This is a genomic window from Kitasatospora sp. NPDC090091 (assembly GCF_044747365.1).
Lineage (GTDB): Bacteria > Actinomycetota > Actinomycetes > Streptomycetales > Streptomycetaceae > Kitasatospora.
Window position 1 is genome coordinate 1 of record NZ_JBIVDY010000012.1, and the last position, 107899, is coordinate 107899.

114 protein-coding genes and 1 pseudogene (1 of these 115 cut by a window edge) are annotated in these 107899 nt (G+C 74.0%); 50 read left to right on the top strand and 65 right to left on the bottom strand.

The window, feature by feature from the left end; all coding sequences use genetic code 11:
• Positions 1-212 precede the first annotated feature (212 nt).
• Positions 213-3047 carry an NACHT domain-containing protein gene (locus tag ACIPSC_RS21270; RefSeq protein ID WP_400827509.1) on the bottom strand — a complete coding sequence of 945 codons (2835 nt, stop codon included), beginning with the start codon at positions 3045-3047 and terminating at the stop codon, positions 213-215.
• Positions 3044-3415 (bottom strand): hypothetical protein, encoded by a 372-nt coding sequence (locus ACIPSC_RS21275; protein WP_400827510.1) that lies wholly within the window; start codon positions 3413-3415, stop codon positions 3044-3046. The genes ACIPSC_RS21270 and ACIPSC_RS21275 overlap by 4 nt, the downstream gene beginning before the upstream one ends.
• Before the next feature lie 396 nt (positions 3416-3811).
• Between ACIPSC_RS21275 and ACIPSC_RS21280 the strand changes: the two genes are divergently transcribed.
• From ACIPSC_RS21280 to ACIPSC_RS21295, 4 genes are read left to right on the top strand one after another with little or no spacing between them, the layout of a single operon-like run.
• The gene (locus ACIPSC_RS21280) at positions 3812-4192 is read left to right on the top strand and encodes a PadR family transcriptional regulator (RefSeq protein ID WP_400827511.1); all 381 of its coding nucleotides are present in this window, start codon (positions 3812-3814) and stop codon (positions 4190-4192) included.
• Complete coding sequence (locus ACIPSC_RS21285; protein WP_400827512.1) at positions 4189-4818, top strand: HAAS signaling domain-containing protein; 630 nt, start codon at positions 4189-4191, stop codon at positions 4816-4818. Before ACIPSC_RS21280 ends, ACIPSC_RS21285 begins: the two co-directional genes overlap by 4 nt.
• Before the next feature lie 55 nt (positions 4819-4873).
• Positions 4874-5131, top strand: coding sequence for a type II toxin-antitoxin system Phd/YefM family antitoxin (locus ACIPSC_RS21290; protein ID WP_400827513.1), 258 nt, complete (start codon positions 4874-4876; stop codon positions 5129-5131).
• Positions 5128-5379: a type II toxin-antitoxin system RelE/ParE family toxin gene (locus tag ACIPSC_RS21295; protein ID WP_400827515.1), complete on the top strand. Its 252-nt coding sequence runs from the start codon at positions 5128-5130 to the stop codon at positions 5377-5379. The genes ACIPSC_RS21290 and ACIPSC_RS21295 overlap by 4 nt, the downstream gene beginning before the upstream one ends.
• Positions 5380-5516: 137 nt before the next feature.
• Here the strand turns inward: ACIPSC_RS21295 and ACIPSC_RS21300 are convergent, their stop codons facing one another.
• Positions 5517-6749 carry an MFS transporter gene (locus ACIPSC_RS21300; RefSeq protein ID WP_400827517.1) on the bottom strand — a complete coding sequence of 411 codons (1233 nt, stop codon included), beginning with the start codon at positions 6747-6749 and terminating at the stop codon, positions 5517-5519.
• 185 nt (positions 6750-6934) lie between these two features.
• Between ACIPSC_RS21300 and ACIPSC_RS21305 the strand changes: the two genes are divergently transcribed.
• Positions 6935-7408, top strand: coding sequence for a MarR family winged helix-turn-helix transcriptional regulator (locus tag ACIPSC_RS21305; protein ID WP_400827518.1), 474 nt, complete (start codon positions 6935-6937; stop codon positions 7406-7408).
• Between the two features lie 731 nt (positions 7409-8139).
• On the opposite strand, the gene ACIPSC_RS21310 is transcribed toward ACIPSC_RS21305, so the two are convergent.
• The 5 genes from ACIPSC_RS21310 to ACIPSC_RS21330 form a co-directional block, all read right to left on the bottom strand.
• Positions 8140-8742 carry a hypothetical protein gene (locus tag ACIPSC_RS21310; protein ID WP_400827520.1) on the bottom strand — a complete coding sequence of 201 codons (603 nt, stop codon included), beginning with the start codon at positions 8740-8742 and terminating at the stop codon, positions 8140-8142.
• 696 nt (positions 8743-9438) lie between these two features.
• Entirely contained in the window at positions 9439-10677 is a 1239-nt protein-coding gene (locus ACIPSC_RS21315) for a cytochrome P450 (RefSeq protein ID WP_400827521.1), read from the bottom strand.
• Positions 10678-10757: 80 nt separating this feature from the next.
• Positions 10758-12152: an NAD(P)/FAD-dependent oxidoreductase gene (locus tag ACIPSC_RS21320; protein WP_400827523.1), complete on the bottom strand. Its 1395-nt coding sequence runs from the start codon at positions 12150-12152 to the stop codon at positions 10758-10760.
• Positions 12149-12412 (bottom strand): ferredoxin, encoded by a 264-nt coding sequence (locus ACIPSC_RS21325; RefSeq protein ID WP_400827524.1) that lies wholly within the window; start codon positions 12410-12412, stop codon positions 12149-12151. Before ACIPSC_RS21325 ends, ACIPSC_RS21320 begins: the two co-directional genes overlap by 4 nt.
• 137 nt (positions 12413-12549) lie before the next feature.
• On the bottom strand, positions 12550-13440 hold the full coding sequence (locus ACIPSC_RS21330; RefSeq protein WP_400827525.1) for a helix-turn-helix transcriptional regulator: 891 nt from the start codon (positions 13438-13440) through the stop codon (positions 12550-12552).
• Positions 13441-13615: 175 nt separating this feature from the next.
• Here ACIPSC_RS21330 and ACIPSC_RS21335 point away from each other — a divergent pair, with 175 nt between their 5' ends.
• Positions 13616-14479, top strand: a complete 864-nt coding sequence (locus ACIPSC_RS21335) for an NAD(P)-dependent oxidoreductase (RefSeq protein ID WP_400827526.1) — start codon at positions 13616-13618, stop codon at positions 14477-14479.
• 34 nt (positions 14480-14513) lie between these two features.
• Here the strand turns inward: ACIPSC_RS21335 and ACIPSC_RS21340 are convergent, their stop codons facing one another.
• The 7 genes from ACIPSC_RS21340 to ACIPSC_RS21370 form a co-directional block, all read right to left on the bottom strand.
• On the bottom strand, positions 14514-15107 hold the full coding sequence (locus ACIPSC_RS21340) for a DUF4291 domain-containing protein (protein WP_400827527.1): 594 nt from the start codon (positions 15105-15107) through the stop codon (positions 14514-14516).
• A 79-nt stretch (positions 15108-15186) separates the two neighbouring features.
• Positions 15187-15453, bottom strand: a complete 267-nt coding sequence (locus ACIPSC_RS21345; protein ID WP_400827528.1) for a hypothetical protein — start codon at positions 15451-15453, stop codon at positions 15187-15189.
• A 116-nt stretch (positions 15454-15569) separates the two neighbouring features.
• The gene (locus ACIPSC_RS21350) at positions 15570-16412 is read right to left on the bottom strand and encodes a helix-turn-helix domain-containing protein (protein WP_400827529.1); all 843 of its coding nucleotides are present in this window, start codon (positions 16410-16412) and stop codon (positions 15570-15572) included.
• The gene (locus ACIPSC_RS21355) at positions 16409-17161 is read right to left on the bottom strand and encodes a DUF6879 family protein (RefSeq protein ID WP_400827531.1); all 753 of its coding nucleotides are present in this window, start codon (positions 17159-17161) and stop codon (positions 16409-16411) included. The genes ACIPSC_RS21350 and ACIPSC_RS21355 overlap by 4 nt, the downstream gene beginning before the upstream one ends.
• Before the next feature lie 126 nt (positions 17162-17287).
• Entirely contained in the window at positions 17288-19417 is a 2130-nt protein-coding gene (locus ACIPSC_RS21360; RefSeq protein WP_400827532.1) for a hypothetical protein, read from the bottom strand.
• 36 nt (positions 19418-19453) lie between these two features.
• On the bottom strand, positions 19454-20107 hold the full coding sequence (locus ACIPSC_RS21365; RefSeq protein ID WP_400827533.1) for a hypothetical protein: 654 nt from the start codon (positions 20105-20107) through the stop codon (positions 19454-19456).
• Positions 20108-20188: 81 nt separating this feature from the next.
• Positions 20189-20773, bottom strand: coding sequence for a hypothetical protein (locus tag ACIPSC_RS21370; protein ID WP_400827535.1), 585 nt, complete (start codon positions 20771-20773; stop codon positions 20189-20191).
• A gap of 700 nt (positions 20774-21473) precedes the next feature.
• Here ACIPSC_RS21370 and ACIPSC_RS21375 point away from each other — a divergent pair.
• Positions 21474-21935: an SMI1/KNR4 family protein gene (locus ACIPSC_RS21375; RefSeq protein WP_400827887.1), complete on the top strand. Its 462-nt coding sequence runs from the start codon at positions 21474-21476 to the stop codon at positions 21933-21935.
• Between the two features lie 71 nt (positions 21936-22006).
• On the top strand, positions 22007-22516 hold the full coding sequence (locus tag ACIPSC_RS21380) for a hypothetical protein (protein WP_400827536.1): 510 nt from the start codon (positions 22007-22009) through the stop codon (positions 22514-22516).
• Here the strand turns inward: ACIPSC_RS21380 and ACIPSC_RS21385 are convergent.
• Entirely contained in the window at positions 22414-23505 is a 1092-nt protein-coding gene (locus tag ACIPSC_RS21385; protein ID WP_400827889.1) for a GlxA family transcriptional regulator, read from the bottom strand. The genes ACIPSC_RS21380 and ACIPSC_RS21385 overlap by 103 nt on opposite strands.
• A 240-nt stretch (positions 23506-23745) precedes the next feature.
• Here ACIPSC_RS21385 and ACIPSC_RS21390 point away from each other — a divergent pair, with 240 nt between their 5' ends.
• The 5 genes from ACIPSC_RS21390 to ACIPSC_RS21410 all read left to right on the top strand — a co-directional run bounded on the left by ACIPSC_RS21390 (position 23746) and on the right by ACIPSC_RS21410 (position 29760).
• Positions 23746-24669 carry an NADP-dependent oxidoreductase gene (locus ACIPSC_RS21390; RefSeq protein ID WP_400827538.1) on the top strand — a complete coding sequence of 308 codons (924 nt, stop codon included), beginning with the start codon at positions 23746-23748 and terminating at the stop codon, positions 24667-24669.
• A gap of 310 nt (positions 24670-24979) precedes the next feature.
• A complete protein-coding gene (locus ACIPSC_RS21395; RefSeq protein ID WP_400827540.1) occupies positions 24980-27880 on the top strand; it encodes a hypothetical protein in 2901 nt (966 codons plus the stop codon).
• A gap of 248 nt (positions 27881-28128) precedes the next feature.
• Positions 28129-28584, top strand: a complete 456-nt coding sequence (locus tag ACIPSC_RS21400; RefSeq protein WP_400827541.1) for an SRPBCC family protein — start codon at positions 28129-28131, stop codon at positions 28582-28584.
• Positions 28585-29035: 451 nt separating this feature from the next.
• Entirely contained in the window at positions 29036-29389 is a 354-nt protein-coding gene (locus ACIPSC_RS21405; protein ID WP_400827543.1) for a hypothetical protein, read from the top strand.
• Positions 29386-29760, top strand: a complete 375-nt coding sequence (locus tag ACIPSC_RS21410; RefSeq protein WP_400827544.1) for a hypothetical protein — start codon at positions 29386-29388, stop codon at positions 29758-29760. Before ACIPSC_RS21405 ends, ACIPSC_RS21410 begins: the two co-directional genes overlap by 4 nt.
• Positions 29761-30136: 376 nt before the next feature.
• Here ACIPSC_RS21410 and ACIPSC_RS21415 read toward each other — a convergent pair whose 3' ends face one another.
• A complete protein-coding gene (locus ACIPSC_RS21415) occupies positions 30137-31525 on the bottom strand; it encodes a helix-turn-helix domain-containing protein (RefSeq protein WP_400827545.1) in 1389 nt (462 codons plus the stop codon).
• Positions 31526-31607: 82 nt separating this feature from the next.
• Here ACIPSC_RS21415 and ACIPSC_RS21420 point away from each other — a divergent pair, with 82 nt between their 5' ends.
• The 6 genes from ACIPSC_RS21420 (at position 31608) to ACIPSC_RS21445 (ending at position 36439) form a co-directional block, all read left to right on the top strand.
• Positions 31608-31796, top strand: coding sequence for a hypothetical protein (locus ACIPSC_RS21420; RefSeq protein ID WP_400827546.1), 189 nt, complete (start codon positions 31608-31610; stop codon positions 31794-31796).
• 18 nt (positions 31797-31814) lie between these two features.
• A complete protein-coding gene (locus tag ACIPSC_RS21425) occupies positions 31815-32018 on the top strand; it encodes a hypothetical protein (protein WP_400827547.1) in 204 nt (67 codons plus the stop codon).
• 313 nt (positions 32019-32331) lie between these two features.
• Positions 32332-33279 (top strand): hypothetical protein, encoded by a 948-nt coding sequence (locus tag ACIPSC_RS21430; RefSeq protein ID WP_400827549.1) that lies wholly within the window; start codon positions 32332-32334, stop codon positions 33277-33279.
• Between the two features lie 86 nt (positions 33280-33365).
• Complete coding sequence (locus ACIPSC_RS21435) at positions 33366-34520, top strand: hypothetical protein (protein ID WP_400827550.1); 1155 nt, start codon at positions 33366-33368, stop codon at positions 34518-34520.
• Positions 34521-34657: 137 nt separating this feature from the next.
• Positions 34658-35161 carry a hypothetical protein gene (locus tag ACIPSC_RS21440; RefSeq protein WP_400827552.1) on the top strand — a complete coding sequence of 168 codons (504 nt, stop codon included), beginning with the start codon at positions 34658-34660 and terminating at the stop codon, positions 35159-35161.
• Positions 35162-35335: 174 nt separating this feature from the next.
• On the top strand, positions 35336-36439 hold the full coding sequence (locus ACIPSC_RS21445; protein ID WP_400827553.1) for an NADH:flavin oxidoreductase/NADH oxidase: 1104 nt from the start codon (positions 35336-35338) through the stop codon (positions 36437-36439).
• A gap of 108 nt (positions 36440-36547) precedes the next feature.
• Here the strand turns inward: ACIPSC_RS21445 and ACIPSC_RS21450 are convergent, their stop codons facing one another.
• The 4 genes from ACIPSC_RS21450 to ACIPSC_RS21465 all read right to left on the bottom strand — a co-directional run bounded on the left by ACIPSC_RS21450 (position 36548) and on the right by ACIPSC_RS21465 (position 43117).
• Positions 36548-40618: a hypothetical protein gene (locus ACIPSC_RS21450; protein WP_400827555.1), complete on the bottom strand. Its 4071-nt coding sequence runs from the start codon at positions 40616-40618 to the stop codon at positions 36548-36550.
• Positions 40619-40721: 103 nt separating this feature from the next.
• Positions 40722-41594: a hypothetical protein gene (locus ACIPSC_RS21455; RefSeq protein WP_400827557.1), complete on the bottom strand. Its 873-nt coding sequence runs from the start codon at positions 41592-41594 to the stop codon at positions 40722-40724.
• Between the two features lie 195 nt (positions 41595-41789).
• Positions 41790-42440, bottom strand: coding sequence for a hypothetical protein (locus ACIPSC_RS21460; protein WP_400827558.1), 651 nt, complete (start codon positions 42438-42440; stop codon positions 41790-41792).
• Between the two features lie 173 nt (positions 42441-42613).
• On the bottom strand, positions 42614-43117 hold the full coding sequence (locus ACIPSC_RS21465) for a metallophosphoesterase family protein (RefSeq protein ID WP_400827560.1): 504 nt from the start codon (positions 43115-43117) through the stop codon (positions 42614-42616).
• A gap of 623 nt (positions 43118-43740) precedes the next feature.
• Between ACIPSC_RS21465 and ACIPSC_RS21470 the strand changes: the two genes are divergently transcribed.
• The gene (locus tag ACIPSC_RS21470) at positions 43741-43995 is read left to right on the top strand and encodes a LapA family protein (RefSeq protein ID WP_400827561.1); all 255 of its coding nucleotides are present in this window, start codon (positions 43741-43743) and stop codon (positions 43993-43995) included.
• A 460-nt stretch (positions 43996-44455) separates the two neighbouring features.
• Here the strand turns inward: ACIPSC_RS21470 and ACIPSC_RS21475 are convergent, their stop codons facing one another.
• Together ACIPSC_RS21475 and ACIPSC_RS21480 are read right to left on the bottom strand one after the other, a co-directional pair.
• A complete protein-coding gene (locus tag ACIPSC_RS21475; RefSeq protein ID WP_400827563.1) occupies positions 44456-45109 on the bottom strand; it encodes a GPP34 family phosphoprotein in 654 nt (217 codons plus the stop codon).
• Between the two features lie 238 nt (positions 45110-45347).
• Positions 45348-45818 carry a hypothetical protein gene (locus ACIPSC_RS21480; RefSeq protein ID WP_400827564.1) on the bottom strand — a complete coding sequence of 157 codons (471 nt, stop codon included), beginning with the start codon at positions 45816-45818 and terminating at the stop codon, positions 45348-45350.
• Positions 45819-46174: 356 nt separating this feature from the next.
• On the opposite strand from ACIPSC_RS21480, the gene ACIPSC_RS21485 reads away from it, so the two are divergent.
• Together ACIPSC_RS21485 and ACIPSC_RS21490 are read left to right on the top strand one after the other, a co-directional pair.
• Positions 46175-47362, top strand: coding sequence for a DUF4190 domain-containing protein (locus ACIPSC_RS21485; protein WP_400827566.1), 1188 nt, complete (start codon positions 46175-46177; stop codon positions 47360-47362).
• Positions 47363-47574: 212 nt separating this feature from the next.
• Complete coding sequence (locus tag ACIPSC_RS21490; protein WP_400827568.1) at positions 47575-48219, top strand: GAP family protein; 645 nt, start codon at positions 47575-47577, stop codon at positions 48217-48219.
• Between the two features lie 48 nt (positions 48220-48267).
• On the opposite strand, the gene ACIPSC_RS21495 is transcribed toward ACIPSC_RS21490, so the two are convergent.
• Complete coding sequence (locus tag ACIPSC_RS21495; protein ID WP_400827569.1) at positions 48268-49242, bottom strand: LysR family transcriptional regulator; 975 nt, start codon at positions 49240-49242, stop codon at positions 48268-48270.
• A gap of 119 nt (positions 49243-49361) precedes the next feature.
• Between ACIPSC_RS21495 and ACIPSC_RS21500 the strand changes: the two genes are divergently transcribed.
• The 5 genes from ACIPSC_RS21500 to ACIPSC_RS21520 all read left to right on the top strand — a co-directional run bounded on the left by ACIPSC_RS21500 (position 49362) and on the right by ACIPSC_RS21520 (position 53700).
• Complete coding sequence (locus tag ACIPSC_RS21500; RefSeq protein WP_400827571.1) at positions 49362-50279, top strand: NAD(P)H-binding protein; 918 nt, start codon at positions 49362-49364, stop codon at positions 50277-50279.
• On the top strand, positions 50269-50634 hold the full coding sequence (locus tag ACIPSC_RS21505; protein WP_400827572.1) for a darcynin family protein: 366 nt from the start codon (positions 50269-50271) through the stop codon (positions 50632-50634). Before ACIPSC_RS21500 ends, ACIPSC_RS21505 begins: the two co-directional genes overlap by 11 nt.
• Before the next feature lie 163 nt (positions 50635-50797).
• Complete coding sequence (locus ACIPSC_RS21510) at positions 50798-51898, top strand: alanine racemase (RefSeq protein ID WP_400827574.1); 1101 nt, start codon at positions 50798-50800, stop codon at positions 51896-51898.
• Positions 51899-52015: 117 nt separating this feature from the next.
• A complete protein-coding gene (locus tag ACIPSC_RS21515; protein WP_400827575.1) occupies positions 52016-52849 on the top strand; it encodes a maleylpyruvate isomerase family mycothiol-dependent enzyme in 834 nt (277 codons plus the stop codon).
• A 173-nt stretch (positions 52850-53022) separates the two neighbouring features.
• Complete coding sequence (locus tag ACIPSC_RS21520; RefSeq protein WP_400827576.1) at positions 53023-53700, top strand: lysophospholipid acyltransferase family protein; 678 nt, start codon at positions 53023-53025, stop codon at positions 53698-53700.
• 25 nt (positions 53701-53725) lie between these two features.
• Here ACIPSC_RS21520 and ACIPSC_RS21525 read toward each other — a convergent pair whose 3' ends face one another.
• From ACIPSC_RS21525 to ACIPSC_RS21540, 4 genes are all read right to left on the bottom strand, one after another.
• Complete coding sequence (locus ACIPSC_RS21525) at positions 53726-55144, bottom strand: MFS transporter (protein ID WP_400827577.1); 1419 nt, start codon at positions 55142-55144, stop codon at positions 53726-53728.
• A gap of 200 nt (positions 55145-55344) precedes the next feature.
• Positions 55345-55569: a translation initiation factor IF-1 gene (gene infA / locus ACIPSC_RS21530; protein ID WP_400827579.1), complete on the bottom strand. Its 225-nt coding sequence runs from the start codon at positions 55567-55569 to the stop codon at positions 55345-55347.
• 118 nt (positions 55570-55687) lie between these two features.
• The gene (locus tag ACIPSC_RS21535; RefSeq protein ID WP_400827581.1) at positions 55688-56485 is read right to left on the bottom strand and encodes a GNAT family N-acetyltransferase; all 798 of its coding nucleotides are present in this window, start codon (positions 56483-56485) and stop codon (positions 55688-55690) included.
• 258 nt (positions 56486-56743) lie between these two features.
• Positions 56744-57199: a MarR family winged helix-turn-helix transcriptional regulator gene (locus tag ACIPSC_RS21540; RefSeq protein WP_400827582.1), complete on the bottom strand. Its 456-nt coding sequence runs from the start codon at positions 57197-57199 to the stop codon at positions 56744-56746.
• Positions 57200-57290: 91 nt separating this feature from the next.
• Between ACIPSC_RS21540 and ACIPSC_RS21545 the strand changes: the two genes are divergently transcribed.
• Complete coding sequence (locus ACIPSC_RS21545; RefSeq protein ID WP_400827583.1) at positions 57291-58241, top strand: zinc-binding alcohol dehydrogenase family protein; 951 nt, start codon at positions 57291-57293, stop codon at positions 58239-58241.
• A gap of 60 nt (positions 58242-58301) precedes the next feature.
• Here ACIPSC_RS21545 and ACIPSC_RS21550 read toward each other — a convergent pair whose 3' ends face one another.
• Complete coding sequence (locus ACIPSC_RS21550; protein ID WP_400827584.1) at positions 58302-58751, bottom strand: MarR family winged helix-turn-helix transcriptional regulator; 450 nt, start codon at positions 58749-58751, stop codon at positions 58302-58304.
• 109 nt (positions 58752-58860) lie between these two features.
• On the opposite strand from ACIPSC_RS21550, the gene ACIPSC_RS21555 reads away from it, so the two are divergent.
• Positions 58861-59784 (top strand): zinc-binding alcohol dehydrogenase family protein, encoded by a 924-nt coding sequence (locus ACIPSC_RS21555; RefSeq protein WP_400827585.1) that lies wholly within the window; start codon positions 58861-58863, stop codon positions 59782-59784.
• A 26-nt stretch (positions 59785-59810) separates the two neighbouring features.
• Here ACIPSC_RS21555 and ACIPSC_RS21560 read toward each other — a convergent pair whose 3' ends face one another.
• The 3 genes from ACIPSC_RS21560 to ACIPSC_RS21570 form a co-directional block, all read right to left on the bottom strand.
• On the bottom strand, positions 59811-60497 hold the full coding sequence (locus tag ACIPSC_RS21560; protein ID WP_400827587.1) for a hypothetical protein: 687 nt from the start codon (positions 60495-60497) through the stop codon (positions 59811-59813).
• A gap of 117 nt (positions 60498-60614) precedes the next feature.
• On the bottom strand, positions 60615-61628 hold the full coding sequence (gene cydB, locus ACIPSC_RS21565; protein ID WP_400827588.1) for a cytochrome d ubiquinol oxidase subunit II: 1014 nt from the start codon (positions 61626-61628) through the stop codon (positions 60615-60617).
• A 9-nt stretch (positions 61629-61637) separates the two neighbouring features.
• Complete coding sequence (locus ACIPSC_RS21570) at positions 61638-63020, bottom strand: cytochrome ubiquinol oxidase subunit I (protein WP_400827589.1); 1383 nt, start codon at positions 63018-63020, stop codon at positions 61638-61640.
• Between the two features lie 225 nt (positions 63021-63245).
• Between ACIPSC_RS21570 and ACIPSC_RS21575 the strand changes: the two genes are divergently transcribed.
• Complete coding sequence (locus tag ACIPSC_RS21575) at positions 63246-63803, top strand: gluconokinase (RefSeq protein ID WP_400827591.1); 558 nt, start codon at positions 63246-63248, stop codon at positions 63801-63803.
• Positions 63804-63991: 188 nt separating this feature from the next.
• Positions 63992-65368, top strand: a complete 1377-nt coding sequence (gene zwf, locus ACIPSC_RS21580; protein WP_400827592.1) for a glucose-6-phosphate dehydrogenase — start codon at positions 63992-63994, stop codon at positions 65366-65368.
• A 79-nt stretch (positions 65369-65447) separates the two neighbouring features.
• Here the strand turns inward: zwf and ACIPSC_RS21585 are convergent, their stop codons facing one another.
• Positions 65448-65699, bottom strand: coding sequence for a hypothetical protein (locus ACIPSC_RS21585; RefSeq protein ID WP_400827594.1), 252 nt, complete (start codon positions 65697-65699; stop codon positions 65448-65450).
• Between the two features lie 178 nt (positions 65700-65877).
• Here ACIPSC_RS21585 and ACIPSC_RS21590 point away from each other — a divergent pair, with 178 nt between their 5' ends.
• Positions 65878-66852 carry a DUF389 domain-containing protein gene (locus tag ACIPSC_RS21590; RefSeq protein WP_400827595.1) on the top strand — a complete coding sequence of 325 codons (975 nt, stop codon included), beginning with the start codon at positions 65878-65880 and terminating at the stop codon, positions 66850-66852.
• Positions 66853-66899: 47 nt separating this feature from the next.
• Here ACIPSC_RS21590 and ACIPSC_RS21595 read toward each other — a convergent pair whose 3' ends face one another.
• From ACIPSC_RS21595 to ACIPSC_RS21605, 3 genes are all read right to left on the bottom strand, one after another.
• The gene (locus tag ACIPSC_RS21595) at positions 66900-67121 is read right to left on the bottom strand and encodes a helix-turn-helix domain-containing protein (protein ID WP_400827596.1); all 222 of its coding nucleotides are present in this window, start codon (positions 67119-67121) and stop codon (positions 66900-66902) included.
• On the bottom strand, positions 67121-67729 hold the full coding sequence (locus tag ACIPSC_RS21600; RefSeq protein ID WP_400827597.1) for a DUF2975 domain-containing protein: 609 nt from the start codon (positions 67727-67729) through the stop codon (positions 67121-67123). Before ACIPSC_RS21600 ends, ACIPSC_RS21595 begins: the two co-directional genes overlap by 1 nt.
• Before the next feature lie 107 nt (positions 67730-67836).
• Positions 67837-68436 (bottom strand): choice-of-anchor C family protein, encoded by a 600-nt coding sequence (locus tag ACIPSC_RS21605; RefSeq protein WP_400827598.1) that lies wholly within the window; start codon positions 68434-68436, stop codon positions 67837-67839.
• A 376-nt stretch (positions 68437-68812) separates the two neighbouring features.
• Between ACIPSC_RS21605 and ACIPSC_RS21610 the strand changes: the two genes are divergently transcribed.
• On the top strand, positions 68813-69292 hold the full coding sequence (locus ACIPSC_RS21610) for a hypothetical protein (protein WP_400827599.1): 480 nt from the start codon (positions 68813-68815) through the stop codon (positions 69290-69292).
• Between the two features lie 36 nt (positions 69293-69328).
• Here the strand turns inward: ACIPSC_RS21610 and ACIPSC_RS21615 are convergent, their stop codons facing one another.
• The 4 genes from ACIPSC_RS21615 to ACIPSC_RS21630 all read right to left on the bottom strand — a co-directional run bounded on the left by ACIPSC_RS21615 (position 69329) and on the right by ACIPSC_RS21630 (position 72264).
• Positions 69329-69871 (bottom strand): LURP-one-related/scramblase family protein, encoded by a 543-nt coding sequence (locus ACIPSC_RS21615; RefSeq protein WP_400827601.1) that lies wholly within the window; start codon positions 69869-69871, stop codon positions 69329-69331.
• A gap of 183 nt (positions 69872-70054) precedes the next feature.
• Positions 70055-70717: a hypothetical protein gene (locus ACIPSC_RS21620; RefSeq protein ID WP_400827603.1), complete on the bottom strand. Its 663-nt coding sequence runs from the start codon at positions 70715-70717 to the stop codon at positions 70055-70057.
• Positions 70714-70998, bottom strand: a complete 285-nt coding sequence (locus ACIPSC_RS21625; protein WP_400827604.1) for a hypothetical protein — start codon at positions 70996-70998, stop codon at positions 70714-70716. Before ACIPSC_RS21625 ends, ACIPSC_RS21620 begins: the two co-directional genes overlap by 4 nt.
• Before the next feature lie 3 nt (positions 70999-71001).
• Positions 71002-72264, bottom strand: coding sequence for a CHAT domain-containing protein (locus ACIPSC_RS21630; RefSeq protein WP_400827605.1), 1263 nt, complete (start codon positions 72262-72264; stop codon positions 71002-71004).
• A 76-nt stretch (positions 72265-72340) separates the two neighbouring features.
• Here ACIPSC_RS21630 and ACIPSC_RS21635 point away from each other — a divergent pair, with 76 nt between their 5' ends.
• From ACIPSC_RS21635 to ACIPSC_RS21645, 3 genes are all read left to right on the top strand, one after another.
• Entirely contained in the window at positions 72341-76066 is a 3726-nt protein-coding gene (locus ACIPSC_RS21635) for a hypothetical protein (protein WP_400827606.1), read from the top strand.
• Between the two features lie 108 nt (positions 76067-76174).
• Positions 76175-76732 carry a hypothetical protein gene (locus tag ACIPSC_RS21640; RefSeq protein ID WP_400827608.1) on the top strand — a complete coding sequence of 186 codons (558 nt, stop codon included), beginning with the start codon at positions 76175-76177 and terminating at the stop codon, positions 76730-76732.
• Positions 76733-76803: 71 nt separating this feature from the next.
• On the top strand, positions 76804-77682 hold the full coding sequence (locus ACIPSC_RS21645; RefSeq protein WP_400827610.1) for an alpha/beta fold hydrolase: 879 nt from the start codon (positions 76804-76806) through the stop codon (positions 77680-77682).
• 163 nt (positions 77683-77845) lie between these two features.
• Here the strand turns inward: ACIPSC_RS21645 and ACIPSC_RS21650 are convergent, their stop codons facing one another.
• The 3 genes from ACIPSC_RS21650 to sigJ all read right to left on the bottom strand — a co-directional run bounded on the left by ACIPSC_RS21650 (position 77846) and on the right by sigJ (position 81313).
• Positions 77846-79168 carry a M48 family metallopeptidase gene (locus ACIPSC_RS21650; RefSeq protein ID WP_400827611.1) on the bottom strand — a complete coding sequence of 441 codons (1323 nt, stop codon included), beginning with the start codon at positions 79166-79168 and terminating at the stop codon, positions 77846-77848.
• Positions 79169-79296: 128 nt separating this feature from the next.
• On the bottom strand, positions 79297-80184 hold the full coding sequence (locus ACIPSC_RS21655; protein ID WP_400827612.1) for a LysR family transcriptional regulator: 888 nt from the start codon (positions 80182-80184) through the stop codon (positions 79297-79299).
• 199 nt (positions 80185-80383) lie between these two features.
• Entirely contained in the window at positions 80384-81313 is a 930-nt protein-coding gene (sigJ, locus tag ACIPSC_RS21660; protein ID WP_400827613.1) for an RNA polymerase sigma factor SigJ, read from the bottom strand.
• Positions 81314-81424: 111 nt separating this feature from the next.
• Here sigJ and ACIPSC_RS21665 point away from each other — a divergent pair, with 111 nt between their 5' ends.
• Positions 81425-81787: a hypothetical protein gene (locus ACIPSC_RS21665; protein ID WP_400827615.1), complete on the top strand. Its 363-nt coding sequence runs from the start codon at positions 81425-81427 to the stop codon at positions 81785-81787.
• Positions 81788-81837: 50 nt separating this feature from the next.
• Here the strand turns inward: ACIPSC_RS21665 and ACIPSC_RS21670 are convergent, their stop codons facing one another.
• The 4 genes from ACIPSC_RS21670 to ACIPSC_RS21685 form a co-directional block, all read right to left on the bottom strand.
• Positions 81838-82251: a VOC family protein gene (locus tag ACIPSC_RS21670; protein ID WP_400827891.1), complete on the bottom strand. Its 414-nt coding sequence runs from the start codon at positions 82249-82251 to the stop codon at positions 81838-81840.
• Positions 82252-82446: 195 nt separating this feature from the next.
• On the bottom strand, positions 82447-82941 hold the full coding sequence (locus ACIPSC_RS21675; RefSeq protein WP_400827892.1) for a TetR/AcrR family transcriptional regulator: 495 nt from the start codon (positions 82939-82941) through the stop codon (positions 82447-82449).
• Between the two features lie 55 nt (positions 82942-82996).
• A complete protein-coding gene (locus ACIPSC_RS21680) occupies positions 82997-83464 on the bottom strand; it encodes a cupin domain-containing protein (protein ID WP_400827616.1) in 468 nt (155 codons plus the stop codon).
• 45 nt (positions 83465-83509) lie between these two features.
• Positions 83510-83959 (bottom strand): DUF6069 family protein, encoded by a 450-nt coding sequence (locus tag ACIPSC_RS21685; RefSeq protein ID WP_400827617.1) that lies wholly within the window; start codon positions 83957-83959, stop codon positions 83510-83512.
• A gap of 222 nt (positions 83960-84181) precedes the next feature.
• Here ACIPSC_RS21685 and ACIPSC_RS21690 point away from each other — a divergent pair, with 222 nt between their 5' ends.
• A complete protein-coding gene (locus ACIPSC_RS21690) occupies positions 84182-84799 on the top strand; it encodes a TetR family transcriptional regulator (protein ID WP_400827618.1) in 618 nt (205 codons plus the stop codon).
• A 49-nt stretch (positions 84800-84848) separates the two neighbouring features.
• Here the strand turns inward: ACIPSC_RS21690 and ACIPSC_RS21695 are convergent, their stop codons facing one another.
• The 3 genes from ACIPSC_RS21695 to ACIPSC_RS21705 all read right to left on the bottom strand — a co-directional run bounded on the left by ACIPSC_RS21695 (position 84849) and on the right by ACIPSC_RS21705 (position 86664).
• The gene (locus ACIPSC_RS21695) at positions 84849-85232 is read right to left on the bottom strand and encodes a hypothetical protein (RefSeq protein ID WP_400827619.1); all 384 of its coding nucleotides are present in this window, start codon (positions 85230-85232) and stop codon (positions 84849-84851) included.
• 90 nt (positions 85233-85322) lie between these two features.
• Complete coding sequence (locus tag ACIPSC_RS21700; protein ID WP_400827620.1) at positions 85323-85694, bottom strand: hypothetical protein; 372 nt, start codon at positions 85692-85694, stop codon at positions 85323-85325.
• Positions 85695-86046: 352 nt separating this feature from the next.
• Positions 86047-86664, bottom strand: coding sequence for a hypothetical protein (locus ACIPSC_RS21705; protein ID WP_400827621.1), 618 nt, complete (start codon positions 86662-86664; stop codon positions 86047-86049).
• Between the two features lie 303 nt (positions 86665-86967).
• Here ACIPSC_RS21705 and ACIPSC_RS21710 point away from each other — a divergent pair, with 303 nt between their 5' ends.
• Together ACIPSC_RS21710 and ACIPSC_RS21715 are read left to right on the top strand one after the other, a co-directional pair.
• Positions 86968-87426: an SRPBCC family protein gene (locus ACIPSC_RS21710; RefSeq protein ID WP_400827622.1), complete on the top strand. Its 459-nt coding sequence runs from the start codon at positions 86968-86970 to the stop codon at positions 87424-87426.
• Positions 87423-88229: an SDR family NAD(P)-dependent oxidoreductase gene (locus tag ACIPSC_RS21715; protein ID WP_400827623.1), complete on the top strand. Its 807-nt coding sequence runs from the start codon at positions 87423-87425 to the stop codon at positions 88227-88229. The genes ACIPSC_RS21710 and ACIPSC_RS21715 overlap by 4 nt, the downstream gene beginning before the upstream one ends.
• A gap of 118 nt (positions 88230-88347) precedes the next feature.
• Here ACIPSC_RS21715 and ACIPSC_RS21720 read toward each other — a convergent pair whose 3' ends face one another.
• Positions 88348-88962, bottom strand: a complete 615-nt coding sequence (locus tag ACIPSC_RS21720) for an RICIN domain-containing protein (protein ID WP_400827624.1) — start codon at positions 88960-88962, stop codon at positions 88348-88350.
• Positions 88963-89227: 265 nt separating this feature from the next.
• Here ACIPSC_RS21720 and ACIPSC_RS21725 point away from each other — a divergent pair, with 265 nt between their 5' ends.
• A complete protein-coding gene (locus ACIPSC_RS21725; protein WP_400827625.1) occupies positions 89228-90325 on the top strand; it encodes a winged helix-turn-helix domain-containing protein in 1098 nt (365 codons plus the stop codon).
• Here ACIPSC_RS21725 and ACIPSC_RS21730 read toward each other — a convergent pair.
• The 6 genes and pseudogenes from ACIPSC_RS21730 to ACIPSC_RS21755 all read right to left on the bottom strand — a co-directional run.
• Positions 90322-90555 (bottom strand): annotated as a pseudogene (locus ACIPSC_RS21730) (hypothetical protein); the annotation flags it as partial. The gene ACIPSC_RS21725 and the pseudogene ACIPSC_RS21730 sit on opposite strands and share 4 nt — an antisense overlap.
• A gap of 13 nt (positions 90556-90568) precedes the next feature.
• Positions 90569-90820, bottom strand: a complete 252-nt coding sequence (locus tag ACIPSC_RS21735; protein WP_400827626.1) for a gas vesicle protein GvpG — start codon at positions 90818-90820, stop codon at positions 90569-90571.
• A gap of 18 nt (positions 90821-90838) precedes the next feature.
• Entirely contained in the window at positions 90839-91549 is a 711-nt protein-coding gene (locus tag ACIPSC_RS21740; RefSeq protein WP_400827627.1) for a GvpL/GvpF family gas vesicle protein, read from the bottom strand.
• Between the two features lie 3 nt (positions 91550-91552).
• The gene (locus ACIPSC_RS21745) at positions 91553-92008 is read right to left on the bottom strand and encodes a gas vesicle structural protein GvpA (RefSeq protein WP_400827628.1); all 456 of its coding nucleotides are present in this window, start codon (positions 92006-92008) and stop codon (positions 91553-91555) included.
• A 52-nt stretch (positions 92009-92060) separates the two neighbouring features.
• The gene (locus ACIPSC_RS21750; protein ID WP_400827629.1) at positions 92061-92378 is read right to left on the bottom strand and encodes a gas vesicle protein; all 318 of its coding nucleotides are present in this window, start codon (positions 92376-92378) and stop codon (positions 92061-92063) included.
• Positions 92379-92542: 164 nt separating this feature from the next.
• A complete protein-coding gene (locus ACIPSC_RS21755) occupies positions 92543-93475 on the bottom strand; it encodes a LysR family transcriptional regulator (protein WP_400827630.1) in 933 nt (310 codons plus the stop codon).
• A gap of 83 nt (positions 93476-93558) precedes the next feature.
• Between ACIPSC_RS21755 and ACIPSC_RS21760 the strand changes: the two genes are divergently transcribed.
• Positions 93559-94521: an EamA family transporter gene (locus tag ACIPSC_RS21760; protein ID WP_400827632.1), complete on the top strand. Its 963-nt coding sequence runs from the start codon at positions 93559-93561 to the stop codon at positions 94519-94521.
• 47 nt (positions 94522-94568) lie between these two features.
• On the opposite strand, the gene ACIPSC_RS21765 is transcribed toward ACIPSC_RS21760, so the two are convergent.
• Together ACIPSC_RS21765 and ACIPSC_RS21770 are read right to left on the bottom strand one after the other, a co-directional pair.
• On the bottom strand, positions 94569-95219 hold the full coding sequence (locus ACIPSC_RS21765; protein WP_400827633.1) for a hypothetical protein: 651 nt from the start codon (positions 95217-95219) through the stop codon (positions 94569-94571).
• An 81-nt stretch (positions 95220-95300) separates the two neighbouring features.
• Positions 95301-96017, bottom strand: coding sequence for an aspartate/glutamate racemase family protein (locus tag ACIPSC_RS21770; RefSeq protein ID WP_400827634.1), 717 nt, complete (start codon positions 96015-96017; stop codon positions 95301-95303).
• 169 nt (positions 96018-96186) lie between these two features.
• On the opposite strand from ACIPSC_RS21770, the gene ACIPSC_RS21775 reads away from it, so the two are divergent.
• Positions 96187-97095, top strand: a complete 909-nt coding sequence (locus tag ACIPSC_RS21775) for a LysR family transcriptional regulator (protein WP_400827635.1) — start codon at positions 96187-96189, stop codon at positions 97093-97095.
• Positions 97096-97177: 82 nt separating this feature from the next.
• On the opposite strand, the gene ACIPSC_RS21780 is transcribed toward ACIPSC_RS21775, so the two are convergent.
• Positions 97178-98062, bottom strand: coding sequence for a helix-turn-helix transcriptional regulator (locus tag ACIPSC_RS21780; protein ID WP_400827637.1), 885 nt, complete (start codon positions 98060-98062; stop codon positions 97178-97180).
• A 173-nt stretch (positions 98063-98235) separates the two neighbouring features.
• Between ACIPSC_RS21780 and ACIPSC_RS21785 the strand changes: the two genes are divergently transcribed.
• Both ACIPSC_RS21785 and ACIPSC_RS21790 read left to right on the top strand, forming a co-directional pair.
• Complete coding sequence (locus ACIPSC_RS21785) at positions 98236-99291, top strand: aldo/keto reductase (RefSeq protein WP_400827639.1); 1056 nt, start codon at positions 98236-98238, stop codon at positions 99289-99291.
• A gap of 24 nt (positions 99292-99315) precedes the next feature.
• A complete protein-coding gene (locus tag ACIPSC_RS21790) occupies positions 99316-99612 on the top strand; it encodes a putative quinol monooxygenase (protein ID WP_400827640.1) in 297 nt (98 codons plus the stop codon).
• 122 nt (positions 99613-99734) lie between these two features.
• Here the strand turns inward: ACIPSC_RS21790 and ACIPSC_RS21795 are convergent, their stop codons facing one another.
• Complete coding sequence (locus ACIPSC_RS21795; RefSeq protein ID WP_400827641.1) at positions 99735-100487, bottom strand: hypothetical protein; 753 nt, start codon at positions 100485-100487, stop codon at positions 99735-99737.
• Positions 100488-100669: 182 nt separating this feature from the next.
• On the bottom strand, positions 100670-100951 hold the full coding sequence (locus ACIPSC_RS21800) for a pyrimidine/purine nucleoside phosphorylase (protein WP_400827642.1): 282 nt from the start codon (positions 100949-100951) through the stop codon (positions 100670-100672).
• A 354-nt stretch (positions 100952-101305) separates the two neighbouring features.
• On the opposite strand from ACIPSC_RS21800, the gene ACIPSC_RS21805 reads away from it, so the two are divergent.
• From ACIPSC_RS21805 to ACIPSC_RS21815, 3 genes are all read left to right on the top strand, one after another.
• On the top strand, positions 101306-101977 hold the full coding sequence (locus tag ACIPSC_RS21805; RefSeq protein ID WP_400827643.1) for a DUF4097 family beta strand repeat-containing protein: 672 nt from the start codon (positions 101306-101308) through the stop codon (positions 101975-101977).
• Positions 101978-102058: 81 nt separating this feature from the next.
• The gene (locus tag ACIPSC_RS21810) at positions 102059-103195 is read left to right on the top strand and encodes a serine hydrolase domain-containing protein (RefSeq protein ID WP_400827644.1); all 1137 of its coding nucleotides are present in this window, start codon (positions 102059-102061) and stop codon (positions 103193-103195) included.
• A gap of 146 nt (positions 103196-103341) precedes the next feature.
• Positions 103342-103902: a dihydrofolate reductase family protein gene (locus ACIPSC_RS21815; protein WP_400827646.1), complete on the top strand. Its 561-nt coding sequence runs from the start codon at positions 103342-103344 to the stop codon at positions 103900-103902.
• Between the two features lie 38 nt (positions 103903-103940).
• On the opposite strand, the gene ACIPSC_RS21820 is transcribed toward ACIPSC_RS21815, so the two are convergent.
• Positions 103941-104711, bottom strand: a complete 771-nt coding sequence (locus ACIPSC_RS21820; protein ID WP_400827647.1) for a polysaccharide deacetylase family protein — start codon at positions 104709-104711, stop codon at positions 103941-103943.
• Between the two features lie 101 nt (positions 104712-104812).
• Positions 104813-105205: a hypothetical protein gene (locus ACIPSC_RS21825; RefSeq protein ID WP_400827648.1), complete on the bottom strand. Its 393-nt coding sequence runs from the start codon at positions 105203-105205 to the stop codon at positions 104813-104815.
• Positions 105206-105501: 296 nt separating this feature from the next.
• Between ACIPSC_RS21825 and ACIPSC_RS21830 the strand changes: the two genes are divergently transcribed.
• Positions 105502-105801 (top strand): DUF4193 domain-containing protein, encoded by a 300-nt coding sequence (locus tag ACIPSC_RS21830; RefSeq protein WP_400827649.1) that lies wholly within the window; start codon positions 105502-105504, stop codon positions 105799-105801.
• Positions 105802-105939: 138 nt separating this feature from the next.
• Here ACIPSC_RS21830 and ACIPSC_RS21835 read toward each other — a convergent pair whose 3' ends face one another.
• Positions 105940-106668, bottom strand: coding sequence for an SDR family oxidoreductase (locus ACIPSC_RS21835; RefSeq protein WP_400827650.1), 729 nt, complete (start codon positions 106666-106668; stop codon positions 105940-105942).
• Between the two features lie 567 nt (positions 106669-107235).
• Between ACIPSC_RS21835 and ACIPSC_RS21840 the strand changes: the two genes are divergently transcribed.
• Positions 107236-107899: the 5' portion of a DUF4097 family beta strand repeat-containing protein gene (locus tag ACIPSC_RS21840; protein WP_400827651.1), read on the top strand. 8 nt of this gene lie beyond the right edge of the window; 664 of the gene's 672 nt are visible here — the first part of the coding sequence; its start codon is at positions 107236-107238; its stop codon lies off the right edge, out of view.

A 107899-nucleotide genomic window follows, 5' to 3' on the forward strand; every position in this document is an offset into this window, starting at 1 on the left:
AACGCCCGCCCCGGGCGCCCCCCGCGCCCCCCCGTGCACCTCCCACCCTCACACCCCCCCCCCCCCCCCCCCCCCCCCCCCCCCCCGGCCGGGGCCCCCCCCCCCGGGGCCGGCGGCCGTGCACCACACGTACAGGCACCACAGGAAGCGGGGTGGCCCCGCGGCGTCGTCGTGGACGGGGGCACCCGGCCGACCGGGAGCCCGTCCCGCACTCAACCCGCCGGCGGGACGTCGGGTGGGCCGAGCCGGGTGAGGGCGGCGTACAGGAGCCTCTCGGCGAGATCGGCAGTGTGCAGGGTGTCGGCCTCCGTTCTGAACGATCCTTCGGTGGAGGCCGGGGCAAGGGTGAGGTCGAAGATCAGGTTGTCGGCCCGCGCCTTGACGATCACCACGCCCGTGTCCCCCACCTTCGTGATGGCCTCGTCGCCCAGCCCGACCACATGGTGGAGCAGCCGCGAGCTCCAGGGGAACGGCTTGGGCTCCAGCAGGTACTGGACGGTTCCCTCGAAGTCCGACTTCGCGCGCTGCGTGCCGTTCTCGCCCAGGAGGGGTTCGTGGGCTTCCACCTCCAGGGACACGCTCGGCCAGTCGCGGGCCGGGTCGCGCTCGTGCGACCACTCGCACTGCGCATGCGTCGTGAACTGCCCCTGGACGAGGTCTCCGCCCAGGACCTGCTGGAAGTCGGCGGCGGTCAGCAGCGTGCACGCGGAGGGCAGGGTGCGCGGTCCCGGTGGGGCCGGAAGACGCTCCACGACGGTGCTGATGCCGCTCGCACCGACGAAGAGGAGGGCGCCCACCGTTGTCGGGCCGGCCACCCGCAGGGCCCGGTGTGCCCGTCGGGGTGCGACGGCAGGGACGGCCCGGCGGATGGGCACGTATTCGCCCCGAGCGGCGAGGCGCTGCTGGAGGCTGAGGTGGCCGAACCGGTAGGACGCACCGTTCTGGCGCAGGATGCCGCGGCGGTGGGCCACGTCCACGAGTCCGGCCACGTCCCAGGGGAGGCGCGAGGTGAGCCAGGGCCAGATCCTGCCCGCGGTGTAGGCGCTCGACGCCGACAGCGTCACTCCGAGGAGCACGAGGGCGACGACCGTGGCGCCGGTGGCGACGGCCCAGTCACCCGCCTCCACGGCGTAGCCCCTGCGCTGCCGTGCCGCCAGCAGGATGACCGGCAGCCCGCAGAATCCGGCTGCCTGCCACGCCCAGGGGCCGCCGCAGGCGATGTTCACGAGTCCCAGCGAGGCCGCCGTCGCCCGGCGGTCGGCGCGCAGCGCCTCGCGGGCGCCGGCTGTCGTGGTCGCTTCCTGTCTCGGAATCCCGGGACCGAGGGCGATGACGAACAAGGCCGCCGGGATCGCCAGGAAGCTGCCCAGGACCAAGCCCGCGGCCAGACCCCCGCACAGGAGCGAGCCCACCACGACCAGCAGGAACTCCGCAGGTGACGTCGGGCGCCGCAGGCGCCGCGGGGCGGCGGGCACCGCGAACACGAGCCCGAGAACGGACAGCAGAGCCACCGACGCACCCGCCGCCCAGAGGGGGAGCTCCGCATCGGACACCTCGGCCCACAGGGCCACCCGGTCCGCTCCGAGCGGCAGGTACCGGACGGCGCCGACCGCCACACCGAGTGCGAGCGCCGCGCCCACCGCCCGGCCGACGGCCTGTGACACCCGCCCGAGCCGCCACCAGGCCAACTCCTGCTCACCCCGGGACTCCATCCGCGCGGCGAAGTAGGACAGGTATCGCTGGGTCTTCTCCGGCCGGTCCGCGTAGAGGGCGGGCACCAACTGGTCCAGCAGGTGCTGCTCGATCGCGGCGGTGTCCGGGAACCGCCGGGGGTCCAGCAGTTCGGCGGGACTGCGTCCGGTGTCGCTGTAGGCGGCCCGTGCGAGGGCCACCCCAAGGGGAGTGGACAGCGCCCCGCGCACCGTCCGGGCCTGCGGATCGGGCCGGGGCCCGGCGAGTCGGGCGAGCACCGGGTCCCAGACCGAGGCCGCCGCGGTACCGGCACTGTGGCGCAGGTAGCGGGCCGCCTCCTCGAACGGCAGGACCTGCAGCTGCAGCGCCGCCGTCCCCGGCAGCGCCGAGCCGGTGTCCCGGCTCGCCGCGTCGTACTCGTCGATCCGGCTGGTCATGACGAAGCGGTCCGACGGGCGCAGCTCCCTGCGCAAGGCCTTCAGCGCCACGGAGCGAGCGCCGGGCCGGATCTCGTCGAAGCCGTCGAGGACCAGCAGCAGCCGCCCGGCGGCGAGCAGTTCCCCGGCGAGACGGCCACCGACGACACTGGGCGCGGCCAGGGCCGGGTGGTCGGTGGCCAGGCGCCGAACCGCCCACGTGGCGAAGCTCTGCGCGGTCGGGTTCCACGAGGCGAGCGGGAGGATCACGGGGACGGGGGCGCCGGACTGCCGCTGGGCGAGGTGGTCCAGGACCAGGCGGTGGGCGAGGACGGACTTGCCGCTCCCGGCCGGTCCGAGGACGAGCAGGCGCCCGGAGGGCACGCGGGCGTACAGGGCGGCGACGGTGCGGGGGTCCCCCGAAAGGTCGAGTGGTTCGTCGGACCGGCCCGCGCGGATGTTGGCCCAGTGGTCCGAGTGCGATGCCGAGGCGAGCCAGTGCACGGCGAGCGGCTGCGGGTGGTTGAGCCGGCGGGCGGCCTCCTCCCGCTCGCACTGGGCGCGCACCTCGTGGGCCAGGCGCTCCGCGGCCTCGTCCAGCTGCCCGGCGAGGCGCCGGCGCAGCTCCGGGCTGCTCCGCAACCGGGCCCGGCGCCGCCGGTGACGTCCGATCCGCAGTGCGAGCGCCGCCACCACCGCGAGAGCACTCGCCGCTGCGATGTGCCGCACGAGTGCGCTCCGGTCGCCGGCCGGCTGTTCGCCGGGCAGGAGGACCAGCAGCACGCCGAGCACGACCAGCGTGACAACCAGGGTGCTCAGGTCGGCCCTGACGCTGATGTTGATGTCCCGGGCCGCCTGGAAGACCCGTGCGCGACCGCGCGCGGACGCCTCCAACCGGGTGACGTGCGGCGGGGGAGCCTCGTCGCCCGGAAGGCTCATGCACCCGTGATGTGCTGGTCCCGGGCGGCCATGAAGACCCGCGCGTGGTCATGGGCCTCCGCGCGCATCACGACCTCCGAGGACCCCTCCTGTCCCTGCGCGGGCAGCGCCGGCAGCAGGTGCTCGTCGAGGAGGCTGCGCAGCTCCTCGGCGAATCCCGGAACGGTGCGCAGGAGGTGCTGGAGCTGCAGACGCCACGGCGCGGCCAGAGCCTCCTCGGTGCCCGCGTCCTCGGCCGCCCGGGCGGCCAGCACCTGGCGGCGCAGGACGTCCAGGTCGCTCCCCACCTCGTCGGCGTGCTCCGGCCGGACCCTGTGCCACAGTGCCACCGTCGCCGAACGCGCCTGCTGCCAGGCATCGGTCGCCATGGCGCCGACCAACGCGGAACCTGCCGCCAACACGAGCGGATCCACCCCGACCACTCCTGACCAAGCCGCATGACCAACCACGCCGTCGTGGCCCCCACCTGAGCCCACGACCCCGGGCCCGGGGCACCACTCTAGGCGCGTACCCGTTCGTGCGCCCGGGAATTCCCCGAGACCGCTGAATGCTGCCGATCTCGCCAACTGCAGCTCCGGAAAAGGCGGTTCGGATCTGCGGCTGCCCCGGGCTCCTGCCGTCCCCGGATGCCGGCGGGACCACTGCGCACGGCGCGGTGAGCGGCGCATTCGCGTCGGCCCCGGCCTCCGGCAACACCGCTCCTCGCGATGCGCCCCGGGCGTCGACCCTCCACCTACCATGCTTCGCCTGCTACATTGCCATGCATGGTACCTGGCATCGCACACCACGAGGGCGGCGCGGACGCAGCGGACGGGCCGGTCGCGACCCAGCTGCGCAAAGGCGTGCTGGAGTACTGCGTCCTGGCACTGCTGCGCGACGGCCCGCGCTACGGGGTCGAACTGCTGCAGGAACTCGGCCGCTTCCCGATGCTGGCAACCAGCCAGGGCACGATCTACCCCCTGCTGTCCCGCCTGCGCCGCGCCGGACTCGCCGACACCTTCCTGCGCGACTCCGCCAGCGGACCGTCCCGCCGCTACTACACCCTGACCGAGGCCGGCCGCACCGCACTGGAGGAGTTCACCGCCCTGTGGCCCGCCTTCCGCGAAGCCGTCGACCACGTCCTCACCCCGGGAGAGACCCCGTGAACGACCCCGTGAACCCCGTGAACAACCCCGCCGAGCATCCTCTGGTCCGCGCCCACCTCGACGCCGTCGACCGCTGCACCGCACCCCTGCCCGCCGAACGCCGCCACGAACTCCTCGCCGACCTGCGCGAACACATCGAGACCGCCCTCGCCGAGCACGACCCCGCCGACGAGGACGCCGTCCGCCACGTCCTGGCGCAGCTCGGCGACCCCCGCCGGATCGCCGACGCCGCCCTCGCCGAGGACGGCCGCCCCCGCCCCGAGCCCGAGACCGCCCGCCGCACCACCCTCACCCTCCTCCTCGCCGTCCTGCCGCTGCCGCTGCTCCTCGTCCCCGCGATCGGGCCCGTCCTCGCCCTGGTCACCGCCGTCGCCGCCGCCGTCAGGGTCGCGAAGTCCGCCCAGTGGACCCGCCGGGAGAAGACGCAGGCCACCCTGCTCCTGCTCAGCCCGCTCCTGCTCACCCCGCTGGCCGCCGGCGTCGTCGCCGTGTCCTCCTCCCACGGCCTGAGCCCCGCCGGCGTCCTCGTCGCCTGCGCGGTGGGCTTCTGCCCCACCCCCGTCGCGGCACTGCGCCTGTCCCGCTCCGCCACCCGCCTGCGCACCGCCGCCACCCTGACCGCATGACACCCGGCCCGGCGATCTCCAGTACAGAAGAAGCGGGAAGTGTACAGTTCTGTACATGAGTGACACCCTGCCGATCACGGAGGCCCGGGCATGCCTGGGGTCGCTGGTGCGGCGTGCTTCCCACGCCCGCGAGCGCATCACCATCACCGACCACGGCCAGCCCGCCGCGGTCCTCATCAACCCCCAGGAGCTCGCCGAGCTGGAGGACGCCCTCGCCCTGGCCCAGTACCGGGTGCGGCAGGCGGCGGGCGAGACGACGGGCGTGCCGCACGAGCAGGTCCGCGCCCGGCTCGGCCTGGGGCCCTCCGCTTGAGCTGCACGATCATCTGGGACGAGCCGGCCGTCAACGCCGCCGCCCGGTTCCTCAACGACGACCCCGAGGGCCTGCGGCAGGTCATGGACGCCGTCGACCTGCTCGCCGACTCCCCACGCCCGGCAGGCACTGCGGAGTGCGGCTCGCCCGACCTGCGCAGGATGCACATCGGACGCCACCGCGTGCTGTACGAGATCACCGGGACCACCGTCACCATCGTTGTGATCCACCTCGGCCGCATCGGCTGACCGTCCGGCGTCGGACAAAGTGGGCCGGGGATGGTCTGGGCGGTGTGGCCGTCGGGCCCGCCCGGTCCCTTCACGGCCCCGTTCACCCCTTTCCCCCCGGCCCGGGGCGCAGCGCCCCGGGCCGGCGTGAAGGGGGCTCAGTGGTGGGCGGGGACCGGAGCGGGGCGGCCGGCGGCCTCGCGCCCGGCGGCCTCCTGCGTGGCCCTGCCGGTGGCCCCGCGGGCTGGGGTGCGGCGTTCCAGGGCGGCGGACCAGAGGGCGAGGGCGAGGGCGGAGGCGGCGAGCAGGGCGCCGACCCAGTTCGGGGCGGTGTAGCCGAGGCCGGCGGAGATGACGGTCCCGCCGAGCCAGGCCGCCAGCGCGTTGCCGAGGTTGAACGCGCCGATGTTCACGGCCGAGGCCAGGGTGGGGGCGCCGTGCGCCTGGTCGAGGACGCGCTTCTGCAGCGGCGGGACGGTGGCGAAGCCGAGCCCGCCGACCAGCAGGACGGTGACCGCGGCCATGGCCTTGTGGTGGGCGGTGAGGGTGAACAGCGCCAGCACGAGGGCGAGTCCGCCGAGCGTGACGTACAGCAGCGGCATCAGATTGCGGTCGGCGAACCGGCCGCCGATCAGGTTGCCCAGGAACATGCCGACGCCGAACAGCACCAGCAGCCAGGTGACCGCGCCGTCGGAGTAGCCGGCGACGTGGGTCATCATCGGGGCGATGTAGGTGATCGCGGCGAAGACGCCGCCGAAGCCGAGGACGGTCATCGCCATCGCGAGCAGCACCTGCGGGTTGCGGAACGCGGTCAGCTCCCGGCGCAGGTGGGCGCCCTGCGGGCGCGGGACGGCGGGTACCAGCCTGGCGACGCCGAGCAGGCCGACCACCCCGAGCGCGGCGACGCCGGCGAAGGTGGTGCGCCAGCCGAAGGTCTGGCCGACGAAGGTGCCCAGTGGCACGCCGACGATGTTGGCGACGGTGAGCCCGGTGAACATGGTGGCGATGGCGCCGGCCTTCTTCTGCGGGGCGACCAGGTCGGCGGCGACGACCGCGCCGATGCCGAAGAACGCGCCGTGGGCGAGTGAGGCGACGATGCGCCCGGCGAGCATCACTCCCAGGCTCGGGGCGAGTGCGGAGAGCAGGTTGCCGACGGTGAACAGGCCCATCAGCAGCATCAGCATCGTCTTGCGGCCGGTTCTGGTGCCGAGCACCGTCATCAGCGGAGCGCCGAGGACGACGCCGACGGCGTAGCCGGTGACCAGGAGTCCGGCGCTGGGGATGGACACGCCGTAGTCGCCGGCGATCTCGGGCAGCAGGCCCATGATGACGAACTCGGTGGTGCCGATCCCGAAGGCTCCGATGGCCAGGGCGAGGAGCGCGAGGGGCATGACGCGACCTTCCATGCGATTGCTACTGCGTCTTACGTGCTTCGACAATAGTTGCACGCGCGCCATATTGTCCATCGCGGTTATTTCCGGGTGGGGCGTACCCTGGACTCCTGTCGTCCCCGGGCGTCCCCGGATGTCCACCGACGTCGCCCCCCGGCGCCGTCCCCGGAAGGAGGCCCGCGCCCATGACTGCCACGGACCCCGCGCTGACCGCCCTCGCCAGCGGCTGGGCCGCCCTCTCCCTCCTGCACGGCCGGATCGAGGCGCACATCGAGCGGGCCCTGCAGTCCCGGCACGACCTGAGCGTGCGCGAGTATGCGCTGCTCGACGTGCTCAGCCGCCAGCACGACGGCGTGGGCGGGCACCTGCAGATGAACCAGGTCGCCGACGCGGTCGTTCTCAGCAAGAGCGCCACCACCCGCCTGGTCACCCGGCTGGAGGACCGCGGCCTGCTCGCCCGCTACCTGTGCCCCACCGACCGCCGCGGCATCTATACCGACGTGAGCCCGGCGGGCCTGGAACTGCTGGAACAGGCCCGGCCGACCAACGACGCCGCCCTGCGCGAGGCGCTCGACGACGCCGCTCGCAACCCCGAACTGGCACCCATGGTCAAGGCCGTCGAAGCGGCGGACCCCTCGCCCGCACCCCCGCGGTCCTGAACGCAACCACCCGGCCGGGCGCCACCCGCAAGCCTGCACGGCGTGTCGAGAGGCATGCACGCAATGGAGGGTGCCCGGACGCTTCCAGGTCTGGATTCAACGCCGTGTAGATAGAGCCTGCGGATGCGCCGGTTGGGCATGAGGCCGGCCAGGACTCGTCGGCCGATGGTGCCGACGAGGTCGATGACGGTGTCCGCGATGACACCCGCGGCCTGGATGACCAGGTCGCGGGCGGTGTTCAGGGCAATGGTGAAGCTGGCCCGGTCGGGATCGATACAGGGTGCCGGTCTGCGCGAGCGCCTCGTCGACCATCTCGAACGGGACGATCCGGGTCAACTCGCCGAGATGGCCGGGCGCGAAGAGCCCTGCGGAAACCACAACCTCGCGAGAGATGACAGACTGAGCACGCACGGAGGTCCTGGCCGAACAGTGATCTTGGTCGACACGGTTCTGGCAGGAACTCCGTCCCATTTCGGGCGACTTGACGTAGCCACCCGAGGCTCTGTCTGCACGGCGTCGCTACTGGATCCGCCACACGGGCGGGAGAGGGACGAGGACCCGGGGGGAAGATCGGCGCAGACCGGTCGAAGCCGTCCATCGGATCCTGGCGGTCCTCGTCCTCGGCCTGCGGTGGCGTTCGGTCGCCTCGTCCGGGGCGCGGCCGTCTGCCAGGGCGGTGCGCCGGGGGTGCCGCGCGTCGTGCGCCGCCCCCGGCGCACCGGTCGGTGGGATCAGTAGTGGCCGAGGTAGTAGCCGCCGAAGCCGCTGCAGCCGAAGCCCCAGCGGGCGCCCGCGAAGTAGCCCGCCGGGATCGGCGAGTTGGAGCAGACGAGCAGGCCCACCTTCGCGACCTGGTGGTACCAGGAGCCGACCCCGTGGCAGCCGGGGACCACGTAGCCGGTCACGACGTAGCCCGGGACGATCGGGGAGCCGCCGCAGGTCCAGATCCCGTCCTTGGCGAGGCTGTGCTGCCAGGCGCCCATCCCGTTGCAGCCGTAGCTCAGGTAGTCGGTGAGGACGTACCCCGAGTAGATCGGGGAGCCGCCGCAGCTGTAGAGCCCGTCCGCGTCCGGCTGCTGCCACCACGAGCCCCAGCCGCTGCAGCCGTCCTTGTTGTAGGCGGTGTTGACGTATCCGTCCGGGATGGCGGCGCCGGAGCAGGCCCACTGGCCGCCGCTGCTGAGGTTGGCCGGCTGGGCGGCCGCGCTCGACGTGCCGGTGGCGGTGCCCGCGAGGACGAACGAGGCGATGAGCGCGAGGGCGCCGATGGTGGCGCCGATGCCGCGGCGGACGACCGCGCCGGCGAGGCGCTTCCACAGGTGACGAGGATGCATGATCGGTTCACTCCAGTCCTGGCGGCGGGCATGCTTGATGCCCGCGGGGAGGGGAAAGGGCCGAGCGGCGGGGCGGGCCTCACCCTAGTGTGGAGATCATGCGCATATCCGATGTTCTGACTGTGAAGGACTCAACTTGGCCGGAACATGTACGCTCCCGCCCTGTCGAGAGTGCTCCGGTCGGCGGGCATCACGCGAGACGGCGAGGAGGTGCTCGCCGGCCGGCTACGGGCCGGCAGGAGCGCGGGCCGCGACGCCGCCGGGCCGGCCGGCACCGACCGCAGCAACGGCACCACCGTGGAAGGCAGTTCACCGAGGAACGCCAGGGTGGTCTGCCGGTCCTCGATCTCCGTCCCATTTCCAACCAGGGCTACAGCACCTGGCTCTGATGGCGGGGCCGCCGTAGGGGGCGGCGCCGACGTGCGGGGAGTCGGCCCGGCCGATGCGTCCGGGTCGCCCTCCCGGCCGTGATGCGGGCGGGAGTGGGAAGTTGAGGGACTTCCCGCTCCCGCTGCTTCGCCCCGCCGCTCCGGCGGGGCGTTCGGGGCCACCCCGCCCACGAGCCGCCCGCCCACGCCCCCACCGGCCTGACGAACAGTCACCCACGGCCACAGTGACGGAAAGCAGCGCCGGGGAGGGCCCGAACCCGGCGCCAAGCCCGACGGTGCCAACCGGTTCACCGGCGCCCGACGACCCCTACGGCCGGACGCCGTCGATCGCGATCCGCAGCTGCCGGGGACCGCGCAGCACCGCGTTGGTGCGGTACGGCGGCGGGTCCTCCACCAGCCGCGGCCGCTCCAGCCGGCGGGCGAGCTCGGACAGCGCCAGCTGCGCCTCCAGCCGGGCCAGCGGCGCCCCGAAGCAGCTGTGGATGCCGCTGCCCAGGCCCAGGTGCTGGATGTCCACCCGGTCGGGGTCGAAGCGGTCCGGGTCCGCGAACCGCTTCGGGTCGCGGTTGCCGGCGGCCAGCATCAGCCAGAGCGCGGACCCCTTGGGGATGGTCGTGCCGGCGACCTCGATGTCGGTGATCGGCGTGCGGCTGGGCAGCATCTGCACCGGCGGCTCGTACCGCAGCAACTCCTCCACCAGCGGCACCGCCAGCCGCGCGTCGGCGCGCAGCCGCTCCAGCACCTCCGGGTGGCGCAGCAGGGTGAGCATGCCGTTGGTGATCAGGTTGACGGTCGTCTCGTGGCCGGCGATGAGCAGGAGCGCGGCGGTGCTGAGCACGTCCATGTTGCTCAGCCTGCCCTCGGGGCTGTCAGCGGTGGCGAGTTGGGAGAGCATGTCGTCGCCGGGCTTCTTGCGGCGCTCCTCGATCAGGCCGTTCAGGTAGAGGCCGAGCTCGATGCGGGCCTGCTGGGCGACGCGGTCGCGTTCGGCGTCGTCCTGGTCGGGCTGCGGGTCGAGGGTGGCGACGAGGGTGTCGGCCCAGCTGTGGAAGCGGCTCTCGTCCTCTCGGGGGACGCCCAGCAGACGGCAGATCACGGTCACCGGGAACGGGTAGGAGAAGCGCTCGACCAGGTCGATCTCGTCGCCGCCCAGGGCGTCGATCAGGTCGGTGACGATGGTCCGCAGCTCGCCGCGCATCCCGTCGATGCGGCGGGGGCTGTGCGGCGGGCCGAACGGGCGGTTGGTGATGGCCCGCAGCCGGTCGTGCTCGGGCGGGTCGAGCCGCAGGAAGTTCGGCGGCAGCGTCCCGCCGTCGTCGTCGTCCCCCTGCCCGGACAGCACGGTGGCGGACGCCGTCCGGTAGCGGCGCTCGGAGCTGACCCGCGGATCGTGGAGCAGCGCGAGCACCTCGTGGTAGCCGCCGACCGCGTAGGCGCCGGTCTCGTCGTGGTGGACCGGCTTCTCGCGCAGCCGCTCGTACAGCGGGTACGGGTTGTGGCGGTTGGAGTAGTCGGTGATCTGCTGCAGCAGCGAGAGGTCGGTCATCGGGGGGTCCTCGGGTTCGTGGGGCACCGCGCGCGTCGCGTGGGCGGGGCCTGGTCCACAAGACAGGCCCCGAGTGCCGGTCAGGCCCGGCCGGGGGTGAAGCCGACGGTCCGGTCGGCCGGGGAGTAACCGCTGACAGTGACCGTGGGGCCGTGCGTGGGCACGGACGGGTCGGGGAAGCCGGCCGGGCGCGGCTCGCCGCCCTCCCGGGGCCGGTCCATGGTCGGGAACGCGGGCGGGAACGGCGCGGTGCGCTCGATCAGGTCCTCGTAGAACGGGAGCCAGCGGCCGTGGTCGAAGGTGACCGCGCCGATCACCCGCCCCTGGTGCCCGTAGACGGCGGTGAAGCGCCGCTCGGCGAGCGACCCCTGGGTGACCATGATCTCCTCACCCATCGACGGCACCCCGACCGACTTGATGTTCACCCCGAACTGGGAGGACCAGAACGCCGGCACCCACAGGTGCGGCAACCGCTGCGGAGCGGCGCTGATCATGTTGTGCGCGGCGATCTCCGCCTGTGCGACGGCGTTGCCCCAGTGCTCCAGGGAGAGGAACTGGTAGCCGAACAGCGGGTGCGGCGACCGCGCCACGTCGCCGGCCACGAACACGTCGTCGGTGACGATGCCGCGCACGTCGAACGCCCGGCAGCCGGCGTCGCAGGCGATCCCGCGCGGGCCGGCGCCCAGCCCCGAACCGGCGAGCCAGTCGGTGTTGCGGATCGCCCCGAGGGAGACGACCACGACGTCCGCCTCGACGCTCGTGCCGTCCGACAGGGCCGCCGAGCGGACCCGGCCCGACGCGTCACCCTCCAGGGCGGTGACGGTGACCGAGCACCGCAGGTCGACCCCGGCGTCGAGGTGCATCCGGGAGGCCACGTCGCCGATCACCCCGCCCAGCGCACCCACCAGCGGCGCCGACCCGCGCTCGGCGACGGTGACGGGCAGGCCGCGCTCCCGGCACGCGGAGGCGATCTCCGAACCGGTGAACCCGGCGCCGATCACCAGCACCCGGCGCGGCCCCGCCTCCAGCCGGCGCCCCAGCGCGGCCGCGTCGTCGCGACCGCGCAGCACGAACACGCCGTCCAGGGCGGCCTGCGCCTCGAACGGCCAGGGGCGGGCCCGCACCCCGGTCGCGATCAGCAGCCGGTCGTACTCCACCTCGTCGCCGTCGGCCAGCCGCACCCGCCGCGCGGCCATGTCCAGCCCGGTCGCCGCGTTGCCCAGCCGCCACTGCGCGTCCACCTCCCGCCGGCGCGGCAGCGCGGTCTGCTCGGCGGACGCCAGGCCCAGCAGCACCTGCTTGGACAGCGGCGGCCGGTCGTACGGGCCGTACGGCTCGTCGCCGACCACCGTCAGCGGCCCCGCGAAGCCCTTGTCCCGCAGCGTCTCCGCCGCCCGCAGCCCGGCCAGGGAAGCGCCCACGATCACGATGCGGCCCTCGCGCCGCAGCTCCTCCAGCCAGCCGTCCCGGTTCACCGCCCACCACCCCCGTGGCCGCCGGCGCCGTCGGCGAGCGCACCGGAGGGCAGCGTGCGCGGCTCGTCCTGCCCGTCGTCGAGGAGGATCGCCTGCACCGGACAGGCCGCGACCGCCTGCACGAGCCGCTCCCGCTGCTCGGCCCCGGCCTGCGGGACGTAGAGCAGCGCCTCGTCCCCGTGCATCCGGAAGACGTCGGGCGCCAGGAACGCGCACTGCGCGTACCCCTGGCAACGATTGAGATCAACGACCACCCTCACCGGGGCACCACCCTCACCAACGCGGTCACCGTCCACGTCAGCCTCCGCCACCCCGCCCGCCCCCGCCCGCCGAAGACCCCCATCGAGTGACCCAGGCCGTGGCGGCCCGCGGCGGGGGCCGGCTGCGGGGGCCGGCGTCACACGTGCGCGTCGCCCACGCGTGTGGTGCCCAGGCGCGCGTCGCCCACGTGCCCCAGCAGGAGCATCGCGTCGTGGTCCGGACTGCCCGGCTCGGCCTGGTAGACGATCAGCCGGTGGCCGTCGGTGCGGGCGACCTCGTACGCCTCGTAGCCCAGCGTCATCGTCCCGGTGCCCGGATGGGTGAAGTGCTTGCGCCCGCTGGTGCGGCTGCGCACCTCGTAGCGCTGCCACAGGGCCGCGAACTCCTCGCTCTTGACGACGAGTTCACCCACCAACCCGGTGACGTCGGGTGCATCCGGGTACCGCCCGGCCGCCGCGCGCAGATGGGCCACCGTGGCCGCGGCGACGTCCTCCCAGTTCCCGTACAGGCTGCGCGCGGCAGGGTGCAGGAAGGTGTACCGGGCGGTGTTGCGGCGCGCCTCGGGCCACTCCTCGATGCCGGGCAGCAGGAGCAGGCCGCGCGCGTTGGCCGCCAGCAGGTCGTTGGCCCGGCTGAGCACGTACGCGGGGCAGGGGTCGACGATGTCCAGCATGCGCAGCACGTCCGGGCGCAGCGCGCGCGAGGGCGCCGCCGCCCGGGAGCCCGCGGCCGCGCCCGGCCGGGGCGCCCTGGCCAGCTCGGCGAGGTGGCGCTGCTCGTCCTCGTCCAGCCGCAGCACCCGGCCGACCGCCGCGAGGACCGCCGCACCCGGCCGGTGCTGCTTGCCCTGCTCCAGCCGCCGGTAGTACTCGATGCTCACGCCCGCGAGCAGCGCCACCTCCTCGCGGCGCAGGCCCGTCGTGCGCCGGCGCCCGGTGGTCGCCGGCAGTCCGGCCTGCTCGGGCGTGACCCTGGCCCGCCGCGTCCGCAGGAACTCTCCCAGCCCGGGTGCCTTGTCGATGTCCACCTGATGATTATGACGATCACTCAGCCGGCCGGGAGGCGCCCCGGGGGCCCTGCGAGGGCCCCCCTTCGGAGGGTGTCCCCGAGTGGCGGCCCGGCTGCGCAGACTGGTCCCCGACGGCGCCGAACCGCTCAACCGGGCGGTCGCCGGACGGAACCGGGTGAAAGGGAGCACGGAGATGGCGAACGTTGCAGTGGTGGGGCTCGGGATCATGGGCCGGGGCATGGCCGAGAACCTCCTGAAGCACGGGCACACGGTGACCGTTTGGAACCGCACCCCGGCCAGGGCCGCCGAACTCGCCGACGCGGGAGCCACCGTGGCGGCCACCCCGGCCGAGGCCGCGGCCCGCGCCGACGTCGTCTTCGAGGTGACCGCCGACGACGCCTCCTCCCGCGCCGTGTGGCAGGGCCCTGACGGTATCCTGGCCGGCGCCCGCAGCACGACCGTGCTCATCGCCTCCGCGACCCTGTCGGTCGACCGGATCGAGGACCTCGCCGCCCGGTGCATGCAGCAGGGCCTGCCCTTCTACGACATGCCGCTCACCGGCGGAGCCGTCGCCGCCCGCACCGGGACCCTGGTCCTGCTCGCCGGCGGCGACGCGGACGGCCTGCCCGCCCTGCAGCCGGTGTTCGACGCGATCGCCCGTGACGTGCGGCACTTCGGCCCGGCCGGCGCGGGCACCCGCTTCAAGCTGGTCCTCAACGCCCTGCAGGCCGTCCACCTGGCGGGGTTCGGCGAGGCCCTGCGGCTGGCCGAGGCGGCCGGTCTGGACCCGCACCAGGTCGGCGAGGCCCTGCTCGACCGCCCCGGAGGCGTGGTCACCCGACTCGCCTGGGACAGCTACCTCACCCCGCCCGAGCCGCTCAACTTCTCCGCCGCCTGGGCCCACAAGGACCTCTCCTACGCGGCCCGCATGGCCGACGGAGCCGGCCAGGACCGCCACCCCCTCCTCGATGGCGTCCTCTCCCTCTTCACCACCGCCCTCGCCGAGGGCCGCGCCCACGAGGACTGGAGCACCGTCAACCCCACGGCCGCACGCTGACGATTCGGGGCCTCCACGAGCCTTCTGCAGCTGTTCAGGGCCGCAGATGGGCCACCGCCGCCCCGTCGACCGGGTACGGGCGCTCCACCGGCAGCAGCGCCCGGGCGGCGTCCACCTCCCCGGCCCGGACGCGGGCGTGGACGGCGTGGGCCAGTCCGGTGACGTCGGTGATGGAGACCGTCCACTCGTCCGCGTAGCGGCGTGCGGCCTCACCGGCGAGGCCGAGCTGCAGCGAGCGGTGGGCGAGCGGCTGCAGGTGCAGATCACGCTCGGGATCCCACTGCACCCGGGCCGGGGCCCGCTTCAGCTCGCGCTTCCACGCGGCGCGGTCGCTGTGGAGCCCGTGCTCGTAGTGGGACAGGCAGGCCTGCTCCAGCGCCCACTCGAAGCCCTCCCGGGTGATCTCGACGGCGAGGACGGTCTCCTGCCCCTCGCCGGTGGCCCACCCGGAGCGGTACATCATCCACAGGAACGACGGCTTCACCCAGGTCATCCGGTCCCGCTGCCACGCCGGAGGGAAGCGGCCGTCCCGGGCCGCGGGCAGCCCGATCTCCGGCCGGTAGGCCTGGTAGAGGGTCACCGTGGAGGCGGTGTGCAGGGCGCGGATCTGGTACTTGAGCTCGGTCACGCCGCCCAGCGTCGCCACCCGCCCAGGGCATGCGCCAACGAATTACCGCCCCGGCCCGGCCACCCGGGCGGCGGGACCGTCATCCACCGCCCGCGCCACCCGGGCTCAGGCATTCGCCCGCCCCCGCGTGGCGCAGACGCAGGACCCGCGCATCCGTCAGCCTGGAGTGGTCCACGCCCTCCGGGTCCCGGTAGGCCTCCCGCTCGATCGCGTCGAACCACTGACAGGACGGACACTCCACGGCGTCCACGGCGGGCCTGGCAGGTGTGCGGCGGGCAGCGATGGCGGCGCCGATCGCGTCGGGGTGCGGGCCGGCGGCCGTCGACCGCTGTGAACTGGTGGTCATCGCTCAACTCCTGTGCCGATCAGCGTCATCGGCAGGAGGCTAGGCGGACGGGATTCGCCGACGCGGGCGTGATTCTCGAATATTCCGGTACCGGCCGGCACGGTTCGCGGGGATTCTCAGCAGTTCCCCAGCGGCCTGCGGCACCGGGCGACGATGCGGTGCGCGTCCGCGCCGTAGACGGCCGCGCCGGCCAGTGCCTCCCACACGCGCAGGTACAGCGCCACGTTGTCCGCCTGGTCCAGCCACAGCTCCGCGTGCCAGTCCTCGGCGACCACGAGCCGCTCGTCGTAGATCCAGAAACCATTGGCGGGCGGCAACGTGAGGCAGGCTTCCAGCGGCACGATGCCCAGGGAGACGGTGTCCAGCCCGATCACGCCGCTGAGCCGGTCCAGCTGCGCGGCCAGCACCGCCGGTGGGCAGACGAGAGCGCGCAGTGCGGCCTCCCACATGACGATGCGGTACTGCTTGCCCGGCCGGTACAGGCTCTCCTGCCGCTGGACGCGCGCCCGTACGGCGTCCTCGACATCGCGCGGCGACCGGTGGAGGTCGACGTATGCACTGAACACGTGCCGGGCGTAGTCGGCGGTCTGGAGCATGCCGACGATCATGGAGCCCTCCCAGGCGCGCATGACGCTCGAACGCTCGTACTCGACGGTCAGCGCGTCCTGCACCGGCCGGTGTCCTGCAGCCAACTGACGCCGCCAGGAACGGGATTGCGACTCGAACGCCCGTAGCCTGGCCAGCAGCTCAGGTGCCACGCGGGGCTGACCGACACCCTCCGCCCACGCCTTCAGGTCGTCGCGCGTGGCCGTCTGTCGACCGGTCTCCAGCTTGCTGACCTTGGACTGCGTCCAGCCCAGCCGGTCGGCCAGTTGCCGGCCCGTGAGACCGCCCTCGGCGCGCAGCTCACGAAGCCGCAGGCCGAGGGCGATTCGGGCGTGTCGGAAGTCGGTGCTCACATGCCGGACGGTACCCGAGCGCCGAACTCCCGGTGCGGGGTGGCGAAGTGCCAGGCAGCGTCCCGCGCCTGGCAGGCACGGGCCACCCGGACCGGGTCGGTGACCAGCTCCACGCCGGTCATGTCGTCGTCCTCGTCGAAGTGCAGCAGCGCGATCACGCGCGAGTCGAACAGCCAGGCATCCTCGGCCGGCAGGCCGAGGCGGTCGGCGTCCGCGCGCCAGAGGTACCGGATGTCCTCCCCGGCGGCACAGTTCCGCTCGGCGTTGTCGAGCAGGTACCGCTGCCCCGGCGTGGGCGGGTCGTCCATGATCCTGACCCGCTCGAACCGCTTGCCCAGAGCCGCTTGTTCGCGGCGCGAAAGGCACCAGGGGTCCTCCAGGTCCCATCCGGCATCCTGCCCGGCGGCGAACCGGCGATAGGTTTCCTCCCGCTCGTCCGAGCGGTACCGGCGACGGGTCTCCAGCCGAAACGCCGTGTGCCGGAAGCTCTCGAACATGCCGTCGAACTCTCCGAAGCCGATCAGCGTGGGCTCTCGGTCCACGTCGCGCGGAGCGAAGTCGGCGAGCAGCACGCGCGGCACGACCACGAATCCTTCGCCCGGCTTGACGTTGCGGAGTTGGGCCACTTCGTCGGGGTCGGTCACGGCAGCGCCCTGCACCAGGACATCCCCCGTCTCGACGTCCTCGTAGAGCGTCGGGCATCCGTTGTTCCCCGAGTTGCTTCCGATGTATCGCAGTCGTCGGCTCACGGCCGCTCCCCTCGCCGCCGGTCGGGCCGAACCAGGATGCCCTGGGACGGCCCCGAAGCGAGCGCCCGATTCTCGAATATTCTCCCGCGTCGGCCGAAAGCTCCGCCTGCCTGCCGGCGCTGCGGCTCAGCGACCGCGCCGGGCGCGTGCGGCTGTGGCGAGGGCGGCCAGGGCGGTTGTGGTGGTGAAGATGCGGTGGTGGTCGAGGTGGACGGGGCCGGCGTCGGCGACGGTCCACGGCCGGTGGACGGCCGGTGCGGTCAGCCGCAGGTGGGCCGACGACGGCCAGGAACCGTCGCGGTCCTGACGGTCGATCAGTTCGCCGAGCACGTCGTGCGGAGCGGCGATGCCCAGGGCGAGCCGGCAGCGCAGCAGCAGCGCGGATTCGAAGGCGCCGTCCGGCACGTAGCGGCGCACCGCCTCGCGCGTCGGCGCGAGTGTGCGTGCGAGGGGCCCGGCCGCGAGGTGCGAACGGGCCGGGCCGGTCAGGAAGTCGAGGCAGAGGGCCGTCGGGTAGAGGGGGGTGAGCCACCAGTACGGACGCCACAGCCCGTCGTCGCCGCGCTGCCCCAGGAGCCAGGCCGCGGCCTCGCCCCCGCCCGCGCCGAGGGCCTCGACCGCCGCACCGGTGACGTCGGCGGTCGGCGCGTTCCACGCCAGGCCGGGCAGCGATCCCGGGGGATAGGTCGCGACACCGCCGCCCGGGTGCCGGCAGCGCCGCAGCAGGGCCAGGGCCCCGGACGGGACGGGCAGGCCGCGCGAACGCAGCGCCCGCACCGCCAGCGCGGTGGAGTCCGCGTCGTCGTCGCAGGCCCCGTTGTACCCCCACCCTCCCCCCGGGGTGCGCGCCGATCGCAGCCACCCGAACGCGGCGCGCTCGGCGCCGGCCACGGGGCCGCCGCGAAGCCGGGCGGGCAGGCCGCCCAGCCGGTCGAGGACGTAGGCCGTCACCCACGTGTCCGCCACCCCCACGGGCAGCCGGTAGTCACTCCAACGGCCTTGGCACTGCGCCCCGTTCAGCCACTGCAGGCCGCGCCGGACGGCGGCCGCCACGTCCGTGGCCACCGGTTCCAAGGGCCTCGGCGAGCCGGGGCCCGAATGAGCCCGGGGTGGCAACGCCGAAGCGGGCGGCGGCGGTTCGAGGTACACGTTGACGTGCCGCGACCCGTCGGGCTCGTGGCCGAACCCGACGTAGCGGACCACGTCGCCGCGCCCCTGCGCCGGCGCCGCAGCGCCCAGGGCGGCCCAGGTGGCGTCGAGCCCGGCGGGATCGAGGCCCAGCCGCCCCAGCAGCCGGGCCGTCCCCCGCACGACCGGCGCGTCGCCCGAGGTCCACCGGGTGACGGCGAGATCGGTCTTGAGGGTGAACACACCGTCGGCGGGGTGCGCTTCGAGGGTCAGCACGAACGCCCCGTCCGGGTAGGCGGCCCGGTCCGGCTGCGGAAAGGCGTCGAGCAGCTCGCGCACGGCCGGCAGGTGGGCCTGCGCCCCCAGCGCCGTGTACCAGCGCTGCAGCCAGGCCGCCGTCACGCCCTCCGACCGGAAGTACGCCTTGACCCGGCCCGGCTCGCCCCCCGGGGTGATGTCGACGGCGAGGGCCACCGGCCACGACCGGTCCGACACCTGCGACGACAGCTCGCACAACCGCTCCAGGGAGCGCTCGCGCCCCAGGGACCTGAGCACCCACCCGATCCGCCGCCACCGGTCGAGCGGCCGGTCCCGGCGCAGGTTGAGGTAGGGCTTGAGCGCGACGGCCCCGCCCGACGCGCCGACCCCCGTCCACAGGGCGCTGCGCCAGTGCGCCGGCCAGTTCCGCCCGTCCGGCAGGACGGCGGGCAGGACCTGCGCCGTGAACCAGTGCGGGACGCCGGGCAGGCCCAGGACGCGGCAGGCCTGCCCGAGCCGGTCCAGCGACACGTCCAGCCGCTCACGGGCCGACGTCCCCGGCGTGCCGGACTCGCACAGGAACCGCACGGCCGGTGCCCGCGCGGTACCGAAGCAGGCCGACCACTGGAACGGCAGGCCGTTGGCGTTGATCCGGGACAGGCCCGGGTAGGAGTCGGCGGTCGCGCGGTCGAGCGACTCCCGGGTCAGGACGTCGAACACGGCGCCGAGCCGCTCGGCCGTCGTGCGGGGCAGGCGGGCAGCCGCGGTCAGCGACCGCAGCTGCCCGCCGACCAGCCGGTCCAGCCGGTCCAGCCGGTCCGACCGGTCCGGCCGGTCCGGCCGGGGCGTCGTGGAGATCGGGACCGGCATGTTGTCAGGGGATCCACTCGTCACAGAAGCCACGCGTCAGGGGACCCGCTCGATGATCTCGATGGAGCCGTCGACGCCCCGCAGCCCGGAGGAACCGGTCTGCCCGGTGGCCCCGGGAGCGCCCTGGGCACCCTCGTTGTTCCCTCCGCCCGGGTCACCGCCGATCCCGCCCGCACCGGCACCGCCGCCGAGCCCGCCCGGGCCCCCGGCCGCGGTGCCGTTCACCGTACCGGTCGTGATGGTGTCGGCCACGATGGTGATGTTGCCGCCGCTGCCCCCGTCACCCCCGTCACCACCCCGGCCGCCCGCTGCTCCCCGGCCGCCGTTGCCGCCGTCGCCGAGCGCGTCGCCCTCGTCCGCGGGCTCCCCGCCGTCCCCGCCCCGGCCGCCGTCCCCGCCCCGCCCACCGTCGCCGCCGCGGCCGCCGCGGCCCCCGCTGGTGTTGACGTGGACGCCGACGACGAAGTCCTCGACCTCCAGGACGATGTTGCTGCCGTTGCGGCCGTCACCGCCGGTGTTGCCGTCGGCCCCGGACTCCCCGTTGCCACCGGTGCCACCGTCCCCCGGATCGTCGTCGCCGTTCCAGTGGTTGACCCCGGCCCGGCCGACCTGACCGGTCGCGCCGCCCGCCCCGGCGGTACCGGCGAGCCCGTCGACGCCGTCGTCACCGGGTGCATTGATGTCGGGCATGGTCGCCCCTTTCCTCGTACGTTCAAGTCGTGTGTGTGCTGGGGGACGCCGGCCACGCCCGCCGCGCGGCCGGCCACGCGGCTACGAACCGTCGACCGAGACGGCGCTGATCTTCACGCTGCCCCGGCAGACGATGCGCCCGCTGCCGTGCATCCGGATGCGCTGCGCCATGAGCGCGTGGGTGTTGGCCGACAGCGTGAGCGTCGCGCCGTCGGCGATGTCGATGTCCCCGGCGGTGAAGACGGAGATGACCGGCTTCACCTCCAGCAGCCACTGGTCGATGATCGGGCGCCACTGCTTCAACGACGCCGTGTTGGCCGTGTGGACGTACTCACGGGCGGCCAGATAGGCGAGGCGACGCGCCTCGGCACGGGCGTTCGGATCCTTGACCTTCAGGTCCTCCGGACGCAGCAGACGCTTGGTCAGCTCCGGCACGCGGGCGGCCAGCAGGTTCTCGGCACGGCTGCGGCCGTCGGGCACGTTGACGGGCCCGAGGAGCTTGCGCACCTCGTCGATCGACTGCGGCCGCACCTGGCGGTAGCCGGAGGCGAACCGCGGGGAGTCCGGCGAGAGCACGAGCTTCTCGTTCGCCTCCAGCCGCAGGGCCTGCGGAGGGCCGGCGGCGCCGTCGGGGCCGCCGGACGATGCGCTGGTGGATGACGTCATGAGGGTCCTCCCTCGTGGGGTTTCAGACGTGGCCGCAGCCCTGGCCGGTGGGAGCGGAGCCTGCGCCGCCCGCCGCCGGCGGTCGGAATGCCGACGCGACGTACCGACGCGACGTACCGACGCGACGCGCCGGCTCGCCCGAGGCGATGCCCGCCCGGGCGCTCCGCCCGGGGCGACGCCGCCCACGCCCGCAGCGACCGCTGCGGCCGCCGGGCCGTGGCCACAGTCAGCATGGACCCGTTCGTCTCCGAACGCAGCGCCGGACGCCACCGCGACCGCACCCTGACCACCCCCGGCGGACCCCGCCCGCACAGGCACCACCCGCGCCGCACCCGGCTCGGGCACCGGCCCCCACAGGCACTCCCACAGCCCGCCCCCGGACCGCACCACCACCCCCCGCAGGAGCCCCGCCACGCTGCTCCTCGCGAGTGACGGAGAGCCCGACCGGCCGTCCCCGGGCGTCCCGCCGCCCACACCGGGGACCGGACACCACGAGGCGTCAGGCGTCAGACGCCGGCCGGAGCAGCCCGCCGACGGGCGCTGTCGTACCCGCCTGCGTCGATCACCGGCATGACCGACCACGACGACCTGCTGCGCCGGGTCGCGGCGCACGCCCGCCGCGAGTGCGGGCCGCTGCCGCCGGTGCTGCGCCACGGACATCGCCGAGGCGCAGCACCGGCTCGGATTCGCCCTTCCCGCCCTGCTCGGGCGGCTCTGCACCGAGGTCGCGAACGGCGGCTTCGGCCCGGACCACCGCCTCTTCCCGCTGACCGGCGAGGGCCGGACGGCCGTCCGCACCTACCGCTCCGAGTACGGCGGCCCAGACCGGTCCGAGGCCGGCCCCGACCGGGGCCGGCCCGGGGACGACCGGCCGGCGGCTCACTGGCCGCGCGGGGTGCTCCCGATCCTGGACCGGGGCTGCGGCATGTACGCCGCGGTCGACTGCCTCCGGCCCGACGCCCCCGTGCTGCTCTTCGAGCCGAACGCCGGCCCCCGGGACTGGGCCCGGGCGTGGTTCCTCGATGCGCCCTCGCCGGCCCACTGGCTGGAGGCCTGGCTGTCCGGCACCGGCTGGTGGGAGGAGGACGTGATGCCCGCCCAGGACGCCGCCGAGCCGCAGCCGTGGCCGGACGCGGCACGGCGGCTCCGCCCGCACTCCTGACGCCGCCGCAGGCCGGCCGCCGGAGCGGATCCGGCTTGCTCCGGCGGGGGTGGGCGGGCCAGCATCGAGAGGTGTTCGAGCTGCTGCCCGGGACGGGTCTCGTGTTGCCGCGCCGGGCGGGCGTGCTGCGCTTCGGCATGCCCGAGCGGCAGGCCCAGTGGGCCGTGGCGACCCTGGCGGATGTGCACGAGACGTGGGTCTGCCAGACCGGCTGGGCCTTCACCGCCCGCTTCGAGGGCCTGGAGCTGCTGGCCTCCGGCGACCACACGGACCGGCTGGGACGCGCCGACCACGACCGGCACGGCTTCGCGGCCGTCGAGCTGCGCCGCTTCGAGGCGGTGCCGGGCGGGCCGTCGGCCGTGCCGGTCGTCCTGCGGGACGTCGACCTGTTCGGGTACCCGGCGGGGGAGGTGCTGGCCGCCCTGGCGCAGGACCCGCACCCCGCGGTGAGGTTGTCCCCGGCCCCGTCCCCGGCCGGCTACCTGCCGGCGGTCCTGCTCTCGGCCGACCGGCCACCGCCACCGCCACCGCCACCGCCGGCGTCGAGGGCGGGCTCGTGGGGGCGGAACGTGCGGCGGTAGGCGGCGGGGGAGACCCCGAAGGCCGTCCTCATGTGCGCGCGCAGGGAGTTGGCGGTGCCGAAGCCGGAGCGGTGGGCGACCAGGTCGATCGACAGGTCGGTGGTCTCCAGCAACTGTTTGGCCATTTCCAGGCGCTGGGCGGTGAGCCACTGCACCGGGGTCATCCCGGCCTCGTCGCGGAAGCGCCGGGTGAAGGAGCGCAAGCTCATCCGGGCGTGTTCGGCGAGCCGGGTGAGGGGCAGCGGCTCGCCGAGGTGCTCCAGCGCCCAGGCGCGGGTGGCGGTGGTGCTGGCGACGGTGGGCTCGGGCACCGGGCGGTCGATGTACTGGGCCTGCCCGCCGTCGCGCCAGGGCGGCACGACGCACATCCGGGCGGCCCGGTTGGCGACGGCGGCGCCGTGGTCGCGGCGGATCACGTGCAGGCACAGGTCCACGCCGGCGGCCACGCCGGCGGAGGTGAGCACGTCCCCGTCGTCGACGAAGAGGACCTCCTCGTCGACCTTGACCATCGGGTAGGCGCGGCGGAACTCCGGGGCGAGGTTCCAGTGGGTGGTGGCCGGCCGGCCGTCGAGCAGCCCGGCGGCGGCGAGCACGTAGGAGCCGGTGCAGATGGACACCAGCCGGGTGCCGGGCCGGATGCCGGCGATGGCCGCGTCGACCTCGGGGGGCAGCGGGCCGCCGAGGCCCAGCTCGGGCATGGCGTGGGTGGGCGGCACGATCACGGTGTCCGCGGCGGCCAGGGCCTCGGGACCGGCGGCCGGCTGGACGGTGAAGCCGGCGTCGCTGAGGACGGGTGCGCCGTCGGAGGTGCAGACGACGACGTCGTAGAGCGGGCGCCCCTCGGCGTCCTGTGCGCTGCCGAAGACCCGCGAGGGGATGCCGAGCTCGAAGGGCGGGACCCCGGGCAGGGCGAGCACGGCGATCCGGTGCCGGCGCGGCGGCGCCTGAACCACCCGCTCCCGCTCGTCCGACACCGCTGCCACCTGCATGCTGCCCATGGCCAGATCCTGTCACATAGTGGCCAAACGGCCAACACTGTGGCGGCCGGGGATACCGGATCGTGGACTGCGTCGCCGGGGGAACCCGGCGCCGTACGGATCCGAACGGGACGTGCGGAAGACGGAACGTGCGGAACGGGACATGCGAGAACGAGTCGCACACGGACGATCCGCACGGGAACGAGCCGAACGGCTCGGAACGACATCGGAACGAAAGACGAGGCGGACAGCATGCGAGCGATGGTCGTGGAGCAGTGGGGCGGGCCGGAGAACCTGGTCGAGCGCGAGGTGGAGCGCCCCGAGCCGGGCCTGAACGAGGTCCTCGTGCGCGTGCACGCGGCCGGCGTGAACCCGGTGGACTGGAAGACCCGGGCCAGCGGCGGCCTCATCGAGTGGGGCGCCGTGCCGGTGGTCGGCTGGGACGTCTCCGGCACGGTCGAGGCCGTCGGACCGGGCGTGGGGGTGTTCCGCCCCGGCGACGAGGTCTTCGGGATGCCGCTGTTCCCGCGCCAGGCCGGCGGCTACGCCGAGTACGTGGTGGCGCCGGCCCGGCACCTCGCCCCCAAGCCCACGGGCCTGACCCACGTGGAGGCGGCGGCACTGCCGCTGGCCGCGCTGACCGCCTGGCAGGCCCTGGTGGACGCGGCCGACGTGCGCCCGGGGGAGCGGGTCCTGGTGCACGCGGCGGCCGGCGGCGTCGGCCACTTCGCAGTGCAGATCGCCAAGGCCCGCGGCGCGTACGTCATCGGCACGGCCAGCGCCGGCAAGCACGACCTGGTGCGGGAGCTCGGCGCCGACGAGGTGGTCGACTACCGCGCCACGCGGTTCGAGGACGCCGTCTCCGACATCGACGTGGTTCTGGACGGGCTCGGCGGCGAGACGGCCGAGCGCTCCCTGAAGGTGCTCCGCCCCGGCGGCCGCCTGATCACCCTGCCCGGACCGGACGACGTCCCCGCCGCCCAGGACGGCGTGCGGGCCGCCTGGGTCCTGGTCGAGCCGGACCACCTGGGCCTGCGGGAGATCGCCGCCCTGGTCGAGCGGGGCGCACTGAAGCCCGTGGTCGAGACGGTCCTGCCGCTCGCGGACGCCGCCAAGGCCCACGAACTCGGCGAGCAGGGCCGCACCACCGGCAAGATCGTCCTCACGGTCGCCTGACCCGGAGCCGGGGCAGCCCCCGGCCCCAGCCTGGGGCCCGGGGACGGCGCCCGAGGACGGCGCCCGGGGACGGAGCCCGAGGACGGCGCCCGGGGACGGGGGTCGGGGACGGGGGTCGGGGGAGGGCATCGCCCGGCCGTTCACGACGGCGCGTCAACATGTCGGAACGCCAGCCGCATCGCGGACACCGGACAGTACCGGGACCGCCCGACACGGCACGTGAGGACGCTGCCCCCGGTCTGCCCGATCGGGAAACAGCTGTGCGCCGATGCCTCTGGCTCCGGGTGCGGGAGAACCGAATACTGCGCGGGTGAAGGATCGACGAACACCGAACGGCCCACGGCCGACGACACCCGGCGCCGGCCACCGCCCACCCCACACGCTGCGCCACCTCCTGCACCGCCTGCTGGCCGCCGGGGTGGCGGCAGCGCTGGCGGCCGGCCTCCTCGGCGCACTGGCCGGTACCGCGTACGCGGTACCGCCCGGATCGCAACTGCCCGCCACCTGGAACATGCTGCACACCCCGGCAGCCTGGGACGCGGCCTACAACCTCGCCCGCACACGCGACATCGTGGCCCTGCAGGAGGTTCCGGAAGCCCTGCCCAGCAACGGCAACCTCATCCACGTCGCGGCCCACACCTCGCCGGGCCACCCCTACGTCATCGACCACTACTACTACGTTCCCCAGCAGCCCGACCTGCCGGTGCGCAACCTCTACATCCTGCGGGACAGCGTGGTCCCCACGATGCTGCGCCTCGGCTTCTTCACGGCGCGCGAGGCCCGGCACGTGGAGGTCGTGGAGTCCACGATCGTGGGCAGCCGGCCGGCCCTGGCCATCGTCGACGGCGAGGGTGCCGAAGCGGTGATGTTCGCGTCCGTCCACGCCTTCTCGGGGGGCGGCGGGGACGCGCCGGACCTGGTCACCCAGGTGAGCGTCGCGGCGGGGGCGGAGAGCGCGGGCCGCTGGGCCGTGCTGGGCGACTACAACCGGGCACCGGACACCATGCAGGGCAACGTACCGGCCGGCTCCCGCGTCTACCGCTCCGGGCAGGGCACGCAGCTCAGCGGCAATGAACTCGACTACCTGGTCAGCAGCATGGACGTCGAGGCCTGGAACACCGTCCACGTGGGCCAGAACCACGCGAGCGACCACTTCCAGGTGTACTTCGGCGCCCAGCAGGGCGGTGCCGAGACCCAGGTCGTGGCCTACCGGGACACCGGCACCGCGGAGCTCGCGGCCCTCGGGGAGCCGGTGGTGCCCGCGGCCGACGGCTCCCTGGTCGACGCGTTCTGGGCGCAGAGCCACCGGCAGCTGTGGCGCAGCGCCCGGTCGTTCGCGTTCGGCGACGAATGGTTCGTCCAGCTGCAGAACGTGCAGTCGAAGAAGTGCCTGACGACCGGGGCCCCCTTCCTGGCCACCGCACCGGTGGTGACGGCGACCTGTTCGCTCAACCCCACCGCCGGCGAGCTCTGGTCCTACAACCCGGCGCTGCACACCCTCAGCACCTCCAAGGGCCAGATCGTCCAGGCGAGGACGGACGACACCACCCCGGTGATCGCCCTCCGGCCCTTCAGCTCGGTGATGTTCCCCAACCAGCCGGCCGTTCTCGAACAGCGCCCCGTCGACCTGGCCACCTTCTTCAACGGAGGGACGACGCCCCGGACCGGGGTGGCACTGGTCGACAGCAGCACCCACCAGCGGCTCCAGGACTACCACCCGTGGATCGGTTCGCACCGGCTCGCCGAGGGCAGCAACGTCAGCAGCGGAGCCGCCGGGACGGACGAGCGCTGGGCCCTCGAAGTCGGGCCGTGGGTGGGCTTCAAGATCAAGAGCACCCAGCGGAACGAGTACGTCGCCGTAGTGGGGGACGGGACGACGGCCGGCCTGGTCGCCGACGCCACCGGACCGGAGTCCTCGTGGTACTTCGACGGGCCGCTCCTGAAGAACATGACGACGCACGGAGCGCTGGGCGACTTCGGCGGCGGCACGCTCCACGTCGGCCGGACCGTCAGGACGGAGATCTCCGTCGAGTCGTACGAGTCCCAGCCCGTGGTGCGGGAGATCCCGACCGAGGCCATCGGCAAGGCGACCTCGTTCCTGGCCACGACCATGGACCACTACGGCTCGCCCGCCGATCTGCGCGTGCCGCGCAGCTACACCGGCGGCCACTTCGCCCCCGGGGAGGAGTTCGGCCCCGAGGGCTACCAGGCGTCCTTCACCTACGACAACGCGCTGGTCATCACCGCCCTGCTGATGCAAGGGTCGAGCAGCGGCGTCAGCCACGCGATGGAACTCGGCGACAGCCTGCTCTACGCCCAGGCCCACGACATCGTCCCCGACGGGCGGATCCGGGCGTCCTACGAGCCGCAGCCGTTCGTCACCGCCACCGGAACGCCCTACGTGGGCGGATTCTCCGTCTACACCGGGAACATGGCCTGGGCGGGGATGGCCCTGACCCGCCTCCACCGCGTCACCGGTGAGCAGCGCTACCTCGACGGTGCGCTGAGGATCGCGAACTGGATCCAGACCAACGCGGCCGACACGCGCGGCGCGGGCGGCTACACCGGAGGCCTGCGCAACAGCGACGGCACCGGCGCCGAGATGACCCCCATCCAGTGGAAGGCCACCGAGCACAACATCGACACGGGCGCGTTCTTCGCCATGCTCGCCGCCGCCACCGGCGACCAGGTGTGGAAGACCCGTTCGGACAACGCCTTCGCCTTCGTCGCCGGCATGCAGGCGGACGACGGCCGGCTCTGGACGGGCACGGGCCTGGACGGCGTGACCCAGAACCGCGACACCGTCCCGGAGGACGTGCAGACCTGGAGCTACCTGGCCACGCTCAACCCCGCCTACGCCCGCTCGGTCGACTGGGCCGCCGGCAACCTGGCCGCGACCGACGGCCCGTTCACCGGGGTCAGCTTCGGCCGCACCGACACCTCCAAGGTCTGGTTCGAGGGCACCGCGCACCTCCTGGCCGCGTACTACGCCCGGGGCGCTGCCGGTGACGACGCCAAGGCGGCCGCGCTCCTGGCCACGCTCAAGCTCGCCCAGACCCAGGCACCCAACGGCGACGGCCGCGGCATCGTGGCCGCCTCCGGTGACGGCCTCACCACCGGCGAGGGCGACACGTACTACGCGTCACTGCACACCGGTGCGACGGCCTGGTTCGTCATCGCCGCACTCGGGCGCAACCCCTTCCGGTTCTGAGGCCGGGGCCGGCCGGCGGCCCGCCCGCCGGCCCGCCACCGACGGACGGCACCCGGGGCTCCGGCACGTGCGGGGCAGCACGTGCCGGAGCCCTGCCTCTTCCCGTCCGCCCGTGGGCGCGCCGGTTGCCGCGGCCCTGCGAAGGGCCAAGATGGGAAGTGGTGCCGCCTGCGGACCCGCCCGCCCGGCGCTCGCGACCGGGACGCCGGGCCGGCCGGCGGGTGGGACGGCGTGGAGGAGGTGCGGCGATGAGCACGGTGGAGGAGTCGATCGACGTGGAGGTGCCGGTCCGCGTCGTCTACGACCAGTGGGCCACGTTCGAGGACTTCCCGCAGTTCATGGAGGGCGTGGAGGAGGTCAGGCAGCTGGACGACCGCCACGCCCACTGGCGGACGAAGATCGCCGGACTGGCCCGGGAGTTCGACACCGAGATCGTCGAGCGGGTGCCCGAGGCGCGGGTCGCCTGGCGCACCACCGGTGAGAGCGTGAAGCACACCGGCACGGTCGACTTCGAATCGCTCGGCACGGCCCGGACGCGGGTGACGATGACCATGGCCTTCCAGCCCACCGGCTTCGCCGAGAAGGCCGCCGACAAGCTGGGCGTGCTCGACCGCCAGGTGCGGGGCGACCTGCGCCGCTTCAAGAAGTTCGTCGAGGGCCGCGACGCCGGGACCGACCCGCAGTCCGCGTCCGAGAGCGGCTGACGCCCCGGCCCGGCAGGCCGCCGAGGCTCTGCCGCCGCCCCGCCGAGGCCCGGCACCCCCGGCACCGGAATCCGCTTTCGTCCCGCCCCGCCCCCTTGCCAGACTGGGGCCACCGAGTCCCACGGAGCCACCGAGCCGGACCCCGGGGCTGCGGCTCGCCCGCGCGCCCGAACGGCGGTCGCCTGCAACCGAAGCGTGGGCACGGCATCGCCAACCATCACGGTGCAGAACTGTCTGACGAAGCATCGGCCAAGTTGCTGGCAAGCGTGCACGACGATCGCTCGTTGTCCAAAACGGACTACCCTGCGCAATTCATTCTGCAGGCCAAACGGATTCACCTGACTGCGACATGATGACTCCATTCGGTGACTCTGTCTGTGGCTCTATGAAATGGTGCGCCATCGGCGGATAATTACAGGTGGCGGGTGTGGTGCTTGCTAGGGAGGCAGCCATGTCTGGCCCTAATTTGCCTAGTGATAACCCAAGGCCCAGTATCTTACTTGCCGCTTTTGGGGCGCTTCTGGTCCTTGCGGCATTAGCGGGATTCTTCCTGGAGATCAATGGCGCCATGGCGGGCACCATGTTGACGCTTGGCGTGATCCTCCTCTTGTTTGCCGTGCTGGCTCCGAGAATGGTGGGCGATCAAATAGTCTTTGGCGTTTTTCGCTTCAGGCTGTCCCCCAGGGGTGGGGAGGGAGTTAGAAATGGTGAGCGTGAGATTGCCGAGGGGGCCGTTGTGCGGATGGATGAAATTCGAGACGCCGTGGAAGAGCGGGAGCTCTCGGAATCTGAGGATCCAAAATGAGTGCCCTGGAAATAGTGGTTGCGCTATCCGTGGCAGATAAGCTTAAGGGATTGTCGGCGTCGACCTTCCGGCGCTTCATCGATGGCCTGTCGCGCAGTGTCGAAATGATCGAGTCGGGTGATGTGGCACCTGCGAATGAGGTGGCCCCTCCCGGATCGCTCACCGTTGGCGGGAATAGCTATTCTGCCATTGATACCGATGCGGGTATTGCTTTGGTTCGCCCTATGGATGAATCGGAGCGTGAGAGGTTCAATATCTCCGGGCCGCGCGGTTTCGTGCTGGCAGACGTGCTCCCGGTGGAAGAGGTGAAGGCGTCCAGCGAGGCATCGCTAGAGCATGCTTTGCCTAAGGCAACTGGCGCTGCGCGTTGAAATTCCGCCCGGGTATTTGCTTGATGGCAGGAGCGGCAGGGGAGTCGGACGTTTCCCGGCCGCGTTCTCACCGTCGTGCGCAATGGGGGTGATGTGGTCGACGTCGAGGGCAGTGGCGATGTGCGATGTCCTGCAATTTGCCTACAGGCCAACGCCGTTGGCGTTCACGGCGCGGTCACGCGTGGAGGTGTTCCTTCGTTGCCTCGTCGAGCGTCATGTCGGACGTCCGCTGGGCCCGGACAGCGAGCCCGACCAGCAGTGGGCACGGGTCCGCTGCGAGCCCGAGACGTTGAGGCCGCTCACCATGGCGGACATCCAGCAACCGGCCGGCCGCCAACGCCCACACCGACCCGAGCGGTCCGCGGCATCGTGCTCCCTACGAGACGCCCGTGCGCGCCGCGAGCTCCCGCACACCGGGCACCGTCACCGGGGCGTACAGCAGGTCCGCGGTCAGTGCCCGCAGTGCCGGCCGGCGGACTTCCTCCGGCGCCACCTGCTCCGTGAACCGCAACGCGGCAAGCGTCCTGCGGTGGTCTCCCAAGTGGTGCCACATGCGGGCACAGTCCGTCCCGAACCGGGCCCGCCGCTCCGCCGTCGGCAACTTCCCCGGCGCGATCCGCGCCGCGTACGGAACGCCTTCATCCGGTGTGCCCAGCGCCGTGTGCACGCCGATCCAGTACAGATCCACCTGCGCGCTGGTCGCGTCGACCGTGAACAGCGGGCCGGCCGGCCGGCCGGTCGTGCTGCCGAGGCGGCCGACCACGTCCTCGGCGCCCGTCATCAAGTCGAGGGCATCGGCGCGGCGCCGGCCGCACGCGGCCGTATAGGCGGCCGTCATCAGCAGCGTCGCCGCTACTGCGCGGGACATGTCGGCCCCTTGCGACAGCTCGCCTGCGGTGCGGCGTAGGAGGCCGACCGCCGCGGCCGGACGCCCGGCACGCCGCATCGTGATCGCCAGGACCCGGGCCGCCTCCCCCTGCACCACCGGTTCGCCACTGGCCTGGGCCGCGGCCAGCGCCCGGTCCGCCGCCGGCCATGCCACATCGGCGTGCGCTTTCACCGCGAGCTCCGTCGCCAGCACCCAGGCACGGGCCACGCACGCGTGCGCCTCTTCCCGGGCCCGGCCGGACAGAGCCTCGCGGGTCGCCTGAGCCGTGCCCAACAGGGTGGGCAGAGCCTCCCCGAGGTCCGCGTACCGTGCCGCGGTGAACTGCGCGCGCGCCGACGCCAGCTGTCGACCAAGCTGCGGCAGAGACGTGGGCGCCGACGCAGCGGGTTCGTACAGCGCCCCGACGATCCCGGCCGACGCATCCGGCCGTGAGGCGGACGCTACCCTTGCCGGGAGCACCGACGCCCCCGCCGCCGCCATACCCGCCACGAGCAGCTGCCTGCGGAGCATGGCGTCCTCCTGATCCGGGGTCACATCCCCCGCCAGGGTAGCCGCTCGGCCCACGCCGATGGCGTCACGCGGCAGGTCCAACGCCTCCGCAATCAGCAGCAGCGGCTGCTCGGCCGGCCGCAACAGGCCGGCCTCAACCCGGCTGATCGCAGACGCCGAGTAGCCACACGCCCGACCCAGTTGGGCCTGAGTCATCCGCTGCGCACACCGGGCGGCCCTGATGACCGTCCCAAGCTGACGCTGAGTTGCCACGGAGGCCGCCCTTCGACTGCACGGGCTGGCCACGCTACTGGCTCCACCGCGCCGCCAGGCAGGGCGCGCATGAGGTGTGCGGAGCACGCACACGGCGTGCGAGAGCACCCCCACGGCATCCCCGCCCCGGCCGCCGCCCGGTTACCTGGTGGTGCCCGGCCGGCGGACCTCTGCCACTCCCACCCAGGAGAGAGCCATGAGTGCGACTCTGCTCGACCGACCCATCGCCGAGAACCCGCCCGCCACCATCCCGGCGCCCAGTACGCTGCCGGAGCGGGACGACCAGCCGGCCGCCCGCACCTGCCCGGTCTGCGGATCGGGTGCGACGTTCCAGACCATGGACGGGCGGTGGGGCTGCACCCAGTGCGGCGCCACCTGGGCCTGACACACCGGGGAGGACCCGATGGCGAACTGCGCGCAGTGCCGCACCACTGAAGTGGTGATCGAGGATCTCGACGTGCAGCCGCCGCGGCCCTGGTGCCTCGGATGCGCCACCGCCCTCGTGCGAGCCGGCGATCCGGTGGTCAACTACCGTACCCTCGACGGCGGGGACGAGTACGGCCGCGTCCTCGCCGGCGGCAGCACCGCCGTCCTGCCCTTCCGCTGACACGTACGACGAAGCGCGCCCCGCCCTCCGAGGAGAGCGGGGCGTCGCGCCAGGGCTGGCCGAACCCTCGCACGCCCTGCCGACAACCCCGCCGGCCGTGACGGTTCGGGCCCTCGGGCGAGGCCTCGGGCATGCCTCTGTGTGCCGTCCGTCCCACGCGCCCGGCCGGGGGCGCCGGGGCGCGGGTCGGTGTCGGAGCCGGGCGGGGCGGCGGTGACGGGCTAGGCTCGCGTGGTCGTCACGGCTCGTGGTCGTCACGGGGAGCGCGGAGGTCAGGACGGTTCGGTTCAAGCGCGAGGTTGTCATCGGGGCGATGACCTTCTGGCTCCGTCCGGCGTTCACGCTGCGCGTGGTCAAGCGGTTCCAGCGGATCGTGGGTTTCGACCGGGCCATGGCACTCGCGTCCGGCGCGCTGGCGGCCCTGATCCCGCTGGCGATCCTGTGCGGCACGTTCCTCGTCCTCCTCGGCAGGAGCGATGTGGCCGACCACATCGTGCAGCGCTACGGACTGACCGGCGGCGGGGCCGAGGCCGTCGAGGAGGTCCTGTCGCCGCCCGCGGGGACGGACGCGAGCGTGGACGTCCTCGGCGCGGTGTTCCTGGTCATCTCGCTGCTGAGCTTCAGCCGGGCGATGCAGCGGATGTTCGAGCAGACCTGGGAACTCAGACCACTCAGCGTGCGCAACACCCCGAACGGGCTGCGGTGGATCCTCGGCCTGATCGTCTACCTGGCGGTCGTCGGCATGCTGCACGCCGTCCTCGACCGGGGACGCCACGACCTGGCGGCGGTCCTGCTGGCGGCGCCGCTGACCGGGGCCTTCCTGGTCTGGGGAGGCTGGGTCCTGTCCGCCCGGCGGATCACCCCGGCCGACCTGGTCCCGTTCGGCGTCATCGCCGCCACGCTGACGGCGCTCTACTCGGCCGCCGCGGCCGTCTACCTCCCGCGCCTGCTCACGTCCTACGCCAACAGGTACGGCTCGGCGGGCGCGGTCTTCGCCACGCTCTCGACCCTGTTCGGCGCGATGGTCGTCATCGTCGCCTCCATCGCGGTGGGACGGGAGGTGTGCGACGAACTGCGCCGGGTGCGCCGGGGGGAGCGCCCACCCGAGGACGAGGTCCGTCGGCAGTGGCAGGAGCTGGTCGACGAACTGCGCTCGCGCTGGCGCACCACCGCACCGCGCCGCCGCCGGCCGGGAGGCCCGGGCCGACCGGGCGACCCGCCCCGCGAACAGGACCCTCCGCCACGCGAACCGGACCCGTGACCCGCACCCGCTGCGCCCGGGAGACCGCCTCCGCGGTGCTCCCCCGCGCACGCCCGGGGCGCAGGAGCGGACTGTAGGGTGAGGCCATGGCAGCCGCCCCGAAAGGGATCTCCCGGGTCGATGCGCTGCAGAACCTCCTGACCGACCTCTTCGCCACACCGGTCGCCGTCGACCGCTGGGAGCGAGTGGAGCCGTGGACCATCGCCAAGGTCCGCCTTCGGAGTACTTCCGCGCTTCCGCGCTCCGTCGTCGTCAAGTGGGTACCGGACGGGCAACGCGATGCGCGCCCCGCCCCGTGGCGGCTGCGCACCGAACTGGCTGCGCTTCAGTTCCTCCGTGAGGAACTCGGGACCGCCCTCGCCCCCCGCGTCATCGCCGCCGACACTGCCGCGGGGTTCCTCGTCCTGGAAGACCTCGCTCCCCGTGTCGCCCTGGACCAGCTGCTCCGGCAGGACGGAGTGGCAGGCCACGGCGACCGACTGGCCGCGTTCGCCCGCGCCCGCGGTGCGTTGAGCGCGGCCACCGCAGGTGGGGCCGAGGCCTACTACGCCCGCCGGGCCGGGCTGGGACCGGTCGATGCCGCGGCAGACGCCGCGGGACGGTTCGCCCCGCTCCGGGAAGAGGCGATCCGGCGCACCGCAGCGCTCGGGGCACCCCTCACCGACCGGGCGGGTCGCGAACTCGCCGCATCCATGGAGGAATTGGAGAACCCGGGACCCTTCCTCGCCCTGAGCAACGGGGACGCGGAGGCCAACAACGTCCTGCTCCATGCCACCGGGCCGGCCGACGCCCGTCTCATCGACTTCGAATTCGCCGGCTACACCCACGCGCTGACCGATGCCGTCTGCCTGTACGTACCGGGCCCCGCCTGGCTGACCGTGGGCGATCCCGCCACCACGGGCGCCGCCGACCACTACCGCCACGCTCTGGCCCTCGGCATCCCCGAAGCCGAGGACGACCGTCGCTACGGAGACGGCCTCGCCGCGGCCTGCATGTCATGGGCGCTGGTCCGACTGCAGCGGGTCGCCCTGCTCGACACCCGCTCCCCGGGCGACCACAGCCGACTTCAGCTCATCGCCACGCTGGAAGCCGCCGCACACACCGCCGACACCCACCGGTCCCTGCCCCACCTCACCGCCTGGATCCGCCGCACCGCCGCAATGCTGCGCCGCCGCTGGCCCGACGCGGACCAGGACTTCGCCGACCCGACGAGGTTTCCGCCCTACCGCGCCCGGCGCTGAGCTCCGGCGGGCGTCCGTCCGTCCCCGCCCGCCGTGTTCGGCGTAGTGGATTCGGTCCCGCCGAAGCCGCACCGGACACCGCCCCGGCGCTGTACTCTGTCTCACCCCGCTTGACACGGACGGCAGTTGGGGGACCGGTGGGGACAGGCAAGGTCGCGGTGGACGAGCGCTACGTGCTGACGCTGGGGTGTCGGGTGAGCGTGGAGGCCGGGGTCGGATCGACCAAGGTCACCTGGAGCATCCAGGGGATCGGGGGCGAGGACAGGAAGCGTCCGCGCGAGGGCGACCAGGTCGTCTCGTTCACCTGCGGCCGGTGCCGGCGGAACTTCTGCGCCACCGTCGAGAGCCGCAGCAAGACCCGCTCGAAGCGGCTCGTCTACCAGGTGCTGGGGTGGCTGCTGCTGCTCTCGCTGCTCGTCACGGTGCCGGTCGTCGTCCACCTGGGCGGGCAGACCGTCGACGAGAACGATTCCGGGGCCACGGACCAGCTGGGGATCTTCCTGCTGATGGCGGTCGTGGGCTTCATCGCAGGGCTGACCTTCGTCCAGCTCGGCCGGGCCCACGCGGGCGTCAGGAAGTTCCGCCTGGTCCGCCCCGACGGCCGGCGCACCGTCTGGGTCCGCGGACACCGCCTGTTCTGATCGGCGGATCCGGCCGCTTCCGGCGTCGCGCCCCTGAGGAAGACGGCCGTGCTTGCAAATGGCGCGCGTGTGCAACTATTGTCGAGTCAAGAAAAGAGCATCTGCAATCACTTGGGAGGGGGCGCCAGGCCGCCCGCAACCCTCCCAGCGCCGCCGGAGCCCCGGGAGTCCCCCATGACCACCACCCTCTTCACCCCCTACACCCTGCGGGCGCTGACCGTCGCGAACCGGATCTGGATGCCGGCGATGTGCCAGTACAGCGCCGCGCCGGACGGGGCCGAGGCCGGCGTCCCGACCGACTGGCACTTCACCCACCTGGCGGCGCGCGCCACCGGCGGCACCGGGCTGATCATCACCGAGGCCACCGCCGTCAGCCCCGAGGGGCGCATCAGCCCGTACGACCTCGGCATCTGGAACGACACGCAGGCCGCGGCCTTCCGGCGGATCACCTCCTTCCTCAAGGCCCAGGGCACCGTCGCGGCCATCCAGCTCGCCCACGCCGGACGCAAGGCCTCCACCGAGCGGACCTGGGTCGAACGCGGCCGCGCCCTCGCCCCGGACGAGGCCCACGGCTGGACGCCGGTGGGCCCCAGCGCCGTCCCCTTCACCCCCGCCCACACCACGCCCGACGAGCTGACCGAGGAGCAGATCGGCGCGATCGTCCGCCAGTTCGCCGACGCCGCCCGGCGCGCGCTCGACGCCGGCTTCCAGGTCGCCGAGATCCACGGCGCCCACGGCTACCTGATCCACGAGTTCCTCTCCCCGGCCACCAACCACCGCACCGACGCCTACGGCGGCTCCTTCGAGGGCCGCATCCGCTTCGCCCTGGAGGTCGTGGACGCCGTCCGCGCCGTGTGGCCGCAGGACCTGCCGGTGTTCTTCCGCATCTCCGCCACCGACTGGCTCACGGAGAACCTTCAGGACGGCCGCGAGGGGTGGACCTCGCAGGACACCGTCCGGCTGGCCAAGGAGCTCCAGGCCCACGGCGTGGACCTGATGGACGTCTCCACCGGCGGCATCGTCCCCGACGCCCGGGTCGAGGCCGGACCCGACTACCAGGTCCCCTTCGCCGAGGCGGTGCGCCGCGAGGCCGGCATGCCCGTGGCGGCCGTCGGCCTGATCACCGACCCCGCCCGCGCCCAGGCCATCCTCACCGCCGACCGGGCCGACGCCGTCCTGATCGGCCGCGAACTGCTGCGCAACCCCTCCTGGGCACGCCACGCCGCCGCCGAACTCGGCGCCCCGACCCCCGGCCCCGTCCAGTACCACCGCGCCTAGGGTCACGTCTCTCCGGCGCGCTCTTCCGGATCTCGCCAGGTGCAAGATCCGGTCGCCGCCCGGCCTCGCCCGGGAGCATGGGCGAGGCCGCGGGGCCGGCGGACGCGCCTATCGGGGCTGCGTCTGCTGCCAGGCCTGGGTGAACAGGGTGGGCAGCGGGCGGGTGGGGACCAGGGCTGTGTGGGCGGCGCCGGGCCGGGCGGCGGTGGCGGGCAGCAGGGCGAGCTTGCCGGCCTCGACCGGCAGCCGGGGCACCTTCAGGTCCAGCCACGGGCCCGGGGTGAACAGGCTCCGGCCGGCCCGGGCCCGGCGGGCCTCCACCACGAGGCCGGTGGCGCGCACCTGCTGCTGGGCGGCCTTCAGCGCGGCGCCGGACCAGCCCGTCCACTGCCGCACGCGGCGGTCGGTGGGATCGGGCAGGGCGAGCAGCATCAGGTACAGCGCGGCGGCGTCCGCCGACACCCCCAGGGCGGCCGCGCACTCGGCGACGACGCCGGGTGCGCTGCGGCGCGGGTCCTGCTCCCAGCCGGGGGCGCGGTCGGCGTCGGCGCTCAGGTGGTGGCCGAGGGCGGCGAGGTCGCCGGAGAGCAGGATGCGCAGGTCGGTCAGGGCGGGCAGGCCGGAGCCCGAGGGCAGGGCCTGCGAGGGGAGCAGGCGCTCGAAGTAGTCGTCGAGCGCATCGAGGGCCGGGGCATCGGGGCCTTCGAGCCGGTCCGGGCGGACCAGGACGTGCCACTGGCCCGTGGCCGCGTCGTCCACCACCTCGACGCCGGGCAGGTCGGCCAGCGGCTGCGGGGACGGCGGCCGGCCGGTGGAGGCCCGCCGGTCGGCGGAGAAGACCCGCCACCGCGCCACGCCGCTGCCGCCCGCCGCACCGTCGCCGTCGGCGGCGCGCAGGGCGGCGGCGCCGAGCGCGGGCCGCAGCGGGTGGCCGGCCGGTGTGCGGTAGGCCAGCCATGCCATCGCGTACGGCGAGGCGTACGGCGCGGGCGCGTCGTCCGGGCTCGACGCGGGTGCGACGGCGGCGGACAGCAGGGAGGTGAGCCGGCGGCGGGGCCGGCGCGGTCCGGGCGGGCCCGGGTCCACGGCGGGGCCGGGGGCGGCCGGGGCCCAGGGGCCCTTGGGGAACCGGATCTCCTTTGCGGCCTCCGCCATCAGGTCGGCGGCGACGGGGAGTGCGCCGAACCGGTCCTGCCACCACGTCACGGCCCGGTCCAGGTCCGGCCCGTGCGTCCACAGCCGCTCCGGCTGCTCGGGGAGCAGCCGGGTGCGGAACTCCCGGAGGGCGTCGCGGCCGATCCGGCTGCCGAGCTCCTTCTCGGCGGGAGTCGGGTAGTCCCGGTGGTTGGGCCGGAGGGCGAGCAGGGCGCCGGCCTCGTCGGCCGTCAGCGCGAGCCGCCGGGCCAGGTCCTCGACGGCCTGGGGCCGGGCGGGCAGCGGGCCGCGTTCGGCGAGCAGCCCGAGATAGGTGTGCAGCCAGGCGGCGTCGGCCGCGGGGGTCAGCTCGTGCCGGGTCTCCACGGCGCAGCCGCCGGCGGCGGCCAGCGGGCCGTGTGCGGGGAAGGTGCCCGACGGTGCGTACTCCAGCAGGACAGCCCGGTTGAAGGTGCTGTGGAGGACGACGGCGGTCGAGTCGGCGGTGCGGTACACGTGGCCGACCGGGGGCGTCGGGTGGTTCGCCGGGGAGGAGACCGTGACGGTGCACCAGCGCCCCGGTCCCTGCTCGGCGACGAACGGCAGCTCGGCGTACTCGCGCAGCCGTGCGGCGCTCACGGTGTCGCCGTGCAGCAGCTCGGTCTGCGGGTCGACGACCAGGTACGGGAGGGCGGCGGGCGCGCCCGGGACGATCGCGCTCGGGCGGTCGAGGTCGCCGTCCCACGGCGGGCCGTCGGCGGCGGCCGCACGCAGCCGGCGCCCGAGCCGGACCCGGGCCGGTGCCGGCGCGTCGGCCGCCACGGCGGCCGGCCCGTCGGACGCCCCGCCGGTCGCTTCCCCGACCGCCTCCGCGGCCGGTTCGTCGGCCGGTTCGTCGTCGGCCGCCTCGTCGGCCGGGGTCAGCAGCGGGACGAGGTGGGCGAGGCCGTTGCGGCAGTTCGCGGCGACCTGCACCAGGCGCCCGAACTCCACGGCGACCTGCTCCTCGTCCTCCAGCCCCAGGAGCCGGCCGATCCGCTGGCGGACCTGGCCCGCCACACCGTCCCGGAAGACGGACCGGGCCTCCACCCCGCCCAGCAGCAGCTCGGCGCCGGCCCGGTCCAGCGGGCGCTCCGGCGCTCCCGCGGCCACGGCGGCCACCAGCAGCGCGGCGGCGTCCACGGCGGCCAGCCGCTCGGCCCGGCCCCGGTCGGCGAGGAGCCCGACGGCGGCGCCGACGTGCATGAAGCGGGCGAGCATCAGCGCCACCTCGTCCAGCTCCAGGACGGGCAGTTCGGCGAGTTCCTCGTCGCACCACTGCGCCAGCGCCCGGCGGCCCGGGTCGGTGCCGACCAGGACGGGCACCTGGGCCCAGCCCTTCGGGTCGTGCGGCTGGTACCAGAGGTTGTGCGCGTCGCCGCCGTTGGTCAGCTCGAACTCGGCCTGCAGCAGGGCCCGGATCTCCCGGGCGAAGCGCGGATCGGAGGTGAGGGCGCGCAGTTCGGGGCGCGGGGCGACGTCGAGGCGGTGCAGGTAGGGGTCGGCGAGCCGCGGCGGCGGGTCGGCGACGGGCGCGCCCGCGGCCAGCAGGACGTCGAGGACGCCCAGTCGCAGGGTGGTCACCCGGCTGTTCCTGGTCCACCGGCTGGGGTAGGGCAGGTCCACGGGCACGCCGTCGGCGGCGATCCTGGGCGCGAGCAGTTCGGCCAGGCGGTACAGCCCGGGGACCGGGCGGTACACCCGGTCGGCCAGCGCGACGAGGAGGTGCAGCCAGTGGGCGGCGGTGCCGGGCGGCGGGCCGTCGGGGCCGGGCGCCGCGGTGAGCAGGGCCAGCGCGCCGGTGTGTTCCAGGTAGGCCAGGGCCACGGGCGACTCCAGCACGCCGGACGGCGGCCCGGCGGCGACCACCTCGTGGGCCAGGCGGGGGAGTTCGGCACGGACCTTCTCCCAGGCGGGGGAGGCGAGCAGGGCCGTCCAGAACTCGACGGCGGCCTCGGTCCACAGGTTGCGGGCGGGCAGCAGGCGCACGGCGAGGCGGGCCAGTTCGCGGTCGGGGTCGAGGCCGGCCGCGCGGGCGGTGCGCGTGAGGTCGGCGGCGAGCTTGGGGTGCACGCCGTCGCGGGCCGCGCGGTCGGCGAGCAGGGTCAGGGTGCGGCGGGCCGCGTCCCGGTCGGCGCCCCGCGCGGTGACCTGCCGGACGCGTTCACGCAGGGCGGTGTCGGTGAGCGCGCCGGCGGCGTCCACGGCCGCGTAGCGGGCGTCCAGCCACTCCTGGTCGACGCGTTCGGCGGCGGTGCGTTCGGCGGCCCTGGCCCGGCCGAACCACGCGGCGGCGTCGGCCCGTTCGCCGCCGTGGCGCAGGCACTGGTCGGCCACGCCGTCCAGGAAGCAGCGCAGCAGCACCGGTTCGGCGGCGGCGATCTCCTTCAGCACGCCGTCCACCTCGCGCTTGATGTACACCCGCCAGCTCGCGGTCGTCTGCTCCAGGCGCTCGACGTAGTGCAGCACCTCCTCCGCCCGGGTGGGGTGCTCGGCCAGCGCGGACTCGGGGAAGGGCACCGTCGCGGGGCCGGGCAGAGCGGTCGGCCGGGTGCCGACCGGCTCCCAGCCCAGGCGCGCCATCAGGTGGTCGCGGTGGCGGGCGGCGGCCGCGCCGGTGAGCAGGATCCGCAGGTCGCCCGGGAGGGCGGGGTGGCGGTAGGAGCGGGCGAGCAGGGTGTCCTCACCGTCCGGCTCCGGGCCCGGGCCCACGGCGGTGAGGCCGGCCTGCGTCAGCGCGTCCTGCCAGGCGCCGTCCGCCGAGAGTGCCTCCAGCAGGTCGTCCGGCACCGCGACGGCCTCCCGGACCAGGCGCTCGGCCTCCCGCAGGCACGCCTGGCGGTGGGCGACCACGCCGTCGGCGAGGGCGAGCAGCCGCGGCAGCCCCGGGTGGACGGCCAGCGGGGCCGGCGCCTTCTTCAACGCCCGCCCCCGCTCGTTGCGGTGGACGACCCGCCCGTCCTCCAGCCGGGCGGTGTAGCCGCCGGCACTGATCTCCCAACTCATGGCGCCCCCTGAGGATCGTCTGCGCGATCCGGGCAGCCTAACGATCACCTCCGACGTCACCACCGCGGACCTCGGGCTCCGGCTCCCGGGCCGGCCACAGGCCCTATGGAGCCCGGACCACCCCCCGGGCGCGGGTCTCCTCGGTGCGTTCGGGGAGCAGCAGGACGGCGCCGACGAGGAAGCAGACCGCGCCGATCAGGGTCGTGGCGTTCGCCCCGGTGGTGTTGAGGACCTGGCCGGTGACCGGGTCGATGTACCCGGCGACGGCGGAGACGCCGAAGGCGACGGACCCGACGAGGTTGGCCAGCGCGATCCACCAGGCCCAGGACGCCGGCCGCCAGGCGGTCCAGGCGTGGCAGGTCTCGTACCAGGCGAGGAGGCTGGAGACGAGGAAGCAGACCGAGCCGATCGCGTCGGGCCGCCAGATGTGCCGGTGGGCGGTGGCCGCGGACAGGTTGTCCGCCATGGCGACACCGGTGCTGACGTTGAAGTACACGGTGCCCACCAGCTGGACCCCGGTGGCCCACCAGTCGATCCGCCGTGGCTGGAGGACGAAGAACCGCCGGTGCGCGGGGTTCTGCGCCGGTGGGCCGGCGTCGACCGCCTCGCGGTAGCACAGGAACGACGCCGCGGTGAAGAACAGCGACCCGACGAAGTAGGTGACGGTGTCCCACCGTTCCCCGACCGCGTCGGTGTAGCCGGGCACCGATCCGAGGGCGAACAGCAGCGACCCGACGGCGAACAGCACCGCGATCCACCAGCCGCGGGCGGTGGGCGCCCACCACGTCGACCCGGTGGCGGGTTGCTGGTGCTTGCGGTGGCGCCGCGACTCCCACCGCACCACGACGCCGTCCGGGCGCACGTGGTCGACGAACGTCAGCGGGCTGCCGGTGTGCCGGCCGCCCCGGTGCCGCCCCGGCACCGGCGGCTCCTGCCCGCTGGGCCCGTTCGGCCGGCCCGGCCCGCTCGTCGTCATCGCCCGCCTCCGTCCCGGATGCCGCGTGGGCCGGCTCGGGCCGGCCCTGCGCTGCCCTCACACCGTCGCACGGCCGCCCGGGCCGTCGCAGTCCAGAGGCCCTGCCCACGGGGCCGGCCGGGGCGGCCGGGCGTCACACCCGGTGACCGCCCCGGGCCCGGACGCCGCCCGCCCGGCGACCCGCTGCTCCCGCGGTCAGAATCCGATCCTGAGCCGGAGTCGGAGCCGGCACCCGCCGGGGCGGTCGTCGGTGTCGATGCCGACCGTCACCGGCCCGCGGTCGGTCTCCGCCCAGTGGTACCCGGTGTTCCGGCACTGGGCGGGGTTGCCGTCCGGGTCGTACTGGACGTCGAGCGCGACGTACGTCTGCCCGATCCTCGGCACGGCGAGGGTGAGGTCGCAGCCGCCCGGCCGGTTGTCGGTGTCGATCCGCACGGCGGGGCCGAAGGTCCGGGCGTCGCTGCGGATCGGCATGGTGTAGGTGCCCTGGTTGCCGCACTGCGCCGGGTCCCCGCCGCCGGTGGCCTGGAGGGCGTAGGTGAGGGAGACGCCGTCCAGGTCGAGATCGGGGTCGTGGATGCCGAACGCCAGCCGGCAGCCGCCCGGACGCCCGTCGGTGTCGAAGCGGATGACGTCGCTCCACGTCCCCTCCGCGATCCACTGGTCGCCCGTCCGCCCGCCGCACTGGCCGGGATCGCCGTCGGGGTCGAACCGGATGCCGAGCTCCGCCGGCTGGAACTGCCGGATCCCCGTCTGCGCCTGCGCCTGCGGCGCGGGGAGCGCGGGCACCGCGACGGCCGCCGCCACCGCCCCGAACGCCGCCAGCCTGTGCGCGAATCTCCTCATGACGCTGCTTCCCTCCGCTTACGAACATCCGGGACCGGAACCACAGGATGTCGAGGGCGTGGACACGCCAAGCAAAGGCCGCGGCCGACATGCCCGCGCGCCACCCGAAAGACCCAGCCGCGCCGGCCGTCGCCCGCCGGCCGTCGCCCGCGTGCCGCCGGAGGGCGGGTGGGTCAGCGGCGGGGCGGCAGGCGGTGGAGCTGCACATCGGTGAGGTGCCCGTCGTCCAGGCGGGCGGTCAGGTAGGTGGCGAAGGGCTGGCGGCGCCGGTCGGTCGGCGAGCCCGGATTGAGCAGCCGCAGGCCGCCCGGGGTGCGGCTGTCCCACGGGATGTGGCTGTGCCCGAAGACCAGGACGTCCGTGTCGGGGAACCGTGCCTCGCACCGCTGCTCGCGGTCCCGGGCGGGCCCGGTCTCGTGGACGACCGCGAAGCGGACGCCCTGGAGGTCCACGCGGGCGATCTCGGGCAGCCGCTCCCGCAGCGCGGCCCCGTCGTTGTTGCCGTGGACGGCGACCAGGCGCCGGGACCGGGCCTGGAGCAGGTCGAGCGTGGCGGTGTCGACCCAGTCGCCGGCGTGGAACACGACGTCGGCGTCGTCGACGGCGTCGAGCAGCAGTGCGGGCAGCGAGCGTGCCCGGGTGGGGACGTGGGTGTCCGAGGTCAGCAGAAGTCGCATCGCGGTGGGAACGACCGGGCCGGCCCGGGGGTAACGACCCCGCCCCGCAGCGGCCCCCGGCGAGGTCCCCGGAGCATCGGGCTGTCCCGAGCCCGCTGCGGCGCCGCATACTGCTGGCGGGTGATCGGTGATTGTGGGTGTTCGACCGTCAGGAGGGGGCCCGTGAGGTGGTCCGGCGCCGGTGGCGCGACGAAATCGGCTTCCTGGCCTGTGCGTTCGGCCTGGGGAGGGCTCGGTCTCGTCCTGCTCGCCTGGACGGTGTTCGAGGCGGCGAAGCACACCGGTCTCACCGTCCCGGCCGCAGTGGTCGGGCTCCTCGTCCCCTTCCTCGCCGGCCTCGCGCCGGGCTCCGCAGCGGCCCGGCACGCCCTGCTGCGGGTGTGGGTCCCGCTCGCCGTCATGGTGGTCTGCTCCGCCATTCCGGGTCCCTCCGACAACACGGCGGCGCCGTTCACCTTCGGGACGGCCTGGCTGACCCACATCGCGCTCAGGCGTGCGCTGGGGCATGCGCCCTTTGGCCTGCCCGGACGAGGGCCGGTCGCCTCTTCCTCCCGCGTTCCCCCCGGGGCGTCGTCCGGGCGACGGCGAAGGCGGGGTGCGCCCGACAAGCGGAGACTGGAGGCATGACAGACAAGACCACGTCCGCGGATCGCCATTCCAAGCTCACGATCCGTGGCCGGGACGTCCGGATCCGCACCATCGGGATCGCGGTCCTCGGCATCCTGGCCGTCTGGTTCATCGGGGTCAACACCGACTCCGTGGAGATCCAGCTCTGGGTCGCGAGCGTCACGCTGCCGCTGTGGGTGGTGCTGGCCGTCACGCTCGTCGTCGGCGCGGCCATCGGCTGGCTGCTGGCGCGGCGGCGGTCGGCGAGGTGACACCCGTCGGCGGATGAGGGGGCCACCGCGCCGGCCCCACCGCTCCGGCCCCGCCGGGCAGCCCCGCCGGGCAGGCCCGCCCGGCGTCCTGCTCGGCGGCCCCGTCCGGTTGCTCCGTTCGGGTGAGGGAGGGTTGGCCGCCGGAGCCGGGCGGGCAGGGACCGCAGCGTGACGACGTCTCCCCCCGCCGGGCGCCGACCGCGCCGCCGGCCCCGCCCCGCCCCGCCCGCCGGCACCGCGACCACCGCGACCACCGCGCCGGGTCACCGGCCACCGGCGCCGGTGCGCCCGGGCAGCGGCTGCTGCCGGACCTGGTCCAGCGAGCACATCTCCCCGGGCGGAAAGGTCGTCCGCACCACCTGGCACGAACCCGCCTGCCGGACCGGGGGCCGGCCGTGACCGCTCCCACCGACGTCGGCCCCGAGGACGCTCCAGGGCCCGGCCGGGTCGCCCGGGCCGGTCAGCCGCCGCCCATCCCGCCCTGGGCGGCGACCATGGTCAGGTTCAGCCCGTTCACCGCCCGGGCCAGGCCCGGGGCGTCGCGGGCGAGGCGGTCGGTGAGCGCGGTGATCCGCCCGGCATGGGCCCTGCGGTCCTGCCGGGAGAGCACCAGCCGCAGGTGCCCGTGGGCGGCCAGTGCCGCGAGCACCGCGTCGGCGTACGGCACCTCGGCCACCGGGACGCTGCCGCGGACCAGCTCGGCCACCCGCACCTGGAGGTCCAGGGCCTCGCGCGGATCGTCCATCGCCACCGTCCGCTGCGGCACGACCGGGCCGTAGGGGTCGCGGTCCGCCATGGTCACCACGCCGAGCACCGCGAGCTCCTCCTCGACGGCCTCCAGGGTGTCGTCACGGTTGCGCCTGATCCACGACTTCCAGGTGCGCGGCCGGCTGCCCACCTCGCCGAGCACCGCGTCCAGGACGACGTCACCGGTGCGGGCGGCGGAGACGATCTGCACCCGGCCCGCCCCGTCCTCGGCGACGGCGCCGCGGTGGGCGAGCTCGGCCAGGGCGGCGGCGCGCAGCAGGAAGCCGGCGCGGGTGCGGTCCTGCAGGGACTGGGCCCGGGTGTCGAAGGCCAGCAGGTAGGCGGCCAGATGCAGTCCTCGGCTCATGGGACCGACGATACGGCGCCCCTCCCCACCCGCCATCAGCCCGGAGAACGGGACCGCCCTCCACCTCCGGATGCACCCCGGCCGGCCGCCCGGAACGCGCCGTGACCACCCCGGCCGGCCCGGCCGGCGGGCACCCCGTGCACGACCCGGGACACCGGGACGCCGGGGGCCGCCACCCGCGGTGACGGCCTTCCCGTGCCTGACCAGGGCGGCAGCGGCGTAGCGCGAACGCCTCGTGTCAGACGGACGGCGGCTCCGGGAGGGTTCCGGCGCCGACCATGGCCAGCAGCCGGAACGGCAGCGCGGGGTCGGACTGGCCCACGGTCAGGCCAAGCCACCGGTCGGCGGAGGGCTGCCAGACCCGCAGCTCGGAGGCGACGCCGGCCAGGAACCCGAGTGGGCCCGGCGCGGCGGGGTCCGGCAGGTCGCACTCGCGGTAGGGCCAGAGCTCGACGGTGGTCGGGGTGCCGCCCCACGCGGTGGTGAGCGCGGCCGCGAGGGCGTCGAGGGCAGCCTCGATCCTCCGCTCGGCGGCGTCGACCACGTCCGGGTCGTGGACCTCCCAGAAGTCCTGGGACTCCGTCAACGCGGCCAGCCGGAAGCCCGGGCCGCTCCACTCCTCGCCCTCCCGGTCCTCCCGCTCGGCGAACGGGGCGGCCAACAGGCGATCGACAGCGGCACGGTGGGACGCGACCTCGGTATCCGACATGCCGCAGAGCGTAGTTCCGCCCACCGACAGCCCGCGGCTTCGCGGCGGCCGGGTGAACCACCGGCTGCCGACACCCCGTTGGTTTCGTGTGAGGGGCGATCGGCCGGATGCTTCCCGCCCCCGGGTGGGACGGCCGCGGGGTCGGCACGGGGGTAGGGGGCGTTCCCGGGTACCTGTATGTTGATCACCCGCCGACCCCTGTCGGTGTCCCGTCCCCAGGGGGTGACGTGCGGGTTCGGCCCGGCCGCGGACCGCCTCGCGGACATCGGGTCGCCGCCGCCGGGGGACCAGAACATACGTCGGCGTCGCGGCTGAACGGCCACTCATCGCTTTCCACGTGCTCGAAGGATTTCCGTATGACCACTTCCGCCCCGCCCGACAGCCCGCAGCCTGCGAAGGGGCCGGCCGACGCCGACCCGTGGGCACCGCCGGGCCGGGTCCGGGACGAGGACCAGGGCCGGGCCGGGGGCCAGGGTGCCGAGGGCCAGGGTGCCGGGGGCCAGGGTGCCGGGGGCCAGGGTGCCGAGGGCCAGGGTGTGGAGGATCAGGGCGTCGAGGGCCGGGGCGAGGCCCCCGCGCCCGTCCCTGCCCCGGCCCCGGCCGGGGGCCCGGGCGAGACCCCTGCCCCGGCCCCTGTCCCGGCCGGCGCCCCGGCCCCTGTCCCGGCCGGGGCCCCGGGGGTGCCGTACTGGCCGCCGTATGCGATGCCGGCGCCGCCGCCCCGCAACGGCCTGGGCATCGCAGCCATGGTGCTCGGGATCGTCGGTGCCGTCCTGAGCCTGGCCGTCATCTTGTTCTGGCTGTCCTGGCTGCCGGCCCTGCTCGCCGTGATCTTCGGCGCCATCGGGCTGGGCCACGTGCGCAAGGGCGTGGCGACCAACCGGGCGATGGCGCTCACGGGGGTGATCCTGGGCGTCACCGGTCTGCTGCTCTCCGTTGGTGCCGGGGTGTTCGTCGTGGCGCAGGTGAAGGCGGTCAACGACGAGCGGCGGGCCGCCAACGAGGAGCGGCAGGCGCAGCTGGACGCCGAGCGCGTCCGCGCCGAGGCCGCGCTGCAGGCCGCCAAGGAGCGGGCGGCGAAGGAGCGGGAGCGGATCGAGGCCGAGCGGGAGAAGGCGGCCGCGGACGAGCGGGCCCGGCGCCTGTCGTTCGGTCAGTCCTACACGTACGGGGACGGGCTGAAGGTCACGATGGCCGAGCCGGAGCCGTACGTTCCGGGCCGGACCGTGTTCGAGGTCCCCAAGGACGCCACGATCATTCAGGTGAAGATCACCGTCGTCAACACCGGCTCGACGGAGCTCTCGCTCTACGGGTCGGGGTCGCCCTTCGTCAAGGACGCCAAGGGCAACCTCCTCTTCTCACTGATCGACGGAAGCGGACGGACGAAGTTCCTCCCCGGCTCCCTGCCTCCCGGCGAGCAGGCCACCATGCTGTCCGCGTACGCCATACCGAACAGCGCGGGCGACCGGTTCTCCGTCGAGTTCACCTACGGGACCAGGCAGGAGCGCAAGGTCGTCACCTGGTCCGGCCCGGCTCGCAGCTGACCCGGGGCCGCCCCGCCGCCCAGCCCGCGCCCGGGGCCCCCCCGGCGGCGGCTCCCCGTCGGCGTGGCCTGCTTGACCTGCCGGGGCGGGGGCCGCAGAGTCGGACTGCGGCGCGCGGGCGCCAGCACCTCGTGTGCCTGCCGGGCATGCCCGCCCGGAACGCCTGTCCCGGGGGCGCCGGGCGGCCCCGACCCCCGGGAGCGGCTGAGCCGATGGTCCTCGACCTGGTCGTCATCGGGACGGCCATCACCCTCGGGCCGCTGCACAACAGCGCCTTCATCCTGCTGCTGTCCTCGCGGCGCGGTGTCCGCAAGGGCCTGGCGTTCCTGCTGTCGTGGCTGGCGAACCTGGTCACGGTGGTCGCCTGTGTGGTGCTGCTGACCGGCGGGACGCCGCCCGCCCACCACAGTGCGCCCTCGACCGCCGCGGTCGCCGCCAAGCTGGCGATCGGCGTCGGCCTGGTGCTGTACGGGGAGTACCGGCGCCGGCGGCCGCCGCGCCCGCCCCGGCCGCCGAGCTGGGCGGGCCGCGTCGACAATGCCTCGCTCGTCACCGCGGCCGGCCTCGCCTGGCTGCTCCAGCCGTGGGCCCTGGTCGGCGCCGGCGCCGCCGCGGTCGTCGACGCCGACCTCTCCACCCTCTCCGACTGGCTGGCCCTGACCGGCTACTGCCTGCTGGCCACCCTCAGCCTCCTGGTCATGGAGCTCTACACCGTCTGGGCGCCCGCAGCGGCGCAGGCCCGGCTGAACGCCCTGCGGACCTGGCTCTCGGACCACCAGGACCAGCTGGTCATCACCCTCTCCCTGCTGGCCGGACTCTGCCTGACCGCCACGAGCATCTACCAGCTCGTCGCCTGACGCCCCGTGGCGCAGGCCGCCCGGACGACCCCCCGCCCGCTCCGCGGGCTACCCCTCCCGGGCCGGGCGGAGCACCCGGCGCACGGCACCGCGCAGCCACCGGTGGGCCCCGTCGGCGGTGTGGCGCGGGTGCCAGGCCATGCTGATCGTCAGCGGCGGCAGCGGCAGCGGGATCTCCAGCAGGTGCAGCCCCAGCGTGCGCGCCGCGTCGCTCAGCGGCGACGGGGGCTCGCCCGGCAGTGCGGTCGGTACCAGGCAGACCGCGTCGCCGACCGCGGCCAGCGCCATCGCCGCCAGGTGCCCGGGCAGGACGGCGCCGACCCGCCGGCTGAGCCCCTGCTCGGCCAGGGCCGCGTCCAGCGGGCCGGTGAAGCGTCCCCGGCGGCTGACCGCCACGTGCTCGGCCGCGGCCAGCCGGGCGGGCGTCAGGGTTCCTTCGGCGAGCGGGTGCCCGGCCCGGACGGCGGCCGCCATCCGCAGCGTGACCAGCTCCTCGACCCGGGTCTCCGGGTCGACGTGGTCGATGGACCCGATCTCCAGGTCGACCCGGCCCTCGCGCAGTGCCGGGCCCGCCTCCCACTCCTCGGCCAGCACCCGCAGCGAGACGCCCGGCGCCCGGCGCCGGGCCAGGGCGAGCAGGCCCGGCGCCAGCGCCGCGCCGACCACGTCCGAGGCCTGGACGGTGAAGGTGCGCCGCAGCGCGGCGGGGTCGACCCCGCCGCTCGGGGTGAGCAGCGCCTCCAGCCGGCGCACCACCGCGGCGGCCTCGTCCCGCAGCGCCTCGGCGCGGGGCGTGGGCACCATCGCCTGCCCCGCCCGCACCAGCAGCGGGTCCTGGAGCACCCGGCGCAGCCGGGCCAGGGTGCGGCTCATCGCCGCGGGGGAGGTGCGCAGCCGCGCGGCGGCCCGGGTGACGCTCTGTTCGGTCAGCAGAGCGTCGAGGGCGACGGCGAGATTGGCGTCGAGATTGGCACCGAGATTGGCACCGAGATCGGCGCCGGGCTTCGGATCGTGGCTGCTCACCGGCATGATTCCGTTTCAGGCAATGATTGGATGCTGAAGTTCCCATTGTGGCAATGCGATGCGGATCCGCACGATGAGGGGGCCGTACCGATCCGACACAGACAGACCACGAGGTTTTCATGATCGTCATTACCGCCCCCACCGGGAACATCGGCCGACAGCTGCTGTCGCTGCTGGTCGAGGCCGCCCCCGCACACGGAGAGGAGCTGCGCGTCGTGGTCCGCGATCCCGCCCGGCTCCCCGAGGCGGTGCGCGGACGGGTCGAGGTGGTCACCGGCTCGCACGGTGACGCCGCGACCGTCGAACGCGCCTTCGCCGGGGCCGACGCCGTCTTCTGGCTGGTCCCGCCGGACGCCTCGGCCGCGCCCGAGGAGGTGTGGAGCGGCTTCACCCGCCCGGCCGCGCGGGCGCTCGCCGCCCACGGCGTCGGCCATGTCGTCGGCGTCTCGGCGCTCGGCCGCGGCACCCCGCAGGCCGCCCGCGCCGGCCTGGTCACCGCCTCCCTGGCCATGGACGACCTGATCGCCGGCTCCGGCGTCGCCTACCGCGCCCTGGCCTGCCCGTCCTTCTACGAGAACCTGCTGGAGGAGGCCGGCTCGATCCGCGAGAACGGCGTCTTCACCGACACCGTCGCCGCCGACCGCCCGGCCCCGCTGGTGGCCGTCGCCGACATCGCCGCGACGGCGGCCGCCCTGCTGCTGGACCGCTCCTGGACCGGCGCCGGCGACGTTCCGGTGCTCGGCCCGCAGGACCTGTCGCCCGACGACCTGGCCCGCATCATGACCGAGGAGCTGGGCCGCCCGGTCCACTACCGGCGCCGGCCGCTCGACGAACTGCGCTCCGCCCTGCTCGGCCACGGCCTCCACGAGGCGTTCGTCGAGGGCGTCATCGACATGAAGCGCGCCAAGGACCAGGGCCTGGACGCGGGCGTCGCACGCTCGCCGCAGGCGGGCCCGGCCACCGGATTCGCGCAGTGGTGCGCCCGGACCCTCAAGCCCGCCGTCCTCGCCGCACCGGAGGCAGCCGATGTCCACTGACCCCACCGGGGCGCCGGTCACCGCGTTCATGCTGGTCAAGACCACGCCCGAGTGGCTGGCGATGACCGTGGCCGAACGCGTCGAGGCCTTCACCACCCACGTCGTCCCGGTGATCGAGGCCCGCACCCGCGGCGTCCGCTCCCGCTTCTACGACACGGAGTTCTACTCGGCGCGGGTCACCGACGTCTGGGTCTGGGAGGCCGACGACCACGACGCCTACCGGCTGCTGATCGACGCGCTGCGCGAAACCCCCTTCTGGGACCGCTACTTCGACGTCGTGGACCTGCTCGTGGGCACCGAGAACGGCTACGCCCGCACCTACGGCCTGGAACCGCTGGCCACCATCGCCACCTGAAACCCCCTCCCCGGCCGGCCGGTGCCGCCCCCGCCCCCGCGGAAGCACCGGCCGGCCGGCTGCCCGGAGCCCGAACCCGACACCGTCGCCCCGCACGAGTCGCCCGAACCTATCCTCGTGGAACGAGAACACGTCCGGTACGACGACGCGAGCAAGGGAAACAATGAACGCAATCCCGGTGGAGATCGACACCCCCGACATCATGGTCGAACTGGACGTGCTCGAACGGAACATCGAGCGCATGGCCACAACCCTCCGGGACAAGGGCCTGCGGCTGCGCCCCCACGCCAAGACCCACAAGATGCCGGAGATCGCCGCCCGCCAGCTCGCCGCGGGGGCCGTCGGGCTGACGGTCGCGACCATCGGGGAGGCCGAGGTCTTCGCCGACCACGGCACCACCGACCTCTTCATCGCCTACCCGCTGTGGATCGGACCCCGGCAGGCGGAGCGGCTGCAGCAGCTCACCACCCGGGCAAGGATCACCATCGGAACGGACTCCGCCGAAGCCGCCGAGACGGCGGGCCGCCACCTCGGGAAGACGGCCGGCGACATCGAGGTCATGGTGGAGATCGACAGCGGCCACCACCGCAGCGGCGTCCGCCCGGACCAGGCCGTCGCGGTGGCCCGGGCGGCGGCCCGCGCCGGCCTGCACGTCGCAGGAGTGTTCACCTTCCCCGGCCACGGCTACGCCCCCGGCATGCCCGCCACAGCGGCCGAACAGGAACAGCAGGCCCTCGCACAGGCCGCCGAACTGCTCACCGCCGCAGGCTTCGAAGCCACCCGGGTGAGCGGCGGATCCACCCCCACCGCAGAACTGACCGGCACCTCGGCGACCACCGAAGTACGGCCGGGCGTCTACGTGTTCGGCGACGCCCAGCAGCTCGAACTCGGACGCTGCACCACGGCGGACATCGCACTGACGGTCGCCGCGACCGTCGTCAGCCGGCACGAGGGCGACGACACCGTACCCCGCCGGATCGTCCTGGACGCGGGCAGCAAGATCCTCGGCAGCGACCGTCCCGCCTGGGCGACCGGCTTCGGCCGGCTCATGGACCACCCCGAAGCCCGCATCACGGCACTGTCCGAACACCACTCCACCGTCACCTGGCCCGACGACAGCGACCTGCCCGCCCTCGGCGAGCGCCTGCGCGTCATCCCCAACCACGTCTGCATCGCCGTCAACCTCGTCGACGACGTCGCCGTCGTCAACGGCGGCGAACTGGTGACCCGCTGGCCCGTCGCCGCCCGCGGCCGCAACTCCTGACAGCAGGCCCCCGGAAGCACCGCGCGAGGACGCAGTCGCCCTGCCCGCCGGCAGGCGACTGCGTCACTCCGGACAGCGTGACTGCGTCACTATGGACAGCGGTGCAGGAGTCGGCCAGTGTTCTCCACCATGACCCTCCCGCTCCCTCAGCACGGCCGCCCCGGTGCCGCGCGCACCGCGCTCTTCGAGGCGGTCACCGCGGTCGGTGACGAGGCCGTCGCCCTGCTCGCCGGCTGCCGCGGCGACACCCCGATACCCGGCGCCGAGTGGACGGTCGCCGAGGCCGCCGCCCACCTGGCGATGGCCAACGAGCTGATGGCCGACCTGGCCGCCGGCGAGGAACGCCCCTACGGGGACGGCACCCCCGCCTCGCTGGCCGCGGCGAACGCCGCCGCACTGGCCGAACGGCCGCAGCGGGACCCGGCCGTCCTCGCCGAGGAGATCGCCCGGCAGGCCGGGCGGTTCACGGCCGCAGCCGCCCCGCGCGCCGGCACCGAACCGGTGCACACCCCGCTCGGCCCGATGGACCTGGACACCCTCGGCGCCTACCTGCTGACCCACATGCTCGGCCACCTCTACGACATCGCCGTCGCCCTGCGCCGGCCGCACCCGATCGACCGCCACCGCGTCGAACTGACCATGCCGTTCCTGCGCACCGCCATGCCCCGGGTGACCGACCCCCGCGCCACGGCCGGCCACAACGCCTGCTACCGGCTGCGGGTACGCGGCCTGGACGGATTCGCGGTGACCTTCACGGACGGCACCGCCGTGGTGAGCCCCGAGCCGCCGCGCCGCCCGGACTGCACGATCCTCACCGAACCGGTGGCGTTCCTCCTCATCGCCCTGGGCCGCTACACCGCCGTCGACGCCCTCACCCGCGGCAAGGTCCTCGCCTGGGGCCGCCGCCCCTGGCTGGCCCCGGCCTTCCCCGGCCTGTTCACCGCCCCCTGAACACCCGGCCCGGGCCGTAGCCGTACCCCGGCCCGGCCCGGCCCGGCCCGGCCCGAACCGCCGCCCGCCCGTACCCGGCCCGGAATGAGTACCACTACTCAGGCGCCCGGCACCGGCCCTCCGCGAGGATGACACCACCACCCCGCCGAAGGCCCACGAAGGAACGAACACTCATGCTCAGCCGGATCGCCAGCGCACTGGTGCCCGCCCTCGGCCGCCTGACCGTCACCTCCGAGACCGCGGGACCGATCGCCCCGGGCAGCATCGTCGCGGCCAACCACAGCTCGCTCGCCGACCCGGCCGTCGTCCTGGCCGCACTCCACCGCCTGGGCACCGAGCCGGTGGTGATGGCGACCGCCGGACTCTGGCGGACACCCGTCCTCGGCAACGTCCTGCGGGCCGGCGGCCACATCCCCGTCCACCGCGGCACGGCCCGGGCCGCCACCGCCCTCGACGCGGCCGCGACGGCACTCGCGGCCGGCCGCGTCGTCCTCATCTACGGCGAGGGCGGCCTGCCCAAGCGCCGCGACTCCCGCGACACCCAGCCCGCCGCCTTCCGCACCGGCCTGGCCCGCCTCGCCGCGGCCGGCGCCGCCCCCGTGGTGCCGCTCGGCCAGTGCGGCGCCCGCCGCCTGACCTCGGGCAACGCCGCCAAACAGCTCGCCGGACTCGCCACCGCCCCGCTGCGCCGCCCCGCCCTGCACGTCCACCTCGGCGCCCCGCTCCACCTGGAGGGCGACATCACCGAGGCGACGGCCGCCGCCCACCGCGCCGTCACCGCGGCCTGGCGCACCGCCGAACAGCGCCTGCACGGCGCCCCCCACCCCGCCGGGGCCGCGCGTCCGGCCTGACGAACGGCCGCGCGGCGTCGTCCCCTCAGCTCCCGGTGCGCGCCGGCGCGGGGCGGGCCGGGACGCAGCCGGCCGCCAGTGCCGCGGCCAGCAGATAGGCGCCGGCCCCGATCGCCATGCTGGTGCGCAGGCCCGTGCCGTAGTTCGCGGCCGTGGCGAGCAGGGTGCCGCCCAGGGCGACCGCGGCGGCGCTGCCGACCTGGCGGGTGGTGTTGAACAGGGCGGACGCCGTCCCGGCGTAGCCGCCCGGAACGGCGGTCATCACGGTGGTGGTGGAGCCGGTCAGGGCGAACGAGGTGCCGAACCCGGCGGCCATCATCGGGCCGATCAGCAGCGGGTAGGCGGGGTCGGGCCCGGCGGCGGCCCAGCCGGCCAGGCCGAGGGCCGCCAGGAGCATGCCGCCGATCACGAGCGGACGGTCGCCGGTGCGCCGGGCCAGCCGCCCGGACAGCGCCGAGGCGAACATGGTCATCGCCACCGCCGGGAACAGGGCCGCCCCGGTGGCCAGGGCGCTGTAGCCGCGCTGGTGCTGGAAGTACAGGCTGGCGGTGAACACCATGCCGTAGAAGGCGAAGTTGAACAGCAGCCCGATGACGGCGCCGCCGCTCAGCGCGCGCGAGCGCAGCAGGCGCAGGGGCAGGACGGGGCTGCGGGCCAGGTGCTCGCGCAGCGCGAAGGCCGCCGCGGCCGCCACCGCCAGGCCCGCGCCGGCGAGGACGGCCGGGTCCGTCCAGCCGCGCCGGCCGGCCTCGTTGAGCGTGGCGGTCAGCAGGGCCACGGCGGCCACCACGGCGCACTGCGCCGGCCAGTCCAGCGCCCGGTCCCGGTGCCGGGGGGAGGCCGCCACCCAGCGCAGCGTGAGCACCAGACAGACCGCGCCCACGGGCAGGTTGACGAGGAACACCCAGCGCCAGCCCACGGTCGAGACCAGCAGCCCGCCGAGCAGCGGACCGGCGGAGGCCGCGATCCCGGCCATGGCGCCCCACAGGCCGAACGCCCGCGACCGGGCGTCCGGCGCGGGGTAGGCCTGCTGGAGCAGGGCCAGCGAGCCGGGCACGATCAGTGCCGCGCCGACCCCCTCCACCAGGCGGGCGGCGACCAGGAACGCGGTGCTCTGCGCGGCCGCGCACGCGGCCGACGCCGCCGTGAACACGGCCACGCCCCAGCAGAAGACCCGCCGGTTGCCCAACCGGTCGCCCAGGGCGCCGCCCGTCAGCAGCAGGCCGGCGAAGGCCAGGGTGTAGCCGTCGGTGATCCACTGGATGCCCGTCAGCGACGCCCCCAGGTCACGGCCCACCGCCGGCACGGCCACGTTGATGATCGTGACATCGAGGATCACCATGAAGTACCCGGCGCACACCGCCAGCAGCGGCGCCCGGGAGCGCCACCCGCTCCACGGCGCCCCCGCCGCCGCACCCCTGCGGGCCCGTCCCGTGTCCGCCATGGTCCGACTCCTCGTGCCCGTACGGCCCGGACGTTCCGGAGCTCCGGTGTTCCGGTGTCCGGTGCTCCGGTGTTCCGGTCCAACGAAACACCTTGATCCGGACATCCGGCGCCCGTGGCGTCCGTGTCAGGCCCGCCGGGCACCGGACGGGCCATCGGACACCACGGGCACCGGGGGTCGCCGGGCGCCCGGGTGTCGCGTCATGACCGGTAGCGGTAGCGGATCCGGCCGCGGGTGAGGTCGTAGGGGCTGACCTCGACGAGGACCCGGTCGTACGGAAGGATCTTGATGTAGTTCTTGCGGATCTTCCCGCTGATGTGGGCCAGGACGGTGTGCCCGTTCTGGAGCTCCACCCGGAAGGTGGCATTGCGCAGGCACTCGACGACGGTGCCCTCGACTTCGATGCCCCCTGCTGTTTTCGTCATGTCGTCTCACTTCTCCGTCGGGTGACGGTGCGGTAGGTGGGGTGGGTGGGGATGTCGGTGGGAAACGGGGAGCCGGGCCGGCACGGGGCCGGCCCGCTCCTCGGCGCGCGGCGCGGCGTCAGCGGCGGACGAGCTCCAGGGTGGCGCCCGCGCGCCGGGCGCCGATGCCCTCGAACAGGGCGATGGCCGCCGGGTTGGCCTCGTCGATCTCGGTCCAGGCCGATGCCGTCCCGCTGTGGTGCAGTGAGCCCAGCGCGTGGGCCAGCAGGGCGCGGGCGATGCCCCGGCGCTGCCGGTCGGCCCGGACGGCGATCAGCCCGATCCGCGGCTGCCGGGTCAGCGGCGCCACCCGGACCAGACCCACGTACCGGTCGGCCTCCCGCGCCACCGCGTACTTCGACGGGTCGGCCATGGTGGACCACGCCGGCCTGGGCAGCACCTCGGCCGGCATCGTCCGCCAGCCCGCACCGGCCTCGACCTCCGCGCGGACGACGCGGTCCAGGGCCCGCAGCGGAGCCTCCTCCGCCTCGCCGGCGGGGACGATGGTCACACCCGCGGGGGGACGCACCGGTCCGAGCCCGGTGACCTCGGGATCGGTGGGCACCAGGCAGCCCCACTCGCGGCGTCCGATCGTGAAGCCGGCCCGCTGCCAGGCCGTGGTCGACTCCTCGTCCGCCTCGTCGACCACCGTGTACAGGGGGGCCGGCAGGTCCGCGACCAGCGCGGCGGCGATGCGGTCGAAGACCGGGCCGTGCCACGCGTCGACGCTCACGAACAGCCGCCCGTCGGGCCGGTGCGAGGCATCGCCGCGGCCGACCACCCGGTCGTCCTCCACGGCGTGCCACTGCGTGTCCGCGACCCGCACCACTGCGACCGACCGGTCGCCGGTTCGCTCATCGGATTGCACAGAATTCATCGGTGTCACCTTTCAGGAGAGCCTCATGTCAAGGCGCTCCCGGCGACACCTGTGTCAGTCGCCCGCCGTGACGACAAGGGGGAGCACCCACCCGCATACAGCCTTCATGGGTCTCACCTCCTCGCGTTCCTTCACGGCTTCGAGGACGCTACCAGCCTTGTCCCGAGTGCCCAACCCAATTTCCGTGCCGGCTTTCCGCCGCGGCCGAGGACGCGCCCGACCGCACGGCCGTCCGGTCGTGGAGCGTGCCCGGGCGCGTCAGCGTGCCGGGGTGGTGGGTGTCTGCTGGACCAGGGTGGCGGTGGCACGGTCCAGGAACTCGCAGAACCGGCGGTGTTCGTCCGCGTCGAAGCGGTCGGTGAGGGCGCGTTCCAGCACGATGACCTCCTGGTAGGCCCGGTCGAGCAGGTCGTGGCCGGTGTCGGTGAGGGTGGCGATCATGACCTTGGCGTGGGCCGCGGAGGCCGTGCGGTCGATGAGCCCCTTGGTCTGCATGCCGTTCAGGACGGTCGCCATGCTCTGCTGCGAGACGCCGCAGGCGCGGGCGAGTTGGGCGCCGGAGCGGCCGTCCTCGCGGGAGAGGGCGAGGAGCACCGTGTACTGGGTCATGGTCAGCCCGAAGCCGCGCAGCACCGCCTCGTGATGGGCCATCAGCGCCTGTTCGGCGCGACGGATGCGGGTGCACAGGTACTCCTCGACGGGCACCTCGGCCATGTCTCAGCTCCCTTACTTGACTCAATTACGTGAGACTGGATAGCGTCCAGCAGTATCAGGTTACTGAGTCAGCACAGAAGGTTGAAACTCGATGAAGGCCGTTGTCCTGGGTACCGACGACCGTTTCCGCCTCACCGCCACCGCCGACGAGCCGCTCCCGGGCCCCGGCGAGGTGGCCGTCCGGGTCGCCTACGCGGGTGTCCAGTGGGGCGACGTGCTGGTGCGCGACGGGCACTTCCCCGTCCCGCGGCCGTTCGTGCCCGGCTTCGAGGCCGCGGGCCGGATCGTCGCGGTCGGCGACGGCGTGGACGGGGGCCGCATCGGCGAGCAGGTCCTCGCGCTCGTCACCGGCGGAGCCTACGCCGAGGTCGTGCTCGCGCCGGCCGCCCTGGCCGTCCCCGCCCCGGACGTCGACGCGCGCACCGCGGCCGGCTTCGGGTGGACCGCCCCGACCGCCCACGACCTGATCCACACCGTCACCCGTCTCGGGCCGGGGGAGAGCGTGCTGATCCACGCGGCGTCCGGCGCGGTCGGCACCCTGGCGGCGCAGTTCGCCGCCGCGGCCGGGGCCCGTCGCATCGTGGGCGTCGCCGGCAGCGCGGGCCGCGCCGACTACGCCCGCCGATTCGGCTTCCACGAGGTCCTGACCCGCGACCGCTTCCCCGAGGCCCTCGGCGACGAGACGTTCGACGTGATCCTCGACCCCGTCGGCGGCGCCACCCGCAGCGCCAACCTGGCGCTGCTGGCCCCGCACGGCCGGCTCGCCGTCTACGGCAACATCGCCTCCTTCGCGCCGGTCGCCGTCTCGGCCAACGACCTGCTGATGAACGGGCAGTCGCTGCTGACGTACAACAGCAGCCTGCTGAGCCGCACCGACCCGGCCCGGCTGGCCGCCGGCGCCGCCCGCGCCCTGGCCCTGGTGGCCGACGGCTCGGTGCTCATCGACATCACCGCCGAACACGGGCTCGCCGACGTGGAGTCCGCGATCGCGGACCTGGCGAGCGGCGCCACGGCGGGGAAGAGCATCGTCCGCGTCCAGTAGCGCCGAGCAGCGGCGCCCCCCGTGCCGCGCCCGGCCGGCCGCGCCCGCCGCCGCTGCGCGCTATGCCTGGTGCAGCCGCGTCAGCAGGGCGATCAGCTGCCTGCGTTCGGTGTCGTCGAGGGGGGAGAGCAGGTCCTCGTTGGCCCGTTCGGCCAGCTCCGCGCACCGGCGCAGGGTGCGGGTGCCCTGCGGGGTCACCGTCACGGCGTTCTTGCGGCGGTCGCGCGGGTCGGGTGCGCGGAGGGCCAGGCCGGCGCTCTCCAGGTGGTTGAGGAGGCCGACCAGGTCCTTGGCGTCGATCGACAGCCGGCGCACCAGGTCCGCCTGGGCGACCGGTCCGTACTCGGAGACCGCGGCGAGCACGGCGAGGTGCAGGAGCTTCAGCCCTTCCTCGGCGATCGCCGCGGCGACCAGGCTCCGGCCGTGCGCGGCCACCCGGCCGACCAGCCAGCTCGGCAGGGACTGGATGTGCTCCAGGGCCCGGAAGGGCTCGGGGGGTGGAGGCGTCATGGGGCAAGACTACCCGTAATCGTTGGACATCCCAATGAATCCTCCGTAGGCTGCCACCGAGTCGTTGGGAATTCCAACGGTTTTGTCGCTGTGCTTCGGAGGTGTGCCCATGCGTCGTGTCCGCTACGAGGTCAACGGCGGTCCCGAGGTCCTCTTCGTCGAGGAGGCTCCTGCCCCTACCCCGGGTCCCGGGGAACTGCTCGTCCGCACCGAGGCGATCGGCATCTCGCTGCCCACCGTCCGGAAGGTGCGCGAGGGCAGCCAGGCCGGCGCGCTCGGCGGCGAGGTCGCGGGCACGGTCGCCGCCGTCGGCGAGGGCGTCACCGGATTCGCGCCGGGCGACCGCGTCACCGGCATCTGCTTCGCCCACTCGTACGCCGAACTGGCGCTGGTCCACCAGGCGTTCGCCTCACGGGTGCCGGAGCGGGCGGGCGCCGTCGACGCCGTCGCCCTGGTCCGCAGCGGCCTGGTGGCGCGCGGCGCCTACGAGGCGGGCCGCCCCGCTCCGGGGGAGTCCGTGCTGGTGACCGCGGCGGCCAGCGCGGTCGGCACCCTGGCCCTGCAGTACGCGAAGGCCGGCGGCGCCTCCCGCGTGGTCGCGGCCGTCGGCAGCCCGGACAAGGCGGACTTCGTCCGCTCGCTGGGCGCCGACGAGGTCGTGCTCTACGGGGACGAGGGCTGGGGCGAGCCGGTCGACGTCGTCCTCGACGGCGTCGGCGGCGACCTCCTGGGGCCCGCCGTGCGGGCCCTGGCCCCCGGCGGCCGGCTGGTCGCCTTCAGCTCCGGCGGCGGCACGATCGACGCCTTCGAACTGCTGGTCCGCGGCGCCTCGGTGATCGGCTTCCAGATGGCCGCCGTCGCCAGGAACGAGCCCGAGCGGTACGCCCGCTGGCTGGGCGAGCTGTGGGAGCTGAACCGCACCGGGGTGCTGCGCACCCACGTCCACGCCCGGATCCCGCTCGCGGAGGCCGCCCGCGCGCACGCCCTCGTCGAGGCCCGCCGCAACCTCGGCAAGGTCGTCCTCGTCCCGTGACGCCGCCGGCGGCCGGCGACGGTCCGTCAGAGGCCCGGGACGGCGTCCTTCGGGACGGTGTGCCAGTTGGTGACGATCGGCTTGTCGACCGGCGTCTTGCCGACCGGGACGCCGGCCGGGTTCGGGTCGGCGTTGCCGATGGCCACGATGACGTCGGTGAACTCGACGGCCTGGTTGCCCTTGGTGGTCTTCGCCATGACGCCTGCGTAGGCGACCTTGGCGCCGCTCAGGGGGATCGGGGTGCCGGTGGCCTGCTCGGCGTTGGCGGCCTCGATGCCGCCCGAACCGAACGCGATGGTGGGGTGGGTCGCGGGGAGCGTGCAGGAGACGCCCGGCTTGGCCATGGCGGTGATCAGGATGTAGCCGCCGGCCTGGGACTCGGTCTTCGCGCTGAGGACCAGGTCGCCGGCGCCGCAGGTCCCGTTGCCGCTCTTGCCGGACGCGGCACCGGACGCGGCGGGGGAGGAGGGCGCGGGGGACTTGGGCGCGGTGGCGGCCTTCGTCGGCGTGGCCCCGGTGGTGGCGGTTGCGGCCGGAGCGCCCGTGGCGGCCGGGGCGGATCCGCCGGGCGCCGCGGCGGTGGCACCGGCCGTGGTGGCCGCGGGGGCGGCGGCCGTGGAGCCCGTGCCGCTGTTGTCCGGCCCGCACGCCGTCGCGGTGGCGGCGAGCGCCGCGACGGCGGCGGCGGTGAGGGCGAGGCGGCGGGTGCGCATGCGGGTCTCCTGCTGTCGTTCGGCCGGTGCGGTTCACCGGTGCCATCACGGTAGGCGGGAGTCGTTCACAGGGTGGTGCGGGAAATATCCCGATCTTGTTCCAGAGCTGCCCGCCCCTCACTCCCGGGCGCCGGACGGGCCGAACTGCTCGGCGGAGACGCGCAGTCGGAAGACGTGGTAGGTCCAGCCCTGGTAGGCGAGCACCAGGGGGAGGAAGACGATCGCGACGACGCTCATCACCTTCAGCGCGTAGTTGCCGGAGGCGCTGTTCTGCACGGTCAGGTTGTAGGCGGGGTCGGTACTGGACACCATCAGCCTCGGGTAGAGGTCGACGAACACCGACAGGACGGTCGTCGCGATCGTGACCGTGGTGGCCACGAACGCCCACCCCTCGTGCCGTCCGAGGAGCAGCCAGCCGGCGGCGATCACCGCGAGCATGGCGATGAGTTCGATGATGTCCGGCAGGACGCCACGGCCGGCGGTGGAGTGGGTCCAGGGCAGGAAGGCCAGCACGGCGAGGACGGTCGGCGGGGCGATCCGACGGGCGAGCAGCGAGGCCCGGCCCCGTACCGGGCCGGTGGTCTTGAGGGCGATGAAGGCCGCGCCGTGCAGCAGGCAGAGCAGCACCAGGGTGATCCCGGCGAACACCGAGTAGCCGGAGAACAGGTCGCCGAAGTCACCGGTGAACTCGTGGTCCTGGTCGATCGGCACCCCGTGCAGCAGGTCGCCCAGCGCGATCCCGATCAGCAGCGGCACCAGCAGGCTGCCGCAGGTGAGCAGGGTGTCCCAGGTGCGGCGCCACCGGGCGCCGTCGGCCTTGCCGCGGAACTCGAACGAGACCCCGCGCACGATCAGGCCCACCAGCAGCAGGATCATCACCGGGTAGAAGCCGGAGAACATGGTGGCGTACCAGTCGGGGAAGGCGGCGAACATCGCCGCGGCGGCGACGATCAGCCACACCTCGTTGCCGTCCCAGAGCGGGCCGATGGTGTTGATCGCCGCCCGCCGGCCGGCCTCGTCGCGGGCGACCGCGGTGTGCAGCATGCCCACCCCGAGGTCGAAGCCCTCCAGGACGAAGAAGCCGGTCCACAGGGCGGCGGTGACGATGAACCAGAAGGTGGCGAGCGCCATCGGGCGGCCTCAGTAGCTCAGGGCCGGGACCGGGGCGTCCTCGGCCGGGGGCGGGGACAGCTCCTTGCGCGCGTACCGGGTGATCAGCACGACCTCCACCACCGCGAGCACCGCGTAGAGCAGGACGAACACCAGGAGGCTGGTGGCGACGGTCGCCGTGCTCACCGACGGGGAGACGCCGTCACGGGTGAACTGGAGCCCCTGGACGATCCACGGCTGGCGGCCGTTCTCGGTGAGCAGCCAGCCGGCGGAGTTCATCACGAACGGCAGCACCGCGGTCCAGACCGCGACCCGGAGGAACCGGCGCGAGCCGCCGAGCCGCCTGCGCCACAGCAGCCACAGGCCCCAGAGCCCGACCAGCAGCACCACGACGGCGAGGTAGGCCATCACCCGCATCGCCCAGTACTGGATGAAGACGTTCGGGACGTAGTTGCCGGGCCCGTACTGCTGCTCGTACTGGGCCTGGACGGCGTTGAGCCCCAGCACCTGCCCGTTCCAGTGGTTGGTGGCCAGCAGGGAGAGCAGGTGCGGAACGGCGATGATCTCGGTCGGCGTCGTGTCGTTGTTGCCGCCGCTGATCTGGAACAGCGAGAACGAGCAGGGCTGGCAGGTGTCCCACTGGGCCTCGGCGCCGGCGATCTTCATCGGCTGGTACTTGGCCTCGGTGACGCCGAGTTCGCTGCCGACCAGCATCGCGACCAGGAGCGCCGGGACCAGCACCACCAGCGCCAGCCGGGCGGTGGCCTGGAAGGCGGCCGGGGAGGTGCCCCGGCGCAGCTGCCAGGCCGACACCGCCAGCATCACGGCCGCCCCGGTGACCAGCGAGGCGAGGACCACGTGCAGATACCCGCGCAGGAACACCGGGTTGGTGAACAGCTTCCAGACGTCGTTCAGCTGCGGGCGCCCGGTCGAGGGATCGATCGCGTAGCCGACCGGGTGCTGCATCCAGGAATTGGCCGCCATGATGAACGCCGCGGACAGCACACCGCCCAGGGCCACGGCCCAGATCGTCGCCAGGTGCACGCGCGGCGGCAGGCGGTCCCACCCGAAGAGCCACAGCCCGAGGAACGTCGACTCCAGGAAGAACGCGGCCAGCCCCTCCATCGCCAGCGGTGCGCCGAACACGTCGCCCACCGTGCGCGAGTACTGCGACCAGTCCATCCCGAACTGGAACTCCTGCACCAGCCCGGTCACCACGCCCACCGCGATGTTGATCACCAGCAGGGTGCCGAAGAACCGCGTGAGCTGCAGCAGCTCGGCCCGGCCGCTGCGGTGCCAGCCGGTCTGCAGCAGTGCGGTCAGGAAACCCAGGCCGATCGTGACCGGCACGAACAGGAAGTGGTAGACCGACGTCATGGCGAACTGCAGCCTGGCCAGGTCGAGTTGACTCAATGTGGTTCCTCACGCAGGACGCTCGGCCCCAGTCAACCACGGTGCCGGCGGCCCGGACCGGACGGCGCAGCCGCGGGCGACCCCATCGGGTGTCGGCCCATCGGCGTAACCGGCGGACCGTCGGCGTGACCGGCGTGACCGGCGTGACCGGCGGGCCTGTCGGCGTGACCGGCGGACCGGCGGGCCTGTCGGCGTGACCGGCGGACCGCCGGGCCCGGTGGCATCATGACCGGCGTGTGCAGCAGACCGGTGGCGGTCGTGACGGGCGTCTCGGCCTCCGGGAAGACCACGGTCGGCGCACGGCTCGCCGCGGCGCTCGGCGTGCCGTTCCAGGAGGGCGACGACCTCCACCCGGCCGCGAACCGGGCGAAGATGGCCGCCGGACACCCCCTCGACGACACCGACCGCGTGCCGTGGCTCGCCGCACTCACCGCATGGATCCGCTCGGCTGCGGAGCGCGACAGCGGTGGCGTGCTGTCCTGTTCGGCGCTGCGCCGTGCCTACCGGGACCAGTTCCGTGCCACCGGGGCGAACGTGTACTTCCTCCAGCTCTCGCTCGACCGCGCACTGGCTGCACAGCGGATCTCCCACCGGGCCGGCCACTTCATGCCCCCCGCCCTGCTCGACTCCCAGTACGCCCTGCTCGAACCGCTCCGGCCCGACGAACCGGGCTCCGTCGTGGACGCCTCCGGCAGCCCGGCCGCGACCACCGCCGCGGCGCTGCGGGCCCTCGAACAGGCCCTGCCCGGCGGCGGAGGTGCCGTCCCGCCCGGCCCGTTGTAGCTTGCAGGTGACAGGACTTGTCCTGCACACCGGTGACCGCCCCCGCCCCCGCCTCCCCCCGGAGGCCCGCGGGGCGAGCGGGACGACAGCGAGCGGGACGACAGCGAGCGGGACGACCGGGACTCCACCGCAGCCTGCGTCGAGGACGCCAAGACAAGCACCGCGCCCCGGAACACTGAGAGCCCGAGATGACGACACGACAGATGGACGCGCTGGTGATCTTCGGAGCCACCGGCGACCTGGCCAAACTGGAGACCTTCCCGGCGCTGGTCGGACTGGTCGAACGCGGCGTCCTGGACGTCCCGGTGGTGGGCGTGGCGAAGGCCGGCTGGAGCCTGGAGCAGTTCCGCGCCTACGCCGGGGCCTCGCTCACCCTCAACGGCATGGACCCCGCGTCCCCCGCGGCGGTCAAGCTGCTCGGCCTGCTGCGCTACGTGGACGGCGACCTCGGCGAGGACGCCACCTACACCGCGATGTCCGACGCCATGGGCAGCGGCGGCCGGGCACTGTACTACCTCGAAGTGCCGCCGATGCTCTTCGGCCGGATCGCCGACGGGATCGCCGCCGCCGGCCGCGCCCGCGGCGCCCGCATCATGGTCGAGAAGCCCTTCGGCAACGACCTCGCCAGCGCCCGCGCACTCAACGCGACCATGCACCAGCACTTCCCCGAGGACGCGATCTACCGCGTCGACCACTGGCTCGGGCTCGACCCGGTGGAGAACGTCCTGTTCGCGCGGTTCGCCAACTCCGTGGTCGAGCCGCTGCTCAACCGCACGCACGTCGCGTCCGTGCAGATCACCATGGCCGAGGCCTTCGACGTCTCCGACCGCGGCCGCTTCTACGACCGCACCGGCGCCGTCCGCGACGTGATCCAGAACCACATGCTCCAGGTGCTGGCCACCGTCCTGGCCGACCCGCCCTCCGGCCGGGGGCTGTCCGCCTGGCTGGACTCCAAGGCCGAGGTGGTCTCCTCCCTGCGGCCGCTCACCGCCGATCACATCGTGCGCGGCCAGTACGAGGGCTACCGCGAGGTGGACGGCGTGGACGCGCAGTCCACCGTCGAGACCTTCGCCGCCATCCGGCTGGCCGCCGACTCCTGGCGCTGGGCCGACGTGCCGATCCTCATCCGGGCCGGCAAGTGCCTCCCGGTGACCGCCACCGAGATCGGCATCCAGTTCCGCCGCGCCCCGCACGACGTCTTCGATCTGCGCCCGGCGCCCGCGGAGAACCGGCTGCGGTTCCGCATCTGGCCCGAGACCCAGGTCGGGCTGACCCTCGCCGGCAAGATGCCCGGCGGCGGCTGGCAGGCCAAGCACGAGGAGCTCGCCTTCAGCGAGATCCCGGGTTCGGACATGCGCCCCTACGACCGCCTGATCGGCGCCGCCCTCGACGGCGACCGCTGGCTGTTCGCCCGGCAGGACACCGTGGAGTCCGCCTGGCGCATCGTGGACCCGGTGCTGGGCGACGCCGTCCCGGTCCACCCCTACGCCAGGGGCACCTGGGGGCCCAAGGAGGCCGACGCGCTGCTGCCCGACCGCGACACCTGGTACGACCCGGCCGGCTGAGCGCACCGCCGACCGCCCGGGCGGCCGGCCACGGGCGGCACCCGCTCACCGGCCGTACCGGTGCCCGGGCGGCACCCGCTCACTTGCCGGCCAGCAGCCGGGTGATCTCCAGCGGATCCTCGCCGAGCGCCATCAGCCGCTCACCGAGCCGCCTGATCTGCGCGTCCTTCTCGTTCTCGACGGCGGCCACATTGGCCAGCGCCGTGTGCGAGCCGTGGATGGCACCGCTCTCGTAGACGCGCCGCACGAAGTCGTCGGCGGCCGGCCTGGCGAGGTCCCCGGTGAGGGCCAGCAGCTCGTCCGTGTAGGCCTGTGCGGGATCGGATTCCATACGGCCATCAAACCGCCGCCGCTGTCCCCCCGCATCCGAGCCGGGCCCGACCTGATCCACCGGGCCGGCCCGGGCTGATCCGCAGGGCCGTCCCCGGCCCGGCGGCAACCGGATGAACGGCGCCACGACGGGCGAGCTGCTCCGGCCCCCCACGCCCCGGGAGTGCTCAGCTTGGCGGATGGATCTGGTCCATCTGAGACTGGTGGCGCCGCCCGCGCTCACCGGGCCGGCGCTCGCGCTGCTGACCGCCGACCGCCACGTCCTCAACCTCGCGGTGCTGGAATCCGCCGCCCGCGAGCCGGACGGCGACGTCCTGGAGTGCGACGTCGTGCGGGGCGCGGCGAACGCCCTGCTGCACCGCCTGCGCGGCCTCGGCATCGACCGGCAGGGGTCGATCGCGATCGAGGACGTCGAGCTGCTGCTTTCGCACCGCGCCGACCGGCTCGAAGCCACCGAGCCCCGCGTCCTCGCCCACGCGCCGCTGTGGGCCGCCGTCGAGGCCGGCATCCGCGCCGGCGGCACCTACCTGCCGTCCTTCTACCTGCTCCTGGTGATCGCCGGCCTGATCGGTGCGGTCGGCATCATGACCAACTCCCAGATCCTCATCGTGGCCGCGATGGTCGTCGGCCCCGAGTACGGCGCGATCACCAGCGTCGCCCTGGGCCTGGACCGCGGCCACCGGCGCCGGGTGGAGGAGGGCCTGCGCGCGCTGACGGTGGGCTTCCTGCTGGCCATCGTGGTCACCCTGCTCTTCGCCCTGCTGGCCCGGGCGGCCGGCCTGCAGTCCAAGGCCTTCCAGGCGGGGCTGCGGCCCGTCTCCAACCTGATCGACACCCCGAACCTGCTCTCCTTGGTGGTCGCCGTCCTCGCCGGAATCGTCGGGATCGTCTCCCTCGCCGAGGCCCGGCGCACTGCGCTGCTCGGCGTTTTCATCTCCGTGACCACGATCCCCGCCGCCTCGGACGTCGCCGTCTCGCTCGCCTTCGGCGACTGGCACGAGGCGTGGGGCTCGCTGCTCCAACTCCTGCTCAACGTGGTCGTCCTGGTGATCGTGGGCGTGCTGGTCCTGCGGGTGCAGCGCCGGATCTGGGCCCGGGTGACCCGCCGCGCCGCCGGTGCGGCCCCGGGCGGCCCCGCACCGTCCCGGCCCTGATGTGACCGCCCGTCATGCCGCGCGCGCCCCACGGCGCGCGGAGCGCCTCAGTCGGAGAACGTGAGCAGATCCCCGGGCTGGCAGTCCAGTTCGCGGCAGATCGCGGTGAGCGTGCTGAAGCGGATCGCCTTGGCCCGGTCGTTCTTCAGGATGGAGAGGTTGGCGACAGTCACGCCGACCCGGGCCGCCAGTTCGGCCAGCGTGATGCCGCGTTCGTCCAGCAGGCGGCCGAGGTGGCACGCGATCTGGTGCGGTTCCTCCGGTGGCATCAGACCAACCCTTCGGTGTCGGCGCGCAGGCGGGTGCCGGCACGGAACGCCCCGGCCGCGGCACCGACGAGGAGCGCCAGGAAGACGGGCTGGACGGCGAAGCCGTGGGCGGGCGTGATCGCGTCCGCCCACGGCAGTTCACGGGCCAGGAGGTTCGTCGTCATCATCTCAAGCAGCGGGACCACGGTTCCCAGCAGCACGAGGGCGGCGGCGACCGCGGTGAGGCGCCGGGTGTTCTGCGGCACGAAGAAGTCGCCGTCACGGAAGGTGCGGGCCACCCGGAGGAGGACCGTGAGCATCGCGATGACCAGCAGGCCGCTCACCACTGCGGGCAGGGCCAGGAGCAGCCGCTGGCCGAGGCCGGGGTCGGTGAAGGCCAGTTCGGCGTGGCCGGAGCCGCGGAGCGTCACGGCTCCGGCGGTCATGTCGCCCGCCAGCCGTGCGGCACCGTCGACCTGCACCTCGCGGGTGTCCCCCGGCCCGAACGGGGTGGAGACCCCCAGGACCGGCAGGAGGATCTCGACGATCCCCACCAGGAGGAGGGCCAACCCCAGGGCCAGCTCCAGGGTGTGGTCCGTCGCCCGCGTCCACCAGGACATCTCGTTCATGGTCGTTCCCCGTCTTCCGGTGCCAGAGGCATATCGTTTTTCGATGTTATCGAAAAACGATATGCCTGGCCAATCGGCCCGGTCCGCGGGGCCGGTGACGGGGTCGGTCACCCGCAGCAGGGCTTGCACTCCTTCACCTGGACGTCGTCGATGACCGGGCCGTAGGCCCCGGCGACGGTGCTGGTGAAGCCCAGGGTGGTGGACGTGCCCTGCGCGACGAAGGTGAACTGGCGTCCCACGTAGCCCATGGCGGCCCGGGTCCTGCCGGTGATGTCGAAGGAGAAGTCCTGGAAGGCCTGGCCGTCGATCAGCGCCCGGCCGGTCCGCAGGGCCGCCCCGCCGTCCGGGTTGCCGGCCAGCGTGTAGGTGACGGAGTAGGTGGTGCCCGGGACGGTGGTGAAGCTCTGGGCGACGGCGCCGCTGGTCGAGCCGTTGAGGTCCAGCGCCTGGTCGCCCTCGGCGGCCTGCCAGAAGCCGGCGCCGATCAGGTCGACGTTGCCGGCGGTGACCTTCCACGGGCCGATGCTCTGACCGGTGGTCAGATTGGTGAAGGCGTTCGCCGGGGCCTTGGGCGTCTCGAAGCTGCCGTCGTCGAAGTGGCTGAGGGCGCGGTGGCCGCCGGCGGCCTGGGCCGGGGCGGCCAGGGCGACGGTGGCGCCGGCGACGAGCAGGGCGGCGACGGCGATGCGGGTGCGCGAGAACGACATGGGTGGCCCTCCGGGGCTGGGGGTGGGATCAGTGGATGATCGGCTGTGCACAGAGCGTCTGCCGTCGCGGTGATCCCTGCCAAGGCCGGACGGGTGGCGCCCGGTGTTGCGCGCAGCCCGCGGGCGGGCTCTCGCGCGCCGGTTTCGACGGGTGCGGACCCGTCGCACCGGGCCTGCGGGCCGTTCCCGCACGGCCGGTTCGCCCCCGACCACCGTCAGCCGGCCGGCCCCGCCGGGGGAGTGGGCCGAGCCCCGCGCGCCCCTTGCCGCACCCGCGCACCCCGCCCGCCGCCCGGCCCGCAGCGGCCCGGCCGTCGCCGCCAGGCCCGGCGGACTGATGCTTCCTCAGATCCTCCGGTACTGCCAGAATCCGCAGGTGAACGACACGACTTACCGTCTCGGCCCCCAGCAGAAGCGGCGCCAGTGGATCAGCGGGGCGCTCTTCCTGGCCGGCTCGGCCTACCTGCTGCACCCCGTCCTCAGCGAGCCCGCGAACGAACGGGCCGTTCTGGTCGGGGGCCTGTTCGGCCCCCTGATGGCCGTCATCGGCACCGCCCACCTGCTCGCCCTGCGCACCAGCGTGAGCTTCGACGAGTGTGAGCTCCGCTGGAGCGCCGTCTGGAGCCGTCGCAAGCGGTTCGCCTGGTCGGACATCACGAAGGTCGAGGTGGTGAAGAAGAGCGAGCGCGCCAACGCCCCGGAGATCGTGCAGGTCACGCACCGGGCCCGCGGGGTGTACGACCTGCCGGTGCTGATGGGCCTGCAGGGCAGCTGGCGCGACCCCGCCTTCGAGGCCAGGACCGCCGAACTCGTCGCCGCCTGGCGCGCCGCGGCCGCGGCGGCGGTCGCGCAGTAGCGCCGCCCCCGGCCGGGCGGCGGGGCCGCCGGGGCGTCAGTCGCCGGGGTGGGCCATGGAGTCGATGGCGACGGTCGCGGCGAGGACGACCGTGTGGTCGGCTCCCTCGCCGATGCTCACCCCGTAGGTGTCCCGGATCCGGAACCACTTCTTCGACACTTCGGCGATCTTGTAGCCGTCGCGCTCGATGGTGTACTCGTGGTCGACGACGTTGCCCTCGACCTTCAGCTCCGGGCCGTCCTCCTGGTCGATGCTCCACCGGTTGCGCAGCGGGGTGATCAAGGCCTTCTTGACGGTCGCGACCCGGTGGCCCTCGGCGTCGTCGATCGCCATCGACTCCTTGATCCGCATGGGCCGGCTCTGGACGGTCGCGACCCGGTGGCCGTGCGAGTCCTCCAGGTCGAAGGTCCGGCGGGCGCGCAGCACCTTGCCGTCGACGCGGTAGACGTGCTCCCCGGAGTCGTCGTCGATCCAGTAGTCGTCCCCGATGGCGACCAGCTTCTGTCGCATGCGGTAGCGGGTGACCCCGTCACCGTGGTCGAAGGCGCGGTTGGCCTTCCGGCGGTCCCGGTCGAACATCGTTCCACGTCCCTTCGGGTCCCACCGCCTCCTCCGGCGGCGTTCCGGCGTCCGGCTGGCTGCCCCCCGGGCCTCTTCAAGTATGGGCCGCCCCTCACGCCCGGGCACGGGGGAGCCCTTCGCCCGCCCCGGCCGCCTGCGGGCGGTGCGGTCAGTGCGGGCGGCCGCGGGTTCGTGGAAACCTCATCGGCCCCCGGCCGCCGGCCCGGGGGCGGCGCAGGACTTCACCGGCTGCACAGTGCGCAGCTGGTCGAGCGGGACGGCGAGCTCACCGGCGGAGGACTTCAGCACCAGCACGTGGTCCAGGACCCGAACGGGCTCGCCGCATGCCGTGGCGCCGGTGCCGCCGTACTCGACCCGGAGCGCGGGGTCCTGCCGGGACGGCCCGTACCAGGTCGTCGCGACGGCGGCGACGAGCAGGGCGGAACAGACCGCGGTGGCGACGACCCCGCGCTTCAGGGCACGGGCGGAGGCGAGCGCCTCCAGGTGGTCGCGGACCTCGGCGGGCGGCAGGCCGTCCAGGGGAACCACACCGAAGCGGCCGTGCGCGGCCCGGAGCAGCAGGGCTGCGCCCACGGCACCGCCGAGCAGGGCGGCCAGCAGCAACAGGCCCACGGCCACGGCCCAGCCGGGGGCGAGTTCCCCGACGTCGGAGCGGCCCTTGACCAGGCCGAAGCCGACCAGGCCGGCGAGCAGCGCGGCCAGACCGTTGCGCCAGGCGAGGGCGGCGCCGCGGACGCGGGTCAGTTCGGTGCGCAGCAGGACCTCCTGCTGCTGCGCGCGGCGCAGGTCGGCGGGCGTCGCGGGCGGCCCGGGGGTGGGCCGGCGGGGTGGCGGCGGGGTCACAGGAGGAACTTCCAGTAGGCGCCGCAGCCGCGCCGGCCGGCGGGCCGTCCGGGGTGCTGGTGGTCCTCGCAGTTGCAGATGATCAGGACCGGGCCGGACGAGCCGCCGACGGCGCGGAACGCCTTGTCGAAGACCGGGACTTCGAGGAGGGCGCCGCAGCGCGGGCAGGGTCCGTTGACGGTCAGCGCGCCGTCGTCGTACGTGTGGACCTCGAAGGTGGTGGCGGCCGCGGCGTAGCCGGGTTCGGTGACGGGCTGGTACGGGAGGTTCGCCGGCGACATGGGTCACGGTCCTGTGTGGGTGAAGGGGGTCCAGAGGCTGGGCTCGTCGGGGTGCAGGGCCCGCAGTTCGAGCACGGCGGCGTGCAGCGCCCGTGCGGAGCCGTCGACGGCGAGCCCGTCGGGGCCGGCCAGGCCGGCGTAGACCCGTTCGGCGACGAACGCGGCCGCGGCGTCGGAGACCGACCACAGGGTGGCGAGGACGTGGCGGCAGCCGAGGTGGTGGAGGGCGGCGGCCAGGGTGATCGCCTCGTCGGCGAGGGCGAGGCCGCCGGTGGCGGTCTTGCAGGCGGACAGGAAGGCGAACTCGGCCTGGAAGCTGTCCGCGACCAGGTCGGCCACCGTGAGGGTGCCGTCGGCCAGCACCAGGCCGGCGTTCGAGGGCCGGTTCAGGTTCTGGAGGCCGTGACAGCTGAAGTGGAAGTACTGGTGCCCGGGCAGCCGGCTGCGGACGTGGGCCCTGGTGGCCTCGCCGTCGGTGAGGACGGTGCGGGCCTCCGGTTCGAACAGGCCTTCCAGCAGGGTGCGTTCGCGCTTCACGTTCGGCAGCGGGGCCTGCCCGGGCGTCTCCGGGAGCGTGACGGCGAGCATGCGCCGGCCGGTCGCCGGCCCGCGCCGGCGCGCGTGGTGGAGAGCCCGCAGGGACGGGGTGTAGGAGGGGACACAGAGGTCGAGCAGGCTGCCGCCGTCGGGGCCCGGACGCCCGGCGGCGTGCAGGGGGAGCAGGGTGAGCAGCCCGGACGGGCACCACCAGAGGCGGGGCGCCTTTCCGTCGGGCCGGGGCGACAGGTCCAGGGCCCTGACCACCGGCCCGGCGACGTGGTCCCAGAGCCAGCCCAGTGTCGTCCGGAGCGTCTTCTCCACGGCGGAGCGGCTCTCGGCGTAGGAGGCCTCGGCCGCGAGGTAGGCCTCGAAGGCCTCCGGCGGGGCGGTGCCCGTGGTCAGTTCCCGGCTCAGCTCCAGCAGCCGGCTCTGGGCCTCCTCCACCGCCTGGAGTGCCAGGAGGTAGTTCCGGGCGGTGTCGTTCACCCCGTTCCGGTCGGTGCCGGGCAGTTCGACCGCCCGGACTCCGGTGTCGGTGACGATCAGTGCGTGGCACCGGGACCGTCCGACGTTCACCAGGACGACCGGACCCTCGCCGGTCGGGCGCAGGTCGTCCAGGACCGGCGGACGCAGGAAGTCGTGCAGTCCGTCGACCTGGCGGACCTCGGTGAGCAACTGCTCCCATTCGGTTGCTGCGGCGAGCCGGTCGTCGAGCGATTCCGCCATGTGACCTCGCGATGCGTCGGAGAGCCAGTACAAAGGGAGGGTACGGCTTCGTTCGGTTCAGTGAGGCGGAAATCCTATGACGGACAACCGAGTTGGGGGCGTGGGCGGAAGCTCCGAGGACGAACGTTCCGAGGGCGGAGTCTCCGGGGGCGAACTCTCGGAGGACGGCCTCACGGAGGCCGAACGCCTCAACGACCTCGCCGCCGCCCACCTGGCGCGCTTCGAGCGGGAGGGCCATGACGAGGACCTGGAGCGCGCCGTCGTACTGCAGACGGCTGCCGCACAGCTGTGCGGTCCGGAGGAGCCGAGCTTCCCGCTGATCCAGGCCAACCTGGGCTACGTCCTCTGCACGTTCGAGGAGGCGGCCGAGGACGCCTCCGTGCTGCCGGCGGCCGCGGAGGCGGCCCGGCTTGCGGCGGGCGCGCTGGCCGACGACCGCCCGGAGGCGGAGCGCGTGCTGTCCACCGTGGTGTGGATTCTGCGGGTGTGTCTCGCCCGGCGGGTGGAACGACCGGTGCTGGAGGAGGCGTTGAAGGCCGTGCGCCGGGCGCTGGCGCTCGCGGACCCGGAGCACCGCAACCGCCGGCTGGAGATCCTCGCCGCGCTGCTGCGGACCGCCGTCGACCAGCTGGGCGACCATCGGCGAATCCCCGAACTGCTCTCGTGTCTGCGCGAGTTGGCGCAGTCGCCGGCAGTGGACCGGGCGTCGCGTCCCGCCCTCCTGGCCGAGCTCGCCTCGGTCCTGCGGGACCAGTACGACCGGACCTCCGAGGTCGGTGCGCTGGCGGAGGCCGTGTCCGCCGGGCGGGAACTGGCCGAGCTCCTGAGCGATGCCCGTACCCCCCGGCGCACCTACTACCTGAGCCTGCTCGGCGTCAATCTGCGTGACCTGTACCGGGCCACCGACGACCCGGACCGGCTGGCGGAGTCGGTGGAGGTCTGGCGCGAGGCCGTCGCGGTGGCGACTCCGGACGAGCTCGGGCTGTTCTTCCGGCCGGAGCTGGCCGTCCTGCTGCAGGAGCTGGGCGAACGGACCGGGGCGCCGCAGCTCCTGCGGGAGGCGGTGGACGTCCGCCGCGCCGTGGTGGATGCGGCCCCGGACGCCGACGCCCACGGATACCTGGGCGAGGCCCTGGCCGCCGCGGGCGATCCCGAGGCGACGGCCCGGTACCGCGAGGCCGTCCGCCTGAGCACGGACCCGGTCCGGCGCGCCCGCTGGGAGTCCGGCCTGAGCGAGGTCCTGGCCGCCGCCGGCGAGTCGGCCGAAGCGGTGGCCCTGGCACGAGCGGCGGCCGCGGGGTTCGCGGGCCACCCCGGTCAGGACGTGGCGTACCACCGGCTGGCCAACCGGCTGTGCGCGCTCGCCGGCGCCCAGGCCGATCCGGAGCTCATGGCCGAGGCGACCGCGGCGGCCCGCGCGCTGCTCGCCTGCGTGCCCGAAGGCTCTGCGGGGCGGGCCGGCGCGCTCCACGAGCTCGGGCAGCAGCTCTTCCTCCACTTCAAGCTGGTTCCGGACCGGCCGATCCTGGAGGAGGCGGTTACCCGGGGCCGGGAGGCCGTGGCCGCGGCCGGGGCCCCGGGGCCGGCGTCCGCGGTCTTCCACTGCGGGCTCGGCCGCTCCCTCCACCTGCTGGCGCGCTTCCTCCGGGACGGGGCCCTGCTGGCCGAGGCCGAGACCGAGCTCAGGACCGGCATCGCGGCGGCACCGGCCGACCACCGGCTGCTCCCGTCGTTCCGTGCGGATCTGGCCGAGGTGCTCCTGGCGCCGGCCGCGGGCACCCGGCCGGAGGAAGCGGCGGTCCGTGAATCGGTGGCGCTCGCCCGGGAGGCGGTCGCCGGCGGGGAGCAACGGGCACTGGCGATCCTCGCGCGGGCGCTGACGGCCCTGTACGAGGTGACCGACGATCCCGACGTCTGCGCGGAGGGCATCGCTTTCGCCGTCGAGGCCCTGCGCGCCGACGACGGCGAGCCACCCGCCTCGGCCAGGGCCCGTGTCGACCGGGGCGGACGGCTGATGGCCCTCGGAGACCTGCTGCGCGAACGGTACGCCCGGCTCGGGGAGCCCGCCGATCTCGACCGGGCCATCGACAGCTACACGGCGGCCCGCGCCCTGGTCCCGGCCGGGCACATCAGCCAGTCGCACCTCACGGCGACGCTCTGGGCCATGATCGGGCTCCGGTGGGGGAGGTCGGGCGGGGCCGAGGACGAGACGCTGATGATCCGCACCGGCCTGGACGCCGCCGCGACCGTCACGGACCCCCGCGTCGCCGGCCGGCTGCGCAGCCTGCTCGCCTTCGCCCTCCAGCACCGCAACCAGCGGACCGGCGACCCGGCCGATCTCGATGCCGCCGTCCGGCTCTGCCGGGACTTCCTCGCCGCGGAGGGCGCGGACGACGCCGACCGGATCCCCACCCGGGCACAGCTGTGCTATCTGCTGCGGGTCCGCTACAGCCGCAGCGGCGACCTGGCCGAACTCGACGAGGCCGTCGAGCACGGCCGGGCGGCCGTCGCCTCCGAGGGGGCGGACCCGGTCGAACTCGCCCTCTGGCGCTCGGACCTGAGCGCCGCCCTGCGCGAGCGTGCCGAGAGCACCAACAGTACGGAGGACATCGACGAGGCCGTCGAGTTCGGCCGCCTGGCGGCGGGCGGCGGGGCGAATCCGGGGGCGACCAGCCACTACGCCGGCGCACTGGCCCACCGGTTCCAGGCCCTCGGCGAGCTCGACGATCTCCACAAGGCCGTCCGGCTGAGCCGGACGGCGCTCCAACTCGCGCAGGCGGACGCCGGCGCCCACCTGTCCAACCTGGGCGCCAACCTGGCGCGCCGGGACACCGCGCTCGGCACCCGGGCCGATCTCGACGAGGCGATCGGCGTCTTCCGCGACGCGGTGGCCGCCACCGGTGAGCACCACCAGTCCCGTCCGAACCGGCTGTACAACCTGGCGGCGGCACTGTGCAAGCGGTACCAGGAGGACGGCGCCGAAGCGGACCTCGCCGAGTCCCGGGAGGCGGCGACCGCGGCCGCCGCCCTCGCCACCGAGGGCCACCCGGTCCGGGCGTACGTCCTGGACCTGCTGGGCCAGCTGTCCCGCCTGCGGTACCGGCGGCTGGGGGAGCCGGCCGATCTGGACCGGGCGGTCGGAGAGGGGCGAACCGCACGCGACGCCGCCGCCCGTCATCCGGCGCTGGGGGCGCTGGTCGGCAACCTGGCGTCCTACCTGCTGGACCGCTTCGAGCTGACCGGTTCGACGGCCGACCTCGACGAGGCGGTGTCGTCCTGCCGCACCGGGCTGCGAATGCGGGGCCAGCAGGCGGCGAACCTCGGGGTCGCCCTGGGCCGGGCGCTGGCCGCCAGGTTCGAGGCCATCGGCGACCCCGCCGACGCGCGGGAGGCCGTCGAGGTCAGGCGGGCCTTCGCGGAGGACCCGTCCGGCCGCACCGAGTCCCGGCTGGCCGCCGCCGTCGAGTGGGGCGGCTTCGCCCTGGACCACGGCCTCCCGGACGCCCTGCAGGCCTACCGCACCGCTGTCCCGCTCCAGCGGCTCGCGGTGTCGCTCGGGGCCGACCGGGCGGACCGGGAACGGATCCTGGCCCGCTGGCGCGGGCTGGCGGGCGACGCGGCGGAGGCCGCCCTGGCCGCAGACGACCCGGTGGTCGCCGTCGAGCTGCTGGAACAGGGCCGAGGCGTGCTCTGGTCCCAACTGCTCGACCTCCGCACGGACCTCGCCCAGGTCGAGCGGCGGGCGCCCGAACTGGTCCGCCGACTGGTCTCCGTCCGGAAGCGGATCGACCGGCAGGAGTGAGAGCGCCCACCGGGAAGGTCGGCCCCGCCGACAGCGGGGCAGGTCGGGCCCGAGGGTGGCCCCGGTTCCGGGCGGGGCTCCGCCCGGTCGGCGGAGTCGGTCGGGGGGATGGCTGCCGCGGACCCCTATGTTGGGTCGGTGACCACTTCTCCGGCCGCCCCGGCGGGTCGGCCCGCGCCTGCGAAGCGGCGCCGCGGCCGCCGGACGGACTACGCCGGCGCGGTGTACGGCTCCTTGCTCGCCGCGTCCGTCGTGGCGACCGCCGGTGCCGCCGGGAACTTCCCCCGCCTCCAGCTGATCGGCCTGCTGCTGGTCACGGGCGTGGTGTTCTGGGCGGCACACGTCTACGCGCTGGTCGCCGGCGAGCGGACCGTCGGCAGACCCGTCGACCGCCGGGAGGTGCGCAGGGTCGCCGGGCACGAGTGGTCCATCGTGGAGGCCGCCGTGCTGCCCGCGGTCGCGGTGGCGGTCAGTCCGCTGCTCGGCCTCGGTCTTCCCGGCACCGCCTGGCTGGCCCTCGGCGTCGCGGTGGCGCAGCAGGTCGCCTGGGCGACCCTCGGTGCGATCCGGGCCGGCGCGTCCCGCCGGATGGCGGTCGGCGAGGGCGTCGTCAACCTGCTGCTCGGCCTGATCATCGTGGCCGCCAAGGCGGCCCTGGGGCACTGACCCGCGCCGCCCCGGCCGGGGCGGCGCAGGCGGTGACGGACCCTCGGACGGAAGGCGGAAGGCGGAAGGCGATGGCGGACCACCGGCGCACGGTCGAGGTCGACGGTGCGCAGCTGTGCGCGGAGCTCCACGGCGATCCCGCCGATCCCGCCGTCCTGCTGATCCACGGCGCGGGGCACTGCCTGCTCAACTGGGCCGACGGCTTCGTGCGCCGGCTGGTCGCGGGCGGGCGGTGCGTCGTCCGCTACGACGCCCGCGACGCGGGCGCCTCGACGACCTTCCCGGTGGGCGCGCCGCCGTACGGCCTGCCCGACCTGGTGGAGGACGCCGCGACCCTGATCGACGCCCTCGGCCTGGGCGCGGCCCACGTCCTCGGCATGTCCCAGGGCGCCGCGGTCGGCCAGCTCCTGGCGCTCGACCACCCGGACCGGGTGGCCACCCTCGCCCTCGCCTCCGGCACGCCCGGCATCCCCGGCCGCGAGCAGCCGGACCTGCCGCCGGTGGCGGACCGGCTCGCCGCCTACTTCGCGCCGGCCGCGGACGGGGGCGGGGTCGACTGGTCGGACCGGGAGGCCGTCATCGACTCGATCGTCGAGGGCGAGCGCCCGTTCGCCGCCGTCTCGCGCCCGTTCGACGAGGACGGCGTGCGCCGGCTGGCCGCCCGGGTCGTCGACCACGCCCGCGACATCGCCGCGCAGTCGACCAATCCCTACCTGCTCGACGCCGGCAGCCCCTGGCGCCACCGGCTCGGCGCGATCACCGCGCCGACCCTGGTGCTGCACGGGCAGGAGGACCCGATGTTCCCCGTGGAGCACGGGCGCGCCCTGGCCGCGGAGATCCCCGGCGCCCGCCTCCTCGCCCTGCCGGGCACCGGCCACGAGGTCTTCCCCGAACACACCTGGGACACCGTCGTCCCCGCCCTCCTCGCCCATTCGGCCACACGCTCCTGAATCCGTCAGAACCTGTCGCCAACCCCGGTGACCTTCCATCGGGCGCGCGTTACGGCTTCTGGCGAAAGCACAACCGTCTATCCGTCGGGGGGGACTTCCATGCCCAGCACCCGCGCGACCCTGCTCGCCACCTGCCGCAGGCCTCCGGTTGCCTCCGGCTGCCTCAGCCGGCGAGGAAGGTGTGGGCCATGCGGGCGCGGTGGGGGGCGAGTTCGGCGTCGATGGCGGCGGACTCGGCGGGGGTGGCGGTGACGGCCGCCGGGACGGGAGGGCGCTGGGAGAGGAGGGCGATCCGCAGATGGGTCGGCGGGTGGGTCGCGTTCACGCAGTGGCCCTCGGCCCGGGAGCGGCGGACCAGCCGGTCGCGCTCCAGCGGCGGCAGGCCTGCCAGGTGGTCGCGCAGCTCCTGCCAGAGGAGGTCGGTGTCCGGCGTGGCCGCGGGCTCACGGCGGGTGGTCCGGGGGCGGGAATGGATCCTGGCGCGCACCCGCAGCACCGCCGTCCCCACCGCCTCGTCCAACAGCAGCGCCGTGAGCATCCCGCTCGCCGCCTCGCTGGAGGCGGCCCGGGCGGCGAGTTCGTCGGCGCGGTACTCGGCCTGCTGCCCGGCCCGGGCGGTGAGCCGGTGGAGCAGCAGGAGCACCCGCAGCAGCAGCCAGGAGACCACGTGGAGGACGGCGTTGCTGATGTAGTCGGCGAAGATGAACAGCAGGTTCATCGCCCCGACGCCGCCGCCTCCGGCGCGCCGGCGGGGCGCGGCGAGGTCGTACCAGTGCGCCAGGGTGCGGATGGCCGAGCCGAGCCAGAGGCCGCTGCGGTGGTCGCCGTTGATCCGGTGGGCGAGCTCGTGCCCCAGCATCGCGATCCGCTGCTGGTCGTCCATCGCCTCCCAGAGCGGCAGGCCGATGGTCAGGACGGACGTGCGGCGCAGCCCGACCACCCCCATGCTGGCGTTGAACTCCCCGTCGACCTGGATGACGTCGACCTTCGGTGCCCCGAGCTGCTCGGCGAGCCGGTCGGCCAGGCCGTGGAGGGCGGGGGCTTCGGCGCGGGTCAGCACCCCGGTGCCGCGCGGCGTCCGGCCGAGCCGGGGGCGCAGCAGGAACACGACCGCGAGGACGGCGGCGCCGAGGCAGCGCAGCGGGGTGTTGCCCGTGACGAGCAGCCAGATCCCCCAGCCTGCCAGCGCGGCGGTGCTGAGGTGGACGGCGGTGGCGACGGCGGAGGCGGCCAGCCAGTCCCGGCGGGTGGTGTCGGCCCGGCCGGCGGCGACCTCCTGGAAGAGCCGCTCGGTGCGCTCGGCCGCGGCCCGTTCGCGGGCGGCCGCCTTGGTGTCCTTGGCCGCCTGTTCGGCGGCCTCCTGCTCCGGTACGAGGTTCCACTCGCAGGTCGGGCACCAGACGGTGAAGCGCGGGTCGGGGTCGAGGGCCGCCGTGCAGTGGGGGCAGGCCTGCGGGCGGGCGGTGGTCGCGGTGGGGTTCGGCACGGCGGCCGATCATGCCACGCGGTCACGGCCGGGCGGAAGCGAATTGGCACCTCCGGATCCCGCCCCCGCCCCCGGCCCCGGCCGCGCGCCCGCCCCCGTCCCCGGCCGCGCGGCGTGCCGTCGGTGCGTCAGAACCGGTAGGTGCCGAGTTCGCGCACGGTGTCGGCGAGTGCGCGGATCGGCTCGTTCTCGGCGTCGGTCCGCCAGACCAGGGCGTAGGACAGCGTGGTGAGGTCCGGGACGGGTATCCAGCGGATGTTCGGCATGCCCCAGTGGCGGGTGACGTGGCTGGGGAAGCCGTGGATGATCTCGCCCATGCCGACCTGGTTGATCAGGTCCTCCGCGTTGGTGATCTGCCCCCCGCGCTCGATCGTGCGGCCCCGGGGCGTGTGGAAGGGAATGTAACGGTCCTCCCAGTAGTCCGGCAGGTCGGGGGGCATGGGGTGGCGGAAGTCGGCGAACATCTCCAGCCGCACCGACGTCCGCCGGGCGAGCTCGTGGTCGGCGGTGACGGCGAGGATCCGGGGGTCCGTCAACAGGACCGGGCCGACGGTGAAGTCGGGCTCCTCCACGGGCAGCCAGACCACCAGGACGTCCAGGTCGCCGTCGCGCAGGCGGCCGAACGGATCGATGTAGACCATCTGGCGGATCTCCAGTTCCCACTGCGGGTACCGGGAACGGAACGCCTTCCAGTAGAAGTGCAGGTCGACGAGGTTGAACGGCATCATGCCGACGCGCAGGCGGCGGGTGACGCCGCGGGCGGTGAGCCGGGCGCGTTCCAGGGACTCGTGCAGGCCCGCGTAGACCGGCCGCAGGTCGTCGCGCAGCTGGCGGCCGACGTCGCTCAGGCGCACGGTGCGGCTGGTGCGCTCGAACAGCGCGGCGCCGATGCGCCGCTCCTGCTTCTTGATGACCTGGCTGACCCGGGCCTGGGAGAGCCGCAGCCGCTCGGCGGTCCGGCCGAAGTGCAACTCCTCGGCCAGCACCAGGAAGATCTCGATGTCCCGCAGCTCCATGAAGCCCCCGCGTCCTTCTCCGTCGACAACTCACTGGTCGGCGGCGTCCTGTCGACGCCGCCGTGCAACGCCGTTGAGGCGTGTGAGCGCTCGCGGGGTGCTGTTCGGCACTCGAATCTAGGCCAGCGGCGTGTCCGGGTACTCAGCATTCCGTGCAGGGTTTCTCGAAACGGCGTGCGAACCGGGACGGTGGGTTCCCTCACAGGTCCGGCCGGAGTCCCTGGTCCTCCCGTACCCACGGCCGCAGCTTCTCCGGGTTCCGGACGGCCCAGATCCGGCTCACCCGGCCGTCGGTGACGTCGAACGAGGCCACTGTCAGGACGACGCCGGCGCGTTGGGCCACCAGGCCCGGCGCACCGTTGACCGAGCACTCCAGGAGCGTGAGCCCCGGAGCCTTGTCGGCGATGGCGACCATGTACTGGGCGATGCGCGCGGCGCCCTCGATCGGGCGCAGGGCGGCACCGGCCATGCCGCCGCCGTCGGCGGTCATCACGGCGGCCGGGTCGAGGAGGCGGACGAGGGCCGTGACGTCCCTGGTCTCCCAGGCCTCCTTGACGTTCCGCACCGCCTGCGCCGCCCCGGCCGCCCCGGCAGTCCCGGCAGCCCCGGCCCGGGGGTGCGCGAGGTCCACCCGCCGCCGGGCGGAGGACGCCAGCTGCTTGCAGGCCGCGGGGGTGCGGCCGAGGATGCCGGCGATCTCGGCGAACGGGTACCGGAAGACGTCGTGCAGGACGAACGCCACCCGCTCGGCGGGCGTCATCGACTCCAGGACGACGAGGAAGGCCATGGTCACCGACTCGTCCAGGACCATCAGGTCGGCCGGGTCGGTGCCGTGGTGGCCGTGGTTCCACTCGCCGCGGTCGGGCAGCGGCTCGGGCAGCCACGCGCCGACGTAGCGCTCCCGCCGGGCCCGCGCCGAGCCGAGCACGTCCAGGCAGATGCGCCCGGTCACCGTCGTCAGCCAGGCGCCGGGGGACACGACCTCCTCCTGCCGGCCGCGCGGCAGCGCGTACCAGCGCGCGTAGGCGTCCTGCACGGCGTCCTCGGCCTCGGCCAGTGAGCCGAGCAACCGGTAGGCCACGTTGATCAGTTGGCCCCGCTCGCCGGCCACCTCGTCGATGCCTCGCACAGCCGCCCCCACGCCTTCGAGCCCCCTCGCCTTACCTTTCGCGGGCCCGCGTCGTCGGGCTGGTGAGACCTTATCGATCTACCGCCCGCGGGCGGAAAGGGGGACCGTGCAATGACCACCCAGGTGACGGCTCGGCGCAGCTTCCCGTTCCTTCGGATCGCCGTCGGCCTGCAGACCTTGACGATCTTCCTCCAGGCGACCTCCGCCGGGCTGCTGCTGACCGCGTCCTACGGAGAGACGCTGCACAGTGTCGGCGCCCGCGTGATGTACGCGGCGTCGATGCTGTACCTGCTCGCGGCGGTGCTGGCGTGGAAGCCGGGCGGTGGCTCGCCCCGGCCGATCCTGTACGCGTCCGGCTTCCTCGTCCTGGCCTCGGCCCAGGTCGTGCTCGGCGTCGCGCACGTCCCGTCGGTCCACCTCCCGCTGGGCGTCCTGATGTTCGGGCTGAGCATCCTGGCACTGGCCCGCTCCTGAGGCCGCGCCGGCCCGGCCCCGCCCCGCCCGGCCCCGCCGCCCGCCGGCCGTCAGACGGCGGTTGCGCGGCGGTGGAGCTCCTCGACCGGGACGTCCTCCAGGTGGGTGAGGAAGATCCACACGTGTCCCGAGGGGTCCCTGAGGACGGCGGTGCGGTCGCCGTGGAACATGTCCGTCGGCGGCTGGAGGATCTCGGCGCCGGCGGCCCCGGCGCGCGCCACGAGGGCGTCGACGTCCGGGACGAAGACGTGCAGGGCGACGCTGGTGCCGCCCAGCGCGGCCGGGGCGGTGAAGGGGGCGCCCTCGGCCCCGTCCGCTCCGGCGTCGCCCAGCATCAGGACGGAGCGTCCGATGCTGATCTCGGCGTGCAGGATCCGCCCGCCCGGGGCGTCGATGCGGACGTCCTCGTGGGCGCCGAAGGCCCGCTGGTAGAAGTCGATCGCCGCCGCGGCGTCGTCGACCATGATGTGCGGCACGGCCGCATAGCGGTAGCGGTCGGGGACGACGGTGTCGGCGGTGGGCGCGGTGGTCACGGCGGATCCTCTCGACGGACGCCGCCGGTCGGTTCCGGCGGCCATGAGAGGACCGTAGGAGTTCAAGCTGACTTGAAGTCAAGGGCCGACCGCCGGGCGCGCGGGATCGCTTCGGCCGGACGGGTCTCAGCCGGCCGGCCTGGGCCGCAGGCCGTCCATCGTGAGGTCGACCAGGCGGCGCCACGGGCCGCTGCCGGTCCGTACGGTGGCCGAGATCGCGCCGACCAGGAGGTGGACGTCGGCCACGGTGACGTCCGGGCGGACGGCCCCGGACCGGCGGGCCTGCTCGATCAACACCGAGACCGCCTCCTCAAGTTCGGCGCGGGTGCGGCCGAGCGGTGCGGAGCCGGGGGTGCCGCGCAGCGCCTCGATGGCGGCGGACAGGCCGCGGTCGCTCTCCAGGACCTCGCCGACGTGGTGCAGGTAGCCGAGGACGGGGTCGTCGTCGCCTTCGCCGGCCAGGGTGCGGGCGAAGGCGAGGATCCCGGCGAAGCGGTCCTCGGTCGCGGCCTCGACGAGGGCGTCCCGGGTGGGGAAGTGGCGGTAGACGGTCCCCATGCCGACGCCGGCCGACCGTGCCACGTCCGGGAGTTGCACCTCCTCGCCGCGCTCGGTGAACAGCTCGGCCCCGTCCCGCCGGTGGGCGGGGCGGGGCGCAGGGGCGGGGGAGGGGCGGTCAGCGGGCCGGGCCGACGATGACGTTGCCGCGCAGGGCGGCGGCTTCGGCGAGCCTCTCCCTGCTGATCTCGAACCCGTCGGGGCGCGGGGTGGTGATGTCGCGTCCGGCGTGCCGGAACATCTCCTCGATGCCCGCGGGGGTGGTGATGAGGAGCAGGTCCGCGCGGGCGGACGTGATGCGGTAGCCGTGGGGGATGTTGCGGGGCAGGTAGACGGCGCCGCCGGCGTTCAACTTGTGGCACTCCTCCCCGACCCAGACGAGGGCCTCGCCCTTGAGGAGGACGAAGACCTCGTCCTCGCGGGTGTGGAAGTGGAAGGGCGGGGCCTCGCCCCTGGGGACGTCGAACAGCCCGACGGTGAGCTGCCCCGCGGTGGCCTGCCCGTCGAGCAGGATCGTGAACAGCCCGCCGCCGATCCACTCCAGGGTCTGCTGCTGCTCGGGGTGGGCGATGTAGGCCATGGTCATGGCGTTTTCTCTCCTGGTTCGGTGCGGGTGGTGCAGCGCGGTGCGTCAGGACCGGCGCAGTGAGGTGACGACGAAGGCGGGGATCACGGCGGCGCCGACGATCAGGTGCATCAGGGCGAGCAGGAGCCGGTCGGCGGTGGTGACACCGGCTCCGCTGTAGGGGAGGCCGCCGACGAGCAGCAGGACGGCGAGGGCGGTCCAGACGGCGGTGGCCCGCCGCGGGAGGTGGCGCTCCAGCAGCTCCAGGAGACCCCAGCCGAGCAGGGCGGGGACGACGGAGGAGGCGGCCGCCAGGGCGATCGAGACGGACTGCGCGGGCCGGCCGAACAGCGCAGGAGTCTGCAGGTCGTATCCGGCGACGTCGGTGAGGACGAGCAGGTACAGGAGGTTCGCGAGGAGGCCGGCGCAGACGGCGGCCGGCCGCAGCAGCCGGCCCGGGTCCCGGGCGGGGGAGTGGGCGGACGGTCTCGGTGGGGCGGACGGCGTGGTGGCCATGGGGGCTGCTCCGCTGGGAGGGGTCGGCGTCGGGGCCGGCGTTCGGGGCCGGTGATCGAGGTCGGGGGTCGGGGTCCGGGGGTGACGGGCAGGGTGGGCGTGCGCATCACCGGCCCCTAATTTCATCACCCGTGGAAACTAGTTTCAGCGTATGATGAAACTCTCGCGGGCGGCAAGGGGCCCCCGTCCAGGGCGGCTGTCGCAGAAGGTGAGTGATGTGGCGTGAGCGGGCGAGGACCCCGGGGAGAACGCGGCGAGCAGGCGGACCGGATCCTTGCCGCCGCACGCAGATCCTTCGCCACCCGCGGCTACGCCGCGACCTCAATGCGGGCGGTCGCCCTGGAAGCCGGCGTGGACCCCGGCCTGGTGCACTACTACTTCCGCACCAAGACCGGGCTGCTGGAAGCGGTCATGCAGCCTCCCGAGGCGTTCGGCGCAGCCGTGGCCGCCGCCGCCGGACAACCGCTGGAGCAGCGGGGACGGGCGTTCGTCCAGGCCAATCTCCGCCTGTGGGAGGACCCCGCCTCCGCCGAGATCCTGCGGTCCATCGTCCTCACCGCCGCTCAGGAACCCGCCGCCCTGCAGCGCCTGCGGCAGCTGTTCTCCGAACTCGTCCTGGCCGTCGTCTCGCACAGCCTGCCCGACGCCGAACGCACCCTGCGCGCGAGCCTGATCGCCACCCAGATGGTCGGCATGGTGATGAACCGCTACATCTGGCAGGTCGGCGACATCGCCGTCCTCCCCGCCGACACCGTCACCGACCTGCTCGCCCCCACCATCCAGCGCTACCTCGCCGACCCCCTGCCCGCGAAGCCGGGCGACCGGCCGGATCCGGACTGACCGCACGCCGCCGCCGGGTGCCGCGCGGCGGCGGTCGTCGGACGGCTGTTCAGGGAGCGGGGGCCTCCGACGGGCGGGTGCCGTCCTCGGGGATGCCGTCCTCGGGGGTGTCGGGCGCGGCGCCCTCCCCGGTGCTTCCCCCGGTGGTCCCTCCGGGGCTCTCTTCGCGGCTCCCTTCGCTGCGCCCCCCGGTGGTCCGGCAGGTGCTGCAGGTGTGCCAGCGCGGCCGGTCGTGGGCGAAGCGGTGCGGGGCGAGGGTCATTTCGGAGGTGTCCAGACCGCAGAGTGTCAGGGGCCCGCAGACGCCCGAGGCCTCTGCCGGGGCGGTGTGCGCGCGGCGCACCGCCTTCGCGGGCTCTGCCGGCGTCCGGTCGGGTTGAAGGACCCGAACGTTGGTCGGCGTATCCAGTTCCAGCACGACGACGATGTCCATCCCCTCAACGTGACCGCAGTCCCGGGCCACCGCACCCGCACGGTGGCATCCGGACCAGCGGGCCGGCCGGCACGGGCGTGCCCGCCGGCATCACAGCAGGGTGAGGACGTCCTGGTGCGCCCCGTCGAGGACGAGGCCGTTGTCCAGCCGGACCCGGACCGTCACCCGGTTCCCCCGCTCCCGGTGCGTGGCCCACTCCGGCTCCAGCACGGCGATCTCCGCCTCCAGCCGCTCCCGGCTCGCCTCCGGCATGGTGTGCCCGTAGTCCTCGAACAGCGCTTTGAGCCGCTGGTACTCGCGGACCTCGTGGCTCTCCGGGAGTTCCTCCACCCGCTCGACGGTGCCCTCGATCCCGGCCCCCAGCGAGAGGAACCCGACGACCGCCCCGGGCTCCCCGGCGAGCGCCTCGCCGATCCCGAGGTCCTCGGCCAGCCTGACGCGTCGGCCTTCCTCCAGGGTCATCCGTCCTCTGCCTCTCCGTCGATCGGTGCCGCCCCGGCCCGCGGCCGGCCCGCGGTCCGGCCCGCAGCCCCGGACATTATCCGCCGTCCGGGGCGGGCCCGGGCCCGGGGCCGGGGGCTCAGCGACGGGGGCCGCCGGCGAAGGACCGCAGTAGCGTCGACGCGTCCCGTCAGCCGGCGTCGCGCTTCACCGCGAGGAAGCTCGCGGTCTGCCCGGCCCGCGCCAGGCTGGAGCCGCTCCCGTGGTCCTCCGCGCGCAGCACGGTCCCGGCGAGGGTCATGCGCTGGCAGATCCCGGCCCCGGGCGGTCCGGTACCGACGTTCGAGTGGCCTCCCGCCATACCGACGATCGGTCATCCGGCCGGTGTTCGCTGCTTCTGCCAGCGGGCCCGGTGGAAGATCGGATCGACGGCGACGACGCAGAAGGCGTGCATGGGCCGGTCCGTGCTCCCGGGGTCGAAGAAGCCGACGATGTCGCCGAGGAAGCTTTCGCCGTGCTGGTGGACGTGGCGGTCCCGGGCGACGAGGTCGCCCATGGTGGTGAGCAGGTCGCCGATCCGGAACAGGAGCTCGGCCCGGGCGGTGATGACGATCGTCGCGGCGTGTTCGGCGTAGCGGGCGGGGCGGCGGTCGGCCCGGCGGCGGACGTCCTCGGGGCGGTCGGGGGGCCGTGCCGCCGGGGCGGTCACCGTCAGGGGCGCCGAGGCGCGGCGCATCCTGCGCCGCAGATCGGACCAGTCGCAGGGGCGAAGGCCGGTGTCCTCACGGGCCAGGAGCACGGGCAGCGGACGGATTCCGTCGCCGATGAAGGGTATCGGTGGGGCGCCCGGCGGGACCGGGATGTGGATCGCGCTGTGCGGGCTCGTCGCGGCGATGCGGAACAGGGCGCCGAGCCGAAGGAGGTCGGCGCGGCTCGCCTTCAGGTAGCCGATCCGGTGGTCGGGCGGGTAGACGAGCGTGTTGCGGAGCATGGGACCGGTGCTCAGGATCCTGCTGGGCCCGGATCCGGGACCGGCCACAGGATGGCTCGTCACCCGCAACCGCATCCGACCGTCGTCAGCCCCCATGCGCCCAGTACAGCACGCGCGCCGGCGGCCCCCGAACCCCTTTTCGCCGGGCCCCGCACCCGGCGCCCCCACAGCACCCCGGCACCCCGGCAACCCGGCCCGCGCCCACCGTGACCGGACGGAAGAGACCGGTCACCGGCCCCTGTTGCAGGCGGCACGGCGAGGAGAGACGCTCGGAGCGGGCCTGCTCACGGCAAGGGAGCGCTCATGTCCACGATTCACATGCACCAGACGATCGCCGCGACACCCGAGGAGTACGTCGCCGGGCTCACCGACTTCGGGCCGGGGCGCTCGGAGCTCTTCGGCAACAGCGCCGACAAGTACCTCGAAGTGCACGACCGGGGACCCAAGGAGGCCGACGTCACCGAGGGCTCGGCGGGAATCTGGGAACGGCTGCACTACGACTGGTCCGACCCCCGCCGTGTCGTCATGACGACCACCGACTCCAACGTGTGGGGCGGCCGGTCGAGTCACACCTACACGTTCACGCCGAAGGCCGACGGGACGACCGAGGTGGACGCCGTCGTGGTCCGCGAGGGCAAGAACTTCAAGGGACGGGTGCTCGGCGCGGTCGTCGGCACCGTCGGCAAACGCCACCTCTCGAAGGCCTTCGCCAACACCGGCAAGGCCATCGAGGCCCGGCACCAGGCCGACGCGGGCGCATGACACCACCGTCCGCCGAGCCGGGCCTGGCCGGACAGACCGTCGTGGTCACCGGGGCCGGGCGCGGCATCGGCCTCGCGATCACCGAGGCGTTCCTCGCGGCGGGATGCCACGTCGTCGCGGGATCACGCACCCGCACCGAGGACCTCGACGCGCACGTGGAACAGGGCGCCGACCTCACCGTCGTGGAGGTCGACCTCGCGACGCCCGACGGCCCGGCCGCGCTGGTCGCCGAGGCCGCCGCACGCCACGGCGGCCTCGACGTACTGGTGAACAACGTCGGGGCGGTGCGCCCACGGGTGGACGGCTTCGCGAGCGTGACGGACGAGGACTGGGACTGGACCCTGACCGTCAACCTCATGGCCGCCGTCCGCGCCACCCGCGCCGCGCTGCCGCACCTGTTCGCCGCCGGCGGCGGACGGATCGTCACCGTCTCCTCGGTCAACGCCCGCCTGCCGGACCCGCTGGTCATCGACTACGGCGCCGCGAAGGCCGCGCTCACCAACTTCTGCAAGGCCCTGTCCAAGGAGGTGGGGCCACGCGGTGTGCGGGTGAACACGGTCGGTCCCGGCCCGGTGGAGACGGCGCTGTGGCGGGGCACGGACGGCGTCGCCGCCACGATCGGGCAGTCCCGTGGCATCGACCCCGCCGCCGTGGCCCGCGCCGCCGAGGCCCAGTCGGTGACCGGCCGCTTCACCCGCCCGTCGGAGGTCGCGGACCTCGTCGTCTTCCTCGCCGGCCCCGGCGCGGCCAACATCACGGGCGCCGACTTCGTCGTCGACGGCGGCCTCGTGGACGCTCTGTGACGCGCTGACGTCGCCAACCCTGCCGCTGCGCGCCCCCGCCGCCGGACTGTCGGCGGGGCCTGGCAGGATGCCGGTGCCGGCACCAGGCCAGGGTTCGGGGCGGCGGGGCGCGGAGGCCTCAGATCAGCTTCCAGGAGTGGTCGTCGTTGTCGCTGCAGTAGTACAGCGTGAGGCGGGCGTCGTTGCCGCCGGTCCGCACGCCGTCGACGTCCAGGCACAGGCCGCTCTTGAGGTTGACGATCCAGGAGCCCCCGCCGCCGCGGGGCAGCAGCCAGAACTGCTGGTTGTCGTTCGCGGTTCCGTCGCAGGTGTACTCGCTGACCTTGGCGCCGGCCTCCACCGCGCCGTAGTCGTGGACGTCGAGGCAGAGGTTGTCCTTGGCATTGCGGACGGTGTACAGGTTGTAGCCGTTGCTCGTGGCGCCCTGGTAGTCCCAGTAGAAGAGCTGGTTGTCGCCCGAAGTTCCGTTGCAGGTGTACTCGTTGACGGGGCCGTTGATCCGGCCGGCGCCGAAGTCCGGGATGTCGGCGCACTTGCCGGTGACGGTGTTGTACAGGAGGTACGGGCCGTAGGCGGCGCCCGCAGCCTGGCCGGGCGCCGCCGCGTGGGGAGCGGCTGCGGGGGGCTCGGCGGCGGCCAGGGCCGCAGGTGCGGTACCGAACGACAGGGCGCCGAGCACGGCGGCGGCAGCGAGCGTGGCGCCGGCCTTGCCCGCGAAGCTCTTCCTGCTCATCGAGTTCCTCCAGTGGTGAACGGATCGATGCTGGTCCCCGGCTCGTCGTGGCAGCACCGCGAGTCGGCGCGAAGTCGCGCCGGTCCCGGGCTCCGGCATGCCGGCCGGGTCGGCTGCGCATGTCCATGCTGAATGTCAACGGCGCCCAGTCGCAAGGTACTTCGGCCTGAGGCGAAACTCTCCGGTAGCCTGGTGCGGCTACGGACAGCACGACGGCGACCCGGCCCGAAGGCAGGGACCGGACCGGCTACTTGCGGGGGTGGGCGTGCTGCGCGTGCATTTCACGGCCGACGACCTGTGCAGCGTGACGCTGATCAGCCGACTGCCGCAGCTGGGTGAGGCAGTGCTGAGCGTGCAGGCGCTGCGCCGCAACGACCAGCGGCTGCGGTTCGACGCCTGGCGCCGGAGCCTGCGCGGGAACCTGCCGGCGCAGGTCGGACCGTTGCTGGACCTGGTGCCCGCGCACGGCTGGATACCGGACTTCCTCACGTCCACCAGGGACAACGGCAGCGTGCGTGACGTGCTGGAGGCCGTCCGTGCTGTTCCGCGGCGGCAGCTGACGGCGGATCTGAACCGGCTCGCGTCCGCGCACGCGTTACCCGGGTGGGTGCGCGGGCTCGCCGACGGCGACCGGGACGCGATGAACGCGCTCACCCGCGCTCTGGCCGCGTACCACGACCTGGCGATCGCTCCGCACGTCCGCCGCATGCAGAGCGCTGTCGACGTCGACCTCGACCGGCGGGTGACGACGCTGCGCAGGCACGGCGTCGGTGCGCTGCTCTCCGGCCTCCACCCCGCCCTGCGCTGGCAGCCACCCGTGTTGACGGTGCCCTCCCCGTTCAGCCAGGACGTCCATCTGGCCGGGCGCGGCATGACAGTGGCTCCCGTGGTGTTCGGCGGACCGTTGCCGCGGCTTCTGCTCGGCGACCGCGACGACCGGCCGGTGCTGATCTACCCGCTCGCGTTCGATGCCGCCGCCAACCCGCTCGTCGGGCACGCATCGGACGCCCGGCGACAGCGCGCGGCAAAGGCGCTGGGAACGGTACTGGGCGCCACCCGGTCCGCAGTCCTGCACGCCGTCGCCGCCGCGCCGGGGCTGAGCACCTCCGAGCTGGCCCGGCGGGTCTGCGTCTCGACGGCCTCGGCCTCCGAGCACGCCACCAGCCTGCGCGAGGCCGGACTCATCGCCAGCTGCCGCGAGCGCAACCGGGTGCTGCACTACCCCACGGCCGCGGCTGCCGTCCTGCTCAACGCGCCCCACACCGTGCCGTCGCAGGCGGCACCCGCGGGACCGCAACCACGGCTCGGCGGATCGCGACGCGCCGGAGGCCGGCCCCGGACTGATCCACAAGACAGGCCCTAGCGAAGGGAGCGGCCGTTGCGCAGGTGGGCGCCGCCGAGTACGAGGGCGACGAGGAAGACGGCGATGCCGATGACGAGGAGGTAGAGCAGGCCGTCCGCGGCCACGCCGATGATCCCGAGGACGATCGCGAGCAGGATGAGGAAGAGAATCCAGGCCATGGCGGGCCTCCTTTGCCCTCGTTCGCCGGCGCGTCCGGCAGTGCTTCGCGTCTGATCGCCCACCCGGCGCCCAAACCTGGGCGGTTCAGGCCTGCTTCGCGGCCCAGAAGCGGTGGATCTCGTCGAGTTCGTCCAGGAGTTCCTCCTCGCGGCGGTCGAACTCCTCCTCGTCGATGTGCCCGGCGACCAGCTCGCGTTCGAGTGACTTCAGCGCCTCCTCGACGGGCGTGGGGTCGTAGTACTGGCGCTCGGCCGCGTTCGCCACCTGCTCGGCCACCCAGACGACCCCCCGCACGGGGGCCAGCGGCAGCGTCAGCAGGCCCGTGAGCAGCCCCATGACGTCCTCCTGGACGAACTAGACGAAGCTGTAGGGCGGCAGCGGGCCGTGCAGCCTGAACTGGTGGCTCTCGCCCCACTGTTCGGCCAGCCGGGACTCGGCGGAGACGAACTCCTCCCGACGGGCGTCCGCCACGAGGAAGGAGACGCTGGCGAAGTCGTTGCCGTGGGGCTCGTTCTCCTTGGTCTCGCGCGCCAGCGGACGCAGCGCCTCCAGGACCTGGACCGCAGCCGAGTCGCTGCGCGCCCGCAGCTCCCCGGCCACGAGTTCGCCGAGCCGCATCTTGACGCCGGGGTCACCGCTGCGCCGGCTCTCCTCGTTCAGCCGTTGCGCCTCGGGGGAGTCCTGCAGCACCTGCCGGAGCATGAGGTCCTCGTCGAAGGTGGCCTTGAGCAGGTACTCCGCGCATCCCGTGAGGGTGTGCAGCCGTTCCCGGTAGAAGTCGGCGCGCTCCGTGAGCGCTTCCCGGATCTCCCGGGGCTCGGAGGCGACCATGCCGAACCGGAGCGGCAGCACGGCTCCGTCGGCCATCAGCCGTTGCAGGACGTTCTGGTGGGCCATGACGTCGCGACGGCGGGCCCGCAGTCCTTCGGGCACGGGGCTGGTGATCGCGGTCAGGTCGGCCTCGGTGAGGGTGGCGAGCTTCTCGGGGGGATCGCCGACCCCGGTGAGGCTGTCGAGGTCGACCGGATGGCTGTCGGCGACGATCGCGTAGACGTAGACGGCCATGACTCAGTCCTCCCGGGGGCGTGCGCGGCGCGCCGGCCGCGGCCTCTCGCGCTTCTCGGCCGGTTCCGGCTCTTCCTCTTCGCCCTCGTCGCCCCGGGTGTGCTGCCGGATGGTGTCCGTCACCGCTTCCACCGCGCCGGTGAGCGCTCCCTTGCTCTTGCCCCGGGCGCCGCCCTCGGTCACCTCGCCGACCAGGTCGGTCAACTTGGTCGGCGCCTTGCTGCCGGACTCCAGGTCCAGCCGGTTGCATGCCTCCGCGAAGCGCAGGTAGGTGTCCACACTGGCCACCACGATCCGCGCGTCGATCTTGAGGATCTCGATGCCCACCAGGGACACGCGCACGAAGACGTCGATGACCAGACCCCGGTCGAGGATCAGCTCGACGACGTCGTACAACGTGCCCGAACCTCTGCCCCCGGCTACTGCACTGCCTCCGCCGCCCTGCGGCACCACAGTCACGGCGCCTCCTTCCACGGACACACCACGCGCGGTCGTCGGACCCCGGCCGTCCTCACGTCCGGGGGTCGAGCTGATCGCGGGTGTAGCGGCGCGTCCTCTCGTAACCCAGTAGCTCCCCCTCGCTGTCGAGCGTCACCCGGTAGCTGGCGAGGATGCTGGCCGTGTCCGGCACCCGCTCGACCTCCACCACCTCCAGGTCGGCCTCCCATCCCTCGTCCGTGCGCTTGAGGCCGGACACCGACTCGGGCGCCCTGCCCAGCAGCATCTCCAGCTGTTCCAGTGCCGCCCGCATGACCGCCGCCATCGACGGCCGCGGGCTGCTCCTCCTCGGGGCCCGCCCGGCCGGCTTGTCCTCCTCGGGTCTCGACACGCCTCGCCGGGGCTTCCCCGTGGGCCGCCCGTCGTCGTCCTCGCGGTGCCGAGGCATGGACCGTCCTTCCGTCCCGCCCACGCCTACCCGTCCGCACCGGGGTAAACCGGGCAGTTGGTGCGGGCCGCCCGGGACCCGGCCTGGCGGGCAGGCCCCGTCCGCACTCAGCCGGTGCGTCCGGCCCGCTCCTGCAGTTCGGCCCGTTCCTGCAGCCCGGCCCGTTCCTGCAGCAGGGCGCGGACCAGGGCCAGGGCCGGCCACTGCAGCCGTCCGGGCCGGGCCACCGCGTAGGCGCGCAGCACCACCGGCGGACCGCCCAGCGGGACGATGCGCACCCCGGAGAGGGGAGCGCGGTCGGCCGGCAGAAGGGCCACCCCCAGCCCGGCGGCGACCATGTGCTGCACCAGGTCGAGGCTGTCGGCGCGGTGGGTGACCCGCGGGGTGAAGCCGGCCATCGAGGCGAGCGTGCGCACCACCGTCTCGTCGGCGGTGTGCCGGGAGTTGGCGATCCAGTCCAGCTCCGCGCAGGCCGCGAACACCTCGGTGGAGGAGGCCGCGGGCACGTTCAGGCCGGCCGGCACCGCGAGGACCCAGCCCGCGCTCCACAACGGCGTCACCTCCACCGACCGGTCCGCCGGGGCCGGGGCCAGGTTGTAGTCGTAGGTCAGCGCGAGGTCCACCGCGTCGTCGGCCAGCAGCGCCAGCGACTCCGGGGGCTCGTGCTCGCGGACCAGCAGCCGCACCCGCGGGTACTGCTCGGAGAGCCGGACGACCAGCGGCAGCAGGAAGTCACGCACCGCCGTCAGGTATCCGGCGACCCGCACCGTGCCGTTCGGCTCGGCCCCCGCGCTCAGGTCCAGCCGGGCCGCCTCGACCGTGTCCAGGATCCGCGTCCCGTGTTCGACCAGCCGGCGGCCCGCCGGGGTCAGCCGCACCCCGCGGCCGTCCGGCTCCACCAGCACCTGGCCGACCTCCTTGGCGAGCGCGGCGAGCTGCTGCGACACGGTCGACGTCGTCACGTGGCAGTTCTCGGCGACCGCGCGCATCGAACCGAGGCGCGACAGCTCGCAGAGCAGGGCGAGGCGGCGGGTGTCCATGAGGGCATCGTTCACGATTCATGAACGGACTGTCCAGAAATGACACGTGGACGGCAACGGTTTCTGGCGGTCTACTGATCCACATGACGCCCCACGGCCAGCTCACCCCACGTTCCGACGGCCACCGGGCCGGCGCCGGCGCCGCCATGACGATCGCCGCGATGACCTCCATCCAGGCCGGCCTCGCGCTGTCCGTCGGACAGTTCGACCGGATCGGCCCGGTCACCACCGCCTGGCTGCGGCTGGTCTGGGCCGGACTGATCCTGCTCGTCCTGGCCCGGCCCCGGCGCTCCGACTTCACCCGCAGCGGGCTGCGGGCCTGCCTGGCGCTCGGCGTGGTGACCGCGGGCATGATGAGCCTCTTCACGCTCGCCATCGCCCGCATCCCGCTCGGGACGGCGAGCGCCCTGGAGTTCCTCGGCCCGCTCGCGGTCTCCCTGTACGCGGGGCGCCGCGCCGGGCTGCTGCGGTGGAGCCTGCTCGCCGCGGCCGGGGTCGTGCTCCTCACCCAGCCCTGGCGCGGCGGGACGGACCCGGTCGGCATCGCCCTCGCCCTGGCCGCCGGCGCCGGCTGGGCCGGTTACATCCTCCTCACCCAGCGCGCCGGCGACCAGGTCGAGGGCCTCAAGGGGCTCGCCGTCTCGCTGCCGACGGCGGCCCTCGTCACGACGTTCCTCGTCGGCCCCGCCGCGATCGGCTCCGTCACCCCGTCCCAGGCGCTCACCGGCCTGCTGCTGGCCGCCTTCGCGCCGCTGCTCTCGTTCACCCTCGAATTCCTCGCCCTGCGACGGCTCACCACCGCCGCCTTCGGCACCCTGATGAGCCTCGAACCGGCGATCGCCATGGTGATCGGAGCCGTTGTCCTGGGCCAGTTCCCCGGGCCGGTCGGCGTCCTCGGCGTCGCCGGTGTGGTCACGGCCGGCATCGCCGCGATCCGCGCCGGCGCCCGAACCCCGGCCGCCCCGGCCGCCGTGGCCCCGGCCCCGGTGGCCGACGGGGCCGCCGCGCCCGTCGCGGCGGCGGCCACCGCGCAGCAGACCCGCTGACGCCCCGCCGGCGCGGACGGGGCGGCCCGCTCTCCTTCCCCGCAGGCTCAGGCCTCCTCGTCCCGGTCGAGGTCCTGGAACTCCAGGCCGTCGGGACCGAGTCCGGTGTTCTCCGCGTGCTCCTGCATCCGGGGACCGTACTCCGGGTGGTCCACCAGACCCGTGTAGGTGTCGAAGTCCAGATCGATCACACCCGCGAGATCGGCGAGGTAGACGTCGAAGCCGGGGTACATCACGGCGACGTACGGCAGGTCGTCGATGTCGGTGACGAGCACCGGGTACTCGCCCGTGGAGTCCGGCCGGCCCAGGTAGAGCAGACGGCGGGAATCACTGCCGCCGACCAGCGGAAGGCACGCGGAGGGCAACAGCCTCTCGAAGTCCGCGAACATACCGACCATGACGCCGCCGGAGCCGTACATCCACTCGGCCGTCCCACCCAGAGCACGGCCCTCGAAGACGGGCGCCTGCTCGTCGTCGTACCAGCCGATCTCGCTCAGCCAGGAGCTGTCGAACGCCAGCCACCGGCGCAGACTCGGCGGCAGCGGCCGGTCCCCGGCCAGCCGCAGCCGGTCGATCACCGCGGGCGACAGCGGCACCGGCTCGGTGATGTCCGGCCCGCCCGCCGTGGGCCGGCCCTCCTGCCGGACCCGCGCGATCACCCGGTCCACCAGCGCTGCTCCGTGCATGCTCTCGTCCATGCGCGGCACTCTCCCACACCCCTCCGACAGCGCGGACCGGCCGCCGCACCAGGGCCCCGCAGCACACCCCCCGGCCGTGGCTCACCTGCCCCCGCGCACCGTGTCCGGTGCGGCCAGCGCCAGTTCAACGGCATGCTCGACGTGCAGACGGGTGGTGTCGAAGAGCGGCACCGAGGTGTCGGCCGGGCCGATCAGCAGCGGGATCTCGGTACACCCCAGGACCACCCCCTCGGCCCCCTGCTCGGCGAGCGCCCCGACGATCCGCTTGAACTCCAACCGCGACGCCGCCCGGATCCGCCCCCGGGTCAGCTCGCGGTAGATGACGTCATGGACGAGCGCACGGTCCGGCGCGTCCGGGACGAGGACCTCGATCCCGAACTCCGCCATCCGCGCCCGGTAGAACCCGCCCTCCATCGTGAACCGCGTGCCCAGCACGCCCACCGTACGCATGCCCGCCGCCCGGATCCGCTGCGCCGTCGCATCGACGATGTCCACGAACGGGATCCGGACCGCGGCGGCGATCTCGTCCGCCACCCGGTGCATCGTGTTGGTGCACAGCACGACCAGATCCGCCCCGGCCCGCTCCAGGCTCACCGCGGCCCCGGCCAGCCGCTCGGCCGCACCCCGCCAGTCGTCGGCCCGCTGCATCGCCTCGATCTCGGCGAAATCCACGGTGACCATCACACTCGGTGCGCAGTGGTGCCCGCCCAACCGCTCCCGGGTGAGGTCGTTGAGCAACCGGTAGTACTCCGCCGAGGACTCCCAGCTCATCCCGCCGATCAATCCGATCGTCCGCACACTTCCTCCTGCTGTCCGTGAGCCCCGCCGCCGTCCGTGACACCGCCTGTAGGGAGCCTCGATGCCCGTGACCCGTGACCCGTGATGCCCGTGAGCCCAGAGTGCTCCGCACCCCGCACCCCCGGTAGCCCCCTCATCCTTGCCCGACCCCCAAGAGATACTTGGGACCGTGGACACGCACCGCCTGCTGATCTTCCGCGAGGTCGCCCGCACCGAATCGATCGCGGCGGCGGCCCGCACACTCGGCTGGACCCAGCCCGCCGTCAGCCAGCACCTGCGCCAACTCGAACGACAGGCAGGCCTGCCGCTCGTGGTCCGCCACTCCCGCGGCATCAGACTCACCGAAGCCGGCACCACCCTGCTGCGCCACGCCGACGCCATCGCCACCCGCCTGCACGCGGCCGAGGACGACATGGCCGCACTCGCCGACCTCAGCGCCGGCACCGTACGCCTGACGGCCTTCCCCTCCGCCTGCGCCACCCTCGTGCCGACCGCCATGACCGACCTGGCACACCACCACCCCGGCCTCGACATCCGCCTGACCGAGTGCGAACCCCCCGAGGCCGCCCGCCTGGTGGCCGGCGGCGAGGCCGACCTCGCCGTGCTCTTCTCCCACGACAACCGGCCACCGGACCACGGCCCCGACCTCCAACTGCTCCCGCTCACCGCCGACCCGGTACGCCTGGTCGTCCCCCTCGGCCACCCCGCCGCGACCGCCGCCGAGCCACTGACCCGCCTGACGACCACCCCGTGGATCGCCGGCTGCCCGAGCTGCGCCGCCCACCTCACGCGCACCTGCGAGGCCGCCGGCTTCACCCCCGACATCCGGCACAGCACCGACGACTACGTCGTCGTCCAGAACCTGGTGGCCCGCGGCCTGGGCGTCGCCCTGCTGCCGCAGCTCGCCCTCGACGCCTACCGCCACCCCGACGTGCAGGTGCTCCCGCTCGGGACCACCGACCGGGCCCTGTACCTGCTGTGCCACCGCGAGGCACTCCGGATCCCCGCCGTCACCCGGGCCACCCGGGCCCTCCAGCAGGCCGCGACCGCACGCCACGGATCACCACCGGACCCGTGACCGGCCACCCTCCACCGGGACCCGTAGGCGGCCGCGCCGGCGCCCGGCCGGCGTCCGGATCACGCGCTCGGCTCCCGGGCGATCACGACACGGCGCCCGGCTGCCGGCGATGGGCCCAGGCGGCCAGCAGCCGCAGGGCCGTCTCGGACGGCGAACCCTCCTCCACGGTGTGCGCGACCAGCGCCTGATCCGGGTCGTCGGGCTGGCGCAGCGTCTCGAAGCCCAGATCGAGCTCGCCGACGACCGGATGACGGTAGACGTACCGGCCGTGGGTCTTGTCCCGCAGCTCGTGGGCCGCCCACAGCCGGCGGAACTCGGGGCTGGCGTCGGACAGTTCGTCGATCAGCGCGGCCGTGCCGGGATCGTCCGGACGGCGCCCGGCGTCCAGCCGCAGGTAGGCGACCACGTCGGCGGCCTTCCCGGACCAGTCCGCGTACAGGCCGCGCATCCCCTCGTCCAGGAACACCAGACGGGCGAGGTTGCGGTGCCGCGGCGGCAACGCGCCGAAGTCCGTGATCAGCGCGGCGGCCAGGGCGTTCCAGGCCAGCACGTCGGTGTTGCGCCCCACCACGTACGCGGGGACGTCGGCGATGGAGTCCAGCAGCCGTCGCAGCCCCGCCCGCACCCGTTGCGGCGCGGGCCCCGCGGCCCCCTCCGTTCCCTCCGCCCGCCCCGGCTCCGGCCACGGACGGGCGAGCCGGTAGAGGTGGTCGCGCTCCACCGGGTCCAGCCGCAGCGCCCGGGCGACGGCGTCCAGCACCGCCTCGGAGAAGTGCAGGGTCCGTCCCTGTTCCAGCCGGACGTAGTGGTCCACGCTCACCCCGGCCAGCCGCGCCAACTCCTCACGGCGCAGCCCGGGAACCCTGCGCTGCCCGCCGTAGTGCGTCAGCCCCAGGTCGTCGGGGCGCAGCCGGGCGCGGCGCGAGCGGAGGAACGCGCCGAGTTCCGCACGTCGGTCAAGAGCCATGCGCCCACCCTCCCACGACGCCGTTCCGTCCTGCCTGGTCACGCCGTGCCCAGGCACCGGCCGCCACTGGGCGCCCCGCCCGCCGGCGGGCACCGTGATGGAGGGCCCGGGCCGAGGAGTCCCGCGAGCGGCCCCGAGCAGCCCCGAGCATCTGACGAGGAGTCACCCACCGCATGAGCGCCACCCACCTGCCCACCCACCCCCTCGGCACCACCGGCATGGACATCACCCGGGTCGGCTTCGGCTCCTGGGCCGTCTCCGGCACCGGCTGGCGGTTCGGCTGGGGCGCCACCGACGACGCCGAGTCGATCGCCACCATCCGCCACGCCGTCGCCTCCGGCGTCAACTGGATCGACACCGCAGCCGTCTACGGCCTCGGCCACGCCGAGGAGTTGGTCGGCCGGGCCGTCGCCGGCATCCCGGAAGCCGAACGCCCCTTCCTGTTCACCAAGGCCGGCCTGGTCTGGGACGCGGACGACCCGCAGGCCGCACCCCGACGCATCATGAAGCCCGCCAGCGTCCGCCGCGAGCTGGAGGACTCACTGCGCCGCCTCGGCGTCGACCGCATCGACCTCTACCAGGTGCACTGGCCCGACACCGGCGGCTCGATCGAGGTCGCCGGTGACGGCACCGGCGAGGCCGGTGCGGACGCGACCCCCCTGGAGGAGTACTGGCAGCTCATGGCCGACCTGCGCGCCGAGGGCAAGGTCCGCGCGATCGGCCTGTCGAACCACACCCTCCCGCAGCTGCGGGCCGCCGAACGGATCACCCATGTGGAGGCCGTCCAGCCACCGTTCTCCGCCGTCAACCGCTCCGCCGCCGCCGAGATCGCCTGGGCCGCCACCAACCGCACCGGCGTGATCGCCTACTCGCCGCTGCAGTCCGGCCTGCTCACCGGCGCCTTCTCGGCCGACCGCGCGGCCGCCCTGCCCGCCGACGACTGGCGCCGCGACCACGCCGACTTCACCACCGGCCTGCCGGCCAACCTCGCCCTCGCCGACGCGCTGCGCCCGGTCGCCGCCCGGCACGGTGCCACCGTCGCGGAGACGGCCATCGCCTGGACGCTGGCCTGGCCCGGCGTCACCGGGGCCATCGTCGGCGCCCGGCGGCCCGGCCAGGTGGACGGCTGGCTGGGTGCGGGCGCCCTGGAACTCACCGCCACGGACCTGGACGAGATCGCCGCCGCGATCGCCCGCACCGGAGCCGGCACCGGCCCCGCCCGCCCCTGACCACCCCGCACGGAGGAACCCCTCATGTCCCTGGTCGTCATCGCCGAGTGCCGGGCACTGCCCGGACACGAGGACCGGCTGCGCACCGCCCTGGAGTCGCTGCTCGAACCGTCGCTGGACGAACCCGGTTGCCTGGCCTACCGGTTGTACGCGGACCCCAACGACCCCGCCCGGATGGCGGTGGTCGAGGAGTGGGCGGACCGGCGGGCGCTGGACGCGCACCTGTCCACCGACCACGTCCGCCACGCCGCCGCGGTCCTGGACGCCGCCCTGGCCGAACCGATGGCCCTGCGCCGCCTGGTGGCCGTCCCTGCCGGGTGAGGCCGGTGCGACGCGGGCCCGTGCGCGGGCGCCCCGTCCTTGACGCCCAAAGACCTGAACGCAGACCGGTACACGGTGTAGTCCGGCGTGACTCCGGCGAACCTCTTCCTTCCCGCCGGTTCTCAGTGCTGTCCGGCCTGGACCAGGGCGGTGAGGATGCGGTGGGTCTTGTTCCCCGACTGCTCGGAGACCGTGACCCCGCGCGCCCGTACCGCTTCCAGGAGCTTGCGCTGCTTGCGCTCGGCGCGGGCGACGAGCTCCTCGGCGTCGTCCCCGTCCTTGGGCTTCACCCGGACGGAGGCCTCCAGGAACTCCAGGCCGGCGGCCGACCACATCTCCAGGTCCACCTCCAGGTCGTCGAGCGGGACGTCGTCGACCTTCGTCGAGAGGACCGGTCCGAGCGCGACCAGTCCGTCGACCGGGACGGTGGGCGCGCAGGCGTGGAGGAACTGGTCCTGCACCGCGTCGATCGGTCCGGCCGGATCCGCCCCCGACTCCACCGCGGCCGCCAGCTCGCCCGGCGGGTACGTGTGCACCAGGGAGGCCGCCAGCACGCGGTCGCCCACCGACCAGTCCTGCTCGATCTTGTAGGTCAACGGTTCCACCGCGAACGCGCCGGAGAAGCGGCCGACCAGCTGGTCGAGGGTGCACGGCCGCAACTTGACGGTCAGGTCGTCCGGGCCGCCGCCGGTTCTGAACCTCACGATCACCCCGCCGTCGAGCAACGGGACCGTGCCCTTCGCGACACCCTCCCGGTCCTCCGCGAACCAGATGCGACGCATCGTCATCGCACCGTGCGAGCCGTTCAGAGCCGACAGCGCGGCCGCCACGTCGCCTTCCACGTTGACCTTGATCTCGATCGGCAGCAGGCCCATCGCACGCTCCACATCTCCACGAACCGGTTCATTCCGGGCTTTATGAGGAGATATCGTCCCGCAGATCCGGATCCGATCCGGCCCGGCGCGCGCGTCGGCGGGGTGCGTTCCGGGGTGCTTTCCCGGGCGTGCGGTGCGGCGCCGGCAGCAGAGTCGGCAGGCGGTCCGGTTCCGGGCAGGGGTCAGTGGTATTCGCAGAGGTAGGCGGTCTCGCCGTCGACCTTGAGGTGGAACGTGCTGTCGCCCGGGACGTCGAACCGGGTGCCGGCGGCGAAGGTCTTCCAGTCGTCGGCGCCGGGCAGCCGGACGGTCAGGGCGCCGCTGATCACGTGCATGGTTTCCGGGCGGGCGGTGCCGAACGCGTAGTCGCCGGGGGCCATGACGCCGACGGTCGCGGGCCCTTGCTCCCGGTTGAAGGCGATCGACTTGACCGTGCCGTCGAAGTACTCGTTGACGGTGAACATGGGCATCCCCCTCGGGGAACGGGCGGGAACGAGCGGGGCTGCTCGCCGCGTGCTGGGTGTGGCAGGGGAAAGCTACCGGTGGCGCCGCCGAAGCCGGCGATCCGTCTCGCCCCGCGAACGCGTTCGGCCCGCTCCTGGTCCGCGGTGTCTTCATGCGTAGCGTTCATCCTCAATCCATTGCAATGGTCGGGATAGCTGTCGTTGCGTTAGATCCAGAACCGATGCAACGATTTCACCGACTTGACCTGCAGTGATGGTCATTCTGTGCAACACGATGGTTGTCGAAGTGTGGAAAGCAACGTAGCTTTTCCGTTGTCGGAAACGCCGACCGCAAGCAAGCGCAGGAGAGACATCATGCAGAAGTTCGACACCCCCGTCGCCGTCGCCGTCGTCCTGGACATCCCGGCGGGCCTGATCCGGTTCGTCGCCACCGACCGGAGCGACACCGTGGTGGAGGTCCTGCCGCAGGACGCGTCGAAGAGCCGGGACGTGACGGCGGCCGAGCGGATCGAGGTCGCCCACGCCGACGGGGTGCTGCGGATCGAGGCCCCGGAGGCGAAGAACCGGATCCTCGGCAGCGCCGGGCAGGTCGCCGTGACCGTCCGGCTGCCGGCCGGCTCCCGCGTCGAGGGCAAGGCCGCCCTCGCCGAACTCCGCAGCACCGGGCGCCTCGGCGACGTCACCTTCGAGGGCGCGCAGGCCACCGTCACGCTCGACGAGACCGCGAGCGCCCGCCTCACCCTCCAGGCCGGCGACATCAGCGTCGGCCGCCTGAACGGCGACGCCCGGCTCAGCACCCGCAAGGGCGACCTCACCGTCACGGAGGCCGCCGGCGGCACGGTCGACCTGCGCACCGAGCACGGCGACATCACGGTCGGCGCCGCCCGCGGCGTGTCCGCCACCCTCGACGCCGGCACCGCCTTCGGCCGGATCCACAACGCGCTGACCAACACCGACGGCGCCACCGCCGCCCTGACCGTCACCGCGACCACCTCCTACGGCGACATCACCGCCCGCAGCCTCTGAGCACCCCCGCGGTCACGCTCGCGAGCCCGCGCCAAGCGGCCCCGCGCCGAACACCTCCCCGTTACGAGACAAGGAACGACCATGAGTGAGTCCCTCCACACCGTCGAGAACACCGTCGAGGACACCACCGGCCAGGAGCGTCCGGAGTTGCAGAAGGCCGTCCAGGAGTTCGTCGACGCCGGCTTCGCCGGGATACAGATGCGCGTGCACGACGAGCGCGGCGAGTGGGTCGGCAGCGCCGGGGTGCGCGAGCTGGGCGAGAGCGACAAGCCCCCGACGGACGGGCGGTTCTGGGCGGGCAGCGTCGTCAAGACCTTCACCGCGACCGCGGTCTTGCAGCTGGTGGCCGAGGAGAGGATCGACCTGGACACCCCGGTGGCCGACCACCTGCCCGAGTTCGGGCTGGACCGGCGGATCACGGCGCGGATGCTGCTGCAGCACACCAGCGGGCTGTTCAACTACACCGGCGAGTACTACGAGGACGGGACGGTCGTGCCGGGGATCCCCGCCACGGGCAAGGAGTGGGTGGACAGCCGGTTGCGCACCTACCGGCCGCAGGAGCTGGTCGGGTTGGCGCTGTCCAAGCCGGCGCGGTTCGAACCGGGGGCGGGCTTCAGCTACTCCAACACCAACTACACGCTGGCCGCGCTGCTGATCGAGCAGGTCGCCGGCCGCCCGTACGGCGAGGAGATGCAGCGGCGGATCCTGGAGCCGCTCGGGCTGCGGGACACGGTGCTGGCGGGCGCCGTCACGGAGCTCCCCGAGCCGCACGCCCACGGCTACTACCGCTACCAGGACGCCGACCAGTGGAAGGTGGCCGACGTCACCCGTCAGAACCTCTCCATCCTGTTCGGCGCCGGCGGCATGATCTCGACCACCCGGGACCTCCACCTCTTCTTCTCCGCGCTCAACGGCGGCAAGCTCCTGCCGGCCCCGCTGCTGGCCGAGATGCGCAAGCCGCACGGGATGCTCGGCTACGGCCTGGGGCTGTTCGTGCAGGACCTGGGCCCGGACGGCGGCGGCACCACCATCCTCCACCACAACGGCGGCGCCCCGGGCGGCTACGGGGCACTGATGATCGGCACGCCCGACGGCAGCAGGACCCTGACCGCCGGACTGACCACCGGCGACGCCGCGATCGACCCGGCACAGGTGTTCCCGCAGGCCCTGGACAGGCTCATCAAGGCCGTGTTCTGCCGTGCGCAGGCCGCGGGTTGAGGCCCTCGGCGTGCAGCCGGGAGGCCGCGGGATCCGCCGGCCCGAAAGAATCCTGGAAATTCTTCGCCGGGGAGCGATGAGTTCGGGCGCTGCCTCCGGTCTGACCAACTGAAAGCAATCGACACCCGGAACACAGGGAGCACCCCATGCGCAAGATCACCGCCGGACTGTTCATCGCCGCCGACGGCGTCGTGGAGAGCCCGGAGCAGTGGCACTTCCCCTACTTCAACGACGAGATGGGCGCGGCCGTCGGCGCCCAGCTCGCCGCGGCCGACACCGTGCTGCTCGGCCGCGTCACCTACGACGGCTTCGCCGGCGCCTGGCCCGCCCGTGAGGAGGCCGGCGGCGAGGACGCCCCGATGGCCAAGGCGCTCGGCGACGCCCGCAAGATCGTCGTCTCGAACTCGGAACTCGAATTCACCTGGCGCAACTCCGAGCAGCTCAAGGGCGACCTGGTCGAGGCCGTCACCGCGCTGAAGCAGGAGGACGGCGGCCCGATCGGGATGTCCGGCTCCATCTCGGTGGTCCGCGCGCTGCTGGCCGCCGGGCTGCTCGACGAACTGCACCTGCTCGTCCACCCGATCGCGGTCGGCCGCGGCACCCGCCTCTTCGGCGAGAGCGCCGCCCCGATCCCGCTGAAGCTCCTGAGCAGCACGGTCTTCACCACCGGCGTCCTGCACACCGTCTACGGCCCGGCCGGCGAGTAGCGAAGGGCACGGCCGGCCGGGGCCCCGGGGCCCGGCCGTCAGACGAGCGAGGCCAGGTCGATGACGGTGTAGCCGCGGGACTCGACGGCGTCGACGACGGCGGGCAGCGCACGGGAGTCGACGTTGGGCCCCGAGGTCTCGGTGGAGCCGAGGTGCATCTGGAGGATCATGCCGGGCCGGATCGCCCGGACGGCCCGGTCCACCGCGTCCTCGACGCTCACGCCGCCGCCCTCGCCGAGGTAGCCGAGGGTGTCGTCGGTGAACTCGATGTCGGCGTAGCCGAGCGCGTTGACCTGGGCGATGGCGGACGGGCTGGTCTCGCTGTAGGGGAAGCGGTAGAAGGGCAGCGGGTCGGTGCCGGTGGCGTCGCGGATCGCCTCGTCGGCGCGCTCCACCTCCTCGCGCAGCCCGGCCCGGTCGAGGTCGGCGAGCCGGGGGTGGCTGTAGGAGTGGCTGGCGACGCCGTGCTCGGCCGCGAGCGCCCCGGCCGCCCCCGGGTTCGCCTCGGCGAACCGGCCGGTCAGGAAGAAGGTGGCGGGGACGCCGCGGTTGCGCAGCTCGTCCAGCATGGCGTCGATGCCGTCGTCGTTCCACGCCGCGTTGAAGGTGAGGGCCACCACCGGGTCGTCGGTGGGGAGCACCCGGATCTCCCTGCCGAAGAGGTCGGCCGGCTCGCGGCGGGCCACGGCCGGCCCGGCACCGGCGGCGGGGCGCCGGAGACTCGCCGAGCCGCCGAACGGTGGGAGTGCGAGGGCGGCGCCCGCCGCGAGGAACGTCCGCCGCCGAAGCGGCCGCTGAGGGTGCGTCACCAGCACAGTCTCCGGCCGCCTCCGCGCCACCCGCGGCCTGACACGCCCGCGGCCGGGCCGGTCCACCGCGCAGGACGCAGGGGACCGGCCCGCGAGCCGGTTCAGCCCTCGCGCAGCGAACCGACGAGCCATCCGATGCAGGCCCCGATCAGCAGGGGGAGCTGGACCAGCAGCCCGAGCAGGAGGAGCGCGGCGAACAGGAGCCCGGCCGTGTCGCCGAACTCCCCGACCGGGCCGCCGAACGCGCCGGAGGTGGCCAGCATGGCCGGCACGGCGACGCCCCCCGCCGTCATGCACGGCGCCCACGCGCGGACCTGCCCGAGCGCCACCCCCAGGGCGAACGCCGAGGCGGCCACGCACGCCACGTACTTCATCACCAGCGGCCCGTCGTCCGGCGCGGCGCCCCACACCCCTCGCAGCAGCCAGGGGCTCAGCCCGATCAGCGCGACCCATCCCAGGGCGCACGGCCACACCCACCTCGGCGATGCCCTCACGGCTCCCCCCTCTCCTCGGAAGCCAGCATGTCATATGATTTGAACGCGTTCAATTCGCCCGGCGGGCTCCGGGCGCGCGCCGGGGCGTCCCGGCGCCGGTCATGACTGCGGTGGGGGTGCCGGGACGGGCCGCCGGGTGGCGTGTCGGCCCTTCGCGCGGCCGGAAGGCCTGACAGATGGCATGGTGGTGCGCCACGGGCGGGATCACGCGCCGGCCGGCGCGCCGGCCGGCCGGCACGCCCGTCAGGCGGCGCGCCCCGCTCGCCGGAAGAGACCACTGAGGAGAAGGCACGGCCTTGGCAACCGACTACGACGCCCCCCGCGACAGCGGCGACGAGAGCAGCGACGACAGCATCGAGGCGCTGAAGAGCAAGCGTGACGACAAGCAGAGCTCCGCGGTCGACTCCGACCCGGAAGCCGCCGAAGGCCTGGAGCTTCCGGGCGCCGACCTGTCCGGCGAGGAACTCACCGTCCGGGTCGTGCCCCTCCAGCAGGACGAGTTCACCTGCATGACCTGCTTCCTGGTCCACCACCGCGCCCAACTCGCCGGCCAGGACAAGAACGGCCAGCCGATCTGCCTCGACTGCGCGTCCTGAGGGCCGCGGGAGCGGCGCAGTCCCGTTCCGGGGTCACGCCGCAGCACCCGCGTGAGCCCGCCCCCGGACCTCGGGGGCGGGCTCGCGGCGCTCGGCAGGAGCCCCTTCGGGACGTGATCGCGCGCTGCGCGACCGCCTTCACGAGAGCCAGTCGGCGTAGCGGGTCGGGGCGAGGTGGGCATTCCTGTCGGTGAGCACGTCGCCCTTGACGGCGGCGAACATGCCGGCGGTGGGATCGGGGACGACGGTGCGCTTGTCACCCTTGTGCGACAGGGTGATCCGGCCCAGCTCGTCCAGGGGGAAGATCTCGGGCCCGGCGATGTTGTGGATGCCGCGCAGCGGGGCTCCCGCGGCCACTCCTGCCACCGCCTCGGCCACGTCCTTGGAGGCGATCGGCTGGATCGGAGTGGCGGGCAGCCGAACGGTGTCGTCGTCGGAGGTCCAGGACAGGACGGCGTCCACGAACTCCATGAACTGCGTCGCCCGGACGATCGAGTAGGGGATCGGTCCGGCCGCGAGGATGTCCTCCTGGAGCACCTTGGCGCGGTAGTAGTCCAGCTCCGGCACCCGGTCCACACCGATGATCGAGAGGATGACGAAGTGGCCGACGCCACCCCGCTGGGCGGCGGCCAGAAGGTTCTCCATCGACGTCCGGAAGAAGGCGAGGGAGGCTTCGTCGAACGTCGGGGAGTTCGTCAGGTTGACGACGACGTCGGCCCCCGCCACCGCCTCGTCCAGGCCCTTGCTGCTGATGACGTCGACCCCGGTGGACTGGGCGTGCGGCACCGCCTCGTGTCCGGCGGCGTTCAGATTCCTGACGACCTGCGACCCGATCAGCCCGGTACCGCCGATGACAGCGAACTTCATGTCGTCCTCTCCTGGGGATTGTCGGCACATGGCATACGCACGCATGCAGGCGTGGCACGCACCCGGCCCCGAGCCGAGGCCGGGGCCGCTGCCGCCGAGACGAAGCGCCACGCTCCCGACGGCGCCGCTCCCGAGATATGCGGCCATGTCAGGATCCACGCAGCCCGCGCCGGGTGACATGCGCTCAATCCGGTCACTCCCGTGCGGGCCATCCGGCGCAGCGTCTCCGGCCGCCCGGCCACCGGTCCCCGAGTCCTGGCCGGACGAACACCGGCGACGGTCGAGTAGAGCCTTCGCGGCGATCCCGTGGGTGGATCCGCCTTCCCCGTACCGCAGTCCTCCTCGTGCTCCGTGGTTGCGGTGCCGTCCCGTGTAGCGTTCACCGTCAATCCATTGCAATGGCCGGGATAGCTGTCGTTGCGTTAGATCCAGAACCGATGCAACGATTTCACCGACTTGACCTGCAGTGATGGTCATTCTGTGCAACATGATGGTTGTCGAAGTGTGGAAAGCAACGTAGCTTTTCCGTTGTCAGAAACCCAGAGGCGCAAGCGCAGGAGAGACATCATGCAGAAGTTCGACACCCCCGCCGCCGTCGCCGTCGTCCTGGACATCCCGGCGGGCCTGATCCGGTTCGTCGCCACCGACCGGAGCGACACCGTGGTGGAGGTCCTGCCGCAGGACGCGTCGAAGAGCCGGGACGTGACGGCGGCCGAGCGGATCGAGGTCGCCCACGCCGACGGGGTGCTGCGGATCGAGGCCCCGGAGGCGAAGAACCGGATCCTCGGAAACTCCGGGCAGGTCGCCGTGACCGTCCGGCTGCCGGCCGGCTCCCGCGTCGAGGCCAAGGCCGCCCTCGCCGAACTCCGCAGCACCGGGCGCCTCGGCGACGTCACCTTCGAGGGCGCGCAGGCCACCGTCACGCTCGACGAGACCGCGAGCGCCCGCCTCACCCTCCAGGCCGGCGACATCAGCGTCGGCCGCCTGAACGGCGACGCCCGGCTCAGCACCCGCAAGGGCGACCTCACCGTCACGGAGGCCGCCGGCGGCACGGTCGACCTGCGCACCGAGCACGGCGACATCACGGTCGGCGCCGCCCGCGGCACGTCCGCCACCCTCGACGCCGGCACCGCCTTCGGCCGGATCCACAACGCGCTGACCAACACCGACGGCGCCACCGCCGCCCTGACCGTCACCGCGACCACCTCCTACGGCAACATCACCGCCCGCA

What these genes read in the sequence shown, in the direction of transcription:
- ACIPSC_RS21510 (WP_400827574.1), top strand. Translation starts at nt 50,798, where the DNA reads ATGAACGCAATCCCGGTGGAGATCGACACCCCCGACATCATGGTCGAA.
- ACIPSC_RS21310 (WP_400827520.1), bottom strand. Translation starts at nt 8,742, where the DNA reads ATGCATCCTCGTCACCTGTGGAAGCGCCTCGCCGGCGCGGTCGTCCGC.
- ACIPSC_RS21835 (WP_400827650.1), bottom strand. Translation starts at nt 106,668, where the DNA reads ATGAAGTTCGCTGTCATCGGCGGTACCGGGCTGATCGGGTCGCAGGTC.
- ACIPSC_RS21490 (WP_400827568.1), top strand. Translation starts at nt 47,575, where the DNA reads ATGGTCCTCGACCTGGTCGTCATCGGGACGGCCATCACCCTCGGGCCG.
- ACIPSC_RS21315 (WP_400827521.1), bottom strand. Translation starts at nt 10,677, where the DNA reads ATGACCGACCTCTCGCTGCTGCAGCAGATCACCGACTACTCCAACCGC.
- ACIPSC_RS21800 (WP_400827642.1), bottom strand. Translation starts at nt 100,951, where the DNA reads ATGTTCACCGTCAACGAGTACTTCGACGGCACGGTCAAGTCGATCGCC.
- ACIPSC_RS21680 (WP_400827616.1), bottom strand. Translation starts at nt 83,464, where the DNA reads ATGACCATGGCCTACATCGCCCACCCCGAGCAGCAGCAGACCCTGGAG.
- ACIPSC_RS21760 (WP_400827632.1), top strand. Translation starts at nt 93,559, where the DNA reads ATGACGCCCCACGGCCAGCTCACCCCACGTTCCGACGGCCACCGGGCC.
- ACIPSC_RS21735 (WP_400827626.1), bottom strand. Translation starts at nt 90,820, where the DNA reads ATGGGGCTGCTCACGGGCCTGCTGACGCTGCCGCTGGCCCCCGTGCGG.
- ACIPSC_RS21665 (WP_400827615.1), top strand. Translation starts at nt 81,425, where the DNA reads ATGACCACCCAGGTGACGGCTCGGCGCAGCTTCCCGTTCCTTCGGATC.
- ACIPSC_RS21740 (WP_400827627.1), bottom strand. Translation starts at nt 91,549, where the DNA reads ATGGCCGTCTACGTCTACGCGATCGTCGCCGACAGCCATCCGGTCGAC.
- ACIPSC_RS21305 (WP_400827518.1), top strand. Translation starts at nt 6,935, where the DNA reads ATGACTGCCACGGACCCCGCGCTGACCGCCCTCGCCAGCGGCTGGGCC.
- ACIPSC_RS21345 (WP_400827528.1), bottom strand. Translation starts at nt 15,453, where the DNA reads ATGACCACCAGTTCACAGCGGTCGACGGCCGCCGGCCCGCACCCCGAC.
- ACIPSC_RS21670 (WP_400827891.1), bottom strand. Translation starts at nt 82,251, where the DNA reads ATGGTCGACGACGCCGCGGCGGCGATCGACTTCTACCAGCGGGCCTTC.
- ACIPSC_RS21550 (WP_400827584.1), bottom strand. Translation starts at nt 58,751, where the DNA reads ATGACGCCTCCACCCCCCGAGCCCTTCCGGGCCCTGGAGCACATCCAG.
- ACIPSC_RS21585 (WP_400827594.1), bottom strand. Translation starts at nt 65,699, where the DNA reads ATGGAATCCGATCCCGCACAGGCCTACACGGACGAGCTGCTGGCCCTC.
- ACIPSC_RS21430 (WP_400827549.1), top strand. Translation starts at nt 32,332, where the DNA reads ATGACCTTCTGGCTCCGTCCGGCGTTCACGCTGCGCGTGGTCAAGCGG.
- ACIPSC_RS21400 (WP_400827541.1), top strand. Translation starts at nt 28,129, where the DNA reads ATGAGCACGGTGGAGGAGTCGATCGACGTGGAGGTGCCGGTCCGCGTC.
- ACIPSC_RS21635 (WP_400827606.1), top strand. Translation starts at nt 72,341, where the DNA reads ATGACGGACAACCGAGTTGGGGGCGTGGGCGGAAGCTCCGAGGACGAA.
- ACIPSC_RS21455 (WP_400827557.1), bottom strand. Translation starts at nt 41,594, where the DNA reads ATGACGACGAGCGGGCCGGGCCGGCCGAACGGGCCCAGCGGGCAGGAG.
- ACIPSC_RS21470 (WP_400827561.1), top strand. Translation starts at nt 43,741, where the DNA reads ATGACAGACAAGACCACGTCCGCGGATCGCCATTCCAAGCTCACGATC.
- ACIPSC_RS21280 (WP_400827511.1), top strand. Translation starts at nt 3,812, where the DNA reads ATGGTACCTGGCATCGCACACCACGAGGGCGGCGCGGACGCAGCGGAC.
- ACIPSC_RS21445 (WP_400827553.1), top strand. Translation starts at nt 35,336, where the DNA reads ATGACCACCACCCTCTTCACCCCCTACACCCTGCGGGCGCTGACCGTC.
- ACIPSC_RS21465 (WP_400827560.1), bottom strand. Translation starts at nt 43,117, where the DNA reads ATGCGACTTCTGCTGACCTCGGACACCCACGTCCCCACCCGGGCACGC.
- ACIPSC_RS21805 (WP_400827643.1), top strand. Translation starts at nt 101,306, where the DNA reads ATGCAGAAGTTCGACACCCCCGTCGCCGTCGCCGTCGTCCTGGACATC.
- ACIPSC_RS21645 (WP_400827610.1), top strand. Translation starts at nt 76,804, where the DNA reads ATGGCGGACCACCGGCGCACGGTCGAGGTCGACGGTGCGCAGCTGTGC.
- ACIPSC_RS21275 (WP_400827510.1), bottom strand. Translation starts at nt 3,415, where the DNA reads ATGGCGACCGATGCCTGGCAGCAGGCGCGTTCGGCGACGGTGGCACTG.
- ACIPSC_RS21385 (WP_400827889.1), bottom strand. Translation starts at nt 23,505, where the DNA reads ATGCAGGTGGCAGCGGTGTCGGACGAGCGGGAGCGGGTGGTTCAGGCG.
- ACIPSC_RS21600 (WP_400827597.1), bottom strand. Translation starts at nt 67,729, where the DNA reads ATGAACGAGATGTCCTGGTGGACGCGGGCGACGGACCACACCCTGGAG.
- ACIPSC_RS21525 (WP_400827577.1), bottom strand. Translation starts at nt 55,144, where the DNA reads ATGGCGGACACGGGACGGGCCCGCAGGGGTGCGGCGGCGGGGGCGCCG.
- ACIPSC_RS21590 (WP_400827595.1), top strand. Translation starts at nt 65,878, where the DNA reads ATGGATCTGGTCCATCTGAGACTGGTGGCGCCGCCCGCGCTCACCGGG.
- ACIPSC_RS21615 (WP_400827601.1), bottom strand. Translation starts at nt 69,871, where the DNA reads ATGTTCGACCGGGACCGCCGGAAGGCCAACCGCGCCTTCGACCACGGT.
- ACIPSC_RS21780 (WP_400827637.1), bottom strand. Translation starts at nt 98,062, where the DNA reads ATGGCTCTTGACCGACGTGCGGAACTCGGCGCGTTCCTCCGCTCGCGC.
- zwf (WP_400827592.1), top strand. Translation starts at nt 63,992, where the DNA reads ATGACGACACGACAGATGGACGCGCTGGTGATCTTCGGAGCCACCGGC.
- ACIPSC_RS21520 (WP_400827576.1), top strand. Translation starts at nt 53,023, where the DNA reads ATGCTCAGCCGGATCGCCAGCGCACTGGTGCCCGCCCTCGGCCGCCTG.
- ACIPSC_RS21480 (WP_400827564.1), bottom strand. Translation starts at nt 45,818, where the DNA reads ATGTCGGATACCGAGGTCGCGTCCCACCGTGCCGCTGTCGATCGCCTG.
- ACIPSC_RS21405 (WP_400827543.1), top strand. Translation starts at nt 29,036, where the DNA reads ATGTCTGGCCCTAATTTGCCTAGTGATAACCCAAGGCCCAGTATCTTA.
- ACIPSC_RS21765 (WP_400827633.1), bottom strand. Translation starts at nt 95,219, where the DNA reads ATGGACGAGAGCATGCACGGAGCAGCGCTGGTGGACCGGGTGATCGCG.
- ACIPSC_RS21560 (WP_400827587.1), bottom strand. Translation starts at nt 60,497, where the DNA reads ATGCGCACCCGCCGCCTCGCCCTCACCGCCGCCGCCGTCGCGGCGCTC.
- ACIPSC_RS21700 (WP_400827620.1), bottom strand. Translation starts at nt 85,694, where the DNA reads ATGACCCTGGAGGAAGGCCGACGCGTCAGGCTGGCCGAGGACCTCGGG.
- ACIPSC_RS21390 (WP_400827538.1), top strand. Translation starts at nt 23,746, where the DNA reads ATGCGAGCGATGGTCGTGGAGCAGTGGGGCGGGCCGGAGAACCTGGTC.
- ACIPSC_RS21710 (WP_400827622.1), top strand. Translation starts at nt 86,968, where the DNA reads ATGTCCACGATTCACATGCACCAGACGATCGCCGCGACACCCGAGGAG.
- ACIPSC_RS21630 (WP_400827605.1), bottom strand. Translation starts at nt 72,264, where the DNA reads ATGGCGGAATCGCTCGACGACCGGCTCGCCGCAGCAACCGAATGGGAG.
- ACIPSC_RS21475 (WP_400827563.1), bottom strand. Translation starts at nt 45,109, where the DNA reads ATGAGCCGAGGACTGCATCTGGCCGCCTACCTGCTGGCCTTCGACACC.
- ACIPSC_RS21555 (WP_400827585.1), top strand. Translation starts at nt 58,861, where the DNA reads ATGCGTCGTGTCCGCTACGAGGTCAACGGCGGTCCCGAGGTCCTCTTC.
- ACIPSC_RS21535 (WP_400827581.1), bottom strand. Translation starts at nt 56,485, where the DNA reads ATGAATTCTGTGCAATCCGATGAGCGAACCGGCGACCGGTCGGTCGCA.
- ACIPSC_RS21335 (WP_400827526.1), top strand. Translation starts at nt 13,616, where the DNA reads ATGGCGAACGTTGCAGTGGTGGGGCTCGGGATCATGGGCCGGGGCATG.
- ACIPSC_RS21715 (WP_400827623.1), top strand. Translation starts at nt 87,423, where the DNA reads ATGACACCACCGTCCGCCGAGCCGGGCCTGGCCGGACAGACCGTCGTG.
- ACIPSC_RS21425 (WP_400827547.1), top strand. Translation starts at nt 31,815, where the DNA reads ATGGCGAACTGCGCGCAGTGCCGCACCACTGAAGTGGTGATCGAGGAT.
- ACIPSC_RS21625 (WP_400827604.1), bottom strand. Translation starts at nt 70,998, where the DNA reads ATGTCGCCGGCGAACCTCCCGTACCAGCCCGTCACCGAACCCGGCTAC.
- ACIPSC_RS21460 (WP_400827558.1), bottom strand. Translation starts at nt 42,440, where the DNA reads ATGAGGAGATTCGCGCACAGGCTGGCGGCGTTCGGGGCGGTGGCGGCG.
- ACIPSC_RS21785 (WP_400827639.1), top strand. Translation starts at nt 98,236, where the DNA reads ATGAGCGCCACCCACCTGCCCACCCACCCCCTCGGCACCACCGGCATG.
- ACIPSC_RS21685 (WP_400827617.1), bottom strand. Translation starts at nt 83,959, where the DNA reads ATGGCCACCACGCCGTCCGCCCCACCGAGACCGTCCGCCCACTCCCCC.
- infA (WP_400827579.1), bottom strand. Translation starts at nt 55,569, where the DNA reads ATGACGAAAACAGCAGGGGGCATCGAAGTCGAGGGCACCGTCGTCGAG.
- ACIPSC_RS21815 (WP_400827646.1), top strand. Translation starts at nt 103,342, where the DNA reads ATGCGCAAGATCACCGCCGGACTGTTCATCGCCGCCGACGGCGTCGTG.
- ACIPSC_RS21505 (WP_400827572.1), top strand. Translation starts at nt 50,269, where the DNA reads ATGTCCACTGACCCCACCGGGGCGCCGGTCACCGCGTTCATGCTGGTC.
- ACIPSC_RS21370 (WP_400827535.1), bottom strand. Translation starts at nt 20,773, where the DNA reads ATGACGTCATCCACCAGCGCATCGTCCGGCGGCCCCGACGGCGCCGCC.
- ACIPSC_RS21720 (WP_400827624.1), bottom strand. Translation starts at nt 88,962, where the DNA reads ATGAGCAGGAAGAGCTTCGCGGGCAAGGCCGGCGCCACGCTCGCTGCC.
- ACIPSC_RS21500 (WP_400827571.1), top strand. Translation starts at nt 49,362, where the DNA reads ATGATCGTCATTACCGCCCCCACCGGGAACATCGGCCGACAGCTGCTG.
- ACIPSC_RS21365 (WP_400827533.1), bottom strand. Translation starts at nt 20,107, where the DNA reads ATGCCCGACATCAATGCACCCGGTGACGACGGCGTCGACGGGCTCGCC.
- ACIPSC_RS21300 (WP_400827517.1), bottom strand. Translation starts at nt 6,749, where the DNA reads ATGCCCCTCGCGCTCCTCGCCCTGGCCATCGGAGCCTTCGGGATCGGC.
- ACIPSC_RS21410 (WP_400827544.1), top strand. Translation starts at nt 29,386, where the DNA reads ATGAGTGCCCTGGAAATAGTGGTTGCGCTATCCGTGGCAGATAAGCTT.
- ACIPSC_RS21655 (WP_400827612.1), bottom strand. Translation starts at nt 80,184, where the DNA reads ATGGAGCTGCGGGACATCGAGATCTTCCTGGTGCTGGCCGAGGAGTTG.
- ACIPSC_RS21640 (WP_400827608.1), top strand. Translation starts at nt 76,175, where the DNA reads ATGGCTGCCGCGGACCCCTATGTTGGGTCGGTGACCACTTCTCCGGCC.
- ACIPSC_RS21485 (WP_400827566.1), top strand. Translation starts at nt 46,175, where the DNA reads ATGACCACTTCCGCCCCGCCCGACAGCCCGCAGCCTGCGAAGGGGCCG.
- ACIPSC_RS21545 (WP_400827583.1), top strand. Translation starts at nt 57,291, where the DNA reads ATGAAGGCCGTTGTCCTGGGTACCGACGACCGTTTCCGCCTCACCGCC.
- ACIPSC_RS21575 (WP_400827591.1), top strand. Translation starts at nt 63,246, where the DNA reads ATGACCGGCGTGTGCAGCAGACCGGTGGCGGTCGTGACGGGCGTCTCG.
- ACIPSC_RS21605 (WP_400827598.1), bottom strand. Translation starts at nt 68,436, where the DNA reads ATGTCGTTCTCGCGCACCCGCATCGCCGTCGCCGCCCTGCTCGTCGCC.
- ACIPSC_RS21360 (WP_400827532.1), bottom strand. Translation starts at nt 19,417, where the DNA reads ATGCCGGTCCCGATCTCCACGACGCCCCGGCCGGACCGGCCGGACCGG.
- ACIPSC_RS21755 (WP_400827630.1), bottom strand. Translation starts at nt 93,475, where the DNA reads ATGGACACCCGCCGCCTCGCCCTGCTCTGCGAGCTGTCGCGCCTCGGT.
- ACIPSC_RS21420 (WP_400827546.1), top strand. Translation starts at nt 31,608, where the DNA reads ATGAGTGCGACTCTGCTCGACCGACCCATCGCCGAGAACCCGCCCGCC.
- ACIPSC_RS21790 (WP_400827640.1), top strand. Translation starts at nt 99,316, where the DNA reads ATGTCCCTGGTCGTCATCGCCGAGTGCCGGGCACTGCCCGGACACGAG.
- ACIPSC_RS21290 (WP_400827513.1), top strand. Translation starts at nt 4,874, where the DNA reads ATGAGTGACACCCTGCCGATCACGGAGGCCCGGGCATGCCTGGGGTCG.
- ACIPSC_RS21795 (WP_400827641.1), bottom strand. Translation starts at nt 100,487, where the DNA reads ATGGGCCTGCTGCCGATCGAGATCAAGGTCAACGTGGAAGGCGACGTG.
- ACIPSC_RS21540 (WP_400827582.1), bottom strand. Translation starts at nt 57,199, where the DNA reads ATGGCCGAGGTGCCCGTCGAGGAGTACCTGTGCACCCGCATCCGTCGC.
- ACIPSC_RS21435 (WP_400827550.1), top strand. Translation starts at nt 33,366, where the DNA reads ATGGCAGCCGCCCCGAAAGGGATCTCCCGGGTCGATGCGCTGCAGAAC.
- cydB (WP_400827588.1), bottom strand. Translation starts at nt 61,628, where the DNA reads ATGGCGCTCGCCACCTTCTGGTTCATCGTCACCGCCGCCCTGTGGACC.
- ACIPSC_RS21705 (WP_400827621.1), bottom strand. Translation starts at nt 86,664, where the DNA reads ATGCTCCGCAACACGCTCGTCTACCCGCCCGACCACCGGATCGGCTAC.
- ACIPSC_RS21810 (WP_400827644.1), top strand. Translation starts at nt 102,059, where the DNA reads ATGAGTGAGTCCCTCCACACCGTCGAGAACACCGTCGAGGACACCACC.
- ACIPSC_RS21695 (WP_400827619.1), bottom strand. Translation starts at nt 85,232, where the DNA reads ATGGACATCGTCGTCGTGCTGGAACTGGATACGCCGACCAACGTTCGG.
- ACIPSC_RS21450 (WP_400827555.1), bottom strand. Translation starts at nt 40,618, where the DNA reads ATGAGTTGGGAGATCAGTGCCGGCGGCTACACCGCCCGGCTGGAGGAC.
- ACIPSC_RS21270 (WP_400827509.1), bottom strand. Translation starts at nt 3,047, where the DNA reads ATGAGCCTTCCGGGCGACGAGGCTCCCCCGCCGCACGTCACCCGGTTG.
- ACIPSC_RS21595 (WP_400827596.1), bottom strand. Translation starts at nt 67,121, where the DNA reads ATGCCACCGGAGGAACCGCACCAGATCGCGTGCCACCTCGGCCGCCTG.